The 83,530-nt window shown below is 55.4% G+C and carries 96 protein-coding genes; 71 read left to right on the plus strand and 25 right to left on the minus strand.

What is annotated here, in order from left to right; all coding sequences use genetic code 11:
• The first annotated feature begins 795 nt into the window (after positions 1-795).
• On the plus strand, positions 796-1,296 hold the full coding sequence (locus tag ACUH78_RS12300; RefSeq protein WP_445333579.1) for a hypothetical protein: 501 nt from the start codon (positions 796-798) through the stop codon (positions 1,294-1,296).
• Positions 1,297-1,332: 36 nt separating this feature from the next.
• Here ACUH78_RS12300 and ACUH78_RS12305 read toward each other — a convergent pair whose 3' ends face one another.
• From ACUH78_RS12305 to ACUH78_RS12330, 6 genes are read right to left on the minus strand one after another with little or no spacing between them, the layout of a single operon-like run.
• On the minus strand, positions 1,333-1,818 hold the full coding sequence (locus ACUH78_RS12305; RefSeq protein WP_445333580.1) for a hypothetical protein: 486 nt from the start codon (positions 1,816-1,818) through the stop codon (positions 1,333-1,335).
• A gap of 9 nt (positions 1,819-1,827) precedes the next feature.
• On the minus strand, positions 1,828-2,865 hold the full coding sequence (locus ACUH78_RS12310; RefSeq protein WP_445333581.1) for a S49 family peptidase: 1,038 nt from the start codon (positions 2,863-2,865) through the stop codon (positions 1,828-1,830).
• Between the two features lie 8 nt (positions 2,866-2,873).
• Positions 2,874-3,407 carry a D-Ala-D-Ala carboxypeptidase family metallohydrolase gene (locus ACUH78_RS12315; RefSeq protein WP_157866772.1) on the minus strand — a complete coding sequence of 178 codons (534 nt, stop codon included), beginning with the start codon at positions 3,405-3,407 and terminating at the stop codon, positions 2,874-2,876.
• Positions 3,407-4,366: a hypothetical protein gene (locus ACUH78_RS12320; protein ID WP_445333582.1), complete on the minus strand. Its 960-nt coding sequence runs from the start codon at positions 4,364-4,366 to the stop codon at positions 3,407-3,409. The genes ACUH78_RS12315 and ACUH78_RS12320 overlap by 1 nt, the downstream gene beginning before the upstream one ends.
• Positions 4,367-4,387: 21 nt before the next feature.
• On the minus strand, positions 4,388-4,693 hold the full coding sequence (locus ACUH78_RS12325; protein WP_445333583.1) for a hypothetical protein: 306 nt from the start codon (positions 4,691-4,693) through the stop codon (positions 4,388-4,390).
• Positions 4,690-6,396: a type IV secretory system conjugative DNA transfer family protein gene (locus ACUH78_RS12330; RefSeq protein WP_445333584.1), complete on the minus strand. Its 1,707-nt coding sequence runs from the start codon at positions 6,394-6,396 to the stop codon at positions 4,690-4,692. The genes ACUH78_RS12325 and ACUH78_RS12330 overlap by 4 nt, the downstream gene beginning before the upstream one ends.
• 62 nt (positions 6,397-6,458) lie before the next feature.
• On the opposite strand from ACUH78_RS12330, the gene ACUH78_RS12335 reads away from it, so the two are divergent.
• Genes ACUH78_RS12335 through ACUH78_RS12360 form a run of 6 tightly spaced genes read left to right on the plus strand, consistent with a single transcriptional unit; the run spans position 6,459 to position 12,310 of the window.
• A complete protein-coding gene (locus ACUH78_RS12335; RefSeq protein ID WP_445333585.1) occupies positions 6,459-7,196 on the plus strand; it encodes a DsbC family protein in 738 nt (245 codons plus the stop codon).
• Positions 7,193-7,828 (plus strand): type-F conjugative transfer system protein TraW, encoded by a 636-nt coding sequence (traW, locus tag ACUH78_RS12340; protein WP_445333586.1) that lies wholly within the window; start codon positions 7,193-7,195, stop codon positions 7,826-7,828. Before ACUH78_RS12335 ends, traW begins: the two co-directional genes overlap by 4 nt.
• Entirely contained in the window at positions 7,825-8,880 is a 1,056-nt protein-coding gene (locus ACUH78_RS12345; RefSeq protein ID WP_011254802.1) for a TraU family protein, read from the plus strand. Before traW ends, ACUH78_RS12345 begins: the two co-directional genes overlap by 4 nt.
• Complete coding sequence (gene trbC / locus ACUH78_RS12350) at positions 8,877-9,641, plus strand: type-F conjugative transfer system pilin assembly protein TrbC (RefSeq protein WP_048704567.1); 765 nt, start codon at positions 8,877-8,879, stop codon at positions 9,639-9,641. Before ACUH78_RS12345 ends, trbC begins: the two co-directional genes overlap by 4 nt.
• A gap of 2 nt (positions 9,642-9,643) precedes the next feature.
• Positions 9,644-11,857, plus strand: coding sequence for a conjugal transfer protein TraN (locus ACUH78_RS12355; RefSeq protein ID WP_445333587.1), 2,214 nt, complete (start codon positions 9,644-9,646; stop codon positions 11,855-11,857).
• A gap of 51 nt (positions 11,858-11,908) precedes the next feature.
• Entirely contained in the window at positions 11,909-12,310 is a 402-nt protein-coding gene (locus ACUH78_RS12360) for a hypothetical protein (protein WP_445333588.1), read from the plus strand.
• A 35-nt stretch (positions 12,311-12,345) separates the two neighbouring features.
• On the opposite strand, the gene ACUH78_RS12365 is transcribed toward ACUH78_RS12360, so the two are convergent.
• A complete protein-coding gene (locus ACUH78_RS12365; RefSeq protein WP_445333589.1) occupies positions 12,346-13,254 on the minus strand; it encodes a tetratricopeptide repeat protein in 909 nt (302 codons plus the stop codon).
• Positions 13,255-13,362: 108 nt separating this feature from the next.
• On the opposite strand from ACUH78_RS12365, the gene ACUH78_RS12370 reads away from it, so the two are divergent.
• Genes ACUH78_RS12370 through ACUH78_RS12460 form a run of 19 tightly spaced genes read left to right on the plus strand, consistent with a single transcriptional unit; the run spans position 13,363 to position 30,249 of the window.
• Positions 13,363-13,794 (plus strand): lytic transglycosylase domain-containing protein, encoded by a 432-nt coding sequence (locus ACUH78_RS12370; RefSeq protein ID WP_442919913.1) that lies wholly within the window; start codon positions 13,363-13,365, stop codon positions 13,792-13,794.
• Positions 13,794-14,183: a hypothetical protein gene (locus ACUH78_RS12375; protein ID WP_445333590.1), complete on the plus strand. Its 390-nt coding sequence runs from the start codon at positions 13,794-13,796 to the stop codon at positions 14,181-14,183. The genes ACUH78_RS12370 and ACUH78_RS12375 overlap by 1 nt, the downstream gene beginning before the upstream one ends.
• Positions 14,180-15,622 (plus strand): GspE/PulE family protein, encoded by a 1,443-nt coding sequence (locus tag ACUH78_RS12380; protein WP_334108821.1) that lies wholly within the window; start codon positions 14,180-14,182, stop codon positions 15,620-15,622. Before ACUH78_RS12375 ends, ACUH78_RS12380 begins: the two co-directional genes overlap by 4 nt.
• Entirely contained in the window at positions 15,597-16,235 is a 639-nt protein-coding gene (locus ACUH78_RS12385; RefSeq protein WP_334108822.1) for a thiol:disulfide interchange protein DsbA/DsbL, read from the plus strand. Before ACUH78_RS12380 ends, ACUH78_RS12385 begins: the two co-directional genes overlap by 26 nt.
• Complete coding sequence (locus ACUH78_RS12390; RefSeq protein ID WP_334108823.1) at positions 16,232-16,837, plus strand: OmpA family protein; 606 nt, start codon at positions 16,232-16,234, stop codon at positions 16,835-16,837. Before ACUH78_RS12385 ends, ACUH78_RS12390 begins: the two co-directional genes overlap by 4 nt.
• Positions 16,837-17,127, plus strand: a complete 291-nt coding sequence (traL, locus tag ACUH78_RS12395; RefSeq protein WP_048704588.1) for a type IV conjugative transfer system protein TraL — start codon at positions 16,837-16,839, stop codon at positions 17,125-17,127. Before ACUH78_RS12390 ends, traL begins: the two co-directional genes overlap by 1 nt.
• Entirely contained in the window at positions 17,124-17,744 is a 621-nt protein-coding gene (locus ACUH78_RS12400; RefSeq protein ID WP_334108824.1) for a TraE/TraK family type IV conjugative transfer system protein, read from the plus strand. Before traL ends, ACUH78_RS12400 begins: the two co-directional genes overlap by 4 nt.
• Positions 17,741-18,625: a type-F conjugative transfer system secretin TraK gene (locus tag ACUH78_RS12405; protein ID WP_011254814.1), complete on the plus strand. Its 885-nt coding sequence runs from the start codon at positions 17,741-17,743 to the stop codon at positions 18,623-18,625. Before ACUH78_RS12400 ends, ACUH78_RS12405 begins: the two co-directional genes overlap by 4 nt.
• Positions 18,622-19,884 carry a TraB/VirB10 family protein gene (locus tag ACUH78_RS12410; protein WP_048704596.1) on the plus strand — a complete coding sequence of 421 codons (1,263 nt, stop codon included), beginning with the start codon at positions 18,622-18,624 and terminating at the stop codon, positions 19,882-19,884. The genes ACUH78_RS12405 and ACUH78_RS12410 overlap by 4 nt, the downstream gene beginning before the upstream one ends.
• Positions 19,884-20,381 (plus strand): hypothetical protein, encoded by a 498-nt coding sequence (locus ACUH78_RS12415; RefSeq protein WP_011254816.1) that lies wholly within the window; start codon positions 19,884-19,886, stop codon positions 20,379-20,381. Before ACUH78_RS12410 ends, ACUH78_RS12415 begins: the two co-directional genes overlap by 1 nt.
• The gene (traV, locus tag ACUH78_RS12420; protein ID WP_334108825.1) at positions 20,381-21,037 is read left to right on the plus strand and encodes a type IV conjugative transfer system lipoprotein TraV; all 657 of its coding nucleotides are present in this window, start codon (positions 20,381-20,383) and stop codon (positions 21,035-21,037) included. Before ACUH78_RS12415 ends, traV begins: the two co-directional genes overlap by 1 nt.
• 16 nt (positions 21,038-21,053) lie before the next feature.
• Positions 21,054-21,368, plus strand: coding sequence for a TraA family conjugative transfer protein (traA, locus tag ACUH78_RS12425; RefSeq protein ID WP_334108826.1), 315 nt, complete (start codon positions 21,054-21,056; stop codon positions 21,366-21,368).
• A 14-nt stretch (positions 21,369-21,382) separates the two neighbouring features.
• Positions 21,383-23,830 (plus strand): type IV secretion system protein TraC, encoded by a 2,448-nt coding sequence (gene traC / locus ACUH78_RS12430; protein WP_334108827.1) that lies wholly within the window; start codon positions 21,383-21,385, stop codon positions 23,828-23,830.
• Between the two features lie 2 nt (positions 23,831-23,832).
• The gene (locus tag ACUH78_RS12435) at positions 23,833-24,051 is read left to right on the plus strand and encodes a hypothetical protein (RefSeq protein ID WP_334108828.1); all 219 of its coding nucleotides are present in this window, start codon (positions 23,833-23,835) and stop codon (positions 24,049-24,051) included.
• Positions 24,048-24,437 carry a hypothetical protein gene (locus ACUH78_RS12440; RefSeq protein ID WP_011254821.1) on the plus strand — a complete coding sequence of 130 codons (390 nt, stop codon included), beginning with the start codon at positions 24,048-24,050 and terminating at the stop codon, positions 24,435-24,437. Before ACUH78_RS12435 ends, ACUH78_RS12440 begins: the two co-directional genes overlap by 4 nt.
• Positions 24,412-24,978: a S26 family signal peptidase gene (locus ACUH78_RS12445; protein WP_334108829.1), complete on the plus strand. Its 567-nt coding sequence runs from the start codon at positions 24,412-24,414 to the stop codon at positions 24,976-24,978. Before ACUH78_RS12440 ends, ACUH78_RS12445 begins: the two co-directional genes overlap by 26 nt.
• On the plus strand, positions 24,956-25,903 hold the full coding sequence (locus ACUH78_RS12450) for a thioredoxin family protein (protein ID WP_334108830.1): 948 nt from the start codon (positions 24,956-24,958) through the stop codon (positions 25,901-25,903). The genes ACUH78_RS12445 and ACUH78_RS12450 overlap by 23 nt, the downstream gene beginning before the upstream one ends.
• A gap of 2 nt (positions 25,904-25,905) precedes the next feature.
• The gene (locus ACUH78_RS12455; RefSeq protein ID WP_445333591.1) at positions 25,906-27,330 is read left to right on the plus strand and encodes a conjugal transfer protein TraH; all 1,425 of its coding nucleotides are present in this window, start codon (positions 25,906-25,908) and stop codon (positions 27,328-27,330) included.
• Positions 27,331-27,339: 9 nt separating this feature from the next.
• A complete protein-coding gene (locus tag ACUH78_RS12460; protein ID WP_445333592.1) occupies positions 27,340-30,249 on the plus strand; it encodes a conjugal transfer protein TraG N-terminal domain-containing protein in 2,910 nt (969 codons plus the stop codon).
• 30 nt (positions 30,250-30,279) lie between these two features.
• Here ACUH78_RS12460 and ACUH78_RS12465 read toward each other — a convergent pair whose 3' ends face one another.
• Complete coding sequence (locus tag ACUH78_RS12465; RefSeq protein WP_445333593.1) at positions 30,280-30,525, minus strand: hypothetical protein; 246 nt, start codon at positions 30,523-30,525, stop codon at positions 30,280-30,282.
• A gap of 137 nt (positions 30,526-30,662) precedes the next feature.
• Between ACUH78_RS12465 and ACUH78_RS12470 the strand changes: the two genes are divergently transcribed.
• The 5 genes from ACUH78_RS12470 to ACUH78_RS12490 all read left to right on the plus strand — a co-directional run bounded on the left by ACUH78_RS12470 (position 30,663) and on the right by ACUH78_RS12490 (position 36,976).
• Positions 30,663-31,163, plus strand: a complete 501-nt coding sequence (locus ACUH78_RS12470; protein ID WP_445333594.1) for a PH domain-containing protein — start codon at positions 30,663-30,665, stop codon at positions 31,161-31,163.
• 12 nt (positions 31,164-31,175) lie between these two features.
• A complete protein-coding gene (locus ACUH78_RS12475; protein ID WP_445333595.1) occupies positions 31,176-33,080 on the plus strand; it encodes a DNA topoisomerase 3 in 1,905 nt (634 codons plus the stop codon).
• Positions 33,081-33,182: 102 nt separating this feature from the next.
• Positions 33,183-34,337, plus strand: a complete 1,155-nt coding sequence (locus ACUH78_RS12480) for a ParA family protein (protein ID WP_445333596.1) — start codon at positions 33,183-33,185, stop codon at positions 34,335-34,337.
• On the plus strand, positions 34,334-35,215 hold the full coding sequence (locus ACUH78_RS12485) for a ParB/RepB/Spo0J family partition protein (protein WP_445333597.1): 882 nt from the start codon (positions 34,334-34,336) through the stop codon (positions 35,213-35,215). Before ACUH78_RS12480 ends, ACUH78_RS12485 begins: the two co-directional genes overlap by 4 nt.
• A 504-nt stretch (positions 35,216-35,719) precedes the next feature.
• On the plus strand, positions 35,720-36,976 hold the full coding sequence (locus ACUH78_RS12490) for a replication protein (RefSeq protein ID WP_445333598.1): 1,257 nt from the start codon (positions 35,720-35,722) through the stop codon (positions 36,974-36,976).
• Here ACUH78_RS12490 and ACUH78_RS12495 read toward each other — a convergent pair.
• From ACUH78_RS12495 to ACUH78_RS12525, 7 genes are all read right to left on the minus strand, one after another.
• Positions 36,924-37,316 (minus strand): cytochrome ubiquinol oxidase subunit I, encoded by a 393-nt coding sequence (locus ACUH78_RS12495; RefSeq protein ID WP_445333630.1) that lies wholly within the window; start codon positions 37,314-37,316, stop codon positions 36,924-36,926. The genes ACUH78_RS12490 and ACUH78_RS12495 overlap by 53 nt on opposite strands.
• Before the next feature lie 103 nt (positions 37,317-37,419).
• Positions 37,420-38,574 (minus strand): hypothetical protein, encoded by a 1,155-nt coding sequence (locus ACUH78_RS12500; protein WP_445333599.1) that lies wholly within the window; start codon positions 38,572-38,574, stop codon positions 37,420-37,422.
• Positions 38,575-39,064: 490 nt separating this feature from the next.
• Positions 39,065-39,508 carry a bactofilin family protein gene (locus tag ACUH78_RS12505; protein WP_445333600.1) on the minus strand — a complete coding sequence of 148 codons (444 nt, stop codon included), beginning with the start codon at positions 39,506-39,508 and terminating at the stop codon, positions 39,065-39,067.
• An 8-nt stretch (positions 39,509-39,516) separates the two neighbouring features.
• On the minus strand, positions 39,517-40,317 hold the full coding sequence (locus ACUH78_RS12510; protein ID WP_445333601.1) for a hypothetical protein: 801 nt from the start codon (positions 40,315-40,317) through the stop codon (positions 39,517-39,519).
• Complete coding sequence (locus ACUH78_RS12515) at positions 40,317-41,294, minus strand: DNA-binding protein (protein WP_445333602.1); 978 nt, start codon at positions 41,292-41,294, stop codon at positions 40,317-40,319. The genes ACUH78_RS12510 and ACUH78_RS12515 overlap by 1 nt, the downstream gene beginning before the upstream one ends.
• Positions 41,291-41,698 (minus strand): hypothetical protein, encoded by a 408-nt coding sequence (locus tag ACUH78_RS12520; RefSeq protein ID WP_011254842.1) that lies wholly within the window; start codon positions 41,696-41,698, stop codon positions 41,291-41,293. The genes ACUH78_RS12515 and ACUH78_RS12520 overlap by 4 nt, the downstream gene beginning before the upstream one ends.
• Entirely contained in the window at positions 41,688-42,164 is a 477-nt protein-coding gene (locus tag ACUH78_RS12525) for a hypothetical protein (protein WP_011254843.1), read from the minus strand. The genes ACUH78_RS12520 and ACUH78_RS12525 overlap by 11 nt, the downstream gene beginning before the upstream one ends.
• A 437-nt stretch (positions 42,165-42,601) precedes the next feature.
• Between ACUH78_RS12525 and ACUH78_RS12530 the strand changes: the two genes are divergently transcribed.
• Positions 42,602-43,144 (plus strand): hypothetical protein, encoded by a 543-nt coding sequence (locus ACUH78_RS12530; protein ID WP_011254845.1) that lies wholly within the window; start codon positions 42,602-42,604, stop codon positions 43,142-43,144.
• Positions 43,144-44,265 (plus strand): tyrosine-type recombinase/integrase, encoded by a 1,122-nt coding sequence (locus tag ACUH78_RS12535; RefSeq protein ID WP_011254846.1) that lies wholly within the window; start codon positions 43,144-43,146, stop codon positions 44,263-44,265. The genes ACUH78_RS12530 and ACUH78_RS12535 overlap by 1 nt, the downstream gene beginning before the upstream one ends.
• A gap of 1 nt (position 44,266) precedes the next feature.
• Here the strand turns inward: ACUH78_RS12535 and ACUH78_RS12540 are convergent, their stop codons facing one another.
• The 4 genes from ACUH78_RS12540 to ACUH78_RS12555 all read right to left on the minus strand — a co-directional run bounded on the left by ACUH78_RS12540 (position 44,267) and on the right by ACUH78_RS12555 (position 46,882).
• A complete protein-coding gene (locus tag ACUH78_RS12540; protein ID WP_157866767.1) occupies positions 44,267-44,608 on the minus strand; it encodes an ArsR family transcriptional regulator in 342 nt (113 codons plus the stop codon).
• On the minus strand, positions 44,605-45,576 hold the full coding sequence (locus ACUH78_RS12545) for an RNA polymerase sigma factor (RefSeq protein WP_445333603.1): 972 nt from the start codon (positions 45,574-45,576) through the stop codon (positions 44,605-44,607). Before ACUH78_RS12545 ends, ACUH78_RS12540 begins: the two co-directional genes overlap by 4 nt.
• Positions 45,577-45,582: 6 nt before the next feature.
• On the minus strand, positions 45,583-45,855 hold the full coding sequence (locus ACUH78_RS12550) for a hypothetical protein (RefSeq protein ID WP_011254848.1): 273 nt from the start codon (positions 45,853-45,855) through the stop codon (positions 45,583-45,585).
• A gap of 196 nt (positions 45,856-46,051) precedes the next feature.
• Complete coding sequence (locus ACUH78_RS12555) at positions 46,052-46,882, minus strand: helix-turn-helix transcriptional regulator (RefSeq protein ID WP_445333604.1); 831 nt, start codon at positions 46,880-46,882, stop codon at positions 46,052-46,054.
• Positions 46,883-47,012: 130 nt separating this feature from the next.
• On the opposite strand from ACUH78_RS12555, the gene ACUH78_RS12560 reads away from it, so the two are divergent.
• From ACUH78_RS12560 to ACUH78_RS12585, 6 genes are all read left to right on the plus strand, one after another.
• On the plus strand, positions 47,013-48,023 hold the full coding sequence (locus ACUH78_RS12560) for a toprim domain-containing protein (RefSeq protein WP_445333605.1): 1,011 nt from the start codon (positions 47,013-47,015) through the stop codon (positions 48,021-48,023).
• Positions 48,020-48,349 carry a KTSC domain-containing protein gene (locus ACUH78_RS12565; protein ID WP_334108843.1) on the plus strand — a complete coding sequence of 110 codons (330 nt, stop codon included), beginning with the start codon at positions 48,020-48,022 and terminating at the stop codon, positions 48,347-48,349. Before ACUH78_RS12560 ends, ACUH78_RS12565 begins: the two co-directional genes overlap by 4 nt.
• A gap of 98 nt (positions 48,350-48,447) precedes the next feature.
• Positions 48,448-48,711, plus strand: coding sequence for a DUF7696 family protein (locus ACUH78_RS12570; protein WP_445333606.1), 264 nt, complete (start codon positions 48,448-48,450; stop codon positions 48,709-48,711).
• Positions 48,712-48,834: 123 nt separating this feature from the next.
• Positions 48,835-49,371: a hypothetical protein gene (locus tag ACUH78_RS12575; RefSeq protein ID WP_445333607.1), complete on the plus strand. Its 537-nt coding sequence runs from the start codon at positions 48,835-48,837 to the stop codon at positions 49,369-49,371.
• Between the two features lie 63 nt (positions 49,372-49,434).
• Positions 49,435-49,890: a hypothetical protein gene (locus ACUH78_RS12580; protein ID WP_334108846.1), complete on the plus strand. Its 456-nt coding sequence runs from the start codon at positions 49,435-49,437 to the stop codon at positions 49,888-49,890.
• A gap of 76 nt (positions 49,891-49,966) precedes the next feature.
• On the plus strand, positions 49,967-50,971 hold the full coding sequence (locus ACUH78_RS12585; protein ID WP_011254855.1) for a YqaJ viral recombinase family protein: 1,005 nt from the start codon (positions 49,967-49,969) through the stop codon (positions 50,969-50,971).
• A 95-nt stretch (positions 50,972-51,066) separates the two neighbouring features.
• Here ACUH78_RS12585 and ACUH78_RS12590 read toward each other — a convergent pair whose 3' ends face one another.
• Positions 51,067-51,594 (minus strand): hypothetical protein, encoded by a 528-nt coding sequence (locus tag ACUH78_RS12590; RefSeq protein ID WP_048704725.1) that lies wholly within the window; start codon positions 51,592-51,594, stop codon positions 51,067-51,069.
• 388 nt (positions 51,595-51,982) lie between these two features.
• Here ACUH78_RS12590 and ACUH78_RS12595 point away from each other — a divergent pair, with 388 nt between their 5' ends.
• The 30 genes from ACUH78_RS12595 (at position 51,983) to ACUH78_RS12740 (ending at position 76,357) form a co-directional block, all read left to right on the plus strand.
• Complete coding sequence (locus ACUH78_RS12595; RefSeq protein WP_445333608.1) at positions 51,983-52,942, plus strand: hypothetical protein; 960 nt, start codon at positions 51,983-51,985, stop codon at positions 52,940-52,942.
• A 75-nt stretch (positions 52,943-53,017) separates the two neighbouring features.
• Positions 53,018-55,147: an HD domain-containing protein gene (locus ACUH78_RS12600; RefSeq protein ID WP_445333609.1), complete on the plus strand. Its 2,130-nt coding sequence runs from the start codon at positions 53,018-53,020 to the stop codon at positions 55,145-55,147.
• Positions 55,135-55,632, plus strand: coding sequence for a nucleoside 2-deoxyribosyltransferase (locus tag ACUH78_RS12605; RefSeq protein ID WP_334108849.1), 498 nt, complete (start codon positions 55,135-55,137; stop codon positions 55,630-55,632). The genes ACUH78_RS12600 and ACUH78_RS12605 overlap by 13 nt, the downstream gene beginning before the upstream one ends.
• 49 nt (positions 55,633-55,681) lie before the next feature.
• Positions 55,682-57,586 (plus strand): VWA domain-containing protein, encoded by a 1,905-nt coding sequence (locus ACUH78_RS12610; RefSeq protein ID WP_334108850.1) that lies wholly within the window; start codon positions 55,682-55,684, stop codon positions 57,584-57,586.
• A gap of 639 nt (positions 57,587-58,225) precedes the next feature.
• Positions 58,226-59,218: an AAA family ATPase gene (locus ACUH78_RS12615; RefSeq protein ID WP_334108851.1), complete on the plus strand. Its 993-nt coding sequence runs from the start codon at positions 58,226-58,228 to the stop codon at positions 59,216-59,218.
• 118 nt (positions 59,219-59,336) lie between these two features.
• Positions 59,337-59,729, plus strand: coding sequence for a hypothetical protein (locus ACUH78_RS12620; RefSeq protein WP_334108852.1), 393 nt, complete (start codon positions 59,337-59,339; stop codon positions 59,727-59,729).
• A 54-nt stretch (positions 59,730-59,783) separates the two neighbouring features.
• Positions 59,784-60,020, plus strand: coding sequence for a hypothetical protein (locus ACUH78_RS12625; protein WP_334108853.1), 237 nt, complete (start codon positions 59,784-59,786; stop codon positions 60,018-60,020).
• Between the two features lie 59 nt (positions 60,021-60,079).
• The gene (locus ACUH78_RS12630) at positions 60,080-60,304 is read left to right on the plus strand and encodes a hypothetical protein (protein ID WP_334108854.1); all 225 of its coding nucleotides are present in this window, start codon (positions 60,080-60,082) and stop codon (positions 60,302-60,304) included.
• 1 nt (position 60,305) lies between these two features.
• Positions 60,306-61,301 (plus strand): hypothetical protein, encoded by a 996-nt coding sequence (locus ACUH78_RS12635; protein ID WP_445333610.1) that lies wholly within the window; start codon positions 60,306-60,308, stop codon positions 61,299-61,301.
• A gap of 96 nt (positions 61,302-61,397) precedes the next feature.
• The gene (locus ACUH78_RS12640) at positions 61,398-61,907 is read left to right on the plus strand and encodes a hypothetical protein (RefSeq protein WP_334108856.1); all 510 of its coding nucleotides are present in this window, start codon (positions 61,398-61,400) and stop codon (positions 61,905-61,907) included.
• A complete protein-coding gene (locus ACUH78_RS12645) occupies positions 61,907-62,101 on the plus strand; it encodes a hypothetical protein (RefSeq protein WP_334108857.1) in 195 nt (64 codons plus the stop codon). The genes ACUH78_RS12640 and ACUH78_RS12645 overlap by 1 nt, the downstream gene beginning before the upstream one ends.
• Before the next feature lie 310 nt (positions 62,102-62,411).
• Complete coding sequence (locus tag ACUH78_RS12650) at positions 62,412-62,708, plus strand: hypothetical protein (protein ID WP_445333612.1); 297 nt, start codon at positions 62,412-62,414, stop codon at positions 62,706-62,708.
• 8 nt (positions 62,709-62,716) lie between these two features.
• Complete coding sequence (locus ACUH78_RS12655; RefSeq protein WP_334108859.1) at positions 62,717-63,046, plus strand: hypothetical protein; 330 nt, start codon at positions 62,717-62,719, stop codon at positions 63,044-63,046.
• Between the two features lie 132 nt (positions 63,047-63,178).
• Entirely contained in the window at positions 63,179-63,730 is a 552-nt protein-coding gene (locus tag ACUH78_RS12660) for a hypothetical protein (protein ID WP_334108860.1), read from the plus strand.
• 101 nt (positions 63,731-63,831) lie between these two features.
• Positions 63,832-64,452, plus strand: a complete 621-nt coding sequence (locus ACUH78_RS12665; protein WP_334108861.1) for a hypothetical protein — start codon at positions 63,832-63,834, stop codon at positions 64,450-64,452.
• 73 nt (positions 64,453-64,525) lie between these two features.
• Positions 64,526-66,241 carry a PRTRC system ParB family protein gene (locus ACUH78_RS12670; protein ID WP_510497564.1) on the plus strand — a complete coding sequence of 572 codons (1,716 nt, stop codon included), beginning with the start codon at positions 64,526-64,528 and terminating at the stop codon, positions 66,239-66,241.
• A gap of 62 nt (positions 66,242-66,303) precedes the next feature.
• Positions 66,304-66,780 carry a PRTRC system protein E gene (locus tag ACUH78_RS12675; protein WP_334108863.1) on the plus strand — a complete coding sequence of 159 codons (477 nt, stop codon included), beginning with the start codon at positions 66,304-66,306 and terminating at the stop codon, positions 66,778-66,780.
• A gap of 9 nt (positions 66,781-66,789) precedes the next feature.
• Positions 66,790-66,999, plus strand: a complete 210-nt coding sequence (locus ACUH78_RS12680) for a PRTRC system protein C (protein WP_334108864.1) — start codon at positions 66,790-66,792, stop codon at positions 66,997-66,999.
• Positions 67,000-67,109: 110 nt separating this feature from the next.
• Positions 67,110-68,201 (plus strand): PRTRC system protein F, encoded by a 1,092-nt coding sequence (locus tag ACUH78_RS12685; protein ID WP_334108865.1) that lies wholly within the window; start codon positions 67,110-67,112, stop codon positions 68,199-68,201.
• The gene (locus ACUH78_RS12690; protein WP_334108866.1) at positions 68,202-68,921 is read left to right on the plus strand and encodes a PRTRC system protein B; all 720 of its coding nucleotides are present in this window, start codon (positions 68,202-68,204) and stop codon (positions 68,919-68,921) included.
• Positions 68,921-69,589, plus strand: a complete 669-nt coding sequence (locus ACUH78_RS12695) for a PRTRC system protein A (protein WP_445333613.1) — start codon at positions 68,921-68,923, stop codon at positions 69,587-69,589. The genes ACUH78_RS12690 and ACUH78_RS12695 overlap by 1 nt, the downstream gene beginning before the upstream one ends.
• A 106-nt stretch (positions 69,590-69,695) precedes the next feature.
• A complete protein-coding gene (locus tag ACUH78_RS12700) occupies positions 69,696-70,487 on the plus strand; it encodes a PRTRC system ThiF family protein (RefSeq protein WP_445333614.1) in 792 nt (263 codons plus the stop codon).
• A gap of 122 nt (positions 70,488-70,609) precedes the next feature.
• A complete protein-coding gene (locus tag ACUH78_RS12705; protein WP_445333615.1) occupies positions 70,610-70,795 on the plus strand; it encodes a hypothetical protein in 186 nt (61 codons plus the stop codon).
• Positions 70,796-70,921: 126 nt separating this feature from the next.
• Positions 70,922-72,724: a phosphoadenosine phosphosulfate reductase domain-containing protein gene (locus ACUH78_RS12710; protein WP_445333616.1), complete on the plus strand. Its 1,803-nt coding sequence runs from the start codon at positions 70,922-70,924 to the stop codon at positions 72,722-72,724.
• Between the two features lie 98 nt (positions 72,725-72,822).
• Entirely contained in the window at positions 72,823-73,764 is a 942-nt protein-coding gene (locus ACUH78_RS12715; protein WP_445333617.1) for a DUF3150 domain-containing protein, read from the plus strand.
• An 11-nt stretch (positions 73,765-73,775) separates the two neighbouring features.
• Complete coding sequence (locus ACUH78_RS12720) at positions 73,776-74,204, plus strand: hypothetical protein (RefSeq protein WP_445333618.1); 429 nt, start codon at positions 73,776-73,778, stop codon at positions 74,202-74,204.
• Between the two features lie 89 nt (positions 74,205-74,293).
• Complete coding sequence (locus ACUH78_RS12725) at positions 74,294-74,656, plus strand: hypothetical protein (RefSeq protein WP_445333619.1); 363 nt, start codon at positions 74,294-74,296, stop codon at positions 74,654-74,656.
• 126 nt (positions 74,657-74,782) lie between these two features.
• Positions 74,783-74,947, plus strand: a complete 165-nt coding sequence (locus ACUH78_RS12730; RefSeq protein WP_445333620.1) for a hypothetical protein — start codon at positions 74,783-74,785, stop codon at positions 74,945-74,947.
• A 792-nt stretch (positions 74,948-75,739) separates the two neighbouring features.
• Positions 75,740-75,916 carry a hypothetical protein gene (locus ACUH78_RS12735; RefSeq protein WP_445333621.1) on the plus strand — a complete coding sequence of 59 codons (177 nt, stop codon included), beginning with the start codon at positions 75,740-75,742 and terminating at the stop codon, positions 75,914-75,916.
• Between the two features lie 150 nt (positions 75,917-76,066).
• The gene (locus ACUH78_RS12740; protein WP_445333622.1) at positions 76,067-76,357 is read left to right on the plus strand and encodes a hypothetical protein; all 291 of its coding nucleotides are present in this window, start codon (positions 76,067-76,069) and stop codon (positions 76,355-76,357) included.
• On the opposite strand, the gene ACUH78_RS12745 is transcribed toward ACUH78_RS12740, so the two are convergent.
• Together ACUH78_RS12745 and ACUH78_RS12750 are read right to left on the minus strand one after the other, a co-directional pair.
• Entirely contained in the window at positions 76,328-76,549 is a 222-nt protein-coding gene (locus ACUH78_RS12745; RefSeq protein WP_445333623.1) for a hypothetical protein, read from the minus strand. The genes ACUH78_RS12740 and ACUH78_RS12745 overlap by 30 nt on opposite strands.
• Positions 76,550-76,683: 134 nt before the next feature.
• Entirely contained in the window at positions 76,684-76,920 is a 237-nt protein-coding gene (locus tag ACUH78_RS12750) for a hypothetical protein (protein ID WP_445333624.1), read from the minus strand.
• Positions 76,921-76,985: 65 nt separating this feature from the next.
• On the opposite strand from ACUH78_RS12750, the gene ACUH78_RS12755 reads away from it, so the two are divergent.
• Positions 76,986-78,998 carry a DEAD/DEAH box helicase gene (locus ACUH78_RS12755; RefSeq protein ID WP_445333625.1) on the plus strand — a complete coding sequence of 671 codons (2,013 nt, stop codon included), beginning with the start codon at positions 76,986-76,988 and terminating at the stop codon, positions 78,996-78,998.
• Here the strand turns inward: ACUH78_RS12755 and ACUH78_RS12760 are convergent.
• The 3 genes from ACUH78_RS12760 to ACUH78_RS12770 all read right to left on the minus strand — a co-directional run bounded on the left by ACUH78_RS12760 (position 78,995) and on the right by ACUH78_RS12770 (position 82,851).
• The gene (locus ACUH78_RS12760; RefSeq protein WP_445333626.1) at positions 78,995-80,965 is read right to left on the minus strand and encodes a helicase-related protein; all 1,971 of its coding nucleotides are present in this window, start codon (positions 80,963-80,965) and stop codon (positions 78,995-78,997) included. The two genes, ACUH78_RS12755 and ACUH78_RS12760, sit on opposite strands and share 4 nt — an antisense overlap.
• Before the next feature lie 547 nt (positions 80,966-81,512).
• Entirely contained in the window at positions 81,513-81,836 is a 324-nt protein-coding gene (locus ACUH78_RS12765) for a plasmid segregation protein ParR (RefSeq protein WP_445333627.1), read from the minus strand.
• A gap of 13 nt (positions 81,837-81,849) precedes the next feature.
• Entirely contained in the window at positions 81,850-82,851 is a 1,002-nt protein-coding gene (locus ACUH78_RS12770; protein ID WP_445333628.1) for a ParM/StbA family protein, read from the minus strand.
• Between ACUH78_RS12770 and ACUH78_RS12775 the strand changes: the two genes are divergently transcribed.
• Positions 82,816-83,325: a hypothetical protein gene (locus ACUH78_RS12775; protein ID WP_445333629.1), complete on the plus strand. Its 510-nt coding sequence runs from the start codon at positions 82,816-82,818 to the stop codon at positions 83,323-83,325. The two genes, ACUH78_RS12770 and ACUH78_RS12775, sit on opposite strands and share 36 nt — an antisense overlap.
• The last annotated feature ends 205 nt before the right edge of the window (positions 83,326-83,530 follow it).

The following is an 83,530-nucleotide window of genomic DNA, read 5'->3' on the forward strand; positions in this document are numbered from 1 at the left end:
ACTACGGGCGCTACCGTCATGTTTGTTGAGAAGTCAATTTCCACTGGAAACGGCATAGAGCCTTAAATAATTGGGCTTCTGGTGACAGCGTCATTATTGACGGAATGGTTTTCGAGATCTGCGGAGTCAGTTCCGAAGTCGTCAGCCTCTTTTCACCTTGCGATCTTTCCGAACATCAGATCGAACGGAGCAAACTGAATGGATGTCGATTCTTTATCGATCTTCCTGGAATCGAGAATCGCTACAGGCGACTTATCAAGACGATGATTCAAAGTTGTCTTCTAACTACGGGTGAAGCGACGAATGCACTCTTTGGACTGAGAGTGCGGGGATTGCATGACCAGGGTTCGGAAGCAGTAGCCCATGCCGGTGGATCTGCTGCAGCTGTCCGCCAAGCGTTACGTTGTCGGCACTACGTGCGGATCTCTAAACGATGACACACAGCCCGGCCTCATGAGGTCGGGTTTTTTGTATAAGAAGAATCCTTGAAGGCAAACCTTTCCAGTGTTAGCCTTACTCAATGACGCAGAGCAATCCTATCCGCTTCGACCAATTCCGCTGGAAAGGCTTTTGGCGCGAAGGTGTATCCAGGACCACAGAGGGTGGCGCACTTTTCACTGAGGAAGGGCTCCGCTATTACGCTTTCTGGTGTCGCAAATTCAAACGCACAGAGCCACACCAAGGGATGAACTACGAAGAGTTCGCTCTTGGATTTCTGACGATTCTAAAGCTTCATCGCTGCAAAAAAGATGAAGGCTCCGTTAAACATAGCCATGAGCAATCTCGAGATTACGGTTGACTCCCATCGACGCGCACAAGAAGCCCGTAAAACTCTTTGATGAAGAAGAATTGAAACATTTTCGTGAAGGCCGTAGGGCTGCTCGCGAAGGCTTTATCGCGCCTCACGATCTCGCACTTCAGGACCCTTTCTTTGCTCGGGGCTACAACCAGGAGCGTCTTCTTGTCCAAAGCGAGCAGGGCGAAATAATTCTGGTCAGGGGTCTGGCGACCATCTGTGCGCGTTGCAACGAAATGAATCTCTATGAGAGGCCTGGCTGCCCTTGCTGGGACAGCGATGAGGTCAACTTGCTCAAAGATTGGATGAAGACGGGCCTTCCGCCTCATCATGGAATCGAAAAACTGTTGAAGCAGTATCACCTTACTTACGGCGTTTTTATTCATCTGCCGCGAATTGCAAAGTTTGGCTTTGTTGATATGGATACCTATCTCAAGGGACGCAAGGAAATTGGCTTGCCTGCCATCACGTTTCCTCACGGCGAACCGTTTTTCCTTTGACGTGCGGGCAAAGCCTGAACCAGTGCCGCCCCGAGCTCAATACGGGCAGCTGTAAGTGCCAGGGTTGCTATTCACAACCCGCGCGTGCTGGGCCTTGAGTGCAACAACGTACTGCGCTCGCTCTGACGTATTCCCCATAGCTTTCTCAATCCCAGCATTGATCTTCGCGGCAGCTTCGGGCGAGAAATGCTTCCCCACACAGGCCTGCGCAATTCCATAGGCCTGGATCGCGTTGTTTTTCAACTCAGGCGAGTTTTCGTGGAAGGCTTGCATCCCGAGCTGGTAGGCCTTGCCCAGTTGCTCTGCTGCGACCCGGATGGGGTGTGCCGCTTCAGGGTAGAGCCCGTGGATCCAGTTCTCCACGTCGTCCCGCAAGCCGCTCGCATTGACATCCAACCCGAGCACCTCGCCCGAAGTGACCTTTTCGACGGCATGAGACAAGGGAAGGTCGAAAACATTGACCGCCACAATCGAGGCCGCGGCGAGCGACAAAATGGGATGGCGAAACATAAAACCGATCATTCCTTCCTCTCAGCGCAACTCATAACTGAAGCCGTCAGCCACCCACGGAAGTGACAAGCCCATATCCTTGGTCCAGTCACTAAGCATGTTCATAAACCGATACTGGACACGCGGACGGTACACCCGGATCTTCGTGGCGCCGTATCGGGTCTGAACCGCTTCGATGGTGCCAATCTCGTCGATCAGGCCAATTTCTTTGGCTGCAACCCCGTTCCAGACTTCTCCCGTTCCGTAGTCGATGTCTTTCTTGAGCTTGGTTGCCCGGGCGAGCATCAGGTCCTCGCGGAACATCCCGCCCATCTCGTTCACCAGCGCTTGCGCCTTGGCGTTGCCTTCGTCGTTGGGCGGCGCAAAGGGGTTGAGCATCGACTTGAGCTCGCCGGAAGAGAATGTCCGCTGCTGCACCCCGATACGGTCAAGCAGCTGGTGAGCCTCCCATGCTGACAAGACGGCCCCAATCGAGCCGACCAAGCTGTACCGGCCGGCGTAGATGCTGTCGGTCTCCATCGCAATCATGTAGGCCGCGCTTGCACCGATGCCCTCGATCACCGCATGGATCGGAGTCTCGCTGGACACCCGCATGTCGCGTACAAAATTGCCGATTCGCTCTGCGTCGCCCGGGGCACCCCCCGGCGAGTCAATCTGAAGAACGACCGCTTTGGTAGTAGGCGCTTCAAACGCAGATCGGATCGCAGGTATCAAGGTATCTGCCGTCACCCCTTCGCCAATCGTCCCAGAGATACGCACCACTGCCAGCTCGGGCTCGCGTTCCTTAAATCGCTCGAATATGTTCACCTTTATGCCAAGGGTGCTTGTGTAAAACATCGCGTATAGCACAGCGCCACCGATAAAGAACGATGCGATCATGAAGCGCCGAAACAGCTTCCACCTGCGTTCGGACCGCCGTTCCTTCAAGATATCTGCGAGCAGAATGCTCGCCATCGTGTTGTGGAGCTCTGCCTCCGACACGGTGTTGTTTCCTGCAATGTCTAGATCCATATCTCCGGCAGCTTTCTTCGAAATCCACAGTCTGAGTTTTCGTAGCATGGTGTTCTTCAGTTTCTAGCCAGTCCCCACGAACGCGGACGACCGGCATCAAGGTGAATGTGCTTTGAGGACCGGTAGAAGCCGACACCTCCCGTTCTTGCCCACTCGAGCATTCTGGCAACGTCCTCAGAGTTTGCGCCGGGAACCCAGAAATCGACAGCGCGAAAGACGCCATTATTGTCAGGGAGATGCTGAGACTGATGGGCTCCTCCCACCTCACGATTGGTCACCTCCGTTCGGAGGCCGGACGTCGCCACGATCGGCGCCTTCAGCCCCCAGTGCGCGAGCCACGCTTGGACCCAAGCAAGGTTGCTGACGATCTGGGGATGGACCAATCCCTGACGGTTTGCACGAACATCACGCAAAAGGTATTGGAGGTAGGCAATCCCTTTCCCAGTGCTGATATCGAGCAGCACGCCATCCTGAGGGTTGTCGCGAGCGATCCAAAGCGTTCGCGGCAACTGCTGCGCTTGAGCAGGGAGAGGTAGCGCCGTGGCAACAGCAGCGCTGGCTGCAAATAACAGGAAATCTCGACGATTCATCACGCCGGAGTCCCAAAGTGGGCGGACCAATTCAGTCGGCCGTACTTAGATAGATATCTTCTCCCCGCAGCAACGTCGTCTTGATGCGAGCGAACCGGGTTTTTCCCTGTGAGATACCAGTGACCGACGAAATCGCTGACGATGTACTCCTCGTCCAGCATCACCAGGCTCTTTTCCCAATCCTTCAGCGTGATTGTCGGCTCCATATCGATTGCACGCCGGTAAAGCTCATGCACGTTGAGTCCGGGGTGTGACCAGAGCAAATCGCAAATGATCGCTGCACTTTTTCCATTCAAGAAATATGCGTGATTTTCGATGAATGCTGGCACCGGGTCGATCAGAAACGGAAACTCGTGTTGGAAGCGCAGTTGCCTTAGCCAGAACTCGTAGTGGAACCGAAGTCTTATTACATCAGGCCGGACATACTCTCCAATCGTCTCGCAGCACAATGCAAAATTAATTCCTTCCCGTCCTTCACCCTCATGCTCTTCTCTGCCAAAGATGAAACGAACCGCCTGCATCACTCTTTCGTGCGAGTAGACGATGTTCTTCGGGCGCTTCGTTGGGTAGGCAAGCTCTGGCAACAGTGCAGTTGCGTAGTGCATGATGATCTGGAATGCCTGGCGTGGAGGGCCTTCCTCAAAGTCTTCTGCCGTAACAACGCCCTCTGTGTCCTTGATATTCAGGGCACTAAGGGCCGCTTGAATCTTCTGACTTGCAGATGATTCAGCTTCCGCTTCAGCGAAGTCATCAAAACTGAAGTCTGCCGCGAAATCGTCCAGAGAATCCGCGACATCCAGTTCCTCGAGGTCGGTCCCTTCTGCAAAAAATTGCTCAAAGGGGGGAGGGTCACCTTTCAAGACTTCAAGACTATTCTCTTCAAGCCATTTATCGCTGAACACAACCTCGTCTGCAACTTCAATAGCCTCTTCAAGGGCATCCTTCTTGATTTTGCTCACGTCTCAATCCATCCTCATCGGTCAAGTCTTGATCTTCTCTTTTGCTGCCCCACCTATCTGGCTTTCATCGGGAGACAAAAAGACTTGCTTTCTGCTATTAAAGAGATGCCAGATCAACGTAACGTGCGCCTTGTAAATTCCCTTTATCAGATAGATGACTGTATTGAAGACGCGAGTACCGGTCTCGCCCCCAACGACTCCGACAAACTTCATAAACATTTCACGAGTTGCCGGAATGAGCATCAAGATGAGGAATATCGCAAGACCGTAGAAAAGTGACTTGCGAATTCCGTCAACCAACATCTCTCCGAGTGGCCATTCGTTCATGACATTTTCCGGGAGAGATATTTTTCCGCGTTCTTGAAGAAGTCTGCACCTTTGACGGCACGCTTCCTGAATCTGTGCACACGTGGTTTTCCGAACTTCTTCGCTTCTTGAGAATCGAATTTCAGCATGGGTATTTTGAGGTGGTGCACCTGATCACCGCCATAGAGCATCACGCACTCACCTTTCCCAAGCGCCTTGAGCTGATCGGCGCTAACCCGGTTTTCCTCTTGCTCCTTGTAGGTCACCGTCTCGCTGAGACCCTCGCTTTCGCTGGCTGCGGGGTCGAGACGAAGAAGCTGGGAGCTGGTCCCCTTATTTCGCGCCTCTGCAACTTGCCGTACGTTGACGATGTGCATTCCCGCGACTTCCGCCATCTCTTCCGCAGACGCCTGCGTTCCGACCTTGAAAATCAGCTTCGTCCAGGTGTTTCCTATGACCATCTCGGCAAACTCTTCACTGATCGCTTTGAAGTTCGCCATGGTCTGGGCGGCCGGACAGAGGATCACTCGGGCAGAGCGAGCTTGCTCAAAAGGCCTTGTCATGTTCATGGAAACGTACCCGCCTGCTTCGTCCATGAAGAAGAAGTGAGGTATCTGAAGCTTGTTTTCTTCGGGTAGATCCTGAAGCCACGAGATCGACGTTCTAAAATCAGAGATGAACATCTTGGCGAAGTTCATCGCTGCTTCGTTCTTCCCCATCGTAGGCAACTGAACATAGATGATCTTGTTGTTCATAATTGCTTCGAAGAGGTTCAAATCTGGCGTGTACGAGTTCAGTACTTCACCGAATTTTCCTGTTCCCAACAGATACATGCGTTGCCCAATGCCACCGAACACTTCCTTCAGCCGTTTCATGTCGATGGTGGCATCTGCGCCAGGCTTAGCCGAATACCGAAACTGATCGACAAAAAGACTAAAGGCTCTAGCCTCATCGGAGTTTGGGGCGACCTCCATGAGCTTGCGCTCAAGCTCTTCAAGAGCCTTGGAGTTCATCAGCATGACCGCGAAGTCAATGAAGTTGTAGGCCAATCCGGCCTTTTTCATTGCTGAAACCAGAGTCACGATGCCTTGGTGCGCGGCCTTTCTGTAGTAGTCCGTTCCCGGATTGGAGTCATTCTGAGGAATGGTTGAGATCGGCCGGTCAGCAATCTCGTCTGGATCACCATAGAGCAACGGATTGTAGGTGTTGCTCATTTCGGGCCGGCCGGGGTTGATGATGAAAAGGTCACGCTCCCGACCGCACCAGGCGCACATCTGCCAGATTTTTTGCAGTTCCTCGTCCGTCATCTTGCCGTCGATGAACGTGAGCCCGCCCCCGCGTGCAATCTGCTGAAAGATCAGGTTGGCGCCCAGGACGGTCTTGCCAACGCCGCTTTGACCCAGAATGAACAGATGCCGCATGAGGTCTTCGTCCGGCACATACACGGGCCTTCCGTCCTCGACTTTGTAGCCAATAAGCATTCCCGCTTTTCCAGCCAGATCAGGGGTTTTGGCTGACGACGAGATCGCTACGTTCGAGTCGAACGCAGCCTTTGAGAAAGACACCTTCTCCAGCACCCGATAGCCCAGCCACGTAGTACCGGCCATTGCCAGCGCAGCCGCATGCTGTGGATCGACCCCTACAAACGGAGTTGTTGCGGCGACTGCTGCGCCGAGACTGCAAAGGGCAACCGCATCAGAGCATCCGCCAAGTCGTGGAAGCATTTGATATCCTTCTGGGTGACAGTTACTATTCCATTTGTCTTTTCTTGTAAGGTTATCACACGATGCTTTCGAAATTAGCTCGAACTCTGTCTGTTACCGCTCTGGCCGCCGCTTGTGTGGTGGGCAGTGCGTTTGCTGCAACCACCGAAGAGGCAGAACTTAAGGCCTACCTGGAGAAGACCTACCCCAACACTCCGATCGCTGAAATCAAGCAGTCTCCGGTGCCTGGGATCTTTCAAGTGACTATGGGGCGTACGGTCGCTTTCGCAGACAAATCGGGGCGTTACTTGATCTTTGGCCCGATGTTCGACATGAAGGAACAAGTCGACCTGACCGCAGAGGCCCGCAACAACCTGTCACGCGCCAAGTGGGACTCGCTTCCGCTCGATCTTGCTTTCAAGGTGGTCAAGGGCGACGGAAGCAGGAAGTTCGCCGTATTCACCGACCCTGATTGTCCGTTCTGCAAGCGATTCGAGCAGGAACTCATGAAGCTGGACAACTACACCATGCATGTCTTCCTGAGTCCGATCGCGTCCTTGCATCCGAACGCCAAAGAGAAGGCTGAATCCGTGTGGTGCTCCAAAGACAGAGCACAGGCCTGGACGGCAATGATGGTAGAAGGGGTGACCCCCCCCGTCGCGACGTGCGACAACCCCCTTGAGAAGATCGAGCGCCTGTCACGCGAAATTGGTGTTTCCGGAACCCCGTCCTTGGTCCGCGACGACGGCACCTTCAAGGCCGGCTACATGCCCGTGGCCGCCATGGACGCATGGCTTAACGACTCGAGCGCGAAACGATGAATCCAGTGCGGCCAGGAACCAAGATCCTGCTCGCCTGCTTGACCGCGCTAATGTGCTCCTCAGCTTCCGCCGAGCGCATCGGCTCAACGTATGGGCAAACATGGCCGATCGCTGAGCCAGACATGGTTGAACAGATCAAGGATCTCATCAAACGGCTTCAGTCGAATGGCGAGATGGATGCAATGCAACGGCGCTTTCAAGAAGAAACGCTTGCGGCATTCTCTGACCCTCCCCCAGTTCCAGGGATCAGTTACGCCACAGAGAACAAGACTTGGCACTTCGATCCGTCTGTCAGTTTTTCCGAGGATGTAGTCGACGAACAAGGGCGGGTCGTAGCAAAAGCGGGCGTCGTCTACAACCCCTTCAACTACATCGCCCTCTCCAAGTCACTCGTCTTTATCGATGCTCGGGATGAGAAGCAGGTTTCTATCGCTGCTCGCTACCTTGAGGAAAATCCGCTCAATCGAGTGGTGCTGGTCGGAGGCTCCTGGCGTGAGCTCCAAGACCGCTGGAAAGTGAAGATCTACTACGACCAGCACGGAAAACTGACCCAGCACTTCGGTATCAAGCGCGTTCCAGCAGTCCTCTCTCAAGATGGAATGAAGATACGCGTCGATGAGGTAACCCAATGATCAAGCGTCTCTTGCCCCTCATCGCATTCGTTCTTGCGCTGTTGACGCCTCTCCCGTCCTTCGCGCAAACCTGCCCCGGTAAATTTCCAAATCCACTAACGGATATCTGTTGGAGTTGCATGTTTCCAATTCGCATCTTCAATGCAAACGTCCTTTCTATGGGACAAGAAGATGCTCTGACTCGAGACAGCTCTCTGCTATGCAGCTGTCTGGATAAAGGGGGTAGTACGGTTTTTGGCGTTCCAGTGGAATTCTGGGAGCAATCGCGCTTTGCAGAGGTCGTCAACGAGCCTTATTGCTACCCGATGCTTGGCGGTATGCAGTTGGACATCTCTTTTCGAGGCCTGATTGGCGGAACAACAGAAGAGATCACAACCGCTACAGACTATGACCAAGGTGCCATCCGTTCCGGCGAAAAGTCGTTCCGCAATATCAACTATTACGTCTCGCCCTTCATGTTCATCATGCAAACGGTGATGGACAACGATTGCATGGAGAAACTCAACTTCGACCTGGCCTACACATCGAACCTTGACCCTATGTGGGACGATCCGGAGCTCGCGGGAATCATCACCCCATACATGTATGCCTTCGCTGACACTGCTGCTCAAAATGCCTGCGCAGTCGACTGTGGGGCTGCCGCGGTGGGCTTTCCGATCTCCAGTCTGTTCTGGTGCGCAGGTTGCAACGGCGGAACATATCCACTGACAGGCGATAACACATCGCATCTTTCCGCCGAGCAAACGGGACGACTGCTGACTCAGCGGTTGCTGGCAAAGATGCATGCATCTGGAATGATCTGGGCCACACATGGTAGCGACGCGATGTGCCGTGTAGGGTATCCGATGCTGATGATGGATAAGCGTGCCTATAAGGTGTCCCGCACCTTTTACATTCCCCAAAGAAAGGTTGCCGGCCGGTGTTGCGATCCTCTGGGCCGAATGACTGATCTTGCCGAAATAGGAGCAGAAGTTCCCGTCTATGGCAAAGACATGGGCTACACCATTTTCCGCAAACGTCATTGCTGCCAGGGAGTTGTAGACCTGCAATGAAAAAACAACTCGCGACCTTATTTCTCTCAACGCTTTCTGCTTATGCGTTCTCAGAGAATCTCCATCCGACATCTACCGAATACGACAGGATCAGAACGGAATCGAAAGAGCTTTTTGACAAAGCCGACGTAAAGCTTAAAGACGATGAAGCACAGCTTCGTGTCGAAGGCATGGACTCAATGAATAAGGCCATGCGGGCAGCACGGGCCCTCAAAGGCACGAATCAGCTCGGCGTTACAACCGACGCAGCAGCAAAGAAGGCTGCAGGGGAAAAGGATTTCTCTGACCTCAACGAACTCGTCAAGCGGTACGAGAGTGCACGCACCTCCGAGGCTGCGCCGACAAACTCCGACGGCACCCTCATGCTGTTTGTCTCGTTCTCAATGCCACCCGACGTTATCCGCGAGTACTCGCGGCAGGCACAAGCCGCTGGGGCAACGCTCGTGCTTCGAGGTAACTACAAGGGCGGGACGGTTCGACGCACCACGGAGCAGGCCGGCGCACTAAACGCCGGCGGTGCTGGGTGGATTATCAATCCCGAGGTGTTCACCGGCTACAAGATCGACGCTGTACCCGCGTTAGTCCTGTCCCGTGACAATCTGAATGTCGACGACGAAGGCTGTTTTCCAGTTGGCGAGTACGCCTCCGTTTTTGGAGATATATCGATCATCGGTTCTCTCGAGAAAATATCCCAGAGCGCAACCAAGCCAGAGATTCGACAACTTGCAGCTAAGCGGCTTGCGATGATCAAGGAGAAATAGCCGTGTTCATAGAGAGTGCTTTCTTCAAGTTCTTGGCAAGGTTCATGGCCTTCTGGGTTTGCTTCACGTCTGTTGTTTATGCAGTCGATCCATACTCGGAAGCAAGTAACCTCTCGAATCTCGTCCGCCCCGGATCAACTTTTGACATCTATCAACAAGCCGAAGAAGCCCTGTCTTTTCCGGACGCAACAGCGGACGTACCGCAAGCCCTGAACTTTAGTTCGAACTTTGATCCGGGCCCTGGAGGACAAGCCCGTATCGACGCATGCGGCTCTGCAACACTCGACCCCAACAATCCCGCGCATATGGAGTGCTTTGCGGTAAATACCTCAACGCAAGCCAATATCGACATGTCTAAAGGGCCGGCTCCAACCGATCCAATCTTTACGCAATCTAGGGTAATCCAACAGAGTCCGAATTCGCAATTGAGCACGATGGGCTTCGGAATTACCGCTTCGCCGAACGCATGTGTTGCTGAGGATTTCGAACGAGCTACTTTCCGGACTGAGACATGTAATGAGGGGCGGATCGTTGATGAAGCCTGGTGCTCTTACAACCTGAATGTCACCGTGTCGAGCGTTAATCGTAGCTGCACCCGCCCTGTTGGGGGTTCATGCTCGATTACGCCCCCGGCCCCGATACAGGTATGCACGAACACGTGGCAAAAACCCCTTGAAACGACATGCCGTATGGAAAGCCCGGTTTGTACCAAAACTGGTACGACCTGCGTTGGCGGCTATTGGGACCCGATCTACGAAACGCGCAACATCGTCGATCCAGAAACTGGCGCGGTTACCGGTACTGAACAAGTTCAAGTCGGCGAAACCTGGGTATGTACGACCGAGCAAGACACCTACGTTTGCAGGACTATCTCCTCCGAAACATGGGTGAATAATTGCGGCCACCTCGAGTCAAATCCACGGTGCGACTTTGAGAATGAGCCTGACCCGGATAACCCTGGCCTTGTTCCGGAAGCACACTGCAGTGATTACGGCACACGAATTATCAACGGCCGTGCAATAACACGGTGCTGGTCGCAATCGCTACCCTTCGGATGCATCACTGATCGATTCGAGGAAGGCTGCGGCGCGATGGAGGCGCTCTCTTGCCAGCAGCAAGGAGAACGGACATGTGCCAAAACATTCCCAGCGACGAAGCGGGGGCTTGATGGAGTAATTGTTGCAAACCCATACGCTAACCAGTGTGAAACCTTTGCAAGGAATTATGAGTGCCCTCTTGATAGTGCTTCCATCCCGGTCGACAACTGCTCATCACAGCAAGTGTGTGTCACTGATAACAATGGTGTTACGAACTGCTGGGACTCCGGATACACATCTAACCAAGAAGATTTCCTGCAGGCTGCCGCAGCAATGGAGTTTGCAAAAGAGGCCGGCACTTATCTGAATCCAGAAACGCACCTCCTCTTTTCAGGAAGCTCTGAGCGATGCCGTTACCGTAACAAAGGCATCTCAATCAAATGTTGCCAAAGTTCAGTTGGAGCTCAAAGCAATAACGATGTTGTCTCTCAGTTCGTATCGGCGGCTACGGTATCAGCTGTAATGACGGGCATCGACTACGTCTGGTACAAGTCTGCGCCCTACGTTTATGACTTCATGTACAGCTCGACTCAACCATTTCTTTCTGCGGTTGGTATGGAGGGATGGATTTCCAATAGCTGGACAAATGTCACTTTCAATCCGAGCTTCAGTTTCTATGGATTCACCTTTGCCTATAACATGCCGACTATTCCTCTTATCGGCGGGACTTTACCTGGCACAACGACATTGGTGTCAAATGTCGCTGGAACCAATTTCAATCTTTACTTCAACCCGTACCTCTTCGCCTTGGCGGTATTGCTATATGTCTACTTTGAATTGACATCCTGCACAGAGGACGAGCAGATGCTTTCAATGAAGAAAGGGGCTGGACTGTGTTCGGAAGTGGGAAGCCGATGTAGCGGTCGTATTCTCAAAACTTGCCGGAGGAACTACTGTTGCTACAACTCAGAGCTAGCAAAGATTATCGGTGACGCTGGTAGAGAACAGCTGGGAACTGGGGCTAGCTGCGCAGGGCTTACTGCATCCCAGTTCCAAAGTCTTAACTTCAGCGCAATCGACTTCAGTCCTTTCTACGCCGATTTGATGAATTCGACGGGCCAGCCTGGGGCGGATTTCGCCCGACAGCGTGTCATTGAGTCGATGAGCGGGTACGACTAACCCTTGATGTGGAGCCTCATCCGACAATGAGGCTCCATTTTGGAGAAAATAATGCAGAGACTGAAACTGAGCTTGATGGCGATTACTTTTCTTGTTGTTGCACCCTCTATCCATGCTGGTGAGATTGCAGATCTGTTCGATATTGCGTCAGAGAGGGGCAGGGCAGAAGGGGTGGTTACCGGCCGCTTTGAGCGCAATATTCGCGACTACACTCAGGCAGTTGGTGATATTCACGCACTGGTCGTTGACGCCGGAAGAGAGGCCGGATGCCGAGTTTTTGATGTGCGCTTGAAGATGAGCGTGAAAACGCAACAGGGTGGCGTGACCCCTTACGAGCAGCCTATAAGGGTGCCCGTATGCGAGAACGGCTTGCCGCCTCCAGGCTTTCTTCCGCCCGATATGTACAAGCGCCTCATGCAGAACTACGAAGAGACGAAGGGCGTCGCAGATTGAGAAAATCGTAGCGCGTAGGGACGCCGGGGCGGTTTTTAGTAGGTTCGAGGCGGAAGGATCGCGGGCTGCTCCGCAAGCGTTCTCATGTACGACGTATCTTCGGGCTTTTTGAAGCGCTTGAACCAGTTCTGAGCAAAGTTCTGAGCCCTACGGGCTTCCTGAGTGGAAAGTCCAGCGAGGATCTGTGGAGTCTGTTTCGATCCGCTTCGCTCCATCCCCACTGCAATAAGACGGTACGCTCGGGATAGCATAAGGCTGTCTGCCGTTGATGCATCGTCATCATAGGTGGTGGCCACGATCCAGGCCGCATCTGAAATGTACGACTTCGCAGCATCCAGTAGGTATCCCCGAATCTGACGGCTCGATCCACCACTCGCCGTCCCTTCGTGAAGCATTTTCCCTGCGATATAGGCACCCATCGCCTCGCCTCGCGACGCTGCAAACTGCGCATTCTGCCAAGCGATACCGTACTCATTTCGCTTGTAATGATAAAGAGCCAAGTGGACGGCAGCTGCGGGTATCTGATCCTTGACGATGTTCATCGCGTACATCGCTCGCTTCTCATCGAACTGTATGCCTGACCCCTTCAGCTGCATGAGCGCGAAGTTGTATGTTCCCACCGCGTGCCCGGACTGAGCTGCCTGAGCGAAATAACGTGCGGCAATCGCAGCCACATCTTCCGCTTTCTTTTGGCGGCTAAGCCCCTCTGCATAAATGTGCCCCACGTAGTTCTGCGCGTCAGCGTTCCCTCGGTCGGCCAGCCGCTCGAGCCGCGCCAGTGCGTTCTTGTTGCGTCCCTTGAATGCCCTCCAGGCGCTTGTGGCTTCAGTGCTCTCAACCCCTGTCGTCGCCCACGAACTTACAGAGCTCGCCGCATCGGCAGCGGCCTGTATTCCACGATCCACAAGACCCCTGGGCTCCTCGGCAATGACAGGAAAGCTCACTGTAAGCGCTGCAGCCAGTAGGGATGTCGGCAGTCTTCGTAGAAACATTTGTGATTCTCCCTGCGTCGGTTGATAATCTTGTTTGAACGCATGATAATGCAATCCGCAATGCTTAGTAATCCTAGCCGAACCGCTCTCACTCTCGCATCGCTCCTGCTCTACCTGTCGGGGCCGGCACATGCGTTTTGTTTTGATGCTGCGGGACGCGAGTTCGGTGTGGATAGCCGGCTGTTGTGGGCAATTGCAAAGGTTGAGAGCGGTTTTGATCCCCAGGCGATCGGACCTGACGGTAAGGATCTGGGCCTGATGCAAGTTCGAACGATCCACATCGACGACCTGAGATCGCGATTTGGGGTGCAGATCACTAGGCAGGATTTGTTCGATCCGTGTTTCAACGTTCGAATGGGAGCGTGGGTGTTGGCAACAAAGATTCAGCGATACGGGCCTACATGGGAAGCCGTCGGAAGCTACAACGCGCGATCTCGAGATAAGCGTGACATCTACATCCGTAAGGTGTGGGTCGCGTACAGGTCATCCTGATGATTATCAAAAGTCTTCTTGGTGGTGCGGGCCTCGTCCTAACGGTTGGATGGTTTGTATGGGTAATCGTCCCGCAGGACTCGTGTGAACGTATCGAAAGATCTGGGAGTGTCATCAGAGGGATTGGGAACGTATTGCGCGACACGCTGGAGCCAAGAGTTAGCTCCGATACCAAGCTCGACATGATTCGATGGTCGATCCAAGCGGAGAACGGTTTCAAGGGTTTTGTCGCAAACCAGTTTTTCAACCGCCTCGACTGTTCAACGTGGCATGGCCGAGATGAATTCAGGGAGCGTCTCTTGGAACTTCTTCAGGATTCTGCAGCGACGGACCTCGGCGCGAGTAATCAAGACGATCGGAAGAAACAAGAACCGGAGCAGCAGCCGTGAAAGAGCCAGACAATTTCATCTCAAACAATCCGAATGAGCGCGAAGCAGTACAGGTACTGAACGATCTTTTTCTCGAAGCTGCGCTAACTCGATCTGCCGACGTTCATTTTCAGGAAGACTCTAGAGGTGTTCGCGTTAGGCGACGCGCGCCTGGCGGCGCTCTAATGGAAATTGGGCAGTACTCGTCTTACTACGCAGGGGTCTTCGACCAGAAAGTGCGTAGTCGGTCCCGTCTTTCGCTGTCTGACCACCACACCCCTCTCGATGGGCGCATGGGTCTTCGTTTCCCCGAAAACGGAAAAGTCATCGATATTCGCGTTTCGATTGTGCCGACAGTCGACGGGCAAAGCGTTGTCTGCCGGCTCCTGGATCAGGCGAACGTATCTATGGATCTTACGGAGCTCGCGCTCCCTCCCGCAGTTGACGAGGCGATGCGGGTAATCCTCCAAGAACCGCACGGGCTATTTGTCGTGACCGGTCCAACGGGGTCTGGAAAAACCACGACGCTGTACGCACTGGTCAACGAGATCAACGAGCACAGCCTGAACATCATCACGATCGAGAACCCGGTTGAGTATCGACTTGCTGGCTTGAACCAGATCAACATCGATCCAATTCACATGCCTTACCCGGCCGCACTGCGAGCAGTTCTTCGTCAGGACCCGGATGTGATCATGATCGGCGAGATTCGCGACGCTGAGACGGCGCGTATAGCCGTTGAAGCGGCGAATACGGGCCACCTCGTCATTGCATCGATGCACGCAAACAACGCAGCGATGGGATGCACTCGACTGATAGAGCTCGGCGTCGATCCAGGTACGCTAGCTGCGTCATTGCGCGGAATCACTGCGCAACGGCTAGTTCGTCGAATTGATCCGGAGCTCAAGCCTTCATGGGGCTCGGCGAATGAGATCGAGCTCGAATGGATGCGAATCCATGGATTGCCGTTCGAGGGCGAATCGTTTCCCCGTGTTCCAAACGCCCTTTCCTACAAAGGGAACGTCCCACTTGTCGAGATGATTGTTGGCGACGAGGCCGTCCGGCGGGTTATTTCTCGCGGAGGGAGCCCAGAAGAGATCGTCGCAGCCGCTTCTCGTCAGCCCCAGTTCGAGTTACTCGCATTCGAAGCCGCTTCCAAAGCAACTCGGGGCTTGACGACGCTGGATGAAGCTCGACGCGTCACCTCGTCGGCGGATGCATTGAAGCTTGAGTACAAACGCCTGGGCTATGCCCTGATTGAATCTGGTGTTGCCACTTCATCCGAAATTGAACAGGCCATCAGCAGGCAGACTGAGTACAAGCGTAGCGGTGTTTTGCGCCCTATTGGTCGAGTACTCATTGAAATGGGCGTTTGCTCTGAAATAGAAATTCGTCGGGCCCTCGGTCACGACGATAAGCTTGAGGAGGTGAACTTTGAATCGTCGCCAATTTCTGTTTAACGGTTCTATGGCTGCTACAGCTGCGCTTGCTGCGCCCACCTTGTTTGCTCAAGAAGCGCCTGTTGAACCGTTTCGTCGAATCGGCCCAAATCCGGAAGACAAGAACAAGATTCTTGCTTTCTTCCAGTTCAGTTGCCCTGCATGTCGTGCATCGCACGAGATGCTCCATCGTTGGGGTGCGACGGTCCCTAGTCCAATGACCTTCGAGTTTGTTCCGGTCATCTATCCTGACATGTCTGTCATTGCTTCCGCGAGAGCTTGGCTTGCAGCTTCTCTTCTTGACGCAGCATCGTTGAGAGCTTTTGAAACTGCGGCCTACAAGGCGTTGCAAAGCGGGGGGCTCGATCCAGTCAAGCCCGCTACCTGGTCTGTTGTTGCTCGAGACGCCGGTATCCCTCATGCGGCCTACGCTGCTGCGTGGGCAAAGATCACCAAGGACAGCCTTGAGCCACTTGCCCACATCTTTTTCCGGAATCAGGTTCAGGCAACACCGTCGATCACGATCGGAGGCCAGTACCTCGTTACTCCCGACAACGCCAATGGGCATGAAGGGATCTTTATTCAACTGCTCAACGGGATCACTTCTGCTGTGATCGAAGGCAGAAAGCTGTGAAACCCCAAGTACCTCTGAATATTCTGTTGGCTGCCGCGGCGTTCATCGGCGCGACATCGGTAATCGCACAAGACCGGCATAGCGTGTATCCGTTCGAGGCTACTGAATACGAACCTAGCCAGTTCTCTTACGGCGTGGGCCAGGACACGGCAACAACTCTTATTAAGCGCCCCGTTCAGAAAGGTGAAACTCAGTGGGTCGAAATGGAGCGCACTCCACTTCGTACCGCCTCGACATCAGCCAAGTCAGACGGGACTGGATCGAACCCGGGTGACTATGACCTCATTCCTGGAGCCACCGTTTTCTTTGCCTTTGACTCTACGGTTCCGTTGAACCCCGAGGTCATATCCAGCTTCCAGTTTGGGGATGACACCAAGATTCGTCTTATTGGGCGTACAGATCCGATCGGCACCAACTCGTACAACGATCGTCTTGCCTACAAACGCGCGGCCTCAGTTGCCTCTCTCTTTAAGCTGAAAGGCATGAAGCAATCCCAGATGGAACTTGTTTCCTTGGGCGCACGGTCGCCAATTGCTCCAACTGATACCGAGTCTGGTCGCCAAAAGAATCGACAAGTTCTCATTGAATTGAGGAAGCAATAATGGCGCTCGAGGTTGATATCCCCCGTTATGTCGATTCCCAACAACAGTTTTACGCATGGGAATTTGACGAATTTATTGTCGGGTTTACTCTGTTCTCTGTTGGCATTCTCTCGCGATCAACGATCGGCCTATTTCTCGGCGTTGCAGTGATGCTTATCTCTATTCGAATAATGAGGCGCTGGAAGGAAGGGGAACTCGAAGGCGCAATCATGCATGTCTTCTATGCAAAGGGTTTTGGCGGAATGAATAAAGTGTACACAGACGGGATGCGTCGGAGGTTCTGGCTATGAAAGTTCCGATGCTTTTTCGTAGCCTGCAGGCTGCAACAGCGATGGTCATCGTCCTTACCGTTGGATTGGTGATCGCTGTAGCAGTCGGCGGCATAGCCGTCACCCGGGCGATGGAACAACGCGAACGAATCATCCTCATTCCTCCGTACCTGGATCGACAAGTTCAGCTCGGTTGGTCGGCAGCGTCAGCCGACTACCTTAAATCGTTTGGGATGTACTTCACGACTCTGGCTGCGAACGTAACCCCGAACAACATCGATTTCGTCGCTCAGAACCTCGAGCTCTTCGTGGATTCAAGAATCTTCCCGGACGTTCGTCGAACACTAAAAGCAACTGCCGAAAACCCTCAATTCAGAGGGACGGGCAGCTCGCTTGTATTCCAGCCGAACGAAATTCTCTTCGAACCCGAAACCATGAAGGTTTTCGTTGGTGGCACTGCAACTCACCGAGATGCTGCAGGGCGAAAGACAGATACCGAAATGATTTACGAGCTGGGCGTCGAGATGAGAACTGGCCGCCCATGGATTACCAGCATTGAAACTTACGACGGCCGAGAAATGCGTACCCAGAAATGGAGACAACAGCATCCGAACTTCCGCGAGGAGGCTGGAAAATGAAAAGACTCGTACTGACTGCTGTTGCAACGCTGATTTCCTCATCGGTTCTTGCACAGACGACAATTCGTCCGCCGACTCCGGACCAGCCGCCCGCAGTTCCATTTGTGGCAGGGACAGTTCCGCCGCAACCGCGACTTGATGTACAGCCCCGCGCAACTGCGCCTTTGCCCATGCCGGGGTTCGGTTCGAGCCTCTCGGGCGACGTTAATGCGCTTAAAGCGCAGACAATCCGCGTAACGCCTGGGCAGAACGAAGTCGTCAACGTCTCAATGGTTCAGGCCAACCGAGTCGGCACTCCATTTGCCGCACCTAAGGCCGTTGGAATCATCCCCGAAGGGATGATCGTGGAGGCTGTCGGGCAGAGCCTCTACATTCAGATGCCCAGCACTAGCACGGACCCGCAGTCACTCTTTGTGACCGGATCTCGTCCGAACGATCCGGTTATCTCACTGATTCTGGTTCCCCAGGCGATCCCGTCACAGACAGCGATTCTTCAGTTCGATGTTCCGGAGCCTGGACTACAGCCAGATCAAAACAATGAACCCGACAACTACCAGCAGCGGCTGATCCAGATGATGCGCCAGGCTGCCGTCAATCAGGTTCCCGTCGGCATGTCCGAAGCAGCCCTGCCTCGCGCTGTGGGTCGCCGTGGCCCTTTATTGATCCGGCCGGAAATGCGGTACTCGAGCGCCACCATGGATCAATGGCGTTACCGAGTTGAATCGATTAGTGACGAAGAAATCGAACTCGATGAAGCAGCATTTTGGGAACGAGGCGTTCGTGCTGTCGCCATCCTTCCGAGTACGCGTCTTCGTAAAGGTGATCACGCCTACGTCTACGTGATTTCGGATAAAACCGCCTTCCAGAATGGTGCGCGATGAGTCTGAAAGAGAAATGGCAAGAGCTTCCATCGAACGCTCGGCTGGGCATTATGGTGGGCGGGATCTTTGTCAGCGTTATCGCGCTCGCCGCAGTTGTTCAATCAACTCGAGGCCCGACGCGAGAGATTGCTGGACAACCTATCGGTGCAAACAAGCCCGCGAACTTCCGTGTCCCTACTGCTCGGGAAACTGGCGTCGATGACCTCGCTGCGAAGCTCGAAAGTATCGAGAAGAGCACCGTGGGCATGGATAACAGAGTCAAGAAGATGGAGGCCGATCGCCAGTTGCTGTTCCGTCAGCTTCAGGAGATGCGCGGCACTCAGGGTTCAAACGGTGTGACCGTAGACCTTGTGGATGAGGTCCAGCGGTTGAGCCGCGAGCTCGAAAGGCTGAAGTTTTCCGGTGGCGGCGCAGTGGCACAAGGCCTCGTGGGACCTGATGGCCTGCCTGTTGTTGGTGAGGATGGGAAACCGCTTTCTGCCGACAACCCTGCAGATGCTTTCTCGTCTGCAGCGCTTCCTCAACCTTCAGTCAGTGCGGCGCCAGTGTTCGCACCACCGCCCCCAACTCTGCGTGTAGTAGGGGCAGCGACCCCCAAAGAGGAAAAGAAGTCAAAAGACGACAAGGAGCGGATTGCCTACCTGCCAATGGGAAGTCAGTTCGAAGGTTTCTTGCTCAACGGTATGGACGTTCCGACCTCCAACGCGAAGAGCAAAGATCCCGTTCCGGCAGTCCTTCGTGTGAAAACCGATGCAATTCTCCCCAATCACTTCACTCATGACGTTCGTGAGTGCTTCGTGATCATTTCCGGATTCGGTGACCTTTCGAGCGAACGAGCCGTTATGCGCACCGAAGGTTTCTCGTGCATCAAGGACGACGGTGCGGTTATCGAAGGTCCGATGGAAGGGTATGTCGTCGGTGACGATGGTCGCGTAGGTATCAAAGGCGAACTGGTATCCAAACAAGGCCAGATGATCGCCCGATCACTCACTGCGGGATTCCTGGGCGGCATTGCGAAGGGTCTTCAGCCATGGGGTACCCCGGATCAATGGGCCAATACCCAAACGAGCGTCGGTCAGGCCGAGCGTTTTGAAATGGGTGACGTACTGACAGCTGGAGCAATGAGCGGTGCAAGTTCCGCGGCAAACCAGGTTGCCAACTTTTATCTGGAAATGGCTCGCGAGATGTTCCCTGTAGTTGAAATTGATGCAGCCCGACGCGCGACGATCGTGCTGACGAAGGGTCTGGAGGTTAAGTGATGATGAAGAAGTCCATTTTGGTCGCAATCGCAATTTCATCCTCCATTGTCGGAGCTTGCACTACTGCGACCCAAGTTCAAATCGAAGCTCCAACTCCGTGGGTGGCGAGCACGGTTTCCGAGCTTGGTACAAATCTCGGGCGACTCTACCTCAAGAACACGCCAATGCCAGCAACTGTCGTTGTTGCACCGGCTGTTAAGCATGACGGACAGTTGCGCCCAAGCTATTACGGCGAAAGCCTTGCGACGCTCATCTCCGGCGCACTTGTCAATTCGGGTGTGCCGGTCGTGCAAACCGAGTCTTCCGGTTGGACTTCAGGCCACCCGGTTAATGCAGTTGTCAAACGACGCGCCGAAGCCGCAAACGCTGGAGTGATCGCACTTGGCTCCTATCACCATCTGGGTGGCGAGACGGTGGTTTCCTATCGACTCGTCGATGCGCGGACGGGCGCAGTTCTGGCTGTCTCGGAAGGCCGGATTCCGGGGGGGATTCAATAATGAAACCCCATGCCTTGGCTATTGCTCTTTCGGTAATTGCACTAACCGGCTGCGCCTCCGCGCTTAACACTGCAGGCCGCGACTCTTCGTCCTGCCCTGGCATCGGTCCTGGGGCTTGCGCATCTCCTGGTGATGTTTATGCGATCACGAGCGGAAGCATTGATGAATTCGAGGAGCGCATTGCCAATCACACAACCGAGAACAAGATCGATGTTGACGCCGTTATTCGCAAGCAGAAAGAAGGCGAAAGGCTTCCATCGGTTATTTCTTCTACGGCCACAAGCTCCTCTGTAGGGACAATGCCGCCTGAACTTGCAATCCATTCGGATGGCGTTGCACCGGTGCGGATGCCCGCTCAAGTAATGCGGATTCGGGTATTCCCATGGACTGACAAGAACGACAATTTGCACTCGGGAGGGTATGTATATACAGAAATCGAGCAAAGAAAATGGACTTTTGGAGTGCACGAGGAAGGCACCTTGCGTAATGCAAGAATTCCTCACCGTGTAACTACCGGTGTTGCGCATTCGGGATCGCCAACTGGTGATGCGCAAAATGGTCAGTCTGCTGCATCGCAGACGATCACTCCCCCGACCCGGCCGCAGGCGTCACGTAACGCGCCTTCGACCGACCTCAGCACCTTAACCCTCGAGTAACGATAAGGAGTTTCACATGCAATACGCTCAAAACCTGTCCGCCGGCTTCGCCCGTTTCGAAAAGCAAGCCTACCTGCTGATCGCACTCGCTGCGTACGCCATTTTCGCGATGGCCGTTACCGACACCACGTTCGAGGTCGCATCCGAGCAGGTTCGTGACTGGACTGAAGGAACGTTCGGTCTGCTCGTCGCATTTGGGGTTCTGGCGACCGGCCTGGCTATGACCATCGTCAAGCACTCGCTGATGTGGTTGGTCCTGGCCGTCGGCGTTGCTCTGGCAGCCACCATGGGCCCGGGCATCCTCGACTCCATGTTCACCGCCACCCTCTAACACGGAGTTAGCCCATGTTTGGCTTCACGAAGTCCTCGCAAACCCCTGTCCGCGGTACCGTTGCGGATCAGAGGCGCCTTCCTTGGCAATATCTTGGCGCAGAGGGTTTTGACGACGAAACCGGCCTGTTTTACTGCGTTTCGCCGTCTGGCGAAAGACATCTTGGAGCCACGTTCATGACCACCCCGCTCCTTGGGGGCGGGGGGTCAGTTTTTGAGAAATTCAAAGCTGCATTAGCTTGCCCGCTTCCGGCAGGCTCCTTCGTACAAGTAGGTCTTCTCGGCTCTCCCGATATTGAGCCCTATCTTGACGCCTATACCGATGGGAAAGAACAGGCTTCGGGTCTTCTGGAGAAGCTCGTTCGCACCCGCGTCAAGATGTTCCAGGATGCCGTCCATAAGCCTCAATTCAAGACAAATGGCGTGCTCAACCGTGATTTCCGGTTGATCTTCACTGTCAAAATTCCGTGTTCTCAGTTTCCGGGTCTTGAGGAACGCCAGTCGGTCCGATCTGATGTCACACGTGTGATGGAAGGCTTTAGCTCCATTGGCTTCCAGTTCAGGATGCTTGACCCACATGGATATCTGCACTTGATTCGGAAGTTCTACCACATGTGGGAGAAGCCTGAGTTCAGCTACGACGAACTTATACCAATTCGAGAGCAAGCCTTCTATCCGGGCGACGATATTGAGTTCAAAGAAAAAGAGATCCTCTTTCACCAAGGGAGTGATCAAGAATTCTTTGTGCGTGTAATGAGCCCGAAGCTGTTTCCAAAACGAACTGTTTTTGGTGTTGCCAATCTTCTGATCGGTGATCAGATGGGCGGAGCAAACCAAATCACTGAGCCATTTTTCTTTCAATTCACGGCCCACTATCCCGACCAGGTCAAGAAGAAAGGTGAGGTTCGACAGCGTCACATGTGGATTACCCAGCAATGCATTGGAAACTCCGCAAACTGGTTCCCCATCCTCGGTTACAAGAAGGAAGGCATCGAGACCTTCATTCATGAAATTGACGGTCAAGGAGGGATGGCTCTCGAGGTCAACCTTAGCCTGATGATCTTCTCGAAGAACAGGGATCGACTGGCACGTCAAACCGCTTCGTTGAACTCCTACCTTTCCACGCTTAGCTTCGACATGCGCGAAGACAAGCGCATTTTGGATTTCCTCTGGCACAACGCCCTGCCGATGAACGCGTCGGCTGATGCCATGACCCGGACCTTCCGCACCAACACCATGAGTGCGCGACAGGCTGCACCGCTGGTCCCGCTGTTCGCTGACTACAAAGGCAGCGGCGCGAACGCTACGAGTCTCTTTGTAACGAGGCGTGGTCAGGTGTCCGCATTCTCGGTTTGGGACTCGAATACTGGATACAACGTAGTCGTTTTTGCTGGCACCGGCGGGGGTAAATCCTTCCTGGCACAGCTTCTGATCGTCGATAACCTTGCTGAAGGCTGCAAGGTGTGGGTCATTGACGTTGGCAAGTCATTTTTTAAGCTCAACCGTGCCCTCAAGGGGGATTACATCGAATTCTCCGAAGAGTCGCAGATCATCTTGAACCCTTTTACCTTCGTCAGCGAGATTGATGAAGACATCGACATCATCAAGGCCACGATCGCCAAGATGGCTGCACCAGAGGACGGTCTTGATGACTATCAAATGGCGGCTCTCGAAGAAGGGATCAAGGCCACGTGGGACCGATATGCCCATAACTCGACCGTGACCGCTGTCGCTCAATGGTGCATGCAACAGCCTGATCCGCGCGTTCGTGACCTTGGTCAGCAGCTTTACCCATTCACCGTTAGCGGCAGCTACGGGCGTTGGTTCGAGGGTGAGGCCACAATCGATGTCAGTAATCGCTTTACCGTTCTTGATCTCCTGCATCTCAAGTCACGTCCGATTCTTCAAAAGGTCGTTCTCCTGCAACTGATGAACCGCATCGCGACCGAGATGTACACGACCCCGGGTCGTAAGATTCTCGTGCTGGACGAAGCATGGGAGCTTATGGATGACCCCCTGATGGCGAAAGCGATCGAAGCGCTTTATCGCAAAGTGCGGAAAAATTCAGGGGCAGTCATCTTCATCACCCAGGACGTTGGCGATCTCTTCCAGTCACCGAACGGCCGAGCGATTTACGCCAATAGCGCATGGCAGATTGTTCTCGAGCAGCGTGCTGAATCCGTCGATGCGGCCGTTGCGTCCGGACAGTTTTCTATGGATGCGTTCGGGATTCATCAGGTCAAGTCTCTTCATGTTGTGCCTGGTGAGTATTCCGAATTGATGATCAAACGCTCGGATTCAGACTATGGGATTGTTCGATTCAGGCCAGATCCATTCATGTTCACGTTGTTTGCAAGTAACGGTGAGGAACGTGATGAAGCAATCGCAGCCATTGAACAAGGAGCCGACCCTGAAAAAGTAATTGATTTCTACACGCAGAAACGTCTCGAAAAAGGAAACTGAAAATGTCCAAACAGAAAACCCTGACCCAGAAAGACTTGATCCTGGTCTTTGCTCTTTATTGTGGTGCGATCCTTCTGATTCCGTTCTTCAGCAATTTTGATCCACTGGTTCTCATATCCGGCGTCTGCTTCGGTTCCGGGAGCATGTTCTTTTTCGGTCGTGCGCGTCGCCCGATTGAGCGTCCCGCTGGCGTAGAAGTCGCGGCCGAGGCATCGAAATGAGCGACAGTACTGCTTCCTTAAAGACAGCTGACGGTTCCAACGTTGGCCCAGTCATCATGGCAGCAGTACTGTCTGCTGTCCTGACCGCTGGCACTTTGTTTGTAGCGAGCCCTTACCTTGCACCTCAGCAGAGCAGTGTTCCCTTCGTTGTCATCGACTCTGGAAAACTTGTTACTGCTTCCATGAACGACCTTCGAGGAAAGGGCCTCGACGAGAGTGCAGCAAGGGACGCGGCCATTAGGTTTGCTGACCAATTGAAGACCGCAACGCAGCGATACGTCGATGCAGGCTACGTCGTCGTACACCGGACGGCAGTTCTTGGTTACGCACCCCAGTTGGAAATCACACAGCTCGTCGCAGATGAACTCGGCCTCAATCTCGAATGAGACTACTCGCCCGGAAAAGGCCACTCTTTTTATAAGGGTGGTTTTCCTTGCGTCGGTACTCCTCGCTTTGCTTTTTGCAGCGACGTCACACGTCTCTGGAAAGTATCGCCTTCTTCTTCTGGTTGGTGATCTCAGCTGCATCCCTTACAAACTCGTTGTCGTCAAAATGACCCGTCCAGAGAACATTGATTTCGAGCGGGGTCAGCTACTCGCGTTCCTTCCATACGGAAGGCTAACTGATCAATTGAATCAACGCCTACTTGATGGAAACGGCTCGATACTTGTTGTTAAATATCTCGCAGGTGTCGCAGGCGACATCATCAAGGTAGAAAACGATGAAGTCACCGTAGCTGGGCGTAAATTCGGTGATCTCGATCTGCTGGAAAAGCTAAATCGCGCGCCAGGTAGCTATGACCGGACCCAAGTATTGGTCGATGGACAGCTTGCAATGATGGGTACTGAGCCGAGAAGTTTCGATGCGAGATATTGGGGTCCAATCAATGTTGACGAGGTCGTCGGTGTCGTTTATCCGATCTGGTAAGCCTGTACGGGCGATTCTTGTTTCTTTAGCGATCGTAGCCGCAACCTCGAGCGTTCACGCTCAAAGCTTCTTCAAGCGGGGAGGAGAAGGCTATTTCTGGTATGAGACCCCTCCCCCTCCGGCTGAACCCGTTCAATTGGAAAAAGAACCCGAACCTCCAGCTTCGGCCTCTCCAGCCACTGAAACAGCAGCTAATACGGGGACTCAGCCTTTCTCTACAGCGTGGCTCAGAGATAACTTGCCGGTTCTTCTTGAGAAAGCGATGGATTCAGGAAAGCGTGAAGACATGGAAGCGTATCTGTACGCCCAAAGAATCGCGCTCGACAAGGCGCAGAATTTTGCACATCTTCAACAACTCGTCGTCAAGACTGACCCCATTCTCGATGAAAATAACCGGATGCCCCTTGATACGTTCATCAGGCAAACAGTACTTGCTACGAACAAGGAACAAAAAGACGAAGTAACGAAGCACCTTGCATCAAAGGGTGGCATCTTCATGTTCTTCGACTCGTCCTGCTCTCATTGCGAGAAGCAGTTTCCTGTCATTGGCATGCTTAAAGAAAGGTATGGTTTTGAAACTCGGTTTGTATCTGTTGATGGCAAGCCCCTTCCAGGTATGGATAACTGGATACCAGACGCAGGGCAGTTTCAGTCACTCAACCTAAAACTCACACCGACCGTTGTTTATGCTGTCCCGCCGAACAATTTTTACGTCGTTGCTCAAGGCGCCATGTCCGCAAGTGGGCTCGTTGATCGCCTTCTAGTTGTGGCTGAGTCTGAGAAGCTGATATCAGATGAAATGATCGCAGCGGTCAATCCTGCCATGCGGGGCGTCGCACGATTTGAAGACATGGTTGATGGTGCGTCTGATGATCCAGCCGAATGGGTTAACTTGTTGAAAGAACGACTACAAGGGAGATACTAAAAATGCCAAAGATTCAAATCGCCGCCCTTGCTGTCGGCTTGAGTCTTTACACCATGATGACTCCGACGCACGCGAGTCTGGGTGGAGCACTCGATGGAATGCTCATCAACGTAACAGATCCGGTAGCTTATCAATCACAAACGCGACGCGGCTTCGTCGGAGGCAACGTTGCCATGAGAAGTCCTATTCGGAACGTTAACATCGTGTCCTTCGATCCGCCCCGAATGTCTGCCGGCTGTGGGGGAATCGACCTATTTGCTGGAAGCTTCTCGTTCATCGACTCCGATCAGCTTATCGCGGTATTTCGGTCAATCGCACAAAATGCGCTCGGGCTCATTTTCATGCGCGCGCTCGCTGCGATTGATCCGAAGCTTCAAAGCCTCGTCAGCACAATTCAGTCGAAGCTTCAATCTCTTAACCAACTTAGCTCTAATACGTGTGCGATCGCAAAGCAGTCCGTAGACACCGTGTTCAATAGCGTTGAACGTGCGTCCACGAGCGCCGAAAGTGGAGCTGCTTTTTTTGAAGCGATTGCGGGGGGTGTTGGCGATCTGTTCGAGTCTCAAGAAGCAGTGAAAGCATCCCCTAAGGCAAAGATTAAGCAGGCTTGCGAGGCCGGCTCGATCGAGTTCTGCGGCAACGTTGTTTGGGATTTGATGGCCGACAACAGGGTTGGTGAACTTCTCGGGGGAGGATACTTCGCCGGCCTTTCAACGAAATACGCGGCAGAGCTTGTGATGACGATGACGGGGACCGCAATCTACGACCCTGAGTCGGCTCCGAGTGCATCGGAGACTCCTCGCATGGCGCAAAGGCCAGGGAAAATTGATCTTCATGACCTCAAGACAGGAAGGTCAAGCGGTGCCCAGAAGATCAAGTACTCGTGCAGTTCGGCGCCGGCCCGCGGCGGCTGCCGTTCGATGGATGAAGTCGCTTGGGACTGGGAGGGGACGGTTGGCTATACCAATCGTATGCTTTTTGGGTCAATTGATGGAACCAGTACCACGGCTGATTCGATCGTTGGAAAGATGAGCCCTGCGTGCGCGGTTGATTGCACACTGTCTCCGACACAACAGAAATTCGTCAATGCGACCTCTGTTCCTTTCATCTCCATGATGCTCGAGGTTCAGAGTCAAGAAGGAGCAGCCTCGGCTGTTGCCGCACAAGCGGCCCCTTTGATTGCTGAGGAGCTGCACATCGTTCTATCGGAAGCGGTTTTGCGTGCAGCGAGGCAGGTTCTTTCAACGAAAGGATCAACGACCATTCCGCCCGAGATCCATGATCGAGTGAGAGAGCTTGGCAATCAGTACTCGAGAATCGTCACTAACCGGAAGGCGAACGCTCAGGAATTTGTTGCGCTTGACGAATACGTCAGAACGATCTCCAGGCGCGACCCGTCGATTCTGACGTTCACGACCCCGCGTTGAGGAATAGCCATGTCTTCATGGATGGTTTACACACTAGGTGACGCTGGCTTTTTTGCCGGGCTGTTCAACGCCATTGCAATGATCTTCGGGTCTAGTGCATTCAGGGGCGATGCTTCCGACTTCGGTGGCACCCTCATCTACCTGGCTTTTCTGTTTGCTTTGATTGCTGTTCTAATGAATGGCCTGATGAGTCAATGGAAGTCTGGCAACAACCCAACGATGCTGCTCGTTTTGTTCATCGTTTGGATGGTTGGGGGTTACACGAAGGCAACAGTTGTGATCGAGGACATCTACTCTGGTAGCTCGCGAGCTGTTGATAATGTACCTCTAATGGTAGCGGTACCCGCTTCGATCATCACAACTGTAGCAATGGATCTCGGCCGTCTTTCGCAGACCGCTTTTCAAGCAGCTGACGCCAATGCTACGGAGCTGACGACGGATGGCTTTGTCAATCCGCTCAAGCTGATGCTTTCCGTTCGTCAGGCCGCATCCTACAGTCCCCACATGACGCAGAACTGGGGGGGCTTTGTCCGGAACTGCATGATTGGAGCCTCATCGCCGCAGCAACTGTTATCAAGTACCGACGGTGTTTATGGCGCTTTGACTAACGCCGCTAATTTGACTGCACATCGGCACACGAATTATTACGCAGCCAATGCGGTTAGTCCGACTGTCATGAGTTGCGCTGACGCAGGCCCTCAGATCCAATCTGATTTCATCGCGTATTTCAATGAAACGAATCCGGCTTTGAACCGCGCTATGCGTGACGCTACCGGAAGGAACTCTACGTCGACCGATAAAACGTGGACTGATCTGTCGAATTTCTACGCCACGAACTCCACTCTTGCTGGCCTTAGCGCCCAGCGGACGAGCGCGAACATCATGATGCACCAAACGACAAATGATGTTTTCAAGTGTGGCAACAACTCTAGCGATCCGACTGCTTACTTCCAGTGCACCCAGGTGCTATCGGGCCAACAGCAAGCGTTCACGGTTGACTCAGCGGCTTCGGGCGCGGGTTTCACTCGTACAGTGATCACATCCATGGGGTTCTTGCTGGCGATCTTTATTGGGTTGGCACCGCTAGTAATCATCGTGGCACTGATGTCCGGTGCCAATGCCCTTCCTCTCTTGGGTAAGTACATCCTCTTCGGTGCCTGGACGCAGAGTTGGCTGCCTGCGGCCTACATGGTGAATTACTTCATCGTGTACACCTGGACGGAAAGCATGGCTAACCTGAAGAAAATGTTTCTTCCAGTTCCAGCTCCCGCTAACGCGGCCCTCCCCATCGAAGCGGTGCCGCTCTTCTTTTCCGAGACGATGGATAAGATCGCGGTGGCTTCCGATTTGCTTGCGGCAGTACCGTTGATCACCCTGGCTGCCATGACAGGCTCGTATTTCGCCTTAGCCAAACTTGGTGAGCGCTGGAGTGGCAAGGATTATTCAGACGAGAAGATGGCCGCCCCCAGCCTATCGAATGTGGGTGCGGTTAGTAGCAACGCGGCAGTACGGGATTATTCGCTTGGAGCCGGCGGACAAATGACAGGCGCCGCACGCGTCAAGTACAACCTCCAAGATGGCCTCTCTCAGTCCGTCGCTGACAAGGAACAAGAAGCCCTTAGGGTGGGTTCTGAAGTTACGCAAGACTGGTCGAAAGGCGGTCGCTTTAGCAGCGGATGGGATCGCGCCGTACAAACCGCTAGATCAGATGTATCTCAGGTTGGTCAAACTTGGGCGCAAGGGGTTTCGTTTGCGGACAAGATGGTTCAAAACGACTCGTTCGGAAACAAGGTTTCTGACGCAGTACGTAGTGAGCTTGGCGCTCAAGTCAAAGCCAGCATGTCTGCCGCCATGATGGGAAATGGTATTAGTGGCGTTCTTGCCGGAAACTACTCCGGGGTCAGCCAAGAAGCTAAAGAATGGCTAACCTCCACAAGTGAAGGCAAAGAGTGGGCGAACCAGATACGGAATGAGTACAGCAAGCAGCAGTACAGCTCTTTGCAAGGCACGGACTCTTTGACGAAGAAAGCTGGTTTCTCTGAGGATGAGGCTGCCGGAGTTCGTGAGAGTGTGTCCCGTCAGGCCTCAACCGTTAGCGCCTACGAGGAAGCAACGCAGGTCGCATCGGGTATTGCCGGAACTTATTCTGGCAATGCGGGCGAACTTAATAGGAACTTGATGGCGGCCGGAATGTACGAAACAGTGATGGGTATGCATGCATCGCTTTATAACGGTACAGGAGAGGCGTCCGATCGATACCGTGAGGCCTACAACAAGATCGAAAGCCATGAGAAAGGTCTCGGCGTCCAAGCATTCGATGCTCAACTTGGCTGGGTTATGGGTGCGATGCTTTCATCCGGCCAGTACGACAACGTTATGAGCGTAGGACAACAGATCACGGGGAGCCAAGGTCTCGATACGCCTGAGCTTGGCAGCAACAAGGGTGTCGGCAGTCCGGTTACAACTCTTGAAGGGAAGACAGTAGAAGAGCTCAAGGCACGGCATGGAGCTGCCCCTGCAGGTCCCGCTGCTCCCCAAGTTAATCCCAACTTCGCACGTGAGGCGGCAGGTGAGCGCGACGCTCCTATTGACCCTATTCCTTCTCGGCCTTCCAACAGTTCTCCGGCAAATCCTGGGGGAGTTAGAACATTCTCCTCCGATGACGGGGAGCGATTTATGCGCGGCGCGGACGTCAACGCAACTCAGGGTGTATTTGGTGCAGGAGCTTATGTTGTTGATGAAACAATTAATACAGCAGGGAAAGCGGTTGACGCAGCTGGTGATGCAGTTAATTTTGTCGCTAGGCAATACAATGAAAATATTGGCGCTCCTTTTGCAAATGCGGTTAACGATTTCTTCGGGATCGGCACAAACACCAAAGTGAATACCGATACCTCAACCTCTGGGGGCGGGAGATAAAAAAAGGCCGGGTTCTAACCCGGCCATCTCTTAGTAATCGTCATCAGCCCTAAAAGTCATCGGACCGACTCCAAGTTTGCTCATGTGGTTTGCGTCATTGAGATCGTCGTTTCCACTGTATAGAACACGCCTGTATCCGTTCTTCTTGCGATATCCAGCGCCAGAACCAAGGAGAAAATCTCCGACCCAGGTATTGGATAGCGAGATCAGCACCTTAGCTATGAAATAAAACAAACCGGCAATCATGATGAAGCCCAAGAGGGACTTGGCATCCATTTAGCTCTCCTCACCGAACCTGCCCTTGATGGTTCGGCGTCGAGGTGATACCGAGGCAGCATTTCCCGTTGCTCCTTGGTGTACGGAGTCAGTTCTAACCGAAGGAAGGATGCTAGTCAAATTTTAGGAGGAAAGTCATGGATTCGTCAGTGATCGAAGGGCGTTCTCTTAACCTACGGGTCGCCAATCGGTCGATCTACCCGCTGTGGGCACTTTTGCTGGCAGGTCTATCCATGCTCGCGGTCGCCTTTGTGCTTTTCCTCCCTGGGGTGTCCGAGACATCGGGGGTTGAGGCTTCCGTCCTCGCTACAGCTGGCTTTGCTTGCGTAGGGTTCGCGGGGCTCAGGATCGCTTACTTGAAGTTTTCGGCGCTCTACACGGTGACGCCCGATGCGATCACTGCTCGATACGGCCTCATCGCACGCAAGTCTCACCAAATCCAGGTCGCCCACGTACGCTCGATCTCCGTTACGCAGTCGCTCGTTGGCCGGCTCTTTGGCTACGGCGACTTGGAGTTTTCTTCGGCAGGCAGCGACGAGTCGGAGATCGTTTTCAAGTCGGTTAGCCGCCCCATGCAGACTAAGGAGATGGTCTCCAAGATGCTTGGCAAAGACCGATCTCGAACCACCCACGACTAAACAGAATCGACTATGCGCCTGTACATCGCCGAAAAGCCGTCCCTGGGCAAGGCAATCGCAGAGAATCTTCCTGGCCTGAAGTCCCGCGAGGATGGATTCATTCGGGCAGGTGCCGACGTGGTTACGTGGGCGCACGGACACATCCTCGAGCTTGCGCCTCCGGAAGCATATGATCCGACGTGGAAGAGCTGGAACACGGCGGTTAAGGTCATCCCCTATCCAATCGAGCAGTTCAAGCTTCTGCCCAAGCCCGACTCCAAGGCGCAGCTGCGCGTCATCCAGTCGCTACTGCTGGAGGCATCCGAGGTAGTCAATGCGGGCGACCCGGATCGGGAAGGCCAGATGTTGGTCGACGAAATCCTCGAAGTGAGTGGCTGGAACGGGCCGACGTTGCGGCTGCTGATCAATGCGACCGATCCGGTCACGGTCAAAAAAGCACTGAGCTCGATGCGGCCGAACGCGGAATTTGCCAACCTGTACCAGGCTGCGAAGTGCCGGTCCGAAGCCGACTGGATCATCGGCATGAACCTGACGGTGGCCGCAACGAAGCTTCTGGCCGACGACGAGCTCGTCTCCGTCGGTCGCGTGCAGACCCCGACGCTGGCCCTCGTTGTCCGTCGTGACGAAACAATCGAGAAGTTCGGGGCGCGTCCTTTCTTCAGTCTGGAAGTCACGCTTCAATCCCCGAGCGGCCCTATCGTGCTGACCTATAACCCCTCGGACGAAGACAAGCGGATCTGGAATGAAGCTGACGCGAAGCGGATCGCGGAGGAGATCAAGAAACAGCAGTCCGTTACTGTAACGGTTAAGACTGGGGTGAAAAAGGAAAGCCCTCACCGGCTGTTCATGCTCCGCACGTTCCAGGGTGAGTGCAACACGCGTTATGGCTGGTCCGCCTCCAAAACGCTCGAGATGGCTCAGTCCCTCTACGACTCCAAGAACCAGCTTGCGAGCTACCCACGAACCGACTGCGAGTACATGCCGGCAGGGCAGGCAGGCGATGCGCTCACGATCGCTCAACACATCGTCCAGCAAGCTCAGTTTTCGCGTTTCGCCCCCCTCCTCTCTCTGGCTGCGCCGCGAAAGTCGATCTACGACTCGTCGAAGGTAACAGAGCATCACGCGCTGACACCGACCGTTAAGCCTGCCGACTTCACGACCCTCAGCGCAGACGAGCAAAAGGCATGGCTGGTTCTGGCCGAACGCTTCCTGATGAGTCTCCTTCCTTCACACGAGATCGAGGAAACGCTCGTGTCGTTTACTCACGGAGAGATCGAGCTTTCGACTAAGGGCGAGGTGTCGCTCAACATGGCCAAGAGCTGGCGAGCGCTGGAACCGCATACCTACAAGGCCCTGCCCCAGGTGTCGGACGGTGCCTCACTTCAGATCGCCGGCGTGCGCGTTGTGAAGGGGAAAACTGCGCCTCCGAAACGCTACACCGAGAAGACGCTGCTGGACGACATGAGCTCGGTGGCCAAGTACGTCGAAGACCCCAAGCTCAGGGCGATCCTGAAGGAAACGTCAGGAATCGGAACCGCGGCGACCCAGGCGAAGATCATCGAGACGCTCAAGGAGCGCGGCTACGTCGCGGTTAAGAACCGAGAACTCATCTCGACCCCATTTGGCCGTGCTGTGGTTCATGGTCTCCCCGAGCGTTTGACGGACCCTTGCCTGACAGCGCTCTGGGAAGATGCGCTCGGCTTGATTGCGGCCGGAGAAATGAAGCCAGGCGACTACATGCAGCGCGTCAGGGGTATGTGCAAGCAATTCGTCGACGACGTGCGTGAGTCGGTCGGAAAAAAGGCGATCGTCGGCGACAAGGAGATCGCGAAGAGCAAACGGGCGAAGCTGCTCGAGCAACGCAGATCCCAACAACCGTCCAGCAGGGCAAGCGCTACTGCAGGACTGCCACTATGACCTTGATCAGGGTCTCTCTGCTAACATTCACTTAGAAGGTATTTGCATCAAGTCTCTCTTTTGGCTATAAATGCAACCATAGTTCAACAACGAAGAAACACCATGAGCCAACCTCGAGACACATTTGCGGACATCGGAAGCGTGACCTATCGGATTCGACAGGCGGCGGCGATGCTTGGCGTCACAGATGTCACGCTCCGGGGTTATTCGGAGAACTTCGATATTCGGAGAGCTTCCGATACGAACCCTGGGGCACCCCCTATCCGGATCTATGAGCCTTCGCAGATTTTCGAGATTGCGCTCTGGCGACGGGCGCAGGGTTACCTCAAGGTTCCTCAGACTCATGGAAAGCCGTTCGTCATTGCCGTGACCGTGTGCAAAGGCGGGACAGGCAAAACAGTCACCTCTGTTGAGCTGGCCGTAGAGCTTCAGCTGCTAGGCTTTCGGACGCTGCTGGTCGACCTTGACTCCCAGGCCTCCGCAACACAAATCATGGGTTACGAGCCTGACATCATGGTGGAGGAAGCCGAAAGCTTCGGCTTGAGTGAGAAGGCAGTGGTTCGCGAAACGCTCGCGAATGTCCTGGAGGCATACGTGAGCTCCCAGCAAGGAGGCCGCGTTCGGCAGATGCCCTATGACCTGAAAGGCCTCATCAAAAAGCCCTTTGGGGAACACGGGCCTCATCTCGTCCCAGCCGACACATTTCTGAGCAGCATCGAACGGACTCTTCTTGTGGCAACAGGAAACCGAGAGCGATTCTTGCGCAACATGCTCGATGAAGCCGCAAAAGGGGCGATCCCCGGGTTCGACACCAGCGGCTATGACGTCATCATTCTTGACTGCCCGCCTACCGTTTCGACTACCACCTCCTCGGGAATGGTCGCCGCTGACCTACTGATCGCGCCGATCCGGATGGATGTTTTTTCGATCAAGGGCATCAGCAAGATGATTTCCGAGATCCATGTGTTCAAGGATGAATGGGTGCTGAAGCCTGAACTCATCATCCTCCCGACGCATTACTCTACAAATGTCGGCCGCATTAGCCGCATGAGGCGTGAGCTCGAGACTTACAGCGAAAGCGTTTCACCCTACGTGATCTCCGTAAGTGAAGATCTGCCTAACTCTCAAGAGCGCAGCATGCCGCTCTCCATTACGAAACCGACATCAACATCCGCTTGTGAGTACAGAGCGTTCGCAGCTTACATCCGCGAAAAGATTGTCGACCGACTCTCGAAAACCAAGGGGGATAAGAAATGAAAACGCGCGAACGCGACCGAGTCGGGTTAGTTCTTCGTACGATGCCAGCTGATGACGAGTTCGGTAAGCCTCCAGCAGATCGATTTACCGTAACCGCAAAGATCAGCCTGGACCTCCTTGAAGAAGTCCCTGGCCGACGCAGGAAGCTTACTCCCGAGCAATACGAGCAACTCGTTGAAAATCTCGCGAACAACCCACTGGCCACCCCGATCACCGTTCGACGTCTCGACAGTGGGAAGTTCGAGATCATTTCAGGTCACAACCGGGTCGCTGCATACAGAGAGCTTGAGCGCACAGAGATCGATGTCCATGTATTGGATCTCGATGAGGACGGCGTCGAGCGAGCAGCTTTCTACGCGAATTTGCTGTCTGTTGACTTGCCGGACTACCAAAAGTACTTGGGATTTAAGGCAAGAATGGCTTCAACCGGCAAGAATCAAACGGAGATTGCTGAAGAGGCCGGGATCAACAAAAGTATCGTTTCTCGTCTCATGTCGTTCGGATCGCTACCGTCTTTGGCGCTGAACGTCATTGAGAAGAGTCCAGATAAGTTTGGGGCCCGTGCGATCGTAGAGCTGGCGAAGCTTGTTGAGCAGCATTCTGCTGAGGCGATCGCACAGGCCCTTGAAAAAGTCGCCTCTGAAGAGATCACTCTGAAACAAGCGATTTCTCTGATCAAGACTTCAGGAGCAAACAGAGGAAAAGAGAAAGCAGAGCCAGAGATATCAACAATCCGAAGGGGAAAAGCAGCGTTCTGCTCTTTTCGGCTAAGCGGACACTCTCTTCGACTGGACTTTGTTGATGAATCCGATGCGAAGGCGCTGAAAGCAGAGATCGAGGAAGTGGTCAGTAGGTACGCCAATGCGACCAAAGACTGAGTTGCCACGGGCAACTCGATGATTTTTATAGAATTTTTTTCGATGAACGTGGAAATGGCAAAACGGATACTACGGCGAGACCTGTTGGACGGCCACGTCACCAAGCCTCTGACAGCCTGCTGACCATCACGCAACCCCGCCCCGAGCGGGGTTTCGCACGTTTATAGACTGGAGATCGCGATGTAGCGACCAAAACGAACACATCCTGCTGAAAAAGAAAAACCCCGCATCGGCGCCAACCGTGCGGGGTAGATCTTAAAGGGGTGATGCTTTTCTGCTGACTTGTACCAACCGGCGCCAACCGGTCAATAAGCCTCCAATCACTGAGGCGAATGGTACCAAACAGCGGAAAAACGTCAAGGATTTCTGTTGCCCGTGAAAACGGGCAGATCCGGACTTTTTCACGTGACTACCTCAATTCGCCCTAATGCGGGCCGTGGGGGCTGCGACGGCCCACGGCCGCGCTTTCTCCCTGCCCCGCTGATCAACGCACGAGCCGCGGTGATGAACCGCTTGTTCTGCCAGGACCTATCGCAGACCGGCCGCCAGGTGCTTTACGGTGTGCTGGCTTTTTTTAAGCTTGGCCATCCTGAGCAACCTGTTTTTGCCTTTCGTGACACGCTTCAAGCTGAAACCCTGCTCGGCAGCCGAGCCTCGCTGTACCGTGGACTCCAGGAAGCTGAAGACAAAGGCTACATCCGTCGCGAGCAAGTCCGCACTTGGGGACGCCGCTGCTATGGGCAGTTCAGTCGAAGCAACATCTACGTGCTCGAGAAGACCTTGTTGATGCTCGGGCTGACAGGCCCTCGGATACTCTCGACCGCGCCCGCCTCAACGCAAGCGACCTCGATCGAGGTCGAACAGCACACAGGAGCAGGCGTATCCCCCTCCCCCTCCTCCTCCTCCGCTGCGTTCGACGCCCTCACCTGCTCAGTCGATTCTCTAAGTACCGCTGGCCTGCTCGAGCTCGAGGACTCACTTGAAGCCTACGACGCACGGCACCAGGCAGAGATCATCGAGTCGTGGGAAGACGGTCGCACCGACTGGGAGGATGACGAAACAGGCTGGGAGGCGGACACGGCTCCCCGGGAGCCTACGGCTGTCGGCCTCCGTGACACTTATCCACAGGTGCCGTGTCCCACCGTGAGACACGGTTTACAAGAGAGTGAACCTACCCTTGATCTACAGCTAAAAGGACAACTTCCCACGCGCGAGCGCACGCCCAACGTGTCGTCGTTGAAGGATTCTCCCGAAAACATCGACCCCCAAACCCGCTTGCCCAAAGACGTGCTGCCACTCATGCAGCTCGGTGTCTCGAGAATGCTCATCTGCACGCTCATGGCCTACGCCAGACGCCAAGGCCAGCAAGGGGTGCTCGGTGCTGCGGTGAAGCTCTTCTGGCCGTACATCGAAGGGCTGCGGGGGCGTTCAGTCTTTGCCTACCTGCGCAAGATCCTGAGCCAGAAGCGCGACTTCAAGCATCTGCTCAACCAGCAGACCGCCACTGAACTCGACGGCCAGCTCACCCCGCACGCCACAACGCGTCTGCAGGAAAAGCTCACGCTGTTGCTGTCCCGGTGCCACGGCTGGCTCGCGCGCAATGCGGAAGGGAGGGTGCTTGGGACGCTTCAGGTTCGCGGTGAAAACGGCTATATCGAAGGGGTCGATCCGCGACGCGGCCGTGTGGCGATCCCGGTGAATCTGCGCGTCATGCAAGCTGTTGAAGAAGGGCGCATTCACCTACGTCCGATGGCCGCCTGAGCCCGCACGCGGCTCGAGAGACAGGAGAACGGACATGGCAGAAACCACAGTCGGCACCCTTCCCGCGCTGATTCTGGCCGGATCGCCAGCCCGGTGTAGTCCAGAAAGACCAGGCCAAGCACGTAGCCAACGGACGCAAAATGCGGTGCTCCCCGCAGGGCCCGCAGCAGACCGGCCGCACACAGGACCACCAGCAGGGGGACGGTTGCAAACCACCGCTTCGCAACAGCAGGCTCCAGGCCCCGAGCAGGATCATCAGCACCCCGAGCCCGACTCTGATGCAGAAGGACCAGAACATCACGGCCACCGGCCGCCGGTCTTCGCGCGGGAATTCCTTCAGCCCGGAAAACTGGCAGTCTCAGCTGTGCGTGAGAATCAGGCTCCCGAGGCGCGGGATCTCGATCGCGAAGCGGTTTTCCACACGCTCCGATGATCCAGCTCGATCAATCCGCTACGATCCGACGTAAGCGCCCTGCTGCAAGTGCTTCTAGAAACTCTGCGTTCATCCGGCCGTATCGCACCACATCTCCAGGTCTCTGGACACGCAGCAGCCCGTTGGTTTCGACTTTAATCAGTGTCCCTTCTTCGCCCCTGAAAAGCTGGCCCTCGAGCTCAGCGCACTTGATATCAACGTGTCGCCCAGCTTCAGACTGCGCCCGCCTGATAGCTTCAGTTTGGGCGTTTTTCGCCGCGACCCATGCGAAGTCGGTTGGCTTGTGGATCATGGCCCGAAGGTATTTGAAGACCGCTCTCCCTCGTAGTTTCAGCGCATCGATTCGAGACTTTGCAAGCATCCAGATCGACCCGAGGGCTCCTGCTTTGTTGGCTTCTCTGGCAAGCCGCATGAGGTAAGCAATGGCCGGTTTGTTTAACCCGTAGTCGAACAGTGGGGTCAGTTCGACTGGCAAACGGCTTGACGGGTCTATCTGGGGTTGAGGTTTTTCAGAAAGATCCCCTGAAGACCTGGCGGTTGATTCAGCTATGGCGGTTCCGGGTTGTTCTCTTAAGAGTTGAGGTTTAGTAGGACGTTCAATCTCTTGTATACCGAGGGTCAAATTGACCGACGGTGCCTGTGGACAAAATTTTTCGAGGGGATGTGTCTCCCTGTCATCGCGTATATCCGTGGCAGGCAGCGATTCTGAGGCCTGTGGCGCCTCGAAGGGTCCGTCGGAATAGGATGCGACGTCTGAATGCTTTTCGTCGTCTCCAGCGCCTTCTTGTGCGTCCAGAATCAGATCGGTGACAGGAACTGCTGCCTGAATGGCCTCCCATGCCTCGATAGCATCGAGCTGGTCTTGCGAGGGGGGGGTCTGTGGAGCAGGGCAGAGGAGCTCGAGCTCGATCAGGCAGCGATTGGTGAGCCAGGTTTTGGAATAAGCGAACTGTCCATGGCGAGCTGCGTCGCGTCGTCGCCATTGCTCCCTGACCAGGTAGCCGCGATCGGAGAGTTCTCGAATGCCGCGACTGAGCGTTTCAACGCTGCCCAGATGGCACTCCTTGCGTAACACTTCTCTCTCAGGCCACAAAGGCTGATCAAGCTTCCGGATATTCAGGAATGTGAGGAGCCCCGACAACGTGCGCCGGGCAAGGGTGCTCAAGTCTAGAAACTTGAGCGAATCGAAGACGCGTGCTTTAGCGTCGACGAGGAGCTTGGGAAGCCGCCGTGGCTGTGAAGACAGCGGGGCAGCAGAGTATGAGGAGGCCACAAAAACGGTCCAAGAGGCCGACTTTTCCCTTTTTCTGGAAAAAAGTCGATAGAAACCCTTGACGCGTAATTTGCACTTGCTAAGATAGCTCCATCGTTGTGGGATCTATCGGCGCCAACCGATTTTTCTTAGCAAGTACAGATCACGTATCACACGTAATCGCAAGTTGTGCACATAAGCCCTGGGCTCGAGTTCGTACCTCGATCCCAGGGCTTTGTGTTTTCAGTGTCTGGTTTTCTTCGCTAGATGGTGTCTCGCAGAGATTTTGATTGTTTGGTTTTCGGTATCCATCTGGCCTAAAAAGGCGCGTTTGCGATTCTATCAGTTAGCTTATGTCGACGGAAATCTTTTACAAAGCAACCTTATTTGAAGGTAATTGAATCTATTTTGCGTCGATAACGACGCCGGCTTCGACCTTCTCGCGAAGTAAGGACCGATCAGCGTTTTTGTGATGCGCGTAGCCGTTCAGGATGGCGCCATCGTGTATCACAATCGTGCCGTAGCTCACTTCTCCAGTGACGTTGGCAGTCCCGTACAGGTGAACTTCCCGAGCGCGAATGTCACCTTGAACTGTTCCGGCCACAAATACGCGCTCAGCGAGGATTGAACCAAAGACCTCTGATTCTGCGTGCAACAGAACGACGCCTGATCCGTCCGCGATCGTGACGTCGCCCAGCACGCGGCCGTGAATCTTGATTCCCGCCTGGAGGTCCATAGCTCCCTTGACGGTCACACCCTTCGCGATCAGAGAAGTGATGCCAAGACCTTGGGCTGTCTCATGAGAAGTTTGCTTACGGTCTTTCCCTTTGCCTGGAAGTTTGAACATGGGGCGCCTCACTCGAGTACGTAGATTCGTTGGTCGGTGATGACCAAGCCTTCTTCTGGGCTGATTCGTAGGACCTTTCCGTCGAGACCTGCTGCAGTCTGCCCAGCTCGTACGGACTTGCCACTCGAGTCCATAATCTCGCTTTCTCCCTTGAATTGAATGCCAGCAGCCTGTTTGCTGATGACGCGCATCGGCAGCGAGGTCTCGTCGATTGTTGAGGTCTGCGTTGGTGTAGGGGCGATGGGCGGCACGACCATTTGAGCCGGGCGCGGGGGAGGAGGAGCGATTGTGGCTACGGACGGTTGAGGAGCTGCTTGTCTGGCAGGCATCGCTACTTGCGGTTTTTTTTCAACAGGTTTCTGAGGTGTTGTTTTCGTCGCGGCTTCGGAGCGTGGAGACTCCTCAATCGCACTCATTGCGTTCCCGATCAGCGGCAGCAGAGCGGCAAGCGCGGTTTCAAGTTGCTTCGTGCGTGCCTCGAGGCTTGAGACGCGATCCTGGTTGGCTTCGAACAGGGCCTTGTATGTTTCTTCCCGGTCATCAATTGAGGCGTGTAGCGCATCAAATGCATCCTGACGAACCACATCAACAAGGGGTTGCGAGGACTGATGGACAGCACTCTGCTCTGCTGGCCGAGTCGTGGCGACGGCTGCAAACCATGCAGCGGTCGCCACTGCTCCCATGGAGATGACCAACGATGCAATCGTGATCAGCCTCAGTCGCCCGGGTGATACGAGCTCGGCATCGATAACGCGATCACTGTCCTCAGAGCCTACCCCTAGCGAACGCTCAATTTCGTCGTACCTCATCAGTCCTGCTCCTTACGTTCCGGTGTGTTATTTGCCGTCCTAAGCGACCCGATCAAGGCCTCAATGCTTGATAGCGCTGTAATTTTTCCATTGGCTTCCGCAAGCTGTTCTCTCAGTCCGGCGCTCTCCTTGCGGCAATCTCGCAGTTCTTCCCGTGCTTTTTTCTCATTTATTTGAGCGCCTTCAAGCGCTTGTTTAAGCGAGCTTTCTTTCCTGACGAACTCCTGTCGAAGGTCGTCTGTTTGCTTCAAAAGATGCTTTCGGTCGCCGTCTGCTCGGTCATCGGCAAGCTTCATCTGCCGCTCGGCTTCCGCCCTTAGCTCAGCAACCAAGGCTTGGTGACGCTCAGTCAGGGAGGCGAGCGCGAGCTCGTGACGTTCCGTCGCTGATGCGAGCAAGCGATCACCACGCTCGCGTTCAGCCTGGACGCTGCCCTCAAGTTCGCCAATCCGTCTCTGGTAATGGGCGATCTCGGCGTGCAGGTTCTCGTTGCGCTCCGTGAGGTGCTGGACCTCTTCTGTGAGCGCCTGGATGCGCTCTGTGCGCTCAGCACACATACGCTCGAGGCCGGCAAGCTCCTTCTGCAGCAGTAGAGCCTTCTGCACGAAATCATCTGCGGTCGCCCGTAGGGCCTTGTTTTCTTCCTCGAGCGCGTCTTCCTTACGCTCCAGGTCAGCCCGAGCTGCCTCGAGATTCTTGGTGGCTCCGTCCAGGGCCAGATCCCATGATGTACGCGCGAACTCATTGAGCAGATCGACCAAGGGGTCAGGCACTCCTGGCATGCGTGAGAGCGTGAGCTTTTCGTGCAGGTTTGCCGCTTCTGTCTTGACCTCGGCAATGAGCTTCCTGACCACATCTGCGCCGCCTCTGCGGCCGATTTTGGTGTAGATCGCCTCGAATGTTGGATTTCCTCCTTCGGCGAGAACTTCGAAGAAGGCGTTCCGAACGTCCTCGAAGGAAACTGCGGTGGCTCTCATCGAGTGGCCCCTTTCGAGCGAATGGCGAGGTGCCCTGAGACAAGGCAGGCCATCGAGGTGAGGAGTACTACCGCACAGAAGGGCAGGTTGGTACGCGGGGCGATCTCGGGCGCGTAGTGCGGCATCAGGATCAGGGCCAAAGCGCCGATGGCGATCACTCCTGTAAGGATGTGGCTCAGGCCTACCGCCCAGCGCTTCCTCTGTTGCAGGCCGTAGCCCGCAAAGGCGCTTAGGACGGTGGTCCCGAGGAACGCAGCAGAGAGGCTACCGCTCAGGAGCGGGGCGTAACCGCGCACGGCCATCGCCGCCAGCATCGTGCTCAAGAAGACGAATACGGTGGCTGCCACGAAGTGCCATGTCACGGTGAGGCCGCTATAGGTGTTTGCTGTCTGTTCAGAGGTCATGGCTTGGGTCCTTGTCCTTGAGTTTTTGGAGTTCACGTATTTGCTGCGGCAGCCGGGTGAGGGCCAATGCCGTCAGCAGCGGAGAGACTGATGCGCCGAGCGCTGACGAGATCGTTTCGATCGTCGTGGCAGGGAGGAGCGTGAGCAGGAGCAGCCATGAAGCGCCATCGCTCAACGCGGAGCTGCCTGCCAGGTAGCGACACAGGTACTCGCATAGGCGAACGCACGCCACCAGGAACAAAGCTGCTAGCAGGACTGTGGCCACCAGCTGCATCACCGTCAGGGGCCAGGATCGAAGGGCTGAGCCAAGTGCGAGCGTCAGCACGTTGAGCGTGAACAGGTGGATGAACAGGCCTCGGTGAGCGGTCGGTGGACGCCTCGAGACCGCACGGCCAGCCAAAAGCAGGGCGCCGTGATGCAGGAAGGCTCGCACTAGCCTGAGCCAAGCGGAAAAAGCGCTGCGCACGTTCCGTTGTCCTCAGATTTGTGTGGATAAGTGTGTGGGAAAGAGCCGGTAGCCCTTGTCGCCCCTTGGGTTCGTCGGTTGCTGCATTTTGCGTCAGTGCGCTCACTGGATTCTCGATCTGATTGTAGTGCTAAGGACTCTGATTGTATCGGATTTTTCCAAACGTTTTTCGGACGTCAAACGTCCAAAACTTATTAGTTATGGTCAGTCGGTTCCCATAACCCCCCATTATGGGAACTTTGGAAGGGGGGGCATGGAAGATGGCGGTTCTAAAACACTTAAGGCGGTGGCCTTTGATTGCCCATGAATCAATTAAAATCAAATGTTTAAGTTTGTATTAATAGACGCCTATGTCTAAAATAGAGGCCTAGATTTCAAGATTCAGTGACACAGATGGCCGTAAGTTCAGAATTCAGTGACCCGCGGGTTGATCGCCGATGATCAGAGAGCGCACGCAACGGTTGGCCAGGAACGAACTGCGCGAAGCAGCTTCCGCGAAAGGCTGGTCGCTCTCGAACCTTGCGTATCGATGGGGGGTTACGGTCCGTCATCTGAGCCGCGTCTTCACGGGAGATGAAGTTGAGCAGCGATGGGTCGATGCGGTTAATGGGTTGCCTGTTCTTACGCGGGCCGAAGCGCGGTTCATGAAGATCAGTCGGCTTGCACAGCAGAAGACCAAGCCCGATCTCGAGGTGGGCCCAGGTGCCACTGGGATCTTCGAGGATGAACCGGCTGAGGAAACAGTTTCTGGCGAGCCGCTCTACTCATTCCTTTGTCCAGGAGCGATCCTGATTGCCACGGAGTCGAGAGGGGAGATCGAGGAGGGTGAGGAGTGGGTCGTTGCGGAAGTAAAAAAACTCTTCGCCGGCGGGTGCATGGTGGCTGTGCGACGATGGGATGGTGACGATCTGGTCTGGTTCGAATCGGAAGAGGATTTGTGGTCCTGCATGGTCGAAACCGGCCGGGAGGAAGGTGCTTGATGATCGGTGATGTGGATCTGGTTCAGAAGGGGCAGGTTACAAGGCTGGAGGAGGCCGCTCCCGATCGTCTGCCTCGAGCCTTGGTACGCGCCAACAGCGACGAAGAGCTAATTCGCCTCTGGCTCGACGCCGTAGGCGCCGCCTCTGAAAACACCATGGCTGCGTACAAGGCAGAAACACTGCGCTTTCTGGCATGGATGAAGACGCGGTCAATTTCGCTTGATGGACTTGTCTATGAAGATCTCCAGGATTTCGAAGAGTGGCTCCGGAACCCTCCTGCCGATCTGATCGGTCCTCGACGGCCGATTGGCTCGCCAGATTGGCGTCCCTTTGCCAGCGCAGGGCTTTCCTCTACCTCGGTGGAGAGGGCGCTGAGCGTGATCGCGAACCTTTACTCGTTCCTGCATGAAAGCAGGCGAGTCAGCATGAACCCGGTTAAGTTCTACCGTGCTTGGCAGAAGAACGCGCGCAAAAAAAACCGTAGCCAGCGAACGCGGAAGCAGTTGGAGTCGTCTGTCGAAAGCGCGGTCAGGCAGTGGCTCGATGATGAAGCAGGAGCCAGTATTTCCGATCGATGGTCTGTTGGGGCCTTGTATTTTCTCGGGTTGCGTGTAAGCGAACTGTGCTCAGCCAGGATGAGCGATCTCTTTGTGTCAGACGGTGCCTGGTTCTTGGCGGTGGTCGGGAAAGGGCTTAAGCGGCGCGACGTTGCAGTGAGCAAGGTCTGTTTGAGGTTGCTTGCCGCGTACCGCTTGGACGTCGGGTTGAGTCCCGAGCCCAGGGGTGAAGACTGGCCGCTTGTAGGTTCGAAATGGGACCCTAAAAAGCCCATCACGCGGCGGGCTATGCACAAGCGGATTGTGGCGGCAGGCCTTGATGCGGTATTCGATGAAAACAGCCCGGGGAAGGAGCTGTCGGCGAACCTGCACCCTCACTTGTATCGTCACGCCGCAGCGAGCCGTTGGATTCGCCAGGGAGCTAACTTGCTTTCAGTGCGAGACCAACTTGGCCATAGCTCTGTCACAACGACGGAGATCTATGCGCATCGACCTGACGCAGCTCGACATGCAGATACAGCAGGGGCCGATGACATCGAGAGCGCGAAGGAGATGGAGCGCTAACTCACTTCCTCGGCAGGGGAGCGGTTTTAGTTGTCTCGGTCGACTTGAAGAGGGGGAGGGAGCGCTTGCCCGTGAAAAAAACGCCTTCCTCTGCAACCAGCCCAGCCTGGCTCAGTTTGTTGACCTCTGCTGCAGCTACTTTGACGCTGACTTTCAACTCGTCAGCAAGCTCCGGCACCGTAAGTGGCTGTTCTGCCAAAACTCGAAGAACAGTGTCCCGGAAGCTTGCCCGGGATGGGCTGGACGGGGCGCGGACGGTGTCTTCAACCAAAATTCTTCGTACTGGAGCTGCCGAGGGGCGCTCCGGAAGCGGCGCAATCCCAAGGATATGAGCAATCATCATGCAAGGAAGAGTTCGAATCGCTCGACCAGCTTATCGAATTCATCCAACTGAAGGGATGTTATCGGCTCTTTGCCAGATTCGATCGCGTTCAGGCGCTCGACGGTGATGCCAAGTGCTGCAGCAAGCTTCACGTCATCGCTAGGGGTGATCGACAGACGATTGCGCCAGTCAGAAAACAGGGTCTTGATCTTCTGAGGGTAATCAGAGTTCGCACTGCTAGCATCTCGCAGTTCTCGAGCAGAGATGAGCACCTCAGCAGGAACATTGGCTCTGCCATACAAGTAGCTCGTCAAGCGATCACGCGGGATGTTCAGGGCGAGAGCGTAGTCGTCAATCTTGATACCAAGTTCGCCGCGGATAGCCGCTAGTTCCGCCTGCTCAGGGGAGAGGTCGGTTCTTGGTTTTTTCTCGCTCGTTTCGACTTTGATGACGCCTTGTTGGACGCTATTAGAGACAAAGCCGACGACTTGTCGAGGCTTCTTGGTCTTGGTGGTCATTGCGACGATTTCCCTGTGCAAGAGGTCTTCCGCAAGTTTTTCAGAAAACTTGGAGCGCGCGAAAGCTGTAGCGCTGCCTTCGTCAAGCGGCAAAAGGCTCGTATCAGCCTCTTCGGCGCTGATTCTATCCTCTTCTCCTGGTTCTTGGTTCTCGCTTCGCTGGGAGTCGAGGATCTCGCGGCTAGGGTAAAGGCGCCTTATCGTCTGGGAAGATCGCCACGCGATTGTGTACCAGAAGCTGTAGAAGCCTTCGGGCTCGTCGATCTTGTCAAGGAGCTTGTAGATGACCAGAACTGACTCTTGGAACAGTTCTTCGGAGAGCGATGGACGTACTCCGGTTTTACGTACGACTACTTTGACGATGTAACGAGCGCGGGAATCCTGATAGAGGTAGCAGAGAAAGTTGTCTGCAGTAAGGCTTCCCGCGCGATACGCCTTGATCGCATCTACGGCTGAGAAAAATTTTGGCATCTCTGCTTAGTGTGAGCAGTTAGCCTTTTTGGTCCAAACGCGCCCCAGGGATTCTGCCATCTCGCGGAACTTGTTGTGTTCGTCTGCATCGAGGCTGCGATTCGAGAGGCAGGAGATCACTGTGATCAGTAGATCAACAGCTTCGACGGGCTCAGAGACAGATTCGAGCGCAGTAACGCTCCTGGTGCAGAGCGTGCCGAAGTCCATTTCGGTCTGGCCCGGCTCAAAGCCAAGCAGGGCTTTGCCGATAGCGTCAGTGAGCGATGCTTCTTGATGCATGGTTGTCCTCTTGTGGTTTTACTATGAAATTCTGTGTGCACAATAAATACCTAGTAAGAGGAATTTTACATGCTCAGAGAATTTCGTCCAGCAAACCCAAGGGCATTTTTGCAGTGCAGCGCGACGCCTCCCTCCTTGACGCACGGGCGGTGCTTTGGTAGAGAAACGTTTTTTAAATCTGTTTTATAACAGGGCCTTATATGACTTTCGTCATGGAAACGATGCGTTTTGAGATCATTGCGGCGCGGTAGAGGCCTAGCCGCTCTGCTGTGATCGCTGCGTCTTGCCTGGAGTGCGTGCCAAGTTTTTCGTTGGCTCTGCGGAAAATGTTGTTCACGGTGGCTGTAGTTATTTTCTGCATGGCCGCGATGTCTTTCGTAGAGAACCCTCGCCGTGCGAGGCTGAGAAGCTCAAGCTCGGTTGCTGTAAGGGGGAGAACTCGATTCCGTTCTTCAACTTCCCTCTGCGCTTCCAGCCAGATTGCGGCCTCCTGCCCGATTGCTGCAACGATCGGTACGGCCTCTTCGATTGTCTTGCGTGATAGCTCCTGGTTGTTCCCAGCGTACAAGAGAGCCAGGCGTTCCTGAGCAAGATGAATCGGGACGACTACTCCGTAAGCGAACAGCGCTCCGTAGAACTCCTTCAGGAATTCTTTCTGGCCATTTGACTCGCCTTCAACGTCGTACGGCACGAAGATTGGAGTGTTTGAGTGCTGAGTGTGAAGAACAAACGGATCAACGAGCGCCCAGTTGTTCCTCGCGTACCGCGACATCCAACCGGTCGCGTCTGAGCTCATGGCTATGACGTTGGTCCCGCCAAACAAGCCCTCGGCATCTTTGGTCCCGATCATCAAGAACCATGAACGCATTCCGGCGACTGTCAGCGCAGCAGAAACCAACGCCTCAACCTCCGCCTCGGACTGCATGTAGCGCAGTTTGCGAAGGGCACTCATGAATGGGTCGGTGCGCCGACGCGCCTGGGCTGGATGCATCAGTATTTTGGCGTCATTTTTACTGAATTTTACCATTGCTTGTTTTTGCTATCTGTGAACTGTTTCTCACCTCTAGCGGCCGTGGTCGCCAACACACCTGTCGAGTTCTTATCGTTGAGGTCGCATTACCTTCGTGCAGATCAACGCCTGAATAAGGAGATGAAACATGTACGAAGAAGTCAGGAAGCAAGTTCCGCTGTCGTCGTTCTTGGCATCAATACTGGGGGAGCCGGTGGAGACAAGAACTGGGCCTCGCTGGTCCAGCTGCCCTCACTGCGGTCCAAGTGAGCACGATTCCAGAAAGACGACTCTTTCTGGGAAAGGAGAGTTTTTTCGGTGCTTCGCGTGTGGGTCACATGGAGATGTGATTGAGGCAGCGGCTTTGTACTACCGCTGCTCTCACAAGGAAGCAGCAGCTAAGCTTGCCGGAGACGCACGGGTTGTTGTCCCGTTTCGCCATAGTAGGAGAGCGGCCATTCCTTCGTCTCCGGACGCTGGCTTGGTTGCTGAGGCAATGCAGAAGCTACTGGATGCTCAGGTTGGGTACTGGGACTACAACGTAGTCACCTACCTCACTCAGGAGCGAGGGCTGCCAATGCCACTGTTGAGGGAGGCTCACGATAAAGGGTATCTCCGGATGCTCTCGTCCGATGTGGGAATCGCAGCAAGCCAGGTGGCCCGCACTGTCGGGAATAAACTGTTGTTGGCAAGCGGGTTGCTTAGTCCGGAAAAGAAGCTCCCTGCTATCGTCTATCGACCGATCATGTTCGGGTTTCCCGGTAATGATGCGGTTGAATTCCGTCGCCTCCCTGGTGAGTCATACGGGCCAAAGGCGCTGCGACATGGGAGCGTACTCATGCCGTGGCGATGGAACGAAGGCAGGGGTACGGTTGCGCTGGTGGAAGGTCTGATAGACCTGTTGTCACTTGTGGCAATGGGGTACGAGGACGAGGTGATTGCTGTTCCAGGTTGCCGGCAGTGGAACCATGCATGGAATCCGCTCCTTGCAGATCGGACTGTAATCATCAAGTTCGACCCTGATGGACCAGGTCAGACTGCAGCAGCAGACCTATCAAGTGAACTTCAGTCTGAGGGAATTCGTGCATGGGTCGATTGCCCCAAGGACGGAGATATCAATGACGTGCTGCTGGCTTCGTTGCGACGGAGGGTGGCATGAAGGTGAAGTTCAGCAAGGGCTACAAGATGGCCTCGAGCTCGGTAGCCACTGCCGGATACGACGTCCTCAAGCAAAGGCTGGGTGTTGTGTTCTCAAGCGGCAGCGGCTACGTCTACGATGGTGTATCTCAAAACGTATGGGCCGCTTGGAAGAAGTCCTCCAGTAGGGGGAAGTACTTCAGCGAGAACATCCGCTCGAACTATGCTGGCACCGAGGCGGAGATCTCCTTTTCCACCTTGCGGAACCTGGATGAGTCATCAGTGATTCAGTACACGGCAGAGGACTATATGCTGCCAGAAGATGCTGTGTCCGAAGCCTGGTTCTAGCACCCACTCGCCCGCCCTCACAAACCACATTGTGAGCGGCGGGCTTTTCATTACTGGCCTTTGACATCTCTCCTGTGCAGTCTCAACAGGAGCGAAAAATGGAAAACAAGGGCGACACCTATTCGGAAGACTTCAGGCACGTCTGCGAGTGCAAGTCGTGGGCAAAGAAGGCGCTTCGTCTCAAAAACGAGGGACAAGTGGATGTTCAGGCATGGTGGGTATCGACTTTCGAGCTCATCAAGGGGTACAGGGGGGGCGCGGCTGCTGTGCGCCTGGAGAAAGGCGTTCAGGAGTGGCTGCTGACACGTAAGCAGCAGCTGATTGATGAGCTCTCGAAAGAGCAGAACCTTGAAGGAGCCTAGCTCGGTTGTACATTCTGATAGGATTAAAGTAGGTTCATGCAGCGTTGCATGTGAAATTCAATTTTTACCAATCGACGAACTGCATCTCACTCGTGCAGTTCAACTACCTACCAGGAGAAGATTATGAGCATCATCACCATCACTTCGGCCCTTCAAGGCGCCATGTTCACCCTCACAGCTGAGGAAAAGACGAAAGCCCGCGAGATCCCTGTCGGTAAAGGTGTCAAAGCGGCCGTCGTTCTGGCTGGACACTTGTCCGCCCAGGATGTACGTCAGCCGGACGGTTCCTATAGCCCCGGGGCCTTTGGGCGCTTGCCGATTGAGTGTGCCGTCCATGACGGCCGTTATATCATTTCGGTTGCAGGCGGGCTTCGTGGCACCCTCTTCAAAATGACTGAAGAGGAACGATCGAAAGCGAAGGAGCGTCTCGAGAAGGCGCGCAACAAGGCAGTGTCTGACTCCGACGTGCCGTATTACAACGGCGACCTTGAGGTCGGCGGCGGCCGCAAAGTCTGGCTTTCCGGCTTCGTTCGCGAAGTTGGCGCCGGCAAAGAGCGTCCCCAGGGCGAGAAGTTCATCAGTCTTCAGACTGGTGAAGAGAAGGCTGAACGCCAAGGTGGTGCAAAGCAGCAAGTTGCTGCTGATTCACTTCCGATGTAATAACCAAAACGCACATGCTCATTCTTTGAGTGTGTGCGTTTTTTTTCGTCTGGAGATTTTGAGATGCAGCAGAAAATGAAAATTAAGGTCACAGCGGCTCTGGCTTTAGCCTTGGCTGCGCTTGCTATGGGGTGCGCTTCGATGACCAAAGACACACAAGGCCGCGACCTGGTCTATCTGCAAGAGGTGAAATTCGACGTAAGTAACCCTGATCTCGGACTGTTTGTTCCCTGGTTCAAGGTGCCGGTTGATGCGGTCGTCAAGGTTGGAGTCGGTGCGTTTGCTGGGACAAAAGTCGCGTCGGCGCTTGAGGCGAAGAAGGAAGTTCCTGAGGTGTTCATCACCTATTCGAAAAAGGAAGGTGAGATCAGCCTCGCCAATGTGGGACATAACTTCTCTCGGCCTGTCTGGGAGGGGATGCCCGAGCTCCAGACAAAACGGTGGTACATCCTTGCCAAAGACGATAAGGGAAAATACCTCATTCCGTGCGATGCCTCCTGCCAGCCTGCAGCGCGTTGACGCCTCCCGCACGTTTTCTTCCTTTAGTACCCGCATTTCCTCCCCGCATCACTGACCTTAATAGGAGGAAATCGTTATGAAGATCGTTAAACTCGACCAGCGTAGCCAGGAGTGGCACGACTGGAGGGCAGGAAAGGACATTGACGGCCCGCGAATCACTGCAAGCAACATCGCCGTGATCGCCGGCATCTCGCCCTTCAAGTCGAGGTATCAGTTGTGGGAAGAGATGACCGGCCGCAGGGAGCCAGACAAGATGAACCCTGCTATGGCGCATGGCGTAGAGACGGAAGATGAGGCTTTGGCTGCCTGGATTCAGGATCATGGCGATTATGCCCAGCCGTGCTGCATCGAACATGATGGCATTCCGTGGGTTGCTGCCAGTCTCGATGGTTTGACCTTGACGGGCACAAAAGCCGTTGAGATCAAGTGCCCATACTCCCGCTACGGGGATGCGCCGAAGCTATGGGTTTCCGCGCAAGCCGGTGAAATCCCTGCTTACTATCTCGCCCAGATGCAGTGGCAGATGTTTGCATCGAATGGCGAGATCCTCTCGATGGACTTCTGGGTCTATTGGGCGGGGAAGGGGATCAAGATCCCCGTGCAGTCTGATCCGCTGGAGCAGCAGCGTTTGTACGCTGAAGCAAAGACTTTCAGGGAGGCTGTCATCAACGATGACATCCCTGCGACCGATGCTTGGATCGATGCAGCAAGTGCATGGCGTCAAGCGAAGCTTGAGTACGACATGGCAAAAGAAACCCTCGATGCGCGTGCAAAAGACATCGAGAACCTTCTTGCAGCTAATGGAGAGTCGTCGTACGAAGGTTGCGGCATCGTCGCCACCAAGTACTCAAGCAAGGGAGCGGTGGATTACGGCGCGCTTTTCGAGAGCGTGAAGGAGCACCACGGCATCGATCTCGTTATGCTTGCTGAGCAGTTCCGCAAGGATGACTCTGAGCGATTCAAGATCACTTTGCAGAAGAAGGCTCCTGCGGCAAAAGCTTCTACGAAGCGAACGACAGAGGCTGAGACTGAAATCGCTGATGCAATGCTTCAGAGTGCAGCAGAGGAAGCTTGGTTCTAGAAACCTAACCCCGTCACAAGCCTGTATTGCTTGTGACGGGGTTTTTTGTTGCTCTGCGGGTATCTCGTTGCACCGCGATAAAAACTATATGCGGTTCATTCGCCGGAAGAGCTCTGTTCTGCGTCGGCGTCTTTCTTCTTCGTCCGAGATCTCTTTGTCTTGGGCTCTTCAATAACCCACTCTTTTCGCTGTATCTTTCTAAGTATCTCAGTTTCGTACATTCTTTCGTAGATCATGCAGATAAAGAATTTTGTTCTGTCCGAAAGGATGTCCCACTCGTCCTTGCTTGGAGCAAACTGACTTACGGTTGGGTCTTCACTTATCTTTTGAATAGTAAGACGCATCCGATCCCCAAGATCCTGCTCAATCAGGAAGTCGTTGGGTTCCAAAATCTCGGCCAGGATATAAACATCGACCGTACTTACTCCAAGCCATTCCGCAAGAAGGCGCTTGGCTTCATCAGACATGCTCTGAATCGGCCTTGTTCCTGAAAGCATTGCTTGGAAATAAGGCGGAGAAAGATTGATTGCAGCTGCGGCGTCTTGTGTTGTTACGCCCAACTCCCATTTACGTTTATGAATGGCGTCAATCAGCGGCTTCCCCTTGGGGATATCCTTGGTCATGTTATTTCCGATGTTAAGTCTTTGGGTCGAATTCTCTCTTGGTGGATTGGGATGCATGTAGTACCGATGCAAAAAAACAGGCTCCCGTCCGGAAACGGCCTGTACGGTCTTGCATTGGTTCCTTGTTTTCCATCACACCTTGCGTTCTGCATGGTCATTGTATGCGCAAAAAAGGCGCTCTGTGCTTCCTTCCTTCGTCTGAAAGGAAGGATTTTTCTTCAGCTTGTAGCGTTTGGTTACGACGTCGGCGCCGATCCGATGATCACAGATACGCACAGTTTGCAACTGGTTCCTGCGAGTATGCCCTGGATTGCTTGCAATCTGGTGGCGTCGAGTTATCATCTATCCTAGATGTAACACTTCCGATGCCACGAAATAGGGAATCATCATGCTTTCACAAGAGCGCAGACGTATCGCAGCCCTGTACCAGTACCCTGACGGCTTCTTGAATGTGGGGTGGTTCGCTGGGTATCTGCGACGCAAGGCAGGAGATGGTCGTCACTTCCAGATCCAGCAGACCAACCTGGATAACCATAACCTCGACCTTGTTCTGCGAAAGAACGACGAGATCCCGCCTCAGTTTCACGATCTGAAGCCGCTTCGAGCGATCTGCAACCTGACCGGTAAGATCATCGGCGAAGACCCTGTGACGAAGGAGCCGATTCGGACTGTTGTTGCGACCGCAGTCGGCTTCGATGTGGCAACCGTTCTCGACATGCCGATCGATTCGGCGTTTGACAAGATTCCAGTGGCAGGTGCCCCGACGACGAACTTCGAGGACCACGGCGTCAAGCTCTTTAGCGGCAGGGACGACAAGCTTTCTGACTCGAGCAATATGGTCCGTCTGGCCGGCATCATCGCTGCGACACGCTTCCGGGCCCCGAACCCCGAAAAGGGAGTTCGAGCGCGATGCGAGATTCTGCTCAGACAAAAAGAGGATGAGTCTCAACTGATCCCGGTCCGCTACTACGGCCGTTTGGCGTCGGCTGTGTATGAGCGCGTGATGCGTGGAGCCGCATGTGAGATCGTTGGTCGTCTACTGGCCGACGTGAAAAGGACGGGCGAACCGATTGACCCTGAAACGGGCATTGAGCCCGTACGGAAAATCCATTTCATTGAATGTACAACCGCGCCTGGGGTAACTACCAAGAATGAAATCAAGGTGACCCCGGAGTGGATGGTCAAGATGCGCCAAGAGCTTCAGGACTCCCAGCGCCAACGTGCTGAAGCTCGTGCTCGCCGGATTGAACAGCAAAAGGCAGCCTTGTTGGCAGGGAGCGGTTCGAAGCAGTCTCCGGTCGCTGAAGTGAGTGAAGCAGAGGCGCAGGCGCTTTTCGATACGCTTTGAGAAAGGTTGGCTTTGAGAAAAGGGGGCGCCGGTTCATCGGCTAGGCCCCCTTTTTCATTTTTCGGGTTGTGTGGAATGCGCTACAAACTTGTTCAGTCCGTTGCCTTGGTGACTTCATTCTGGTGGTTTTTTCTGACGATTTATGGGCTATTTGATGGCTCATGGAACGGAACAGAAGAACTGTCTAGCTACGTGCTAGAGGCAGGGGCTTCCATCAGTCTTGCCGTCCTCATCGCCATCGGGATAGTCGTTGCTGCCTACGTCATTAACGAATACCTCTTGAGCAAGTATCTAAAGGGGAAAAGGGTGCGTGGCTTGAGTTGTTCCCTCGGGGCGCCTCCCATTCCTCCATATCACATCCCCATGGCGCAGAACGTCCCACAAAAAACGGGGCGAGATTCAGTTGATCGGTGGCTTGCATATCTAAAGAGAGCGCATCCCGAGCATTACCGCCTCGCAAAGCAGATTCTGCGCATCCTGCTATCTGACCCGAAGATGCCTGCCTCTCATGTTCGAGGAGGTCATGGAGGAAAAACTCTGTGGGAACATTCGCTGTTGGTCTGCGAAAGAGCGATTGTAATCGCGCCTACTTGGACGTATGAGGGGTTGAAAACGCCGAAGGGTGACTTGGTGACGGCGCTCCGGGACTCCAGCTACACCTTTGATCCCGCGGACCCCCTGGTAGGTATCATCGCGCTCGCTCATGATATTGGGAAGCTGAAAACCTTCCTGCGCGATCCAAAAACGGGCGAAGTCCTTAAAGAGACGCACGAGCACGATAGCGTCTCAGCTCTTATGGTGACAAAACTCGACGAATTTTGGCAGATCCCACGAAGCGACCAGGAGGCAATTCTTGGAGCCGTCGGATACTACCATCGCCCTCAGTCTTTCCCCCTCGATAAGGGGCAGCGTGCGTATGACGATCGTACGCACGCCTTGATGGAGCTACTGATTGCGGCAGATCGGTCCGCAGGCCAAATCGAATCTGGCATAGCTCCATCGGTTCAAACCGGACAGCAAACGGTGGAATTCATGACTCGCCTTTGGGCGGCTTTTCAGGAGCTTACTTCCGAACCTGGTCGCGTCAATGGGAGTAACAAGGCGCAAACCATAGGCCAGAAGAGAGGTGAGATCGTTGTTTTCAAAGAGCGTGAACTTCTCCGGTTTCTCGGCCAAAAGCTGGCCGTCAATCCAACTGAAGACCTGAAGAGGGCTCTCCTCGAAGTGCTTGCTGACCAGGAAGTTTTGTTCGACCCTAACCCGAACATGCGTTCCTCATCAAATCCTGCGCCTCCGCTCAGAACCTATTCGGTTTCGTTCTTTAATGCTTCGAACGGGAAGCATGTGGCAACGTGGCGTGGTGCTGTTGTGATCATGCCAAAACACATCCTCCCCGGGCTCTCCAGCCTGTTCGACCACCCTGCGCTTTTTGAGGTCCACACTGAAGATGCGCATCTTCCCGCTGAGGGCATCGGGCAAGACAACTCGGCTGTAGCTCAAGTCAATGACGGCGGCGCACAAGATCAAGCGCCTGCGGAGGCTTCCTCTCCTGCGGCTGAAGTGAAGCCAAACAATGCCCAGGAAAAGGTAGCACCAGACGGGGCATCATCCCTTTCTGAAGAACCCGCTGAACAAACATCTGCCGCTGTTAGTGCAGCTCTCGACAATTTCATCTCAGGTGAAAGAGGTGCCATTCAGAACGAAAGCTTTGAGAACGATCTTGAGATGACTGACGAGGAAGGTGGCCTCTCTGGGGCCAACGAGGCTTCTGATCAACCTGGAAGCGATGATGTCCTCGATGAGGATGTGATGCATGAGCTTTCGAAAGTCATCGAAAAGCAGGCTGAAGAAAAAGCGGTAATGATCGTTGAAAAGGAAGATGAGATGGATCGCGAGCGCAAAGAAAAGCAGTTGAAAAAACTACGAAAAAAAGATAAAGAAAAACTAAGTGCGTTCGCAGAAGAGTGTCAAGGCAATATTAAAGATCAGCCGGAGGCGCTTGCTTTGGTTCTCAAAGCGATGCAAGGTAAGCCGTATTTAGAAAAGCGCGGATTAAAATGGTACAAAGCGGCTGATTTGGGTTTAACGGACGAACAGTTTTCTGTGTTAGCAGAAAATGCAGCGCCGGGTTTTATTGAGTTGGGTAAGAACAAAGACGGTCAGTTAGTTTGGATTGCTGTTTCGGAGGCCTTATGCGCAAGCTAGTCTATTTTGCCGGTCCCGACTTATTCTTTGCGGGCTATCGAAGGAAGAAAGAGTTTTTAAGGGAGGTGTGTGAGGCGAAAAATATATACCCTCTTTTTCCCGGCGATGATGAGATCAGCGATCCGAATGTTATTTTCAGGGAAAATGTAGCGAAAATACGCGAAGCCCATGTGGTGATTGCAAACCTGAAGCCCTTCAGAAGCTCAATCGAACCGGATTCCGGAACTGCTTTTGAGTGCGGACTTGCCTGGAGTTCTGGTATCCCTGTGATTGGGATATGTCAGGATCGGCGACCAATGATGTTGAGAATTGACCCGTCTACCCATCTTTGCAATGACGAGGGGTTGTTGACCTGCTCGGATGGCGCAGTGATCGAAAACTTTGGCTTTCCCGTGAACCTGATGCTGGCTACGTGTGCGACCGCCATCGTTACGACTGTAGTAGACGCGATTAACTTGGCTGCTCGTCTCGAGTTGCCTTCATAGAACGCTCGCCGCATCTCGCTCCTGCAGCCGTAACCAACAGGAGTCTGAAATGCTCAAGCAGAACCGTAAGGAGGCGCTTCGCCTCGTAGCAACCATGTTGGGGCGTCGCTTCGGCGTCCAGGTCGTCTTCGGCAACATTAAAACAGCAGCGACGACGGGCAAGGTGATCTATCTGCCCAACCTCGCAACGACTGGCTCAGAGGAGGACATGATCCTTCTGTACGGGCTGGTCGCGCATGAGGCGGCGCACTGCCGCTTTACCGAGTTCAAGGACAGCTCGAAAGGGAACGTCCTTGTTCGCGCCCTCGATAACGTGTTCGAGGACATACGGATCGAGTTGGCATTGGCCAGGATCTTTCCTGGGGCGGCTCGAATGCTCTTCGATGCGGCCAACGGTCTCGCAGCGCGGGGCATCCTTGATGCTCCACAGCAAGACGAGGAGTATCAGCCGGCCGACATCTTGTGCAGGGCGCTTGTGATGGGGCTTCGCAGTCGGCACCTGAAGCAGCACTGCTTAGATGAAATGGCTGGCCAGTGGCGGACTCTTGCCGAGGACGTGTTTGGTGACGAGCTGATCGAGGCGGTTTTCGAACTTGCTGACCGCTCTGCAACGCTCACATCCACGGACGAGGCTTCGGCCTTGGCGTGGGAAGTCTATGAGCTACTGGAGACTTCTGCCGAGGAGAAGGAAAAGCAGGAGGAACAACAGAAGCAAAAGCAGCAGTCCAAGTCATCGCAAGATGAGGAGGACGAATCCCATGTCCCCTCTCAGGCAGGGCAGGACGAAGATGAGGGTGATTCGTCGCCGTCGTCTGGGGCAGGTGATGAGGAGGAGCAGGATTCGTCCTCGTCGGGTTCTGGTGAGGAAGATGAGAATGGGGAGGATTCGTCGCCGGGATCGTCTGACGATCGGGGCGAAGATGATTCCTCTAACTCAGATGAGTCTCAGGGCGACCAGGGTGATTCTGAGGCAGGTGACTCTGACGAAAGGGGGGAGGCGGACGCTGGCGATTTTTCCTCTCAAGGGGAAGAAGGTGACTCGGGCGAGCAAGCTGCTGCGATGCGCCAGGCGCTCAAGGCGCAGTCGGTCAGTTCGGTCAGCATGGAAGACATGCTGAGGCAACAAATGGGTGCCAATCAGGTTATGGGCGCCGGTGCTCGGACGCAACACGCAAGTCGAACCAATGGCGTCAAGGACCAGGGGCAGGTCAGGGCGTATCTGAAGCGGCACGAGCTCAAGGCGAAGCTGGGCACCCGCCTTGCAAGCCTGATCGAGTCGACCGTGGAAGAATCGTTGTGGGACGGTTACACCGGGCGCAAGCTCTCTCACAGTGCACCGGAGAGGCTTTCGCGTGGTGACCTGAAAATCTTCCTCAAGAAGGAAGAAACCGCAGGCACCAACACTGCGGTCGCCCTGTTGGTCGATTACTCGGGGTCGATGTGGACAACGATGCCGCTCACCGAGGGGGGCTCAAGGGCTGCGGGCGGGCAAACGACCGCACAGGAAGCCGCCTATGAGACGCACTTCGCGCTAGCTTCAGTGCTGTCGACCTACGAGGTGCCGTTCCTCTCGATCGCGTTCGCCAATCACGTGTGCGTGCTCAAGGAGTTCGATGAGCCGCTCTCTGCTCACCGTTGGGATGATGGTTCTTCGGGCGACACCGCGACGGGCGATGCGGTTGAAGAAGCTCTTATCCGTATGACGGAGCGCGAGGAGGAAAAGCGCATCCTGGTTGTCGTCACAGATGGCGAGCCCAACGATCACGATTCGCTGATGGCTGGGTGCAGGTTTGCCCGCCAGAACGGAATCCAGATCGCGGTCGTGTTCATTGGCTCAATGGGCCACGCCCTCGAATCAATGCTCAACGAAGAGGAGGTTGCCTTTGACCGGGCAATGAGTGCTGACCGGCTTTCGCAAGCGGTCTTTGGTGCTGTCGCGAAAGCGGTAGCCTGATCCAACCACGAGGGCTCAAGCGAAATCGCTTGGGCCCTTTTTTATCACCGTGCTACGCACATCTCTGAGGGCAGACCTAACCCAAGGAGATTGACGTGTCATTACTCAGTTTTGTAGTCATCGGTGCCCTCGCGCTCTTGTCGCTTCGTCTTTTCATGACATCGCGCAGAGACAGGAAGCGTGCTCAGCTTCGCGAGCTGCAGCAAGCTCTTCGGAGGAATCTCGACGGAGACAAAGAGAAGCGCCAACCGACAGCTAATCGTCGCGAGGCCCCTTCAGCAGATGAACGGCGTATCGCCGAGCTCGAGCGCACCGTAAGGCGCGCAGAAGAAGAGAGCAAGAAGCTTGCTCTCGCTCTTGAGCAGCTTCAGCTTGCTCATGACAAACCGATCATGTCCAGGGCTCGTAAGAGCCAACGGAAAATCGAGCCGGTTGTTGCTCCTCAAGCATCATTGCTCCCTGCAGTGATGAGGAGTGGTCGCACTGGTGAGCCTATCGCCAGGAGCTTGCACTGATTAACATCAGTGTCACCCCTCGCACCCTCTCGCTTCGGCAGAGGGTGTTTTTTTCGCGCACGTTCAGTTTTCACTTCACCTTCTTGCCATCTCTCCTTGCAGCCCTAAACACAAGGAGATTCAAATGTCACAAACGACAGCAGTAACGGAGAAGCTTGGCAACATCTTTGGGTCTGCCTTCAAGGACCCCCAGGCAGCTCAAAGGGCGGTTCCTGTAAGGACATCGGGGCCGTTCACGCCCGCAGATAACCCGTCCCATAGCTTCACCGAAGCTCATGCACGCCTGTTGGTGGCATGGGTGTGGGCCGGGGTGAGCAAGAATCTGATGCTGACTGGTCCTACTGGATCTGGGAAGTCCTCGATGGTCGAGGTCTTCGCGGCTCGCACCGGGTGGCCGCTCTTTCGTGTTGCTTGCCACGGGCGAATGGAGTTTCAGGAGCTCGTCGGCGCCTGGCGCATGGCGTCCGTACCTGGTGGCGGCCAAGAGTGGAAGTGGGCTGACGGCCCACTACTGGCAGCCATGAAGGTAGGGGGTATCCTGCTTCTGGATGAAGGCAACTTCCTCCATCCAGCCGTAGTCGGTGGCTTGAACACGATCCTGGATGGGGCGCCGCTCTTGGTGCCTGAAACGGGTGAAATGGTTCAGCCGCACCCGGATTTTCGGGTCGCATTCACGGCTAACGCTGTGGCGCACGACATGGATGCCGCTAACTACCGGGGCATTCAGCGGCAGAGCATTGCTTTGCTAGATCGCTTCCTTGTGGGGACGGTGGACTACCTGACCCCGATGGAGGAAAGCAAGATTCTGCACGCGAAGTGCAAGCATCTTGCCGGTCCTTTCATCCAGCTCCTCGTTGAGGTGGCTGGGGACGTTCGGGAAGCCTTCAAGCAGGGCGAAATGACCACTACCATCTCGACCCGCGGCCTCATCCGCTGGGGAAAGATGTTGCTGGCGAATGGTCGTTCGCTTGCGGATGCCAGTGCTCGAGGCGCCACGGAAGAAGTGTTGGCTTGCCTCAACGGAGCCCTCCACGCCGCTGTTACGGCGCGATCACCGGAAGCTGAGCGGGAAGCCATCGAGAAGATCGTCTCTGCTCGATACGCCCCTGTGAAGTGATGATGTAACACCGCCGCCTCAGAAAGTCATTTTCTGAGGCGGTTTTTTTTGTGCCCGTTTTCCCTGCCCTCGCTTCGCATTCCCTCCTTGCACATCAACCACAAGGAGGTCATCAGAGATGTCGTCAGTCGTCACTTTTGGGAAGTTCAAGGGGCAGTCTTACGCGGAGCTCCCTTATTGGTACCTGCGTTGGATGGTGCTTGAGAAGCACACCAAGGCAGATCTTGCCGAGCAGGAGATGCAAAGGCGCATGGCGTTGCAAAGCGACGTGCTCATCGAGCCGAAGGTGCTCGCGAGGCTTGAGCGCTATCACAAGGCCTCGTGGCAGCGGACTCGGAAGCCTAGAGAGTCGTTCTTGCCTTGGCTCAACCGGTTGGCCAGCGCTGCACTACGAACGAGCCCGATCCATGGTGGGCGGTATGCGCTGCCTGGGTTCGTTTTTGTTTTTGATGAGGATGGAGCTGTACCCAAGCTCGTCGACGTCGTTCAGCAGCGTCAGTACGTGCCCTGATTTCTCATGGTTCAAACGGCATAGCTCAGTGCAGTTCTAACCAAGGAGAAAGAAATGTCACGCGTTCTTGTATTTGCCTCGATTGCGGCTCTTTCGATTTGTCCCGAAGGAATGAGGCGTAAGGGGCTTGCGAGGCTGGAAAGGGCTCTGTGCTTTGGCGATATCGGCATGGCGCCGGCGAGTAGATTCAGGGCTATCACCCTGATCAGGAAGCAAAGGATGTCTGGTCTCGGACAAGACGTGCTTGGGTGGTTGATTGTCGGCTTCGTGGCCGCTTTCATCCTCTACTGATACCAAACCCGTAGATTTCGATTCAATTCGAGACTGCGGGTTTTTCATTGAGTTCGAATATGGATTTCGGAAAAGAGGTCTTGGCTGGCGTGTTCGTTGAGCTGGTTCAGGAGGGCCGGTGGCTTGTCCGTTCCTCCTTGAAAAGCAGCAAGACACCTGAGCGTGTGGGTGAAGTGATGGGGCGCCCGGGGAAATACGTGGCCTTCACGATGAAGGGACAGCGTGTCTGTGTGTCGAAGACGCTCAAGGGGGCGGCTTTGAAGATTTCAGAAGAGGAGCTTTGAAATGGTTCGGCTATTGAGTTTGCGGGCTGATCTGCCTGCCGTGGTTGCGGTGAATGTTGTGTCCACCATGCGGGAAGAAAATGATGCGGAGGAGTGGGATTTCTATGCCTGGAGCGCCCTTCATATTGCTTTCAACATGTGGTGCAGGGAGGTCATTCATCAAGGGGTTCTCAGTTCAGAAAGTGCTGCTAAACGAGGCGTTGTAGATCTGTTCCGAGAAGCTTCGCGCACCGCAACTTTTCGCGATGCTTTTAAGCTGAAGGGAGCAGAACTTCTGGGCATGGATGTTCTTGATCTGTCCACTGAAATGACTTCGGCCCTACCTGCGCCGAGGATGGGAATGAGGCCATTTTCTGTTACAAGGCTTGATAAGCTGCCACCTCCCAATCTGCGGTTCACGTCATGTCGCCCTCCAGCCATGAAAGTGCAGCTGACTGTGTCTGATCTTGCAGATGAGTATGGAGAGGGGATGCCGATCGCGTGGGAAACGACGTATGAGGATCTGATCGAAGGTCGTGTGCGTGTGAAATCCGGTTATGGTCAATATACGCAGGGCATCGTTGAGTTTGCTGATGACGATGGGGCCTTTGCTACTCAGGTTCCTGATGGGATGAGCGTGATGTACGCCCCCGTCGTGGACGAGCTTGATCATGTGACCCTTCTCGAGACTTGCATCTTTGAAACCCGAGAGTCCGTTGAAGCCCGGATTCGCTCGGCCGTAGAGGCCTACGCAAGGGTGGCAGTGCTTGCAAGGATCACTTACGACCGCGAATGCCTTGGAATCCCAGCGGATCTGGAGCCCGCTTCCGTTACGGTAACGCAAGAGGGCAATGGGGCCAAATCTGTTGTTCAAGTTGCATTTTCGGGTAAAGGCGAGCAGATGGTCCGTAAGGCGAACTGGTGGTGCAACGCCATCTTTGGCGATCGGGCGAACCAGTTGGCGTTGGAAGCAGCGAATCGGTTGGCACAAAGTCTGAAGGTGCCGTTCTTGATCTAAATGAAAGGCCGGCTGACGTCATTGTCACCGGCCTTTTTTCTATGGTGCCTCCCTGCATGTCATTCCATGCAGTTCAACAACAAACAGGAGAGCATCATGAAGATCGATAGCGAAGAGTTCGCCCTTGCGCTGGAGTGTAAGAGCGAGGGCGACCGCGGCGTCGCAGCGCTGCTGTTGCAGGCAGCCAGAAGAAGGGCGCAGAACCGCAGTCTGGTGGAGCGCCTCATGCGGGATAGGGGCGGTGCGGAGGGGATGGAACTCTCCAATGTTCCTGAAGGTGCCACCCAGAAAGAGCCTGCCTATGTGGCGATCCTTCCCGAGCCGGACGGGAGCGGTAAGAGTCGGCTCGTGAGCTTTCGCCAGAACGGCTTTCATGGGCATCAGGTGTTCGCAACCCCGGAGGCCGCGCTCGAAGAGGCGGTCCGGGACGGCTACCGCTGGCCCGTCCAGGTGCTTGATCAATTGGCCCTTCAGCCACTCTTCCAGAAGGGGCAGCGGTTCGTTGAGCTGGTCTACGCCTACAACATCGGAAAGCTCGATGCTGCGGCGTTTCATGCGGCAGTTGATGCGCTCGATCGTGAGTATGACTTGAAGGAGGCAGCGTGATGGAACGGTTGCCAGTAAAGGTGGGCTGCGGTGTGCTTGAAAAGCCCATGACGCGTAGCCAGGCAGAGCGGTGGGGGCGTCAGAACATGCCGTCGGACCTGCGAAAGGCAGGCTTCGTGGTTGATGTCTATCGAACGGACCCCGTGATCAACGGCGGCGATTGGTTTCGCGTGAACTACGTGAAGCGCTACTAAGGAGAAAGCGATGATCGATGACGAGGAGCCAGGGTTCGATCTCTTCGATCACGGCCTGCATGCGTTTGAGGCCTTCGACAGCCTGCTCGAGGACTTGCTTTCATGGTTCTGTTGGTGGCGACACTGACCTGATCCGAGTTTCCTGCGCCCCTCCACCGTTGGAGGGGCGTTTTTACGTATAGCACCACATGGATCGGATTCCGATTGATGTCACTGCATCTCTAGCCTGCAGATCCAACTCGCAGGAGAAGGGCAATGACAGGAGAAGAAAATGGCAAGTTTTTCGCACATCAGATCCACCGGAGTATGCTTGAACCCGAAGGAGGGTTTGATCATGCCAACTGTTTTCACTGTGACGTTCTCCGACAACGAGACGACGCCGGAGCACATCGAGTCGAGGGCGGCCGAACTGGGAATCACGCCCGAGATGCTAATCCGACGCGCCATTGCGGAGCATCTTGGGGACTACGGCCTGAAGGAAGTGCCAGAGGGAGCCAAGATCAACTCCATCACGGAACTCCTAATTCACTCGGGAGTGTTCAAACCTGGAGCAGGGGAGGATGAGCTATGTCTCAACTTGAATCCCCCTGCCCGGGGGAAGTCGTAGGGGCTTGGATGCCCGAGACTGAGGAGGTTTGCAGTCCCGGCAGCAAGTTCCGGCCTGTGCTCGTGATGGCAGTCGATGAGCACGACGGTCAAATCGATGTGCTCTGTGCCTACGGGACGAGTCAGAACGTCGATCGTGTCGGCAGAGGGGAGTTTGTGGTGACGCCTGCTGATCTTCGGCTCGAAAAAACGACGAAGTTCTGCCTCCGGAAGATGTATTGGTTGCCACTCGAGGCGAGCTACTTCGCCCGGGGTGGCGCTCAGGAAGTGGCAGGGCGTTTGTCTTCCAAGCTTCTCAGCAAACTCGCGTTTGCCGCCAAGGAGGTGGGGCTGAAGTAGTCTTTCTGGACCACAACCTCCCTCGATACTCAAAGCCCGCATCCTCACAGGACGCGGGCTTTAGTTTTTTACGAGCCCGTCAGCGGTATCCCCTTCAGTGCAGCACAAACCCATTCACTGAGGAGTTACACCATGAAGGCACTGAAGTTTGTCACCGATGTCCGTTCCGATGCCGATTATGCGGACATCCCTGAGCAGGCCATTTTCGAGATCGACGAGAAGGCTGCGGCCAGGATCGCCGCCTTGTCGCGCATGGTCAGCGCTTCCGAAGCGCACAAGATCGAGGTCTTTGACGCGCGCACGGTCTGGCTCAAGGAGGAGGCGAAATCCGATGAGGAGGCCGACGACCCCGAGAACCAGGAACGTGTGGAGCTCGATTCACTGGTCGTGAGCAATGAGGAGTTCTGGTTCGCTGGATACCTCAAGCACACCAACGTGCGGATTTTCACGGCACGTCAGCGGATCGACTCGCTGCTGAACTACTTTGGCGTCAAGGCAAGCGAGACCGCCGAGGTCCGCGCCCGCCAGTTCATCGAGTCCATGGCACGGCTGAGCCTGTGGGACTGGTCGAACGAAGCCGGTGAGCCGGTCAACGAGTGCTCTTCGCCTTCGGACGGCTACGAGGATTCGCATGCTGCGCTTATGACGCTGATCGAAGAGGCTCGCGCCTTGTCCGTGAGTTGATCTCAGACCCCCAACCGTCGATGCGAGGGCGGTTTTTTTCGCATGTGCCCCGTGTCATTCCTCTGGTGCAGTTCTTTCTCATACGAAAAAAGGAGTTGATCATGTTTTTTGTGATGGAAAACGGTGGCCTGTACAGCGAGTTTGTTGCGCTTGAGGCCGCGGTGGACATGGCCGAGATGGTCTTTGGCTATGTCGATCCTCAAGGGGAAGCGACTGTATCGGTCGAAAATGCGGAGGGTAAGTGCGTTGCTGTGTTCACGAACCGCAAGATCATCGGCAGCTTCACAAAACAGGCATGGGGCGGTCGAAAGGGCGACGACGCAATCTATGTCGGTACGGAGGAGTTTGATGCAACCGACCATGTTCTGTTGCTCGATCACGCCGAGCTAGTCGCCCTGGTCGACGGAGAGGAGCGTACGGACGAGGTCGGCCTGGCGCACTTCGACTGGCGTGGCCCCAGCGAAACTGCTGTGTGCGAGTCGATCTGCGATTACTTCGGCGTGCAGGAGCTCGAACAGATCTCACCCGAAGCGCTCTCGTTTGCACGTGCCCGCAGGAGCCCGAAGCCGGCCGTTGAGCAGACGCTGACGTTGAGCATCAAGGTCGATGTCTCGATGATCGGCGATGCGACCCTTGAGGATTTCGTCGAAAACCTCGACTACAGCGTGATCTCGAACACCCCTGGGGTTCGGGTTCGCATGACTGAGCTGGTCGACGCCTAGACGTTCACCGCCCATCCCAAAGCCCGCTTTGCCTCTGTTTTCAGGGGCTGGCGGGCTTTTTACATTCAGCTTGATGCATCTCCCGGTTGCAGCACTAACCAACCAGGAGAAGGAAATGCAAACCGTTCAGATCTCGGAAATTGTCGTTGGCAACAACCCGCGGAAGTTCTTTGACCCTGCGGAGATGGAGGAGCTGACCGCTTCGATCCGCGAGAAGGGGGTCATCCAGCCGATTCTCGTTCGTCCCTTGCTGGACGGCGGGTACCAGGTTGTCGCTGGTGGTCGCCGCTACGCGGCAGCTAAGGCGGCACATGGGGATGACTACCCCATGCCCGTTGTCATCAAGGATCTGGACGACGATGAAGCCGAAGAACTGGCGCTCATCGAAAACGTTCAGCGGGCGGACATGTCGCCAGCAGAGGAAGCTGAGGCGGCCGCGAAAATCCTGGCTCGCTCAGAAGGTGATCGGGACGATGCAGCGCGGCGCCTTGGCTGGAGTCGGGCCACCCTCGACAAACGCCTGGGCCTGATGAACGCCACGGACGCAGTTCGCTCTGCGCTCGCTGAGCGTCGCATCAAGTTGGGCCACGCCGAGTTGTTGGCGGGTCTTCCGCGACCAAAGCAAGACGCTGTTCTTGGGGCACTTCTCAAGGCTCCCGAGCTTGTCGGTGTCGGTGAGTTCAAGCAGCAAATCCAGAAGCTCGCCAACGCGTTGTCGACGGCGGTATTCGACAAGACGGAGTGTGCGCAATGCCCCCACAGCAGCGGGAATCAGCAAGCGCTCTTTGGGGAGGCCGTCGAAGATGGCCATTGCACCAACCGTGAGTGCTGGGACGGAAAGACCGAAGCGGCGCTCGACGAGATTCGCAAAGGGCTTATCGAGGACTTTCCTGAAGTCAGGATTGTTCGCCCCGGTGAGAACTTCACCGTCATCAAGCTCGTCGCCGAAGGTGGTTCTGGCGTCGGTGATGTTCAGGCTCAGGCCTGCCGTTCCTGCGGCAAGTTTGGGGCGGCCATCAGCGCGGTGCCCGGCAAGGTGGGCAAGGTCTTCAAGGACTTGTGCTTCGACTCTGCATGTAACGCCGAGAAGGTGAAGGCGAATCATCAGGCGATCGTTGCAGCCGCTCAACCGGCTCAACCCGCTGCGCCTACCCCGGGAGCAACAACGACTGGCTCAGCGAGCAACACATCGCCCGCTGCGAAACCTGTAACTCAGAAGAAGGCTGCTGAGGTGCAGGACTCCACGCGGGTCAAGGAGTATCGGGCGAAGGTCTGGCGATCTGCATTGGCCAAGCACCTCTACATGAATCCCGAAGTTGGGGAGCGTGTTCTGCTTGCCCTTTGCATGAGTGGGGATGCGCGTCACATCAGCGCAACTCAGCTTGGCAAAGCGTTCGCCAAGCTCACTCAAGGGACGTCGTCCAGTCTGTCTTTGACAGTGGCGCTGACCCAGGTCGGTGAAGCAAGCGACGAGGTTGTCTCCAAGCTGAAGGTCATGTTGCCGGCCGCAACCGCAGAGGGGCTCGAGGAGCACAAGGTGGTCGCGCTGCTCAACGAGCTGAAGGTGAACCTCGCGGATCACTGGACGCTTAACGCCGACTACCTGGGGTTGCTCACCAAGAGTGAGATCAAGGTCGTGGCCGAGCAAATCGGGCTTGCCGCACATATGGGCAAGGATCTGGACAAGGCTCTCGGGGAGAAGAAGGACGAGTGCGTCAAGAAGCTGTTGGCCGTATCGGGCTTTGACTATGCCGGGAAGCTTCCGGCGAACGTGATGTGGAAGGCGTAACGCCTTTTTCAATGCAGGAAGGCCTGGTTGCAGGCCAGGCCCTTAAATCAAGGAGAAATGGGATGTTTGAAACGTTGAAGTCGTTCCTGGCGAGCAATACCGCCACCCTGATGCTGACGTCAGAGGGTGACCAGATCACCGTCACGGTGATCCCAAAACCCAAAGCGGAAGGTGATCCGGCGCTGAAGACGCCCCTGGTGATCTCCGGCACCACTGCGGAGCTCGACGAGGGCTTTGCCGGTGTGCTGGCGGGCTACGTGAGTGCTCACAAGAGCCTTGCAGAGCAGCTGGCCGAAACCCAAGCGGTCCTGGATCGCGCAAAGAAGGAAAGCGCGGCCAAGGCGGTCAAGGGGGCACCCAAGGCAGCAGGGCCCAAAGCGGTGACGCTCGATGAGCTCACTGACGAAGGCGATGAGGACGTCGATGGTGATGCTGAGGAAGTGGGTGAGGCGCAAGCCAAGCCTGCGGCTGTTCAACAACCAGTTGCCAAGGCCAAGACGGAAGTCTCTTCCGCGCTTGACCTGGCCAGCCTGCTTTAAGGGGGCGTCATGGCGATCCAAGTTGAAGAAGCCGTTCGCGAGTTCCACTACAACGGAACCTGTCTTGGTGATCCGGGTAAGGGGATGTCGGTAAATCAGGTTCGGGATCTTTACTCCGCAACCTTCCCGGAGCTCACAAGCGCGGTGGTCGAAGGGCCGACGCGAAAGGGGAACAGGTTGATCTACGAATTCCGGCGTGCAGCAGGCACAAAGGGGTGATTTATGAGTTCGCTGAAGGATAGGCTTGAGGCCATCTCCAAAGGCGAAATCATCGAGACGGGAAGCACAGTTTCTGTGCTTCCCGTTTTTAATGATAAGGAGATGACGAAATGCGTTGCCGCACTTTTGCAGTTAGTCGAAAGCTCACAGAGGAGTTCGGCGTCAGCGGTTCGGCTCCGGCCCCCGTCCAACGCCATTCACATGATCCTCTGAGGCTGCCCAGAAGCTGCGCGGCCCCTGGTGCTTATGTTGAGCATGCATCCGAGGGGTTGCCGTTGGCCAATCTTGCCTTGGCGTTGTACGACGAGGGCCTTGTTACCGAGAAAGACTCCGAGGAACGGTTGCCCGAGCTTGTAAAGGTGGGTTTGAAGCGTCTGATGGAAGCGGTCTTGGGTGATCTTGTTTTTGTTGCACCTCTGGACCTGGCCGTTTCAAGCACGCTGAGTGGATGCGAAGGGTATTCGGTCGAGGAAGGTGAGCATGTTCCCCAGACCTATTGGTTGGCTCTTGAGCTCAACCCCGACTTGGAGACCTGTCTGGTCGGAAGCCGGCTGCTCGCACTCGAGGAATCGGTCCCAGGTTTGGGTAGGACTGCACTTGAGGTAGCGCAGACAGCAGGGGCTAGAACGGCGGGTTGCTGGTCACCGCTTTTCGTTCAAGAACTGGCCTCGTACATCTACTGGCGGGGAGCGTCTTCCCAGGAGGAATGGATCGAAGAGCTCGAGAGTTCGGGAGAAGACCCCGAGGAATACAGTTTCTCACCGGAGCAGTATGAGGACGGGTTCCCGGTCGATTGGGCGATCTCTACGAAAAGGGTGCTCGATGGTTTCTCTCTTATCCAGGCGCTTGATCATCCAGATCCCACGGTCGGGGATGTTGCCGAAAAATTGTGCGAGGTGATCCGGTTAATGGATCAGGGGGCGATGTTTCCCGGTGCGCAGGAGACAGATCGCGAGCCGGTATATCGCGGTGCTCTGATTCGTTGGGATGGGGACGATCCTGTCCAGCAGGTCATTGATGACCATATCGAGTATGCCAATCAAGGTTGTGACGGATACACCACCTTGTGCTCGGTATGGGACGTGAAGATCACGCGAGAAGCCTTTGCGGAGTGGCTCAAGCGCTACCGCTTGGGTCTGCAACTTTACAAATCGCTCGACCAGCTTCTTGTCATGCTGCATACGTGCGAAAAGGAGGAATAAATGCAAGTCAGCGTCAACACCGAAGAGGTGCCATACCGGGCCTCGCACGCGATCCTGCTCTACGGGCAGCATCGTCCAGGTTATGCCTCAGTGCATGACGTGGAGGTGGATTCATCGGGGGAGCTTTCGATTGAAGCTGGTGTGCCGGCAACAGTCGACGGTTTGAGGAAAATGTTTGACTCCCTCGATCCGTCCAGAAGCGCTCGGCCTGTCTTCCTCGAGCCGAACATCCTGTCGCAAGGACCCGGATGGCTTGTATGGTGGATGAGGCCTCAAACACGACGTGTCTGGTTCGAAAGCAAAGAAATCCAGGTCGAGACAGCAGATGTTCCGCATCCCGGCCTGGTGTTTGCTGTCACAAGCCGCCAATGGCGAGTTTTTGCTGTTAAAGGCAAGTCCAGACCTCGGCCAGGAACCAAGCTCTATCAGGCGCCCTACTGGAACGTCTGGAAGGGTGGTGGCATCTGCGTGGGCTCTGCACAGACACCAAGTGCAGGCGTCCAGGCCGATCCGGCGGACTGGGAGGAGAGCTTCTTCTCGAGCCGTTTCTCGCATCCGAACATCCATGAGCAGAACTTGCTTGTGAAGTACAGGGGCGGTTCCGCGAAGTTCTGGAACGCGATGCTCAAGGGGAAATTCAAGGCCTTTCCGCTGGATACGCTTGTGCCAACAGAACTGACCGTCAGGGATGTTCTGGCTCAGATCGGGAGGGATGTTTGATGGACCCTCGAGATGCGGCGTTACAGGCCCTCACGCCCACCGTGATGGTGCCGCGGTTCGGTGAGTTCGAACCGCTGGCCCAGCCAGGGCATCGTTTTCTGGCAGGGCAGAACGGGGACTGGCTTGAGGTGCGTCGAGCGTGGCTGTATGCACGTATGCCGCTCACAAAGGCTTCTTCTGTGGTGAAGCCATACGGCACGGTCACTGCCAGTCTGGAGTGGATGTGTCCGCCGATCCCGCTTGCGCTGTTTGAGCGTTTTGCAGGAATGGCGAGAGAAAGCTGTCCGCTCGAGGCGGCCGGCTGGATCACCTGGAACGAAGTCAGCAACGAGTTCGCTTTCCGAGAAGTGGGGGTGCGAGAAGCTTCGGCTTCTCGTATCCACTTTGACAGGCCACGCTTGGGAGAAGGGGAGCATCTGGTTGTTGATCTGCACTCGCATGGCCGGTCGTCGGCGTTCTTTTCCGGCACCGATGACGAGGACGACAGAGGGGAGGTCAAACTTTCCGTGGTATTGGGTCGTTGTGACCAGAAGTTGGTTACGGCCCAGCGGCTCTGCCTGATGGGGATGTTCGTTCCAATGCAACTGGCCTCAGCCGTCGATGGATTGATGTTCAAGCCCGCGCCCGTTGAGGAGCCGCGAACCTTTGTGGCCGATGCCTTGGTGTAAAGCCTGTATCGAGCCGACCATAACCGCCACCTCTCGTTGAGAGGTGGCTTTTTTACGCCCCGCGCTTCTGCATTTCCCCATGCAGTCATTACACATGGAGAGAAAAATGGAGCATTTCATCAACCCTGACCTGTTGCAACGAAAAGCTCGAATCGTCGTCATCGGCGCTGGCGGTACTGGGAGTCATGTCATCAACGGCCTTGTGCAGCTTCATACGGCCTTGCTTGCGCTCGGTCACCCAGGCGGCCTTCACGTTACCGCGTTCGACGACGACACCGTGTCGGAATCCAACGTCGGCCGCCAGGCGTTTGTGCGGTCCGATATTGGCGCCAACAAGGCGTCGGTGCTGATCAATCGACTCAACCAAGCCTTCGGGCTTGACTGGGATGCGTACCCGCATCGTCTTGAGATTTGCGAAGAGGGGCGATTGCGGATGCGACCGGATCTCGTCATCGGGTGCGTCGATAACCGGCTTGCCAGAAAAGCGATCGCAAAAACCTTCGATTACGGTTACTGGATGGATATCGGAAACAACCAGAACGATGGTCAAGTCATCTTGGGCGAATTTGGGGAGCGACCATACGTCACATTCCGAGGAACAACACGACTCAGGCTGCCGACGGTTGCAGATCTGCTGCCCGAGGCCGTCGATGACAAGCTGGATGCCACCGATGACCAGCCTAGCTGTTCGCTTGTCGAGGCGCTCGAGAAGCAATCGTTGTTCATCAACCGCGCGATGGCTCTGCACGGATTGAACCTTCTCTGGAAGCTATTCCGTACCGCACGCCTGGAAGCCCACGGCGTTTTCGTCAATCTCGCGACTGACAGAACCTCGCCGCTTCTGATCGGCCCTGACACGTGGGGGCGATTCGGCTATCAGGTCAAAGAGGCTGCTTAGGCTGCTTTGACTCGGCCCATACCGCCGCTCTCTCCTACACGGGGAAGAGCGGCGTTTTCTTATGGGGCGCGAGGTATCTCACCGGCGCAGCACGTCAACTACCGTCCTTCAAGGAGAATGAAATGCACCCCGACAACTGGCGCAACAACGCCATCCAGTTTCCTCGCCTGATCTCAGAAATCCTGGCAACGCAAGAGATCGACCTGGAGCTTCTTGCGCAATCGATGGACCTTGCCATCGAGGACGTAGAAGAGTTGTTTGATCGAGCAGACGCCATTTGGCAGGAGATCAAGGCGCCATCGGCCTGAACTCCATCGATACCCCAACCGCCCCCTGGGCGGTTTTTCTTCGCCCGTAGGGTGCGTGTGCCGCGTTTCACCCCTCCATGCGCGCATCTCCTCCCACGCAGATCAACAACTTTGGAGGTGGTGAAAATGGATTTCTTTGCAGCAGCACCTGTCGTGCGTCAGGAAGTGTCTCTGGACGACCTGATTGCGGGGTCAGTCGCTTCCATCAGGCGCCTGTTCGATGAGGGGTATCCAACCCTCATCGCATTTAGCAGCGGAAAGGATAGTTCTGTGTTGATGATATTGACGTTCATGGCAGCTATTCAGGCAAAAAACGAGGGTCGGCATCCGAAGATCGCAGTCTGCCATTCCAACACCGGGATTGAGAATCCGTTGATCGCAGAGTTGGCAAAGTGCGAGATGAAGAAGATCGAAGCCTATGCTGCAAAGCATGGCCTGGACGTTCAGGTGCGTGTGGCTCAACCGGAGCTGCTCGATAGTTGGGGGCCACGGATTTGCGGTGGTCGTGCGCTTCCGTCCTACCCAGGACTGAACGCCGATTGCAGCGTAGCGTGGAAGTGTGAGCCAAGCAGAAAGTTGAGGCACACGCTGTCGGAGCAGTTGGGTGGGGAAAAGGAGGTTGTCGTTTGCACCGGAACCAGGCGTTCGGAGTCGGTCCGCCGTGGAGCAAACATGTTGAAGCGAAAGGACTCCTCTGTTGAGCCTGTGCGCAACAAGGAGGGTGAGCTCGTTCTCTCTCCCATTGCGGAGTGGGATACCGATTCCGTCTTCGAGCTGCTTGGGTTGTGTGGGGCTGGAATCATCGAGTCCTACACGGATGCACAAGAAGTCCTCACCGCTTATCGCGATGCAGGGCCGACTTCGTGTGCGGTTGTGAACGACTCCATCATGGAGGGGGAAGGCAAAGCGAAAAACTGCGGCGCCCGGTTCGGTTGCGCCTTGTGCACGGTAGTTCAGAACGACAGCAGCATGGACAACCTGCTCAATAACGATCCGCAGTACGGCTTCATGCGCGGATTGGGCCGGCTTCGCAACTACCTGATGGCGATCCAGAACGACATGGGGCGTCGTCTATGGGTTGGCAGAACGATCCGAGAGGGTCACATCGCGATACGACCTGACGTTTTCAGCCCAGAAGAGATGCGTCGCATCTATCGGTATGCCGTGACGCTCGACGCTGAAGAGGAAGAGGCGGCGCAGGCACTTGGGATCGAGCCCAGGTTCCGCCTGATTCCACCGGAGGCCGCAGTCTGTATCGACATGCTGTGGAGCAGGGATGGTCACTTCGATGGCTTCGCTGCCGTCGCTGACTATCTGGACATCTGGCAGGGGAGAGAACGATACCCCGTGCCGGAGAAGGTCGAGATGCTGTCTGCCGAACGACCTGAACCTCGTTTCCTAGAAGTAGGAGAAAACTGGGCAGAGGCGTGCGGTGATCATTGGGCGGGCATCCGTGAGCCGTTCGTGGCTGCAATGCTGGAGGACTGCTTGCCTGTGAAGTCGTATGGCAAGAAGAACGCCGTCGCTGCCTGGGCGGATCTCGAATCTGAGGACGGATTCGTGATCGATCAGGAGTCCTTGGCGATGTTTTTCCACTTCGAAGCAGATGGGATGGTCCGTCAGTACAGGGACCGACAGATGGACACCCGCGGCATCGCTTATCGCTGGTACTTGCAGTACGGATTGGCGAGGCTGTCAGCTCGCCAGATTCTCAACCACGACAAGGCGTTGCGCCGAACCGCTTACAAGCGGCTCGCCGGCGTTAGCGGACCCGAGGTTGATGTCGATCGGCTGTTCGATGCGGCAAAACCATGGGATCAGGTGCCTGCGTCGGTTCAGGCGTCGTTCCTGTCAGAGTCGAGGCTAAAGCAGCTTCGCGAGACCAAGGAAAGTGAGCAGCGCAAGAAGATGCAGGCTTCACTTTTCTGACCAACCCCACCGGCACATTCCTTCCAGGGTGTGCCGGTTTTTTTATGCCTCTCCTTGGCGCATTACCTCTGCGCAGTCTCAATCAAGGAGAAATCATCATGGAAGTCCTGAAAAGTTGCGTTTTGCTCAACTACAGCGCCAGGCAGCTCTCCGCTGTCCGGGAAATCTCAACCCTCCGCGAGGGGGCCAAGGTAGAGAAGAAGGGGGTTGTGCTGTTCAATCCGAAGAAACTGAATCCGTTTCAGCGGCTCAAGCGCGAGATGTTCACTTGCGCCAGAAAGTACGGTACGAAGCTGGACGCCTTGGGCGCTTGGCTGGTCCCTCTTGATCGTGCAGATGCGGCCGATGAAGAGTTCAAGCGACTGGTGCAGCAGTACGAGGACGCTGCGGTGGCTTTTTGTGCAGAGTATCGGGATCTGGTTGATGCTCAATGCATCGCGCACCCTCTCGATGCGGAAGACATCCGCGGCGCAGCGCCTGTAGAGACTGCGGTGCGTGAGGTTCTGCGTGCGTCATGCGTGCTCTATCAGCTGCCAGAGGAGATTCGGGAAACGGGGCTTGAGCGCGAGCTCGACTCGCTGCCCGGGCAGGTTGCTTCCGAGATGGCCCAGGACCTCAGGGATTCACTCGGAAGTGGTCATCGCTACACCCGAGACACCCTGAATGTGATTCGGCGGGTTGCCAAGAAAGCAGGGTCGTTTGGTTTTCTTCATCCGTCCTTGGCTGCTGTTCCAGGGTTGGTCGACGGATTGTTAAGCCGACTGCCTCCTGACGGGCCTTATCGGGGTGAGGAAGCCCTGAACATCGGGGTGGTGATTGCGTTCCTCCAAGATCCTGTGCGGCTGTTGGCCGAAGGAGAGAATCTTGGCGAGGATCTGTTCGTCAAGCCGACCGATCTTTTACCGGATCAAGAGGGACCGGAGAGCGCTGTGCCCTCGGCTCCCGGTGAGGCCGTCGTAGTGTCCCTCGCAGACATGGCTAGTTCGGCGGAGTCTGTGGAGCGTGTGTCTCCCGACGAAGACGTTGAGTCTTGGTTCTGACGGTGACTGGCATGGATTTTCATGTCTTGTTTCACCCAAATCCAGGCAAGCGACTTCCGAAGGTGTGGGCGGGCGGTGTCCGTGGGGACGTTGTGGTGTTCGGCTCCATTGGTAATGTCCTGGTCGAAAAATCGGTCACTGCGGATCTCTGGAAAACGATCCAGGACAAGCTCAGCAATGGCTATCTTGATCTTGGCGTGCTCCATGATGCGGACCTGACCTCTCTTCAGGCGCTCTCACAGGCGATGAAGCGGATGCATCAGTCTTCACACGGAGGTTCTGTCACCATCGACCTTGAACACGCTGACGTGCTTCGTACGTTCAGAAAGAGGCAGGGATACCGGTGCGAGCTTACGCTCGAAGGGGTGTCTTCAAGGAGGCCGCAGCCTCGAACGTTCGAAGGGCCGGTTGTTGTCAACACATCGGAGTCCTGGTTTTAACCCAAAGGCCGTCCTCTTCCGAGGCGGCCTTTTTTACTATTTTGCTGACCGCATTACCTCCCTGCAGACCCACTAGCAAGGAGAGGATCATGAACGAACGTAGTTTTGCTGCACTCTGGATCGAACTCCTGAGTGTTTCTATTGCTGATGCTGAGCGTTGCGGTGATCACATTGCACGCGGCTTCACTGCCAAATCCACCCCTCTTATTCAAGAAGGGCTGGAGGCGATTGAATGGATTTTCTATACGAGCCTCAAGGATCGATCAAGAGGTTCATTTGCCTTCGTTTGTGACTTGCTCGGCGCCGACCCTGTTGTTGTTCGCCGCAAGCTTGCGCAGCGTCCGTCCATTCAAATTGCCGGCAAGCATTACCGTCAGCATGTATTGAAATTACCTACAAAAGGGGTGGTTCAAAGCCAGTTTTGTGGCAAAAGCCTGCGTATCGCAGCGTGATGAAAATCATTAGCCATCAATCTGGCTGGGCATAGTCCTTCCTTCAGAGCACCTGGAGGAAGGACATTTACTATGTCCTCCACCGCATCTCAGCATTATCAATAGGATCTTCAGGAGCATCTCAACATGGAAAACGATCTCAAATCGCTCTTCAGAAAACGGTTCCTGCTTGCTGACCTTGCCAGCCTCGCTCATGAAACGGGTGACGCTGATCTCGTTCAGCGCCTCAAAATTGCCTTGGCCAATGTCGAGCTGGCCATACAGTCAAGAACAGGCAGCGCCGCAATGTAACCATTTCTCCTCTTACGCCCGTTCCGCCTTTGCCCGTACTCATTGAGTGCGGGTTTTTTTTCGAATTTTTTTGCGTTTTAGGAAAATGAAAACTGAAACAGCAGCTGCAAGAATAAGACCAAAAATGATTGCGGCGATGAGTGGTGGGATGGGGTCCATGATTTGAGCGCAAGAAAAAACCCTTCAATTCTAGAAAAGAAATGAAGGGTTGGTGTCAGTCCTGGTGAGAGGACTTGATTTTCAGAACAACGGCGATAGAACTTGCCGCTGCAACAACAGCAACCACAATGGCGGCTTGAAGTGCAGGCAGTAAATCCATTTACTTTGTCCTTTGGCCGACTTATCGACCTTCACTGTCTACTTCGGTAGCGACCCAGGTCGCAACCCCCCAGAGCACAGCGGCTACGAATAGTCCAACTGCGCCCCATACAAACGCCTCTGGCGTGTTCTTCGCAAATGCCCCAAGAGCAAGCATGGCCACAACAGCGGCTACCTTGTCCAGCATCTCCTTGATCCGCTTAAGGACTACTTTCTCCTTTGATGTATGCATAGTCAATTCTCCTTATGGTTAAGACTGCAAGGAGAGATGTTTTCTGCTGGATGGTAAAAGTCGCTTGGTAGCTGAACGGGCTGATGGGTGTTCTGGTTCTTGGTTTTTCCTACGCGGCTTCTTGCATGACCGATGTGCAGACTTGTTGGTTTGCTGCGCTGGTAGCTCGAAGTTGGCCGCTTCGGGTGTGTCACTACCGCGCAACTCACCTTTGCCGAGTGACACCGGCGGAGATCATGTTCATGTCTGAAGTAGAGATTCAGCAGAAGGAGGCACGTTTGCGCGACGTGCTCCAGTTCGCCACCGAGCAAGGTGACGAAGAGTTGAAAGCAGCGGCTACCAAGGCGCTGTTTGAACTGAAGCGCTCCTCGATTGACCGAGAGCGGCATCATGAGTTTGAAAGGTGGAAGTTCGCCTAACAAACTGTCCTCAACCCCCAAGTCCTTGAGTTTCTCAAGGTCTTGGGGGTTTTTTCATTTACGCCTCTTTGAATCAAAACAGATTCTCGTTGTATTATTTAAGTGCCCTATCTCGTTTTGGGCTGTTTGTCAATTTTCGTTGGAGGAAGGATGATGGAAAAGCGAAAGATGTACGACTGGAGCCCGGAGTTGAAGGCTGCCCTGGTTGCGGACGACGACTTCAATGACATCGAGTACGTCGATCTTGAGACGGCGCCTCAGCAGGCAGAAGTTGGGTCGACGGGGTACTTGCTCCTGCCGATGCTGCACACGCTGGCCTATGCGCGCCTACTTGGCGGGTTTCTGCGCAAGAACGAGTACGTTCTTGCGAAAAAATGGGTGAACTACGCAAGGTTGCGCATGGAGCCCGCGCTACCCGCGGCGCAAGGGGAAAACATTTGAATGCGAGGCGGGCTGCTCAGGCTTCGGCCGGAACTGATCGAGAATTTCATCGGCAGTCTCGAGATCGTCTTCCAGGATGCTGGCAAACGCGGCCCACAGCGGCTTCTCGTCGGCTTTCTGTCGGGCTTCAATCAACAGCCCTTGCAGAACAGATTCGCTATGGGAGCTGGAGAAACCGCGGATTGTGCCCATGTCGAACCTCGTTATGTTGGCAGCAAGAGAATCTTTCACAGCATCATTTTACGCCCAAGAGACAATCAGTCCAGTTTTGCCGCAGCATAGAAAACCCGGTGTCCACAAGGTTGGGACTACCGGGTTCGGGGTTGTCAGGTGCGCGAAGCGTCGAGTAGATCGGCTAACTCGAAAAACCGTGCGTTCGGTTGCCTCCTTTCGTCCAGTCCGCTCTCGAACAGCGCTTGGGCAATCTGCTTCGGAACGCCAATTCGGTCCGATGCGGCCAGATAGCACCGCAACTGAGAAACATGAGGCAGGCCAGAGCCTTGTGCATCACGCCAATACATTCGGGCAAGCCCGAACCACCTTTTGAAAAGAACTTGATCCACTTTGAGTCTCCCTGGAGTTGCTGTTTGTGAGGGAGAAATGCGGTCAAAGCAGGGAGAAATCACCGATGGCTTGGCAGGTGCTTCAGAAGGCAGTTTTCGACGGCGCCGAGTACGGGCTGCTGTTCCATTATCACGATGGAAAGATCGCGACAGCCATCAAGCGTGGTGAAGTGCGCCCGTTCTACGTCCACGATGCAGACCATCCGTATCGCCGGTACTGGCGCTTCCATCGTTCTGTGATCGACAACGCGGAGCCGTTCGAGGTGCTTGTGTCGACGGTCGCGCGGGCGGTCGGCCTGGCGCTTCCGGCTGTCCGCGAGGAATTCTTCGAGGCGCTGGCAGCCGCCGAGCTCAACCCCGGCGCGTTCGGGCACGGGATTACGCAGACGATCTATCCGGTCGGCGAGCACGAGTGTGTCGTGATCGGATCGAAGTTCCACGCCTGCGCGGTCAAGACCTTCAAGGACATGGGCGGGCGATGGCTCAAGGAGGCGAACGGCTGGCACCTTCGTGATGTTTCGATGCCGATGCTGGTGACGACGCTTGAGCGCGAGGCTGGCTACGATGAGGACAGCATTCTGGTGCATCCAGGGCGATTCACGGTCCAGGACGTGCATTTGCTGTCGAACCTGGGTGCTGCGCCGATCCCGTTTCCTCAATTTGATAGGGACGAGACGGGCTCGGGCGAGGAGGGCGAGGGCGATCACGGCCTTGTTGTCCCGGAGCTCGGAAATGTCGCGGAAACGGGGCTGACCGAATCCGATGTGCTGTCGTGTATCCCCCAAGGTGCGGCTCACGATTATCAAATGACCGGCGCGGTTTTCATGGCCACACGGACAGGGGCGCTCAACGCTGACGACATGGGTGTTGGAAAGACGCGGCAGGCGATCCTGGCTGCCTACGCGGTGAAGGCGCATCACGAGCGAAAGCTGGTGATCCTGGTCGTGCCCAAGTCCGTTCGTTACAAGTGGCAGCGGGAGATTCTGGCGGTTTACCCAGACGAAAAGATCGAGGTTGTCGAGGGCACACAGCTGTCGTCGGATGCCCAGTGGGCGATCCTCAACTATGAGCAGGCCGCGAAATGGCAGGAGATTGGCGAGCGAGCTTGCGTCCTGATCGTCGATGAGGCGCACAAGCTCAAGTCGGAAACAGCGCTGAGAACGCAGTCGGTCATGGCGATGGCGGCATCGATCCCTGTCCGGTACATGCTCACCGCCACGCCCATCTTGAATCGAGAGTCTGAAATTTTCGCGCTCTTGAAAATCACTGGTCATCCATTGGGCCGCATGGAACTGCCCGATTTCGTGAGTCGCTTCGCGGGCTCGAGAGAGTTTCGATCCGCACTCAACGTAGCGATTCGAGAAAACTGGATGATCCGGCGCAGCAAGCACCAGGTTCTGCGGGGCAAGGTTCCGGGCAAAGACCGCAACTATCGGTCGATTCCGATGCCGCGGAAAATGGAACAGGCTTATCAGGAAGCGCTTAACAACGGGACGTCGACCTTTGGCGTTCTGCACAGCACTCGCCGCTTCCTCCAGGAGGCCTGCATCAAGGAAGCGGGCAAGTACCTCAAGAAGGAGGTGGCCAAGGACGAGAAGATGGTCGTCTTTGTGAACTACACCGAGGATGCCCACGCTCACGCAGAATACCTTTCAAGCCTGGGCAAAGGGCGTTTCGTGGTGCTCACCGGCGATATCCTGTCCGATGCAAAGCGGCAGGAAATTCTCGACAGCGTTCAGAACGACGATACGGTCAAAGGTATCGTTGGCTCATACGGGGTGCTGGCCGAAGGCGTCGATCTCTGGCGTGCAAACCACGTCTATATTGCCTCGCAGCCGTGGACACCGGCCACGCAGGAGCAGGCCGAAGACCGCTGCAACCGACTGGGCCAGACGCGCCGTGTCCGAGTCGAGGTTCCGATCTTCGAAGGGACGATCGACGCGGCGATCCGGGAACTGATTTCAGGCAAGGCCGAGATCGTTGAGGATGTGCTCGATCCCGAAGAGGCCGAGCGGGCTGCGATCCGCAAGGTGGCCGAGATGGTGAAGGGCGGCAGGAAGGCCGCAGCGTTGGCTTAGGCGTCCAGGCCGGCGATCAGCAGCGCCTTCTTGAGTTCGTGGACGCCGACCTTCAGGTTTGGGAACAGGAACGTCGTCTTTCCGTGCTGGCTGGAGCCGGTCGAGGTGAGGTCGCCCAGGCCGCGCAACTCAGCATCTTTCTCAGCCAGATCGAAACCGTTGCTGTGGTCGACCAGAAGTTGAAGGCGCTTCATCGTACGCTCGGCGGCCGTCTTGCCGTAGGTCGCATCCTCTTCGTCGTCATCGGTCACTGGTTGCGGCAGGTACAGGAAGAAGTATCCCCGCCCACCGTGCCTGGACACGCGGCCCCGCAACTGGTGGAGCTGCGCGACACCGAAGCGTTCGGCGTTCACTACGATCAGGCATGCTAGCGAGGGCAGCGTGATGCCCACCTCGATGACGGTTGACGATACGAGGATCAGCTTTTCCTTATCGCGCATCTGGCGCAGTGCTTCTTGCTTTTCATCCGCAGGCATCTGCCCGTGGGCGATCGCGACCTGACCGGGGAAGTGCTTTTGCCACTTCGCCGCGTTGTCCTCGATGCTCTTGCCTTCCGATCCTGCGTTCACAGCGGCATAGACGATCGCCGTTTGCCGGCCTGCTGCCGCGACCTTCTTGATGAAGTCCAGCAGGCGGTCCTTCTCGGTGGACAGAACAATGCGGGAGGCGATGTCCTTCTGGACCGGACATTCTCGCAACAGCGAGACGTCCATGCCTCCGAACTGAACCACGGCCAGCGTCCGGGGGATCGCGGTCGCCGTTGCTTCGAGCAGGTTCGTGTGCTCGTCCATCAACGACTGCTTCTGGCTCACGGCAAACTTGTGCTGTTCGTCGGTTACGACAAAATCGAGCATGCCCTTAGCGCGAGCGAGTGCTCCGATCACGGATGTTGTCCCGATCAGGATTGCGTTGGGCAGATCCTTCGTTCCTGGCTTGACCTGAAATGTCGGCACGTCCGGAAAATACTCGGCCAGCTCGCGCAAGGCTTGTTCGACCAGCAACTGGTTGGCGGTCATCACTGCGACTCTGGCGCCGGCCAGATGAGCCGCAACCAAGGGAATCAGGAAAACGAGCGTTTTGCCCGTACCTACGTCGCCGGCCAGAAGGCGGTTCATCGGTCGTGCGCTACGAAGGTCGGCCACGATCTCTCGGATGGCCGTCTGCTGATCTTTGGTTAAGGTGTAGGGCAGGGCAGAGAGAAGTCTTGCAACCACGTCATCTTGGATCGGGATCGACGAGGCCGGGACGTTGCGCGTGATCTTGTTTGCTTGAGCGGCCTTCACAATGGACTGCACGCACAGCTCGCGGGTGATGGCCAGTGCTTCTTCGCCCTCTCGGACAGAGTTCGGTGCGTGCAGTGCGAGGAGCAACGCGTGCGGTGTTGGATAGCCGGTGAGTCGCTCGAACTCGGCGAGCGATAGGCGGCATTTTTGCAGCAGCAGCTTGCCGGCTTTCTCGAGCAGGGTTAGGTTTTCCGATATCGCTGCGCTGACGGTCTGGGCCTTCAGTCGCCCGGGGATGCCCTTGTAGAGGGCCACGATCGACCCCAGTTGCGAGGGGTCGATGGTCAAGGCTTTCCGAATCTGCAGCGTTTTGTTGAAGAAGTCGGTCTCGGCGTAGAGGTAGAGCTCCTGCTGCTGGATCGCATCCTTCCAGTCCCAGACGTTGCCGAAAACCGGGATTTCAGCAGCGTTGCCCCAATGGTCCTTCACGCTGATCACCAGGCGACGCGCTTGACGCATCGAGTTCGTCGGGAAGCCATCCTTGTCGAACATCCGATGCCCGTTTACGAGGCAAGCGAAGAGACGCTTGCCTGTGTTGGCCTCGGGGAACGCGTAGTGCGGCGTCGAAAAGTCGAGGTACCCGTGCGGGGCCCATAGCAGTAGCTCTTCGGGTGTGGTCAGTCCCATCCGCTTCCAGGTGGGCGGTGCTTCTTTCTTGTCGGAGGGGGCGGGCGCGGTGGGCATGGCTAGAAATTGGCGAGGAGTTCTGTGAGAAGGTCGTCCGCGCTCGGTGGTTGTGGATCTGCGCCGGGATGCATCTGTTGAGCCGGGGCTGTAGTGACTGTCGGTACGCTATCCGGGGCGGGTTGAGGTGGGGCAACGGGTCCGGGTGGTGGCGAATAAGCAACGGCTGCCTGGGCGGGTTGGGTCGGTGTAGTTACGGCAGAGGCTGGGGAGTAAGGCACGGGTTCCGGGGCTGGTTGAGCAGCAGCGGTCTGCACTGATTTCCGAGCGTTTGTCGTTACGGTAACGGGCGCGGTCAGGGGCTGTTCTGTTGTTTTGCGACGGGTTCTTCGAATCGGCGGTACCGACTCGGCTGCGAGATGCTTCGTTGCTCCGGGATGTACCCCGGTCAGGAGGTAGGTTCGAACGGCTTCTTGGAGAAAATTTGACACGCTACCGTTAGGTAGAGAGTCCAGGAAATTACACAGGTCGGCGTGCTTGCTCTTGTTCAGATAGAGGATGTAGCGGTTCCGGATTTCTGTTTTACCGGCGTTGCGATTAGCAGCCATCACGAACTCCAGTGTTGTGGGTAAGGCTTCCCGGGGTCAGTATTAGCGCGCAGCTCGAGGGCGTGAGCTTTTGATTGCGCCACCTCGATTGGAGTGGTGGATGGCAGCAGAGCATCACCTTCACGTGTTCGGTTTTGCTGCGGCAAGGGAGAGGAAAATCCGCCCGACTGGATGTACTTCTCAAGTACATCCCGAACAAAGGTCGGCATCGTCCCGTCGGGCAGTGCGACCAGAAACTCGAACAGTTCCGCATGCTTCTTTCTGTTCAGGTACAGCGTGAGACGCAGGCTGTCTTTCTGGGGCGGGTATGGAATCTCGGGCATCGTGCGTAATCTGTCAGGCTGCGGCCGGCTCTTTCGCGCCTTGGGTCTTGGCTGAAATGCTCATGCCGAAACGACAGAAACCTTCAGCGATGGCCATGCGAGGCTCGTTGGCGATCGTGGCGTGAGGCCATTTCAGGGACAGCTCGGGGAAGATGACTGGAGCTCCGCCGCCTGCGATGAGGATGCCGTCGAGCTTGCGGGCGACGGGGTCGAGGACGCGAGAGGCAGTGTCCATCACTTCGGACGCGATGAGGCTGATTGCCTGTTTCGCGTATTCGGTCACATCGAGCGCCTTGCCGAAATACTTGATGCGGCGCTCCCGCAGCGCTTGCTCGGCTTCGAAGTGATCGACCTGGATGTTCTCCTGGTTGAGAAGTCGCTGCATGTGCTCGACGGCGAGCCTGACACCACCGCATGACCCTGAGGCCTTCTCGACAATCCGGCCGGACTGGATCAGCAGGAAGTCCGTGGTGAAATGGCCGATTTCGACCACGGCCCAGTTTTCTTCGCGCATATCGTGGGCGCTCGAAAGGGTCCCGGCAGGGGTCAGCATCAAGGTCTGGAGGGGTCCGAACGGCTGCGGAGCAACAAGCACTTCGGCCTGAATTTGCTGCCGAACCACCTCGCGCATTCTGGCTTTTTGGTGGGTGTGGAGAGCGGAGGGGAGGCCGGTCACTACCAGGCAGTTGCGAAGGTCGAGACCCAGGCGTTCGAGTTTTTTTGTTGCACCGGCGATTAGTGCGCTGTGCTCTGGCGTTTCGATCCAGTCGTTTGTGAGTCCCAGAGCAGGCGGCTGGCCGCATGATTGGACGAGCGCCGTCTCACCAACGAAGAACTTCCGCTGCCCTACGGTGACTGTTTCCGTTGCGGCGATCCGCGCTTCGCCTTCATCGGAAATGGCAAAGGCCGGGATTGCCACCGACGGAAAAATAAACTGGTGGCGGCCGGATGAGGAGGCGGCTACCACCTTGACGGAGCTGTGGCCGATATCGAGGCCGATGATTGTTCGTTGCATTATTTTTTCCTTAGCGATGGTTTGTGCGTCTCGCGCCGCATCCAGATCTGTGCCCAGTTCTGGATGCAGATCTGCATGCAGCTTTTAGTTTGCTGTACCCAGTTCTGTGCCCAGTTTTTTATTTGCTGTGCCCAGTTCTGGATGCAGTTCTGTGCTCAGTTCTGGATGCAGTTCTGGATGCAGTTCTGGATGCAGTTTTGCTTGCATCGACCTGGCGAAAGCAGCTCAGGCAACTCTAACAGACACACAAAGCATGTCAAATTGCATCGCTTTCGATTCAATTTGAACGGAGGTTTTCGGGGTGCGGCGGCCCTGCCCGGAGAGCTCGGGTGGGCGAAAGGTGGAAGAAAAGAGAGCCGCGCGGGTGTGCTGGAGAAGCCGAGAGCACCCGCCAGCCGGTCGGCTTTGGCCCCACCAGAGGGCGCCTTGGTGGCTGCGGATCGTGCTTCTAAGCCAGAACGCGACAAGCCGTGAAGCTGTTGGGTGTATGGCGTATACTGTGCCGCGATAAGCAGTGAATGGTATAAACCTGCGCCACAAGACATCCAAAGTCAGGATTTAGCCCGGTTTTCACTGCGCCTGAAGGTATGGCAAAGCTGTATATACCTATGCCGCGAGACCCTGCAAAGCCAAGTCAATTCGGCCGGATGATGAGGCGTTAATTCCGGGTCACTCCCCC

This window comes from Thauera sp. ZXT1-4 (assembly GCF_052598215.2).

Bases quoted from the DNA above. Each gene is read 5' to 3' on its own strand.
- ACUH78_RS12570 (WP_445333606.1), top strand. From the start codon at position 48,448: ATGGAAAACAAGGGCGACACCTATTCGGAAGACTTCAGGCACGTCTGC.
- ACUH78_RS12310 (WP_445333581.1), bottom strand. From the start codon at position 2,865: ATGCTACGAAAACTCAGACTGTGGATTTCGAAGAAAGCTGCCGGAGAT.
- ACUH78_RS12705 (WP_445333615.1), top strand. From the start codon at position 70,610: ATGCACCCCGACAACTGGCGCAACAACGCCATCCAGTTTCCTCGCCTG.
- ACUH78_RS12620 (WP_334108852.1), top strand. From the start codon at position 59,337: ATGTCGTCAGTCGTCACTTTTGGGAAGTTCAAGGGGCAGTCTTACGCG.
- ACUH78_RS12535 (WP_011254846.1), top strand. From the start codon at position 43,144: ATGATCGGTGATGTGGATCTGGTTCAGAAGGGGCAGGTTACAAGGCTG.
- ACUH78_RS12755 (WP_445333625.1), top strand. From the start codon at position 76,986: ATGGCTTGGCAGGTGCTTCAGAAGGCAGTTTTCGACGGCGCCGAGTAC.
- ACUH78_RS12510 (WP_445333601.1), bottom strand. From the start codon at position 40,317: ATGAGGTACGACGAAATTGAGCGTTCGCTAGGGGTAGGCTCTGAGGAC.
- ACUH78_RS12645 (WP_334108857.1), top strand. From the start codon at position 61,907: ATGGAACGGTTGCCAGTAAAGGTGGGCTGCGGTGTGCTTGAAAAGCCC.
- ACUH78_RS12550 (WP_011254848.1), bottom strand. From the start codon at position 45,855: ATGCATCAAGAAGCATCGCTCACTGACGCTATCGGCAAAGCCCTGCTT.
- ACUH78_RS12565 (WP_334108843.1), top strand. From the start codon at position 48,020: ATGAAGGTGAAGTTCAGCAAGGGCTACAAGATGGCCTCGAGCTCGGTA.
- traL (WP_048704588.1), top strand. From the start codon at position 16,837: ATGGCGCTCGAGGTTGATATCCCCCGTTATGTCGATTCCCAACAACAG.
- ACUH78_RS12690 (WP_334108866.1), top strand. From the start codon at position 68,202: ATGCAAGTCAGCGTCAACACCGAAGAGGTGCCATACCGGGCCTCGCAC.
- ACUH78_RS12610 (WP_334108850.1), top strand. From the start codon at position 55,682: ATGCTCAAGCAGAACCGTAAGGAGGCGCTTCGCCTCGTAGCAACCATG.
- ACUH78_RS12680 (WP_334108864.1), top strand. From the start codon at position 66,790: ATGGCGATCCAAGTTGAAGAAGCCGTTCGCGAGTTCCACTACAACGGA.
- ACUH78_RS12595 (WP_445333608.1), top strand. From the start codon at position 51,983: ATGCTTTCACAAGAGCGCAGACGTATCGCAGCCCTGTACCAGTACCCT.
- ACUH78_RS12465 (WP_445333593.1), bottom strand. From the start codon at position 30,525: ATGGATGCCAAGTCCCTCTTGGGCTTCATCATGATTGCCGGTTTGTTT.
- ACUH78_RS12655 (WP_334108859.1), top strand. From the start codon at position 62,717: ATGCCCGAGACTGAGGAGGTTTGCAGTCCCGGCAGCAAGTTCCGGCCT.
- ACUH78_RS12460 (WP_445333592.1), top strand. From the start codon at position 27,340: ATGTCTTCATGGATGGTTTACACACTAGGTGACGCTGGCTTTTTTGCC.
- ACUH78_RS12305 (WP_445333580.1), bottom strand. From the start codon at position 1,818: ATGATCGGTTTTATGTTTCGCCATCCCATTTTGTCGCTCGCCGCGGCC.
- ACUH78_RS12660 (WP_334108860.1), top strand. From the start codon at position 63,179: ATGAAGGCACTGAAGTTTGTCACCGATGTCCGTTCCGATGCCGATTAT.
- ACUH78_RS12415 (WP_011254816.1), top strand. From the start codon at position 19,884: ATGATGAAGAAGTCCATTTTGGTCGCAATCGCAATTTCATCCTCCATT.
- ACUH78_RS12685 (WP_334108865.1), top strand. From the start codon at position 67,110: ATGCGTTGCCGCACTTTTGCAGTTAGTCGAAAGCTCACAGAGGAGTTC.
- ACUH78_RS12590 (WP_048704725.1), bottom strand. From the start codon at position 51,594: ATGACCAAGGATATCCCCAAGGGGAAGCCGCTGATTGACGCCATTCAT.
- ACUH78_RS12405 (WP_011254814.1), top strand. From the start codon at position 17,741: ATGAAAAGACTCGTACTGACTGCTGTTGCAACGCTGATTTCCTCATCG.
- ACUH78_RS12455 (WP_445333591.1), top strand. From the start codon at position 25,906: ATGCCAAAGATTCAAATCGCCGCCCTTGCTGTCGGCTTGAGTCTTTAC.
- ACUH78_RS12505 (WP_445333600.1), bottom strand. From the start codon at position 39,508: ATGTTCAAACTTCCAGGCAAAGGGAAAGACCGTAAGCAAACTTCTCAT.
- ACUH78_RS12370 (WP_442919913.1), top strand. From the start codon at position 13,363: ATGCTTAGTAATCCTAGCCGAACCGCTCTCACTCTCGCATCGCTCCTG.
- ACUH78_RS12580 (WP_334108846.1), top strand. From the start codon at position 49,435: ATGCAGCAGAAAATGAAAATTAAGGTCACAGCGGCTCTGGCTTTAGCC.
- ACUH78_RS12335 (WP_445333585.1), top strand. From the start codon at position 6,459: ATGCTTTCGAAATTAGCTCGAACTCTGTCTGTTACCGCTCTGGCCGCC.
- ACUH78_RS12740 (WP_445333622.1), top strand. From the start codon at position 76,067: ATGATGGAAAAGCGAAAGATGTACGACTGGAGCCCGGAGTTGAAGGCT.
- ACUH78_RS12605 (WP_334108849.1), top strand. From the start codon at position 55,135: ATGCGCAAGCTAGTCTATTTTGCCGGTCCCGACTTATTCTTTGCGGGC.
- ACUH78_RS12375 (WP_445333590.1), top strand. From the start codon at position 13,794: ATGATTATCAAAAGTCTTCTTGGTGGTGCGGGCCTCGTCCTAACGGTT.
- ACUH78_RS12575 (WP_445333607.1), top strand. From the start codon at position 48,835: ATGAGCATCATCACCATCACTTCGGCCCTTCAAGGCGCCATGTTCACC.
- ACUH78_RS12440 (WP_011254821.1), top strand. From the start codon at position 24,048: ATGAGCGACAGTACTGCTTCCTTAAAGACAGCTGACGGTTCCAACGTT.
- ACUH78_RS12710 (WP_445333616.1), top strand. From the start codon at position 70,922: ATGGATTTCTTTGCAGCAGCACCTGTCGTGCGTCAGGAAGTGTCTCTG.
- ACUH78_RS12585 (WP_011254855.1), top strand. From the start codon at position 49,967: ATGAAGATCGTTAAACTCGACCAGCGTAGCCAGGAGTGGCACGACTGG.
- trbC (WP_048704567.1), top strand. From the start codon at position 8,877: ATGAAAAAACAACTCGCGACCTTATTTCTCTCAACGCTTTCTGCTTAT.
- ACUH78_RS12615 (WP_334108851.1), top strand. From the start codon at position 58,226: ATGTCACAAACGACAGCAGTAACGGAGAAGCTTGGCAACATCTTTGGG.
- traA (WP_334108826.1), top strand. From the start codon at position 21,054: ATGCAATACGCTCAAAACCTGTCCGCCGGCTTCGCCCGTTTCGAAAAG.
- ACUH78_RS12600 (WP_445333609.1), top strand. From the start codon at position 53,018: ATGCGCTACAAACTTGTTCAGTCCGTTGCCTTGGTGACTTCATTCTGG.
- ACUH78_RS12475 (WP_445333595.1), top strand. From the start codon at position 31,176: ATGCGCCTGTACATCGCCGAAAAGCCGTCCCTGGGCAAGGCAATCGCA.
- traC (WP_334108827.1), top strand. From the start codon at position 21,383: ATGTTTGGCTTCACGAAGTCCTCGCAAACCCCTGTCCGCGGTACCGTT.
- ACUH78_RS12765 (WP_445333627.1), bottom strand. From the start codon at position 81,836: ATGCCCGAGATTCCATACCCGCCCCAGAAAGACAGCCTGCGTCTCACG.
- ACUH78_RS12735 (WP_445333621.1), top strand. From the start codon at position 75,740: ATGTCTGAAGTAGAGATTCAGCAGAAGGAGGCACGTTTGCGCGACGTG.
- ACUH78_RS12745 (WP_445333623.1), bottom strand. From the start codon at position 76,549: ATGGGCACAATCCGCGGTTTCTCCAGCTCCCATAGCGAATCTGTTCTG.
- ACUH78_RS12410 (WP_048704596.1), top strand. From the start codon at position 18,622: ATGAGTCTGAAAGAGAAATGGCAAGAGCTTCCATCGAACGCTCGGCTG.
- ACUH78_RS12470 (WP_445333594.1), top strand. From the start codon at position 30,663: ATGGATTCGTCAGTGATCGAAGGGCGTTCTCTTAACCTACGGGTCGCC.
- ACUH78_RS12670 (WP_510497564.1), top strand. From the start codon at position 64,526: ATGCATCTCCCGGTTGCAGCACTAACCAACCAGGAGAAGGAAATGCAA.
- ACUH78_RS12665 (WP_334108861.1), top strand. From the start codon at position 63,832: ATGTTTTTTGTGATGGAAAACGGTGGCCTGTACAGCGAGTTTGTTGCG.
- ACUH78_RS12700 (WP_445333614.1), top strand. From the start codon at position 69,696: ATGGAGCATTTCATCAACCCTGACCTGTTGCAACGAAAAGCTCGAATC.
- ACUH78_RS12545 (WP_445333603.1), bottom strand. From the start codon at position 45,576: ATGCCAAAATTTTTCTCAGCCGTAGATGCGATCAAGGCGTATCGCGCG.
- ACUH78_RS12520 (WP_011254842.1), bottom strand. From the start codon at position 41,698: ATGACCTCTGAACAGACAGCAAACACCTATAGCGGCCTCACCGTGACA.
- ACUH78_RS12695 (WP_445333613.1), top strand. From the start codon at position 68,921: ATGGACCCTCGAGATGCGGCGTTACAGGCCCTCACGCCCACCGTGATG.
- ACUH78_RS12530 (WP_011254845.1), top strand. From the start codon at position 42,602: ATGATCAGAGAGCGCACGCAACGGTTGGCCAGGAACGAACTGCGCGAA.
- ACUH78_RS12675 (WP_334108863.1), top strand. From the start codon at position 66,304: ATGTTTGAAACGTTGAAGTCGTTCCTGGCGAGCAATACCGCCACCCTG.
- ACUH78_RS12760 (WP_445333626.1), bottom strand. From the start codon at position 80,965: ATGCCCACCGCGCCCGCCCCCTCCGACAAGAAAGAAGCACCGCCCACC.
- ACUH78_RS12480 (WP_445333596.1), top strand. From the start codon at position 33,183: ATGAGCCAACCTCGAGACACATTTGCGGACATCGGAAGCGTGACCTAT.
- ACUH78_RS12515 (WP_445333602.1), bottom strand. From the start codon at position 41,294: ATGAGAGCCACCGCAGTTTCCTTCGAGGACGTTCGGAACGCCTTCTTC.
- ACUH78_RS12435 (WP_334108828.1), top strand. From the start codon at position 23,833: ATGTCCAAACAGAAAACCCTGACCCAGAAAGACTTGATCCTGGTCTTT.
- ACUH78_RS12635 (WP_445333610.1), top strand. From the start codon at position 60,306: ATGGTTCGGCTATTGAGTTTGCGGGCTGATCTGCCTGCCGTGGTTGCG.
- ACUH78_RS12445 (WP_334108829.1), top strand. From the start codon at position 24,412: ATGAACTCGGCCTCAATCTCGAATGAGACTACTCGCCCGGAAAAGGCC.
- ACUH78_RS12490 (WP_445333598.1), top strand. From the start codon at position 35,720: ATGAACCGCTTGTTCTGCCAGGACCTATCGCAGACCGGCCGCCAGGTG.
- ACUH78_RS12315 (WP_157866772.1), bottom strand. From the start codon at position 3,407: ATGAATCGTCGAGATTTCCTGTTATTTGCAGCCAGCGCTGCTGTTGCC.
- traV (WP_334108825.1), top strand. From the start codon at position 20,381: ATGAAACCCCATGCCTTGGCTATTGCTCTTTCGGTAATTGCACTAACC.
- ACUH78_RS12485 (WP_445333597.1), top strand. From the start codon at position 34,334: ATGAAAACGCGCGAACGCGACCGAGTCGGGTTAGTTCTTCGTACGATG.
- ACUH78_RS12715 (WP_445333617.1), top strand. From the start codon at position 72,823: ATGGAAGTCCTGAAAAGTTGCGTTTTGCTCAACTACAGCGCCAGGCAG.
- ACUH78_RS12630 (WP_334108854.1), top strand. From the start codon at position 60,080: ATGGATTTCGGAAAAGAGGTCTTGGCTGGCGTGTTCGTTGAGCTGGTT.
- ACUH78_RS12640 (WP_334108856.1), top strand. From the start codon at position 61,398: ATGAAGATCGATAGCGAAGAGTTCGCCCTTGCGCTGGAGTGTAAGAGC.
- ACUH78_RS12625 (WP_334108853.1), top strand. From the start codon at position 59,784: ATGTCACGCGTTCTTGTATTTGCCTCGATTGCGGCTCTTTCGATTTGT.
- ACUH78_RS12330 (WP_445333584.1), bottom strand. From the start codon at position 6,396: ATGCTTCCACGACTTGGCGGATGCTCTGATGCGGTTGCCCTTTGCAGT.
- ACUH78_RS12540 (WP_157866767.1), bottom strand. From the start codon at position 44,608: ATGATGATTGCTCATATCCTTGGGATTGCGCCGCTTCCGGAGCGCCCC.
- ACUH78_RS12325 (WP_445333583.1), bottom strand. From the start codon at position 4,693: ATGAACGAATGGCCACTCGGAGAGATGTTGGTTGACGGAATTCGCAAG.
- ACUH78_RS12345 (WP_011254802.1), top strand. From the start codon at position 7,825: ATGATCAAGCGTCTCTTGCCCCTCATCGCATTCGTTCTTGCGCTGTTG.
- traW (WP_445333586.1), top strand. From the start codon at position 7,193: ATGAATCCAGTGCGGCCAGGAACCAAGATCCTGCTCGCCTGCTTGACC.
- ACUH78_RS12560 (WP_445333605.1), top strand. From the start codon at position 47,013: ATGTACGAAGAAGTCAGGAAGCAAGTTCCGCTGTCGTCGTTCTTGGCA.
- ACUH78_RS12360 (WP_445333588.1), top strand. From the start codon at position 11,909: ATGCAGAGACTGAAACTGAGCTTGATGGCGATTACTTTTCTTGTTGTT.
- ACUH78_RS12555 (WP_445333604.1), bottom strand. From the start codon at position 46,882: ATGGTAAAATTCAGTAAAAATGACGCCAAAATACTGATGCATCCAGCC.
- ACUH78_RS12725 (WP_445333619.1), top strand. From the start codon at position 74,294: ATGAACGAACGTAGTTTTGCTGCACTCTGGATCGAACTCCTGAGTGTT.
- ACUH78_RS12730 (WP_445333620.1), top strand. From the start codon at position 74,783: ATGGAAAACGATCTCAAATCGCTCTTCAGAAAACGGTTCCTGCTTGCT.
- ACUH78_RS12720 (WP_445333618.1), top strand. From the start codon at position 73,776: ATGGATTTTCATGTCTTGTTTCACCCAAATCCAGGCAAGCGACTTCCG.
- ACUH78_RS12400 (WP_334108824.1), top strand. From the start codon at position 17,124: ATGAAAGTTCCGATGCTTTTTCGTAGCCTGCAGGCTGCAACAGCGATG.
- ACUH78_RS12770 (WP_445333628.1), bottom strand. From the start codon at position 82,851: ATGCAACGAACAATCATCGGCCTCGATATCGGCCACAGCTCCGTCAAG.